Genomic DNA, 114093 nt, shown 5'->3' with positions numbered 1-114093 from the left:
CGGGGGTGGACAGCCGCCAGTTGACCCGGCCGTTCGCCAGCGGCACCAGGTGTTCGGCGATCTCGTTCTCGAGGACGTCGCGGGCCACTTCACCCCACGAGCCGTGCACCTTCTCGGATCGAGCCTCCGCGATGTCGGTGTAGTCGGGGGACGAGATGGTGAGATCCGCCACCGACTGCATCACCTCGGGATCGAGCCCGATCGCGGGATCGAGCAACACGAGTCCCCGGACGCGGTCGGGGACGGCGCGCGACAGGTGCAGTGCCAGGGCGCACCCGAACGAGTGGCCCACCACCAGGACGGGTCCCCGCGCATACGCGTCGAGTGTGTCGACGAGGCTCGCGACGTGGGCTTCGAGGTTCCACGGCGGCGCCCACGTGGAACGGCCGTGCCCGAGCAGGTCCGGGGAGATCCAGCGGGCGTCCGGCAGCTGGTCGGTGGCCAGTGCCTCCCACCGTCTGCCGTGACCGGTGAGTCCGTGCAGGGCGAGGATCTCCGTGCCGTCCTCGGCGCCGAACAGGTACGTATTCAGTGCTGACACGTGACCCATGATGCCGGATCGGGTCGCCGCACGAGATGTCGGACCGTTCTGGTGGAATGCCACCCATGACGGAATCGGCGGTGCGCACCAGGACGTCGGTTCCCCGTGCCCGGCTCGTGCACCGTCAGAACCCGGTCCGCGAGGCCCGGGTGTGGGACGACGCCACGCAGCGGGTCCTCACCGCGCCGCCCCTCGGAATGGGCTGGAATCCCTGGCAGGTGCTCGGCGGCCCGGGAACGGGCAAGACGTCGCTTCTCGTGGACGTCGCGGTCGACCGGATCGCCGGTGGCGAAGACCCGGAGTCGGTGCTGGTGCTGACGCAGTCGAAGCGAGCGGCCGGCCGGGTGCGCGAAGAGGTCACCGCCGCGCTCATCGGCCACGACGAACACCACGGCCCCCGTGCCACGCGTGAACCGCTCGTACGCACCGTCCACTCCTACGCCTTCGCGGTGCTGAGGCTGCAGGCCGCCGCCCACGGAAACCCGCCCCCGCGCCTCATCACCGGCGCCGAGCAGGACGCCGTGCTGCGCGAGATGCTGCACGGCGACATCGCGGACGGCGGCGAGATGTGGCCCGAACGTCTGCGTCCCGCACTGGCACTGGGCGGCTTCGCCGTCGAACTGCGCGACCTCATGCTGCGCTCGAGCGAGCGCGGCCTCGGCCCCGAAGACCTGATCAAACTGGGTCGGCGGCACACCCGTCCCGAGTGGGTGGCGGCGGGAATGTTCGCCGCCCGGTACGAGCACGGCATGCTGCTACGCGGAGCCGTCGGTGTCGAGGCCCCCGAGGCCACCGCGCCTGCGCTGGACGCCGCCGAACTGATCGGTGCGGCCCTCACCGCGTTCGCCACCGACCCGGACCTGCTGCGCACGGAGCGGGCCCGGGTGCGGCACCTGCTCGTCGACGACGCTCAGCACCTCGATCCGCAGGCCGCGGAACTCGTCCGGCTCGTCGGCACCGGTACCCGCACCACGGTCGTCGCCGGCGACCCGGACCAGTCGATCTACGGCTTCCGCGGGGCCGACCCGACATTCCTCGCCGAACTGGCCGACAAGGGTGATCCCCGGCAGGTGTTGCTGCCGGTCAACTTTCGCAGTACGGCGGAGGTCGCGACCACGGCAGCCCGGATCACGTCCCGGCTTCCGGGGCATCTGCCGCATCGGATCTGGAGCCCGGCGCGGGACGGCGGACGGACGTCGGTCCGGGTCCTGAGCACGGCGGCGAAGGAGGCTGCGCTCATCGCCGACACCCTGCGTCGCGCCCACCTCCTCGACGAGGTGCCGTGGTCGGAGATGGCGGTGATCGTGCGCTCGGTGCCGCGCGCCCTGGCGCCGCTGCGTCGTGCCCTGCTGGGTGCAGGTGTGCCCGTCACCACCGCGGCGTCCGAGTTGCCGCTGGCCCGTCAGCACGGGGTGTCGGGACTGATGCTGGTGCTGCGGGCACTGTCGGGGCAGGAATTCACGGGCGAGGACGCACTCGCCCTGCTCGCCGGCCCCGTCGGCGGCGCAGAACCCGTGGCGCTCCGGCGTCTTCGCCGGGGACTGCGGCGCGCCGAGCTGGCGTCCGGCGGCGACCGCGACTCGGCCGAGCTCCTCCGTCTCGTGCTGGTGGGCGAGACCGACAGCACCCGCAGGGTCACGGCCAAGCTGACCGACGTCGAAGCGGCATCCCTGAACCGGGTGCTGTCCGTGCTGCGCAAGGCGAAGGTGCCCCTGGACCGTGGGCGCGGCATCGAGGACGTGCTGTGGGCGGCATGGCAGGCCACCGGACTCGAACGCCGCTGGTCGGCGGCTTCCGCCCGCGGAGGTCCGATCGGGGCACAGGCCGACCGCGACCTCGACGCCGTGGTCGCCCTGTTCGACGCCGCGGCGAGTTACGTCGACCGCCTCCCGCGTGCACAGCTCGCCGGGTTCGTCGACTACCTCACCGGGCAAGCCATTCCCACCACGCGGAACGTCTCCGCCGTCCCGGTCGATGCCGTCTCGGTGCTCAGCGCCCACTCGGCTGCCGGCCGCGAATGGGACGTCGTCGCGGTCGCGGGTGTGCAGGAAGGGCTGTGGCCGAGCCTGCGGGCGCGCGGCAGCCTACTCGGCACCGAGGCGCTGATCGACCTGACCGCCGGAGTGTCCGACGGCAGCGAGACGGCCGCCGACCGGATGTCGCGCACCGCACCGCTCCTCGCCGAGGAACGCAGGCTGTTCCTGGTGGCGTGCAGCCGGGCGAGGCGGAGCCTGCTCGTCACCGCGGTCGACTCGGCCAGCGGCGACGCCGATCTCGTTCACTCCCGTTTCGTCGACGAGTTGCTCGCCGGAGACCAGGATTCGGACGTCGAGGAGACGGTCGTGCAGGCGGAGGATCCGGCGACCCGGGTCCTGGCCCTGCCTGCCCTCGTCGCCGAATTGCGCAGCGTGGTCTGCGATCCGGACGTCGCGGAATCCGATCCCGCCCGGCAGGACCGCGCGGCGCGGCAACTCGCCCGGCTCGCCGACGCCGGAGTGCGCGGCGCACACCCGGACCAGTGGTACGGCACCGCCGAACCGAGCACCGGCGTGGCGTTGTGGAACGAGGAGGACGGACCGGTGTCGTTGTCGCCGTCCACCATCGACCTGCTCAACACGTGCCCGTTGCGGTGGCTGCTCGAACGCCACGGCGGGACGGACGGCGACAACACCCACGCCATCGCCGGAACGCTCGTGCACACGCTGGTGCAGGCGCTCGCCGGCCGCATCCCGCCCGATCAGGTGGAACGCGCACTGGAGAACGCCTGGGATTCGATCGATCTGGGATCTCAGTGGTACTCGCGGCGTGAACTCGACCGCACCCGGGACATGCTCGCCACGTTCACCGCCTGGCTCGGGAACACCCGATCCGAACTCACCGAGGTCGGTGTCGAGGTGGCAGTCGACGGTGTCCTGGAACCGCAGGAAGAGGGTTCCCCGACGATCCGGTTGCGGGGGCGGATCGACCGGCTCGAACGCGATGCCGAGGGCAGGCCCGTCATCGTCGACGTGAAGACCGCCCGCGCACCGGTCACCAAGGACGACGCCCAGCAGCACGCCCAGCTGGCGGCGTACCAGGTGGCGGCGGCGACCGGCGCGATCGACGGGGAGCCGGCGTCGAAACCCGGTGGGGCGCGGCTGGTCTTCGTCGCCAAACCGCACAAGAAGGAAGGCGCCACCCAGCGGGTGCAGGCACCGCTGTCGGACGAGGACCTCGAGACGTGGCTCGCGGTGATCCACGCGGCAGCGGCGGCCACCAAGGGGCCGGGGTTCCTCGCCCGCGTCAACGACGGTTGCCGGCACTGCCCGGTGCGCACGAGTTGCCCCGCGCACGACGAGGGACGGCAGGTGACGTCGGAATGACCATCCGTATCGACCCGGTGGAACTCGCCATCGGCCTGGGGCAGCATCCACCCACCCCGGAGCAGGCCGCCGTCATCGCGGCCCCCCTCGGCCCGACCCTCGTCGTCGCGGGGGCGGGCGCGGGCAAGACCGAGACGATGGCGGCCCGCGTCGTGTGGCTGGTGGCCAACGGTGTCGTCGACCCCGAGGCGGTGCTGGGGCTGACGTTCACCCGGAAGGCGGCGCAGCAGCTGACCGCCCGGATCAGGAAACGCCTTGCCCGGCTGGCGGGTTCGGACCTGCTCCGCAGGGTCGACCCGAGCGGCGACCTGCGGTCGCGGATCCTCGCGGGCGAACCGGAAGTCAGCACCTACCACTCCTACGCCGGGCGACTGCTGTCCGAGCACGGGCTCCTGCTGCCCATCGAACCCTCGGCGACGCTCCTGTCGGAGACGGAACTGTGGCAGCTGGCGCACCGGGTGGTCAGCTCCTGGGACGGCGACCTCGACACCGACCGGAATCCGGCGTCGGTCACCGAAGCCGTACTCGCGTTGTCCGGGCAGCTGGCCGAGCACCTCGTCGAACCGGACGATCTGCGAGAGGCGCACACCGAGCTCGACAAGCTCGTCCACACCCTGCCCGCCGGACCGCGACAGCGCGGCGGCCCCGGCAAGGAACTGCTCGACATCCTCGACACCCAGCACCGGCGGGTGGATCTCCTTCCCCTGGTGCAGCGTCTCGCGGACACGCTGCGCCGCGAAGGTGCGCTCGACTTCGGCAGCCAGATGTCGCTCGCGGCACGCGTCGCCGCGGACCACCCCGAAGTCGGACTCGCCGAGCGCACCCGCTTCCGGGTGGTGCTGCTCGACGAGTACCAGGACACGGGACACTCGCAGCGGGTGCTGCTGTCGTCCCTGTTCGGCGGCGGTCTCGACGGTGAACTCGCGCTCACCGCGGTGGGCGACCCCATGCAGTCGATCTACGGCTGGCGGGGTGCCTCGGCGGCCAACCTGCCCCGCTTCGCAACGGACTTCCCGCTGACGAACGGAGATCCGGCGCCGACCCTGGAACTGCTCACGAGCTGGCGCAACCCGCCGGAGGCACTGGCGCTGGCCAACATGGCGTCGGCGTCCCTGCGTGAGCGGGGCGTGTCGGTCAGCACTCTGCGGGCGCGACCGCAGGCCGTCCCGGGTGATGTGCGGCTGGCCCTCACCGGTGACGTCGTGCAGGAACGCGAATGGGTGGCCGACCGCATCGCCGAACAGTACGCGGACGCCACGAGCCGGGGCGAGGACCCGCCGACCGCCGCGGTGCTGATCCGCCGCAACGCCGACGCCGCACCGATCGCGGAGGTGCTGCGGTCCCGGGGTCTGCCGGTCGAAGTGGTCGGTCTCGGTGGACTGCTCCACACCCCCGAGGTGGCCGACGTGATCGCGATGCTCCGGGTGGTCGCCGACCCGATGGCGGGCAGTGCCGCCGTGCGAATGCTGACCGGGGCGAGATGGCAGATCGGGGCCGCCGACCTGACGGCGCTGTCGCGGCGAGCCTCCGAACTGGCCATCGGAACCGGCTACGGCACCACCGGCGCCGTCACCGATTCGTCCGCTCTGGCCGACGCCGTCGGCGAGGCGCTGCCCGGTGAGCACGCGGAGCAGGCCGGCCTGGCGGATGCACTGGCGGATCCCGGTCCCGCCGAACGCTATTCGCAGGTCGGTTACGCACGGATCACCGCCGTCGCGGCGGAGTTGGCGTCTCTGCGTGAGCGGATCGGGCAGCCACTCACCGAGCTGGTGGCCGAGGTCGAACGGGTGTTGGGTATCGGCATCGAAGCACAGGCCCGGACGCGTCGGTCGGCGCGGGGGAGTGCGGGCCGCGAACATCTCGACGCCTTCGCCGACGTCGTCGCCGGGTACGCGAGCCGCACGTCGGCCACCGTCACCGGACTGCTCGCCTTTCTGTCGGCCGCGGAATCGGTCGAAAAGGGTTTGGCTCCGGGCGAAGTCGAGGTGGACCCGCACCGCGTCCAGGTGCTGACGGTGCACTCGGCCAAGGGGCTGGAGTGGGAAGTGGTGGCGGTACCGCACCTGACGGCCGGCGTCTTTCCCTCGCGGACGGCGTCCGGGTCCTGGCTCGGTGCCGTCGGTGAACTGCCGCCCTCGCTGCGCGGAGACCGTGCGCGGCCGGGGGAGTCGGCCGACGGCGTGCCCGTTCTCGAGCTCGAGAACCTGTACGACCGGAAAGACCTCGAGGAGGCCGTGAAGGCGCACAAGGCGGCGCTGGCGGCCCGCAAACTCGACGAGGACCGCAGGCTGTTCTACGTCGCACTCACCCGCACCGAACGGGTGCTGTTCGCGTCGGGTCACCACTGGGCAGAATCCGGAACGGAGCCCAAGGGTCCGTCGGAGTTCCTCACCGAACTGCGCGACACGGTGACCGACGAGGAGCACGAGGGAATCGGGATCGTCGACATCTGGGCGCCCGCACCCGAACCCGACGAGCAGAACCCGCTGACCAGTACCCCCAAGTCGGCTGCGTGGCCGCGGGATCCGCTCGGGCTCCGACGGGAGTCGGTCGAGCGCGGCGCGGCGTTGGTCGTGGCGGCGCTGAAGAGTGCAGGCGAGACGGCACCGGCAGGCGGGGACGACGATCCCGAGAACTGGGCAGCCGACGTCGACGCCCTTCTCGCCGAGCGGGAGGCGCGGGCGAACGCCCGCACCGAGGTGGTGTTACCCGGTCAGTTGTCGGTGAGCCAGCTCGTCGAACTCGAAGCCGACCCGGACGCCCTGGCCGCCCGGCTGAGGCGTCCGCTGCCGTACCCGCCGAATCCGCTCGCGCGGCGCGGTACCGCGTTCCACGCCTGGGTGGAGCGCCGCTTCGGGGCCACCCGGCTGCTCGACCTCGACGAGCTACCCGGTGCCGCCGACACCGGCGCGGGCCCCGACACCGACCTCGCGACCCTGCAGGACGCGTTCCTGCGCTCGCCCTGGGCCGACCGCAACCCGACCGAGGTCGAGGTGCCGTTCGAGACGTCGGTGGCGGGGACGGTGCTGCGCGGCCGGATCGACGCGGTGTTCACCGATCCCGACGGCGGGTGGACGGTGATCGACTGGAAGACCGGCGCCGAGCCGAGCGCGGCCAACGAGAAGGCCGTCGTGATGCAGCTGGCCGCGTACCGGCTGGCGTGGGCCGAACTGATGGACGTTCCGATCGAGCGGGTGCGCGCCGCCTTCCACTACGTGCGGACCGGACGGACGATCGCGCCGGATCACCTGCCCGACGCCGACGCGCTCGCCCGTCTGCTCCGTTCCGCCGGTTCTCCCGCCGACGAGATCAGGCCCGACGCCGAGCCTTCAGTGACTCGGTGACCAACGGGATCTGCAACGGAAGACGCAGCAGCGCACCGGCTTTCTGCACGTTCGTCGTCTTGGAGCTCTTCACCCAGTCCACTGCCATGTTGACGTTGGCGGGGAAGACGGCGACGAACAGGAGAGCAGCGAGGCCGCCACCGAGCCGGCGGGTTCGCGGCACGGCGAGCGCCGTGCCGATGGCGAGCTCGGCGACCCCCGACACGTACGTGTAGGTCCGGGCATCGCCCGGAAGCTGGGTGGGGACCGTGGAGTCGAAGAACTTGGGGGCGACGAAGTGCATCGTGCCCGCGCCGAGCAGAAGCGCGGCAAGGCGGAGTGCGGGCTTCTGGCTCGGTCGTGGTGTGTGGCTCTCTCGTTGCATGACGTGAGCTTGCCCGAACAACTCGGTTCGCGACAACGAGGCTCCGACGTGTCACCGATGGGGCAATCGGGGTTAGGCTGCCAGCCGATGTCGGAGTTCAGTGCAACGTGGAGACGAACATATGGCCGGTAGGCTGCGTGAGAGATTGAGCAGGTCGGACACCCTGACCGACCGGCCCGACTTCGCGTTGGTGGGTGTACTCCGGATTCCGGAGCTGCAGACCAGTCCGGCGCGGGCGATCTACCGTCGCGTGGGTATCGCCTTGGCGGCGTTGGCGTTGGCGGTTCTCATCGTGTACATCGACCGGGCGGGCTACCGCGACGTGCAGGACAACGAATTGTCGCTGCTCGACTGCATCTACTACGCGACGGTGTCGTTGTCGACGACGGGCTACGGCGACATCACGCCGTTCACACCGTCCGCGAGGCTCGTCAACGTTCTCCTGATCACGCCTCTTCGAATCTTCTTCCTCATCGTCCTGGTCGGTACGACTCTCTCCGCGCTCACGCAGAGCTCCCGGCAGGCGTTCAAAATTCAGCGTTGGAGGCAGCACGTGCGCAATCACACCGTGGTGATCGGCTACGGAACCAAGGGACGCACCGCGATCGACGCGATGCTCGGCGACGACGTTCCGCCGTCGGAGATCGTGGTGGTCGACACCGACCACGCGGTGCTCGACTCGGCGGCCAGCAAGGGCCTCGTCACGGTCCACGGGTCCGCCACCAAATCGGACGTGCTGCGGTTGGCGGGCGCGCAGAACGCGTCGGCGATCATCGTCGCGGCCAACCGTGACGACACCGCGGTGCTGGTGACGCTGACGGCCCGCGAGATCGCACCGAAGGCGAAGATCGTCGCGGCGATCCGCGAATCCGAGAACACGCATCTGCTCCGGCAGTCCGGCGCTGATTCGGTCGTCGTGTCCTCAGAGACCGCCGGCCGGCTCCTCGGCATAGCCACGAAGACGCCGAGCGTCGTCGAGATGATGGAGGACCTCCTGACTCCGGAGGCCGGTTTCGCGATCGCGGAACGCCCCGTGGAGCGGGACGAGATCGGCGGCTCCCCGCGTCACCTCGCGGACATCGTGCTCGGTGTGGTGCGGGAAGGGCGGTTGATCCGGGTCGGCTCGCCGGAGGTCGATTCGATCGAGGAGAACGACCGACTGCTGTACATCCGTCGGGTCGCCAACTGATCGGCAGTATTGTCGACGGCGTGACTGCATTCCGGCTGAACGACACCCCGCTCCTGTCCCGCTCCGCCGTGGGGCGGGCCGAGGAATTGCGTTCGGACACGGACGCACTGCGAGCGGGCTGGCGGGATGCGCTGCTACTGCGCGTCAATCACCGCGGACAGGTGCGGGTGGGCGACAACGGGCTGGTGTTCGCGGACGCCACCGAACTCGGCCCCGAACCGCAACGGGGGGCGGTCTTCCTCGGCATCCGCAAGGATCGGCACGTGTGGGCGGTGCGGGTGCAGGCGCTGACCGGCGAGCTGGCCGATCTCCGGATGCTGGGCGGGACGCTGGACGACGCGGACGCCGGGGTACTCACCGGGGCGCTCGCGATGCTCAACTGGCACGACAGCGCAGGCTTCAGTGCGCTCGACGGCGCGCCGTCGGAGCCGACGATGTCGGGATGGTCGCGGATCTCGACGAGCACCGGGCACGAGGAATTTCCCCGCACCGATCCGGCGGTCATCTGCCTCGTGCACGACGGCGGAGATCGCGTCCTGCTGGCCCGGCAGCCCACGTGGCCGGCGCGGCGGTTCTCGATCCTGGCCGGATTCGTCGAGGCCGGTGAATCGCTCGAAACGTGCGTCGTCCGGGAGATCAAGGAAGAAGTGGGTGTCGACGTCCGTGAGGTGCGCTACCTCGGCAGCCAGCCGTGGCCGTTTCCCCGTTCGGTGATGATCGGGTTCGCGGCCGTCGGCGATCCCGACGCCCCGCTGACGTTCGCGGACGGCGAGATCGCCGAGGCCCGGTGGTTCACTCGGGACGAGGTGCGCACGGCACTCGAACTCGGCGACTGGGCGTCGGACACCGACGCCCCGCTGCTGCTCCCCGGCTCGATTTCCATCGCTCGCGGGATCATCGAGTCCTGGGCGGGAGCAGCGACGGAATCCTAGACGCCGAGGAGTTTCTTGACCTGCGACAACGACGGGTTGGTCGCGGTGCTGCCGTCGGCGAACTTGACGGTGGGGACGACGTGGTTGCCGCCGTTGACGCTGCCGACGAACTCCGCCGATGCCGGATCGTCCTCGATGTCGATCTCCACGTAGCCGATGCCGGATTCGTCCAGCTGCGTCTTCAGGCGCCGGCAGTAGCCGCACCAGGTGGTGGAGTAGATGGTCAGGGCGTGGGTGTCGGTAGCAGTCACGGCGGATATAACACCACGACTCCGTCGTGTGTTCCCACTGCGGTGTTCGTCCGCTTCGCGCCGTGTCGGTCGCCCCTGTCATGATGGACGCCATGTCAGCAGCCGGCGCAGCAGAGGTGACGAGTACCGGTCTCGATCCCGAACAGTCCGCAGCGGTACTCGCTCCCCGGGGTCCGGTGTGTGTGCTGGCGGGGGCCGGAACGGGGAAGACCCGGACCATCACCCGGCGTATCGCGCACCTCGTGGCCAGTGGGCACGTCGCCGCGGGGCAGGTGCTGGCGGTGACGTTCACGGCTCGCGCGGCAGGCGAGATGCGCGGCCGGCTGCGCAGCCTGGGGATCGGCGACGGGGGAGCGCAGGTTCAGGCGCGCACGTTCCACGCCGCTGCGCTGCGGCAGCTGAGGTACTTCTGGCCGCAGGTGATCGGCGACACAGAGTGGCGGCTGCTGGACCGCAAGTTCGCGGTCGTGTCGTCCGCCGCCGGACGGGTCGGACTGTCCACCAGCACGGAGAGCGTCCGCGACCTGGCGAGCGAGATCGAATGGGCCAAGGCGTCGCTGATCGCGCCGGAGGACTACCCGCGCGCGGTGGCGAAGTTACGCCGGGAGGCGCCGGTCGACGCCGCGAAGGTCGCCGAGGTGTATCACGGCTACGAGCAGCTCAAGGCCCGCGGCCAGGACGGGATGCTCCTCGATTTCGACGATCTCCTGCTCCACACGGCGGCGGCACTCGAGGAGCATTCGGCTGTCGCCGAGGAGTTTCGCGACCGGTACCGGTGCTTCGTCGTGGACGAGTACCAGGACGTCACTCCGCTGCAGCAGCGGGTCCTCGACGCCTGGCTCGGGGAGCGGGACGACCTCACCGTCGTCGGCGACGCCAACCAGACCATCTACTCGTTCACCGGCGCCACACCCAACTACCTGCTCGACTTCTCGCGCCGGTTCCCGGAGGCCACCGTCGTCCGCCTCGAGCGCGACTACCGTTCCACTCCCGAGGTCGTGTCTATGGCGAACCGCGTGATCGGAGCGGCCCGCGGCAGGATCGCGGGCACCCGCCTGCAGCTGATCGGGCAACGCGACTCCGGGCCGGAGCCGAGTTTCGTCGAGTTCGACGACGAGCCGGCCGAGGCCGCCGGGGTGGCGCGCACGATCAAGCGGCTCATCGCGTCCGGCACTCCGGCCGCGGAGATCGCGGTCCTGTACCGGATCAACGCCCAGTCCGAGGTACATGAGCAGGCGCTGACGAAACTCGACATCCCGTATCAGGTCCGGGGCGGTGAGGGATTCTTCACGCGCACCGAGGTGCGCCAGGCCGTCGCGGCGCTGCGCCAGGCCGCAGGTCGCGACGACCTGCCGGATGCGGTCGGCGCCGACCTGGTCACGCTCGTCCGCGCCGTCCTCGCTCCGCTGGGGCTGACCGACGCGGAACCGGCGGGTGCGCAGGCTCGCGAACGGTGGTCGTCGCTGTCGGCGCTGGTCGCGCTCACCGAGGAACAGCTGACCCAGGATCCGGAGTTGACCCTCGACGCGCTGTTGCGCGAACTGAGTCTGCGGGCCGAGGCGCGGCATCCACCCGTCGTGCAGGGTGTGACACTCGCGTCCCTGCACGCCGCCAAGGGGCTCGAGTGGGACGCCGTGTTCCTCGTCGGGCTCACCGACGGAACGCTGCCCATCCAGCACGTGCTCGGCGACTCCAACTCGGCACCGGACGAGGCGGCCGTCGAGGAGGAGCGCCGGTTGCTGTACGTCGGCGTGACCCGCGCCCGGGAGCACCTGCAGATGTCGTGGGCACTGTCCCGGAACGAGGGGGGCCGCAAGTCGCGGCGCCGTTCGCGGTTCCTGCACGGACTCATCCCCGAAGATTCACCTGCCTCGCGGATCGCGGCGCCCGTCAAGAGCAACAAGAAGCGTCCACGGTGCCGGCTGTGCGGAAAACAGCTGATCGGGACGACCGCGACCATGCTCGGTCGTTGCGAGGGCTGCCCGTCCAATGTCGACGTGGAGCTGCTCGAATCGCTGCGGTCGTGGCGGCTCGAGAAGTCGCGGGAGCTGAAGGTCCCGGCGTACGTGGTGTTCAGCGACAACACGTTGACGGCTCTCGCCGAGCAGCGGCCGCAGGACGATCGCGGGCTCGTCGCGATCCCCGGGATCGGTGCGAAGAAGCTCGAGCAGTTCGGCGAGGACGTCCTCGGTGTGATCAAGGGAAGCGGTAGTCCCTGAACGACTCCCACGCGGCAGGGGGTAGCGCGCATCACTGCAGGTCAAAAATAGGTTGTGCGGTTCTGGAGAATTGCCTACTGTGGTTTCAGTGCGCGGGGAGACCCGTGTGGTTCACATCGGATCGAGAAGAAGTGGAGGTGGCAGTGAAATGACGAAGTTCCAAGCACATGAGACGGCAGTCGCTGCTGCCTCCGCGCTGTTCGGCATGAACGCGGCGGAAACGGCACCGGCGATTGTCTGGTCGGCAGCCCGTCGTCGTCCCGCAGCAGCAGTCGAGTCCGTGTATCGGAGTTGTCGAGGAATTCCTCGGTAGATCAACTCCTACCGTCTTTTCAAGGCCACGGACCCGCATCGCGGACCGTGGCCTTTGTAGTTCGAGCTCTTTTCCCGCTCGCAGCCTCGGCTCTGGTTCGCACCCACTTCATCGAACCGAAGAGATTGACCGTCGCAATGAGAGCAGAGGAGAAGGACGTGTCTACCGTGACATGCCGAGGGGTATCCGAAACCTCAACCGCCACAAGCGGATTTGTTCAGATAGTGTCCGCGCGTGGTGACCTGCCCTGCCGGGTCGATGATCCCGACCTGTGGTTTGCGGACTCTCCCACCGAGCTGGAACAGGCGAAGGCGCTGTGCGCGTCCTGCCCGATCCGCTCCCGCTGCCTCGACGCGGCCCTCGATCGGGGTGAGCCGTGGGGCGTGTGGGGTGGGGAGATCTTCGACCAGGGCGTCGTGATCGCCCGCAAGCGTCCCCGGGGACGTCCGCGCAAGACACAGACTCTGGTCTGTGCGTAGAAACCGGTACGGGGCGGGAGAATTCGGGCGTTCGCCCGGCCACTCACATGAGTGGTCCGGGCGAACGCCCGTTCTGTGTTTACGGGCTCAGACGGTGTCTTCGTCCTCGGGGGCGGGGTCGGCGAAGCCGGGGAGCCACCGCGTGAGGATCTCCATGTACGGCGCGTATGCGTCCAGCTGAGCGCAGATTCCCACCGAGCCGACGAGAACCCGGAAGATCATCAGATACTCCGCCGGCAGATTCAGTGCCCGGGCCGTCCGGAACTGCGCACTGTTGAAGTCGGTCGCGGAACCCGCGGCCTTCTGCAGCCAGGCGCGGGTGAAGTGGAACGATTCGGTGCGGATCGGGTCGGTGACGGGACGCAGGTAGTCCGCGATCTCCTTGTCGGTGACCGTTCGGCCGGGCAGGACGAATCCGTTGGCGTGCAGCAACTCCGTCAGTTCGTCGAACTGCTCGTGGAGCGCCAGCCGGACCATGGACCCGAGCACCGGGGGAAGCCCGTGCGGAAACGGTGCGGCGGCACCGAAATCGATGACACCGAGGCGGCCGTCGCTGTGCAGCATGAAGTTACCCGGATGCGGGTCGCAGTGAAGCAGGCCGACGCGGGTGGGGGAGGCGAAGTGGAACTCCGCGAGCAGTGCACCCGCGGTGTTGCGTTCCTCGGGGGTGCCGTCGGCGATGATGGCCGACAGCGGCTTCGCCGACATCCATTCGGTGACCACGACCTTGGGGGCACTGGCGACCACGTGCGGAATCGCGAACTGCGGATCCCCGTCGTACACCTTGGCGAAGCGGCGCTGATTGTTCGCCTCGATCCGGTAGTCGAGTTCTTCCTCGGTGCGGGCCGTGAACTCGTCGATGACCGGGCGCACGTCGACGCCGGGCATGACTGAGGCGAACAGTCCCGCGAATCGGCCGAGCGTCTTCAGGTCGGCGCGCAGCGCTTCGTCGGCGCCGGGGTACTGAACCTTGACGGCCACGTCGCGACCGTCGGCCCAGACCGCGCGGTGTACCTGGCCGATGCTGGCCGATGCGGTCGGGGTGTCGTCGAACGACTGGAACCGGTCACGCCACTTGGTGCCCAGCTGCTGGTCGAGCATTCTGTGGACGGCCCGCGCGGGCAGGGGAGGCGCCTGCGCCTGCAGCTTGTTCAGCGATTCACGGTAGGGCTCCGCGAACTCCTCGGGGATCGCCGCCTCCATGACGCTGAGCGCCTGCCCGAGTTTCATGGCGCCGCCCTTGAGTTCGCCGAGGACCGCGAACAATTGCTCGGCGGCCTTGGCGCTCAGCTGTGCGTCGATCTCGTCCTTGTCGCCGCCGGTCAGCTTCCGGCCGAAGCCCATCGCAGCACGCCCCGCGATCCCCAACGGGATGCTCGCGAGTTTGGCGGTGCGGGCGGAACTCCTGCGGGGGATGTCGGACACCCCACCATCATGCATCATGACCGAAGGCGGTTCGATTCGCCCGCAGCGGGTGCCAGGTACGTGCAGCTGCAGCTCGCATGCCGCGGCCAGCGCCGGGTCACCAGCCGGTGCGCCCCGAGATCGATCTCGAGCGTCGCGTCGAGGCTGCTGGGCGGCGCGCCTCGCGGCGCGGCCAAGACGGCCTCGAGCTGGCCGAGGGCGACTGCGGCCGTGGCCATGATCACGGCGGGGCTCGCGTGCCCGACCGTCCCGAGGAGCTGAGCGGACAGGTGCGGCCAGTCCTCGTCGTACGCGGCGCGGAGGAGATCGGCGCACCGCAGGCAACTGGTGTTGCCCGGGAGCACGAGAGGGCCGACGACACCGCGGCCGTCACGCAGCCGGACCTGCAGGTGCGGTGTCCCGTTCTGGACCAGATCCGCGACGAGCCGAGGTTCCGCCACCAGATCGTCCGCGAGCACGACGCACAGGGCGTTCCACCGCCGGACGTCGCTGTCGGCGGAATAGCGGAAGGAGCGGGATACCCGGATGCCGCCGTCCGTGAGCCCGGCCGACACCGCATCCGACAGCGGGCCGCGCCCGTGCACGCGGATCGTGATCGTGTCCGCGACGGGGGATGTCCCGGCGACATCGATCAGACCTGCCCGGTCGAGGTCGCCGAGAAGCTTCGACACGTCCGTGGGCGCAATGCCGTACCCGACGGCAGTCCACAGGATGTGCGGCCGCGAGTTCTTGCCGTCGAGCAGTCGGACGACGGCGAGGAGTTGCTCGGTCCGGACCCCGGGAGGCGGGGCGAGTACGAGAGCGCGCTCGGGATCCCAGCCGAACTGCAGGCGCCCGTCGGGGCGGACGAGTACGGCGATCCTGGGATCGAGAGTGACACCGACGTGTCGCGTGGGCTGGATGGTCACACGCTGAGGATCGCAGGCCACGACCCGGCATCAGCGCCGAAAACGCGGGTTGTCCACAGGCCGAAACGTGCTTCGACCTGTGGATTTCCCACTATCGAAAAATTGGTGGGGTCAGAAGGTCAGGACTCGGGGTCGTCGTCCTTGCCGGACTTGCCGCGCTCGGCCTCCTCGGCCCGCTCGCGGGCCTCGGTTGCCTCCAGTTGTGCCATCGGATTGTCGAAATCGCCGCCGTCGCCGCGTCCGAGCACACGTTCGACGAACGCATCCGGGCTGTCGAGATCGGACGAGTCGGGCAGCAGGTCTGGGTGGGCCCATACGCCGTCACGGGCGTCGATGGTCGACTCGGACGTGAGGCGAGTCCACAGCTGCGCGGCCTCCCGGACCTTGCGGGGACGCAGTTCGAGTCCGACGAGCGTCGCGAACGTCTGTTCGGCGGGTCCGCCGGTCGCACGCCTGCGGCGCAGCGTCTCGCTGAGGGCGGCGACGCCGGGGAGTCGGTCGTTCAGTGCCGACGCGACGACGACCTCGACCCAGCCCTCGATGAGGGCGAGCAGTGTCTCTAGTCGCTCGAGGGCCTGCTTCTGCTCGGGTGTGGTCTGGGGTTCGAATGCGCCCTGCTGCAGGATGTTCTCGAGCTGCGACGGATCGGTCAGCGCGGACGGGTCGAGTCCCTTCGCCATGTCCTCGATGGCCGAGAAATCCATCGTGATGCCGCGGGCGTATTCCTCGACGGTGGCGAGGAGACGCTGACGCAGCCACGGGACGTGGCTGTACAGGCGCTGGTAGGCGGCCTCCCGCGCGGCGAGGAACACGAGGATCTCGCGGTCGGGCTGTTCGAGCCCCTTGCTGAACCGCTCCACCGCGGCGGGAAGCAGTGCGCCCGTGCCTGCCGGACCGAGGGGGAGACCGATGTCGGTGGAGGTGAGCACCTCCTTCGACAACTGGCCCAGGGCCTGGCCGAGCTGGGAGCCGAACGCGAGGCCACCCATCTGGCTCATCATGCCGATCATCGGGCCGGCCATCTGCTGCGCTTCCTCGGGCAGCCCCTGCACCCACATGCCGGACACCTTCTCCGCGACCGGGTCGCACAGCCGTTTCCAGGTGTCGAGGGTGTTGTCGAGCCAGTCGTTGGGCGTCCACGCGACGGTCTTCGTCGCGCCCGCCGGCAGCGTCGTCGCGGCGTCGAGCCACAGTTCCGCGAGCCGTGAGGCATCGGCGATCGCCTCGGAGTTGCCCTGGGTGATGGGCGCGACCGACCCCATCTGCTGGCGCGCGAGTTTCTTCGCGATCTCGTAGTTGACCGGGCCGCTATGCTCACCGGACCCCATCGACGTGCCCATCCCGCTCAGCATCTGGCCGAACTGGGTCAGCATCTGGCCGAGGGAGGCCGGGTCGAAGCCCCCGGCGGGGAAACCACCCGCCCCGAAACCGAAGTCGCCGGAACCGCCCGCGTTCTTGTCGCGGTCGGGCCCGTTCTGATCCCCCGTGTTCTTGTCACGATCGGGATCGTCGTCGGGTTTGGAGAAGCCGAAGGGCGGATTGCTCATGACTCAACGGTACAAGGCGCATGGTTCCGTGGCTGTCCACCTCGTCACGCTGACGGCGAACACGCGGACGGCCGACAGTCGTGTCCGCGGGTTCGCGCTCTACGCTGGTCCAGGTGAATCGACGGATCGTGACGCTTCTGGCTGCGCTGGCCCCGATCGTGGTACTCGGAATTCTCGGCACGGTGATCACGGTGCCGTACGTGGCCCTCGGGCCGGGACCCACGTTCAACACACTCGGCGAAGTAGGTGGTGAGGAAGTCGTCGCCATCGAGGGAACGGAGGTCGACGACACCACCGGCCACCTCAACATGACGACGGTCGCGGTGCGCGACGACCTCAACGTGTTCGAAGCGTTCGGATTGTGGGCCAGTGGGCGCCAGGGCATCGTCCCCCGCGAGGAGGTCTACCCGCCGGACAAGTCGAAGGACGAGGTCAAGCAGGAGAACGACGCCGACTTCCAGCAGTCGGAGGACAGCGCGGAACTCGCGGCACTCCACTTCCTGGGCAAGCCGGTCAACCTGCGGATCGCCAAGGTCGGTGAGGACGGCCCCTCCCAGGGACTGCTGCGCGAGGGCGACGTGTTGGTGAGTGTCGACGGAAAGCCGGTGTCGACGGTCGGTGGCGTGCAGGAGGCGGTGGCCGATGTGCCCCCGAACACGGAGGTGCCGATCGTGATCCGGCGCGACGGCGCCGAGACGACGGTGCGGGTGGCGCTCGGCGCACGCCCGGACGACGAGTCCAAGGGCTACCTGGGGATCACTCCCGAGGAGATCCCGGACGTCCCGTTCACGATCGACTTCAACCTCGCCGACGTGGGCGGCCCCTCGGCAGGGCTCATGTTCACCCTCGCCGTGATCGACAAACTCAGCCCGGGCGAACTCAACGGCGGCAAGTTCGTGGCCGGCACCGGCACGATCGACTCCGACGGCGACGTCGGCCCCATCGGCGGCATCAAGTACAAGTTGATCGCCGCGGAGGAGGCGGGCGCCGAGACGTTCCTCGTGCCGGCGAAGAACTGCGACGAGGCACGCCAGGGTGCGCCCGACGGGCTCCGGCTGGTGAAGGTCGAGAACCTCGACGGAGCCGTCGATGCGCTCGAGGCCATCAATACCGGAGCGGACGCGCCGCACTGCTGAGCGGTCAGTCCTCCTCGGTCGCGTCGAGGGTGGCGTACAACGCGCTGATGAGGTTCGGTGCCAGATCGTCGTAGGTGAGTAGTTCGATCCCTGCGTACGGGTCGGCGTCCTCGTCGGGGCGCAACTGCATCAGGCACAACGACGGTCCGTCGCGCAGCACGGCGGCGATCAACCGGGCGGACCGGCGGTCGGGATGCGACTCGGCCGCGGCCCGCGCGGCGTCGTCGGCGGCGTCGCGATCGGACAGCAGGGGGACGAGCGCGTCGTCGAGATCGGACTCCGCCTCGGGCGGCAGAACGACGATCTCCTGAACGAGTGCGCACCCCACCACGGACTCCGGCCAGCTGGTGGTGGCGAGGAATTCGTCGAGTGCGCGCGACCCGCCGTCGATGTCGTCGGGGAACGGATCCTGTTCCACCGGGGTCAATTCCGCGCCGTCGGCGAGTTGGTCGAGCAGGCTCGGTTCGGCGGCCGCGAGCAGTTCGGTCGGGACGAGTGCGAACATCTGGGGCGGCTGATCCCACCCTCCGGCATCGACGAATTCGACCACCTCGCGCACACAGCGGGCGAGGGCGTCCGTCTCTCGGTTCACATTCTCTTCACTCACGAGACCCATCTTCGCACCCCCGGAACAGGACCGACGGCCGCATCTCTCGGTTGTTACGTAGAGTGGGACGAAACGGTCACGCCCGTGCTGTTCGGGTGTGGACGAACGAACGGTGCAGTTGATCGCGGCGCGACAGCGTCGCCGAGTTCTTGGAGTGTGGCACGTGGGCATGCGGCCCCCCGCAGGTTTACCGTCGTTGTCCAAACGCAGCCGAGTGCTGCTGGTGCTGGCGCTTGTCGTCGCTGCCCTGTTGCTGGTGGGCCCTCGGCTCATCAGCACCTACACGGACTGGTTGTGGTTCGGTGAGGTCGGATTCCGTGGTGTGTTCACCACGGTCCTCGTCACCCGTCTGCTCCTCTTCCTCGTAGTCGGGGTCGTGGTCGGCGGAATCGTCTGGCTGGCACTGCTGCTCGCCTACCGTTCGCGGCCGGTGTTCGTCCCGGTGTCGGGTCCCAACGATCCGGTGGCGCGGTACCGGACCACGGTGATGACTCGGCTGCGCTTGTTCGGCCTGGCCATTCCGATCGCGGTGGGACTGCTCGCCGGGCTGATCGCCCAGTCCAGCTGGGTGACGGTGCAGTTGTTCGTCAACGGCGGCGCGTTCGGCGTCGCCGATCCCGAATTCGGCCTCGACGTCGGCTTCTACACGTTCGATCTGCCGTTCTACCGTTTCGTCCTCAACTGGCTGTTCGTCGCGGTTCTGCTGGCGTTCTTCGCGAGCCTGGTGACGCACTACATCTTCGGCGGGCTGAAGCTGGCGGGCCGGGGCGGGGCACTGACCAATGCGGCGCGCGTCCAGTTGGCGGTGCTCGCGGGAACGTTCATTCTTCTCAAGGCCGTCGCGTACTGGTTCGACCGTTACTCGCTGCTGTCGAGCAGCCGCAAGGAACCCACGTTCACCGGTGGTAGCTACACCGACATGAATGCGGTGCTGCAGGCGAAGTTGATCTTGCTGGCCATCGCGGTCATCTGCGCGGGCGCGTTCTTCGCGGCGATCTTCCTCCGCGATCTGCGGATTCCCGCAATGGCGACAGCGCTTCTCGTGCTCTCCTCGATCCTGGTCGGCGCCGTATGGCCGCTCGTGGTCGAGCAGTTCTCGGTGCGTCCCAACGCCGCCGACAAGGAGAGCGCGTACATCGAGCGGAACATCGCCGCCACGCGGCAGGCGTACGGCATCACCGACGACAAGGTCGAGTACCAGGACTATCAGGGGTACGGCACGAAGCCGCCGCGGGACGTGCCCGCCGACGTCATGACCATCGAGAACACGCGACTGCTCGATCCGAACATCCTGTCGCGGACGTTCACCCAGCAGCAGCAGTTGAAGAACTTCTACGGCTTCCCGCCGACGCTCGACATCGACCGGTACGACATCGACGGGCAGTTGCGTGACTACATCGTCGCGGCCCGCGAGTTGTCGTCCAAGAGCCTGACGGGTAACCAGACGGACTGGATCAACAAGCACACCGTCTACACGCACGGCAACGGACTGGTCGCAGCCCCCGCGAATCGGGTGAACGCCGCTGCCGGCGAGTCCGCGGAGGAAGCCGCCAACAGCAACAGCGGTTACCCCGTCTACATGGTCAGCGACATCGCCTCGCAGGAGGCGGGTAATCAGGTCATTCCGGTCGAGCAGCCGCGCATCTACTACGGCGAGGTCATCGCCGACACGGACGCCGACTACGCGATCGTCGGCGGATCCGAGGGTTCGGACCCGCGCGAGTACGACACCGACACCTCGCGCTACACGTACACCGGTTCCGGTGGTGTGCCGATCGGCAACTGGTTCAACCGGCTGGCGTTCGCGGCCAAGTACACCGAGCGCAACATCCTGTTCTCCGGTGCCATCGGTTCGGATTCCAAGATCATCTACAACCGGGACCCGCGGGACCGGGTCACGCACGTCGCCCCGTGGCTGACCGCGGACGGCGACTCGTACCCGGCCGTCGTCGACGGCAAGGTCGTGTGGATCGTGGACGCCTACACCACGTTGCAGGACTACCCGTACGCCCAGCGCAGTTCGCTCGACGGACTCGTCGAGGACAGCATCGACCAGAACACCGGCCGCCTGCTGCCCCGTAAGGAGGTGTCCTACATCCGCAACTCGGTGAAGGCCACCGTCGACGCGTACGACGGCACCGTGAAGCTCTACCAGGTGGACCAGAACGATCCGGTGCTCGATGCGTGGATGGGTGTCTTCCCGGATGCGGTTCAGCCGGCGGATTCGATTCCCGACGAACTGCGTGCGCACTTCCGCTATCCCGAGGACCTGTTCAAGGTGCAGCGCGAGATGCTCGCCAAGTACCACGTGGACGATCCGAAGGAGTTCTTCACCAACAACGCGTTCTGGTCGGTTCCGAGCGATCCCACGATCGACACGAGCGCGAACCAGCCGCCGTACTACGTGCTGGTCGGTGATCCCGAGACCGGGAAACCGTCGTTCAATCTGACCAGTGCGATGGTGGGTTACAGTCGCGAGTTCCTGTCCGCATATCTGTCGGTGAAGTCGGATCCGGAGAATTACGGCAAGTTCACCGTGCTTCAGTTGCCGACGGACACGCAGACCCAGGGTCCGCAGCAGACCCAGAACTCGATGATCTCGGATCCCCGGGTGGCGTCGGAGAGAACCCTGCTCGAGAGATCGAACAAGATTCAGTACGGCAACCTGCTGACCTTGCCGATCGCGGACGGCGGCATCCTCTATGTCGAACCGATGTATACGGAGCGAAGTTCGACGGGCCCGAACACGTCGACGTTCCCGCAGCTGTCCCGAGTGCTGGTGAGCTACCGCGAGCCACCGCCGAGTAACAGTGTGCGTGTCGGGTACGCCCCGACGTTGGCGCAGGCGCTCGACCAGGTGTTCGGCGCCGGCACGGGTTCGGTGGCGACGGCACCCAGTGCGGAAGAAGGGACGCCCCCGGAGACCGGCACCACGCCGCCCGTCGATCAGGGTGCGGCACCGGCGCCCACCGCTCCGGCGACACCGCCGTCCGGCACGGATGTCTCGGCGGCCGTGGCGGAGTTGGACGCATCCCTCGACGCGTTGACGTCGGCGCAGCGCAGCGGTGACTTCGCGGCCTACGGCGCAGCGCTCGCTCGCGTCCAGAAGGCGGTCGCCGCGTACGAGGCGATCCCGAAGTAGCGGCGTCTCGGCCACAACGAGAACGAGGCCCTGTCATCCGAACCGGATGACAGGGCCTCGTCGTATGAGCAAAAGATCAGCGCAGTGCGTCGACCAGCTGCGGGTTGGTGTCCACCAGCTGCTGGAACTGCTGTCCGTAGCCGTTCTGCTCGGCGACCTGACGCGCGGCGTCGAGCGCCTGCTGTGCGGCGGGCTGGACCGGGGCGGGTGCCTGAACCTGAGCCGGAGCGGCGGGGGCTGGGGCCGGGGTGGGCTCCGGGGCGGGGGCCGGAGCCTCGGCGACGTCGCCGCCACCGGTGGACAGGTACTGACCGCACACCGGCCATGCACCCTGGCCCTGGGTCGCGAGAACATTCTCGGCGACGCGGACCTGCTCGGCCTTGCTGGCGTTCGATGCCGAGCCGGTGCCGCCGTTGGCCTCCCAGGTGCTCTGCGAGAACTGCAGGCCGCCGTAGTAGCCGTTTCCGGTGTTGATTCCCCAGTTGCCGCCGCTCTCGCACTGGGCGACGCCGTCCCAGTTGTGGGAAGCGGCGGAGGCGGTGCCGGTGCTCAGTCCGAGCGGGACGGCGACGACGGCTCCGGTGACGGCGATCCAGCCGAGGGCACGCTTGCTGATGCTGTGATTGGTCATGCGGGGTCAATCCTCTCCGCGCTTGCTGGCGTGGCCGGCCTGCGGGCGACGACGTTCGCGTCGTCACGCCGGGCTGCGAGTCTGTGCCGCGTCCCTGCCCCTCGAAGGTTTCGGGGATTCCGAACCCGCGGGGCAGAGCTAGCAGCGGCGGGCCGGCTTTCGCCCGGTTGTTTCGGGCCGAGAGCGACCGTACGGGAGCTTTGCCCGCAGTTCACCTGGCGAAAATGGTGGACAGCTGTCCGGCTGCGACGGCGAATTATCGCTGTCTTTGCAGGTCAGAGTGTCTCGATATCGTTTCGGCGTCTATTCGTTACCCTGCTGTTATGTGGTGGGGATCACCACGATTTTGTGCAGCGGCTCACGTCGAAATGGCAGGAAAACGGGTCCCGGTGGTGTAAGACGAGGACTCGCTATTCAGGAGTGCCCCGCGCGCAGTCGTGCTGCGCGCGGGGCACTTCGAGCAAAGTGCGGATCAGAGGTACTGTCCGCAGACCGGCCAGGCGCCGGGTCCCTGGGTTGCCAGGACGTTCTCGGCGACGCGGATCTGCTCCTCGCGCGATGCGTTGGCCGGCGAGCCGGAGCCGCCGTTCGCTGCCCAGGTGCTGTCGGTGAACTGCAGACCGCCCGAGAAGCCGTTTCCGGTGTCGGCGCCCCAGTTGCCGCTGCTCTCGCACGCTGCGACGGCGTCCCAGTCTCCGGAAGCGGCCGATGCGGTGCCGGTGCTCAGGCCGAGCGGCACTCCGATGACTGCTCCGGTGAGTGCGATTGCGCCCATGGTCCGCTTGACGATGCTGGAATTGGTCATGTGGTTGTTTCCTCTCCGCGCCTGCTGACGAGGTGGTGGTGGTGCGGTAACGGCTGGTGTGCCGACCCGGTGGTCGATCTGTCCTCGTCCCTGCCCCTCGAGGTGTCGGGATTCCGAATCCCGCGGGGGCAGGTCGAGCTGCGGCGGGTCGGCGTTGCCCGGTAGTTTCGGGCTGGCAACGAACGTACGCGGTGATCACGGAATGGTCACGGGTCGATTTTCTGTGACGGGCGTCCAAATGCTGGGACGAACGACCGCTGTTTTCCCAGGTCGTCCCCGAAGTTTCAGGTCTCGGCAGCGTTACAGATTTCGCCCGAAATGTGACGAGCGTCATAACATTCAGGTAACGGATGTGACTCGAGTGGTGCTGAAAGGTTGCTAGTCGGACGCTTTCCGGGCGATTTGCAATCCGTTCGTTCGCTCGTGTAACTTTGTTCATGCAACGCGGGGTGGAGCAGCTCGGTAGCTCGCTGGGCTCATAACCCAGAGGTCGCAGGTTCAAATCCTGTCCCCGCTACCACTGAAGAACCGGCGTCCTGGAATCCAGGACGCCGGTTCTTTTTGTCTGCTCGCCCCCGTCGAGGGCGACCCTCACATCCGCGTCGTTCGTACCAGCAATCCCGCCACATGGGCGCATGCTGCAGCCCGCGCGCCGACCGCGTCACCGGACTCGATGGCGCCGACGATCCGCTCGTGCTCGGTGACGGCCAGCCTCCGATTCAGATCCGCACTCCACATGTCCGACCGGTACAGATGCGATTGCCCGTCCAACCGCAGGAGGGCTACGCTCAGTGGCTTGTTGCGCGCGGTTTCCCGGATGAGGGTGTGGAATTCGAGGTCGAGCCGTGAATCGCGGCGCTGATCGGCGGGACCGTCCAGCAGCTCACGTTGGACTTGCACCATCTTCTTCAACTGCTGCACCGTCTCGTGGGTGGCGGCGGCAGTCGCATGAAATGCGGCCAGTCCGTCGAGCACCTCGCGGACCTCGAAGACGGCGCGGATCGAGTCCGCGTCGAGAGAATCGACCTTGGCGCCCGCATTGCGGGTGTAGACCGCGATGCCCTCGTAGATGAGTTGCTGCACGGCCTCCCGGACAGGGGTACGGCTGACGTTCAGTTTCGCGGCCAGCGCCGGAACGCTGAGTGGCGTACCAGGGGGCAGTTCGCCGGAGAAGATCTGTTCACGAAGAGTGTCGTGAACGGATTCGGTGAGCAGGGCTCGCTCCGTGTGTGTCATCGATCCTTCCGAACCCTTTCCTTGAGGCGGGTCGTGACCTCGCCGCCCGGCCCGGCTCCTGCGTCGACTCTATTCGATCGCCGGCGGGAGGGCGCCCCACCGACTGATGCTGCCAGCGGGTGGACAGGACCCGCGCGGCTTCGCGAAGTGCCGCAGTCGGTTTGACGCCCGCTTCACGCCGGCGACCTTGGCCGCGATGTTCTCCGCGACCGTGATCGGCGGATATCCCGGCACCCCGTCGACGAGAGTCCCGGGAGCGGTTCGATCACGGCGTCGTGGTCTCGGCTCCCACGACGAAGGCTTCGTAGAAGTCGTTCATCCGATTCGCGGATTCCACCCCGAGACTCATGCTCAGGGACTCGGACGCGGGGTCGAGTGCACTGGCCAGCCGGTCGACCGTCGCTCCGGGAATCCGGTGACCGACGATCTGGACGAAGCCGACCTCACGGCAGGCGGTGTCGAGTTCCGCCGCCACACGTGCGCATTCGGCACTGTTGTGGGCGCGGGCTCCCCCGGCGAGATACGGCGTGATGTCGACGGTCGGGGCGGAGAACGGGGAAGTGAGCATGACGGCCTTTCGTGAAGGTGTGCTCAGGATCTGTGGCAGCACGAGTGCCAGCTGCCGACGAGCAGTCGGGACAGGATGCCGAACGCGGAGAACACGGCGACACCGGACGCGATCACGATCGCGGCGACGAGATCCTCGGATTGGAGCCGGCTGCGGAACACGTCGAGAAGCGTGCCGATGCCGGGCTCGCCCTTGGCGAAGAACAGGTCTCCGATGATCGTGCCGACCGCGACGAGGCCGGACGCGGTGCGAATGCCGGTGAGAACGGCGGGCAGTGCCGTCGAAGTTCCAGCTTCACCAGGCGATCTCATCGGGATGCCCGGCCGAGTGTGAACAGGTCGTGGAGGCCGCGGTCGACGGACTGGAGTCCGAAGTGAGTGTTGGTGATGATGGGAAAGGCGGCGATGAGGACGCAACGAGTGTGCGGGCCGTCATTCCGTAACCGAAGCACAGGCCGATCAGCGGGACGCGGGCAGTGACGGCGAGGGCCTCGAGCATAGGGGACAGGTGCTTTCAGTCCAGGAGCGACTGCGTGAGAACGCGATTCGGCGGAGGAAGGAGGAACTGCCGTTCGGGGGAGAGGACGAACCAGCTCACCGCGGACCACAGGGCGAGTGCTCCCGCCGGCGACAGCAGGGAAACTGCAGGCCCGCGGCCATCCTGACCTTCGCGGCCGCCGCGCCGAGGGGCCGCTCGTGGCCGTGACGGCCGGGGTTCGCGCGCTCGCGACGGGAGGACTCGGGCTACATCTACGCGTCCATCGTCTCCGTCCGCGCGGACAAGGTGGAATCGCTGACGCCGTGCCTGCAGAAGCTGGTGCCGATCATCCAGCAGTCCACCGCCGACTACGTCACCACTCCCGAGTCCACCAACGAGGCCATCGTGGATCGTGTCCCAGGACTCCTCGTTCTCGCCTTATACCGAGGGTGAGGCGGAGTTCAGTGCGACACTGCTGAAGGACGAAGGGCTGATCGCGAACGAGGCCGACGGATCGGTCGGATCGGTCGGAACGTACGACATGGCGCGAGTGCAGGGGACGGTCGACGAACTGAAACCGATTCTCGTCGCCGGGGGTGCCGCGATCCCGGATTCGCCGACCGCGGAACAGATCTACACGAACCGGTTCACCGATCCCGGGATCGGGATCAGCTCTCCGTGACGTCCATCTCGATCAGGACGCGACGCAGCAACTTGCCCGTCGCGTTGCGGGGAAGTTCTTCGATGAAGATGACCTCGCGGGGCACCTTGTACCGCGCCAGGTTCGACTTGACGTGGGCCTTCAACTCGTCGGCGTCCTTCGCGGATCGCGGGCCGGGTACCACGAAAGCTCGGAGGCGATGGCCGAATTCGGAGTCCTCGACACCGATCACAGCGGCCTCGAGCACGTCCTCCCGGTCGGCGAGCAGGTTCTCGACCTCGAGAGGGTAGACGTTCTCGCCGCCGGACACGATCATGTCGTCGTCCCGGCCGTCCACGAAGAGGAGGCCGTTGCGGTCGAAGTGGCCGACGTCGCCGGTGGACAGCAGACCGTTGATGCGTTCCTTGTCGCGACCGTCGGTGTATCCGGAGAAGCTGAGACCGCTGGCGACGAAGATCCGTCCGACGGTCTCGGGTTCGGTGATCCGCTGACCCGACTCGTCATAGAGTTCCACGTGGCAGGTGACGGGTGCCCGCCCCGCGGTGCCCGGCGCCAGCGCAAGGTCGGCCGGAGTCGCGACGGTGGCGACGGCGACCTCGGTGGAGCCGTACAGGTTGTGGAGCACGTCGCTGAAAGCGGCGGTGGTGCGTTTGCAGAGGTCGGGGGAGAGGGCGGATCCGGCCGCGAAGATGATCTTCAGGCTCGACGTGTCGTACTTGGCCAGGGTCTCCGGCCCGAGGTCGATGATGCGCTGCAGCATGGTGGGAACGACGACCAGTGTGTCGCAGCGGTGCTTCTCGACCAGGCGGATCGTGTTCTCCGGATCGAACTTGCGATGCATCACCACGGTCTGGCCCAGTGCCAGCGCGAGTGCGAACTGGGAGACTCCGGTCCCGTGGAACGCGGGGGCCGCCATCATCATCGTCTGCCCGCGTCGCAGCGGAACCCGGTCGAGGAACTGGGCCGACGCGAGCGGCGACGTGTGTCCGCGGGGAGCGCCCTTTGGTGTGCCCGTGGTGCCGCTGGTGAGGAGGACGAAACCGCCCTGCGTGGACGGCGCGGGCAGCGAACTGCGGTCTCTGCCCTCCATCACGCCGTCGAGCGTGCGGACCTGGGACGTCGAATCGTCCTCCGCCCAGGAGCGATAGGTGAAGACCTCGTCCGGGAGGGCCTCGGCGACCGCGTGGAACTCGTCGTCGTACACGAACGCCTGAACCTGCTCGCGGGCGGCGACGTCGACGAGTTGGGGCCGGGCGAACCCGGTGTTCATCAGCACCAGCTTGGTGCCGTTCTTGGCGGCGGCGAGCATCGTCAGGACCAGGCCGCGATGATTGCGGCACATGCATCCCATGACGGAACCGGGAGTGATGCCATCGGCCTGCCACGCCCGCACCAGGGCGTTGGACTGCTCCTCGATGTCGGTGTAGGTGAGCGGGCCGCGCTCGTCGATCAGGGCCACCGCATCCAGTCCGGCCTCGGCATTGGCGTGGACGGGCCCGGCGAACGGACCGTACTTCCGCACGGCCAGGATCGATCGGACGCCCTGGTCGACGCGGGGAAAGGGAACGAGGCCTGCGCGGTTCATCACCCGCACAGCTCCCACGGTGTCCGTGATCTTGGTGAGGAAGTGCTGAGCTGGCATGGAGAACCCCTCCGGCTGCAGTGACGGATTTCCCGTCCAGCGTAGATGACGTGAGGGGGCCGGCCGCGCGGTCCGGTGAAGCCGGACGTCCCGCACGAAGAAGCCCCCGCCGCAGGTGAGTGCGGCGGGGGCTGCACCCCTCGATGGAAGTCCCCCTCGAGCTGCTACTTCAGCTCGGCGGACGACTTTCCGAGCAGACGGCGAGCGACGATCAGCTGCTGGATCTGCTGCGTTCCCTCGAAGATGTCGAGGATCTTGGAATCGCGCGCCCACTTCTCGAGCAGCGGGCGCTCCGAGTAGCCCAAGGTGCCGGCGAGTTCGACGGCCTTGAGGGAGATGGCGGTTCCGGTGCGACCGGCCTTCGCTTTCGACATGGATGCTTCGAGAGAGTTCGGCTTCTTGTTGTCCGCCATCCACGTTGCGCGCAGCGCGAGCAGGTAGGCGGCTTCCCAGTCGGCCTCGAGCTGCAGGAACTCGGCGGCGGCCGCGTGCTGGTTGTACGCGGGAGTGTCGTAGGAGATCTCCACACCGGCGTCGGAGAGGATGCTGCGCAGTTCCTCGAGCGCGGCGCGGCCGAGGCCGACCGCCATGCCGGCGACGATCGGACGGGTGTTGTCGAACGTCTGCATGACGCCGGCGAAGCCCTTCTCGACGTTGACCTCCGGCGTGCCGAGCAGGTTGTCCCTGGGGATCCGGCAGTCCTGCAGCAGCAGGACCGCGGTGTCGGACGCCTTGATGCCCAGCTTGTGCTCGAGGCGGGCGACGCTCAGGCCCGGGGCGTCGCGCGGGACGACGAACGACTTGATCGCGGCGCGGCCCTTCGTCTTGTCGACGGTGGCCCACACGACGATGTGCGTGGAGCGCTCGCCGGCCGTGACGAAGATCTTCTCGCCGTTGAGCACGTACTCGTCGCCGTCGAGCACCGCGGTGGTGGTGACGGCGGCGGAGTCGGAACCGAAACCGGGTTCGGTGATGGCCATCGAGGCCCACACCTTGCCGAAACGCTCGAGCTGCTCGTCGGTGGCGACGGCGGCGATGGCCGAGTTGCCGAGGCCCTGGTACGGGATCGCCAGTGTGAGACCCACGTCGCCCCAGCAGGTTTCGATGACGTTCATCAGCGACGACATGTTGCCGCCGTTCACGTTCCCGATGACCTTCGGCTCGTCGCCCCGTCCGAGGGCGGCGCCCGCCGCGCCCTTACCGGAGTCGTTGAGTCCCTCCACCATGGCGGCCATGGTGTCGAGTTCCTTGGGGTAGGCGTGCTCGGCGAGATCGTACTTGCGGGAGATCGGCCGGAAGATTTCCGCGGCGACCTGGTGCGCCTGATTCGCGGAGGCTTTGAGCTTCTTGGGAAGTTCGAGGTTGATCATGACAGTTTCCTTAGTTCGAATCCGGCCGCTCAGATCAGGACGATGCCCTCGGCGACGCCGATGGCGCGCAGATCGCGGTACCAGCGCTCCACGGGATGTTCCTTGGTGTAACCGTGGCCACCGAGCAGCTGAACGCCGTCGAGGCCGATCTGCATGCCCTTCTCGGACGCCAGCTTTCGGGCGAGGGCCGACTCGCGGGCGAAGGAGAGCCCCTGCTCGGCGCGCGAGGCGCCGCGCAACGTCACCAGACGCAGGCCGTCGAGCTCGATGCCGATGTTCGCGACCATGAACGCGACCGCCTGACGGTTGCTGATCGGTTCGCCGAACGCGACCCGCTCGTTGACGTACGGGATCACGTAGTCGAGGACGGCCTGTCCGGTTCCGACCGCGAGCGACGCCCAGCCCAGGCGGGCCAGCCGGATGGCGTCGGCGTATTCGGCCTTCCGCACGTCGGCGTCGGCGTCGCCGAGCAGCCCCGACTCGGGCACGGCGACGTCGGTGAGGTTGAGCCGGCCGAGGCCCGCGGCGCGCAGACCCATGCTCGGGTCCGCCTCGACGACGAGTCCCTTCGTGTCGGCCTCGACGATGAAGAAGGAGGGCTTGCCGTCGAGTTCGGCTGCCACGATGAACAGCTCCGACGAGGCGGCGGCGGGAACGAGGCTCTTGACGCCGTTGAGTTTGTAACCGCTGGGCGAGCGAACCGCCTTGGTCTGCAACGCGAACGGATCGAACAGTGCGCGGGGCTCGTTGACGACCACGGCGGCGTTCGGAACCTGCTCGCCCGTGAACGAGGGCAGGTAGGTCTTCTGCTGGGAGTCGGTGCCCCACTGGGTGAGGGCGACGGCGACGCCGCTCGGCGCGAGGATCGGCAGGGCGAGTCCCATGTCGCCGTAGGCGAGAGCCTCGGCGACGAGGGAGTTGGTGACGGCCCCGCGCTCACTGGCGGCCCCGTCGAGTTCCTCGGGAACATTGATCAGGGTGATGCCGAGTTCGGCGGCGCGCTTCACGAGATCCGCAGGGGCAGCGGCGGCAGCGTCGGCGTCGTGGCCCGCGGGTCGCAGGATCTCGGCCGCGAACTCGCGCACGGTCTCGACGATCATCTGCTGCTCGTCGCTCGGGGTGAGGTCGAAGTAGCCGGCCTTGGCGGTCGGGTTGTCGGGGAGGCGTTTCGGCGCACCGCCGCCGGACACCTTCTGGAACCCGCGGGTCGCGGCGCCGAGCGTCTTGAAGCCGGTCTTCGTGCCTTCGTAGGTCACCCGGTCGATCGTCTGGCGAAGGTTGTACTTCTCGGCCAGATCGGAACCGGTGATCTTGGTCAGCACGCGCATCGCGGCACCCATGGCGTCGCGCTTGACCGGATTCAGTCCGACGGCGGACGTGTCGCGGGGCTTCCGCTTCGCGCTGTCGTTGGGGGCAACAGTGTCTTGCTTGCTCATGATCACCAGCTGTTTCTCGGTGTTCGGGCGTGGACACGATCTATCTTACTCAGCAGTAAGGTGGGTGTCTACTATTGAGTAAGTTCGAGTGCCTGCGACCGTCCGCGGAAGCGTCCCGGCGCCTGTTCGGGGAGGAGGTGGCGGCGAGTCCGCTCACCTAGGGCGACACGATGATCGATATCCCCGGATTCGTCGGCTCCGTCACCGCCGGGTCGAGTCGAGGGGCGGCGCGAGCGAGGGCGAAATCGGCTCGGACCGAGCAGCGGTTCGCCGTAACCACAGGTGGGGTCCAGCGACCAGGCAGGATCCCGAACGTGCCCGCGCGTGCGGTGGGCGTGAAGTAGCGGCCCCGGAATCGTCGACGGTGGACGCGGCCAACCGCGGAATCGGGGAGTCTCGGGGCCGAGGAGGGCGGAGGCGGACTCCTCCGCCGGAGTCCTGTCAGAACCCGCTGTCTGTATTGACTCCGACGTCAGTTCGCGCGCAGACGGGACAGCGCCTCGTCGTGCAGCAGCGTGTTGGTGGCCAGTGCGCTGCCTCCGTGCGGGCCGTCGGCGCCGGCGAGGTTGGTGAAGCGGCCGCCGGCCTCGCGCACCAGGACGTCGAGGGGCGCGAGGTCCCACAGCGACACCTCGGGTTCGGCGGCGATGTCGACGGCGCCCTCGGCGAGCAGGCAGTAGGAGAAGAAGTCACCGAAGCCGCGGACCCGCCACACGTCGTCGGTGAGGGAGAGGAACTGTTCGCGGATGCCCAGTTCCTTCCATCCCGACAGGCTCGAGAACGTGAGGCTGGCCGATCCGAGTCGGTCGACGGCGGAGACGGCGAGGCGAGTGGGCTCCGACCTGTCGAACGTCGACCAGGCGCCCGCGCCCGAAGCGGCCCACCAGCGGCGCGCGAGTGCCGGGGCGCTCACCACGCCGACGGTGGGAACGCCGTCCTCGAGCAACGCGATCAGGGTGGCCCAGATCGGGACGCCGCGGACGAAGTTCTTGGTCCCGTCGATCGGGTCGACCACCCACTGGCGTCCCGTGAACTGAGCGTTGCCGCCGAACTCCTCGCCCAGGACGGCGTCGGCGGGCCGCTCGGCTTCCAGCGTCGCGCGCACTGCCCGTTCCACGGCCAGGTCGGCGTCGGTGACCGGTGTGAGGTCGGGCTTGTCGTCGACCGACAGGTCGAGCGCCCCGAATCGCGCCCTGGTGATCGCGTCCGCTTCGTCGGCGATTCGGAGGGCGAGCTGCAGGTCGGCGTGGAGGTCGGTCACGGTCGCACAGATTACTCGTAGTGCTTATTCGTACCGCGCCGGCGCGAACTCAGTCGATCTTCACTTCGGCGAGTTTTCCGGTGGCGACGTCGAAGACGAACCCGCGAAGGGACGTGGTCGCCGTGATGAACGGGCTGGACTGGATGCGGCGCAGCGACTGCCGGACGTCCTCGTCGAGGTCGGAGAACGCCTCGGCCGACCAGGCCGGCTTGATACCGACCTCGTCCTGGATGGACTTCTTGAAGTCGTCGTCCGTGAACGTGAGCATTCCGCAGTCCGTGTGGTGGATGAGGATGATCTCGGTGGTGCCGAGCAGTCGCTGGCTGATCGCGAGCGACCGGATCTCGTCGTCCGTCACGACACCGCCGGCATTGCGGATGACGTGCGACTCACCCTCCTGGATGCCGAGGGCCCGGTAGACGTCCAGACGCGCGTCCATGCAGGCGAGAACCGCGACGTGCTTGCTCGGGGGGAGGGGGAGTGGCCCGGTGAATCCGGCGGCGTACTCCTCGTTGTTCTTCAGGTACTGGTCGGTCACGGTCATCGTCGACTCCGTCCGGAATGGCGGCACAAACATGTGCGTACTCGTGCATGTAACAAGGAGCGTCCGGGGTGCGCAAGGGTTCGACTCGCCGTGATCGGAAGGGGTGACTTCGGCTGGGAAGCAGGGGTGAGAGGGCCCGCGCGCGCACCCGGTAACCTTGGGAACCGTGCATCCCGACGTATCCGCAGACCTCAGCGAGCTCGACACCACCCTCCGTACCGTCGAATCGGTGCTGGACGTGGAGGAGTTGCGCCGCCGCATCGACGAGCTCGAACACCAGGCCGCCGATCCGGAGCTGTGGAACGACCAGGAGCACGCCCAGCAGGTCACCAGCCAGCTCTCGCATTCGCAGGCCGAACTGCGGCGCGTCGAGGAACTGCGGTCGCGGCTCGACGACATGCCGGTGCTCTACGAACTCGCCGAGGACGAGGGCGCGGAGGCCATCGCGGACGCCGACGCCGAGCGGCACAGCCTGCGCGAGGACATCGCCGCGATGGAAGTCAAGACGATGCTCTCCGGCGAATACGACGAGCGTGACGCGCTGGTCAACATCCGCTCCGGCGCGGGTGGCGTCGACGCCGCCGACTGGGCCGAGATGCTGATGCGCATGTACGTCCGCTGGGCGGAGAAGCACGGCTACGGCGTCGAGGTCTACGACACGTCCTACGCGGAAGAGGCCGGCATCAAGAGCGCGACGTTCGCGGTCAAGGCGCCGTACAGCTACGGAACCCTGTCCGTCGAGATGGGCACGCACCGGCTGGTCCGGATCAGCCCGTTCGACAACCAGGGTCGCCGCCAGACGTCGTTCGCCGAGGTCGAGGTCCTGCCCGTGGTCGAGACCACCGACCACATCGACGTCAACGAGAACGACGTCCGCGTCGACGTGTACCGCTCCTCGGGCCCCGGTGGGCAGTCCGTCAACACCACCGACTCCGCGGTCCGGTTGACGCACATCCCGACCGGCATCGTCGTGACCTGTCAGAACGAGAAGTCGCAGCTACAGAACAAGGTGTCGGCGATGCGCGTTCTGCAGGCCAAGCTGCTCGAGGTCAAGCGCAAGGAGGAGCGTGCCGAGATGGACGCGCTCAAGGGCGACGGCGGCAGTTCCTGGGGCAACCAGATGCGGTCGTACGTGCTGCACCCGTACCAGATGGTCAAGGATCTGCGCACCGAGTACGAGGTCAACAACCCGTCGGCGGTGCTCGACGGTGACATCGACGGATTCCTCGAATCGGGCATCCGCTGGCGGATGCGCGAGAATCAGGCGTCCTAATACCTATGGAAGCGACGGCGGCGATGTTCGCTCCCACCCAGAACCTGCTCGACTGGCTCTCGTCGACGGGGCTTGCGGTGTCGCTCACCGTCCTCGGAGCGATCCTGATGGCGCGATTCGTCAATTGGGGCGGCAGCAAGGTCACCGACCGGATCGACAGCAACTACATGCAGGGCGACGCCCTCGTGCGGTCCGAGGCGACCAAGCACCGGCACTCGGTGGCGCAGGTGATCACCTGGGTGATCATCACCATCATCTACGTCATCGCAACGATGAAGGTGCTGGATCAGCTGAGCCTGCCGATCGGCAGCCTGGTGGCCCCGGCCACCGTGCTCGGTGCGGCGCTCGGTTTCGGCGCGCAGCGCGTGGTGCAGGACATCCTCGCCGGCTTCTTCATCATCACCGAACGGCAGTACGGGTTCGGCGACACGGTGCAGCTCGCGGTGACAGGGTCGTCGGAAGACGCGGAGGGTGTGATCGAGGACGTCACGCTCCGAGTCACCCGGATGCGGAACTCGGACGGTGAGGTCATCACCGTTCCCAACGGCCAGATCGTGAAGGCGATCAACCTGTCCAAGGACTGGGCGCGTGCCGTGATCGACGTTCCCGTCCCGGCGACGTCGGACATCAACCGGGTCAACGAGGTGCTGCACCAGGTCGGTGTCGAGGCCTTCGCGGATCGCGGGCTGAAGAAACTACTGCTCGACGAACCGACGGTGATGGGAGTGGAGAGTCTGACGGTCGACGAGGTCAGCGTTCGCGTCGTGGCGCGAACCCTGCCGGGCAAGCAGTTCCAGGTGGGGCGCGCACTGCGCGTGCGCATCGCCACCGCGATGAGACGGCAGGGGATCACCGTCGAACCGGACCTTCAGACGGTCCGGGCAGCGGAGGGCGAGGGATGACCGACGAACCGCGGCGCGGACTCGACCGGATTCTGCACTCGTCGTTCCTTCCCGCGAAGATCTTCGGCGGACGGGTGCGGACGTCGACGCTGGTGCTGTGCATCCTCTGGGTGGTGCTGTACACGCTGTACACGTACCTGAACCCCGTCGAAGAAGTGGTCCAGGGACCCGTCGCGCCGGCTGTCGTGCCCACCCGGGAAGCGCCCCTTCAGGAGACGACGCTGCCGACATCGGAGATCGAGACGACGACCGAGTCGACGTCGGAGACGGTCACGACCACCGAGGCGACGCCCGAGCCGACCCCGCAGGAGACGGCGCCCACGGGGACCAGCCAGGTGACGTCGACCCCGACGTTGCCGTTCGGGATTCCCAACCCGTTTCCGCCTCCGCCCACGGGCACCCCGCCGACCACGTCTTCCGTCCCGACGACGTCGGCGACACCGCCGAGTGGGCGATGACGTCCGCGCGTTGCTCCATTTGGTCACTGTTCGATAACGTCTAGACTGGCTCCTCGTGATCAGCGTCGAGAATGTGTCGAAGTCGTACAAGACCTCCACGAGGCCCGCCCTGGACAAGGTGAGCGTCGAGGTGGACAAGGGCGAGTTCGTCTTCCTCATCGGCCCGTCGGGCTCGGGAAAGTCGACCTTCATGCGCCTGCTCCTCAAGGAGGAGTCGCCGACGTCGGGTGACATTCACATCGCGGACTTCCACGTCAACAAGCTTTCCGCCCGGCGCGTGCCGAAGCTGCGGCAGAGCATGGGCGTCGTCTTCCAGGACTTCCGGCTCCTGCAGAAGAAGACCGTGTCCGAGAACGTCGCGTTCGCGCTCGAGGTGATCGGGAAGCCGCGCGCGATGATCTCCCGGACCGTGCCCGAAGTGCTCGAAATGGTCGGGTTGTCCGGGAAGGCGGATCGTCTCCCCACCGAACTGTCGGGCGGTGAGCAGCAGCGTGTCGCCATCGCGCGGGCGTTCGTGAACCGGCCGCTGGTGCTGCTGTGCGACGAGCCCACCGGAAACCTGGACCCGGAGACGAGCCAGGACATCATGCTGCTGCTCGAACGGATCAACCGCACCGGAACGACGGTGGTGATGGCCACCCACGACCACCACATCGTCGACTCGATGCGCCGTCGGGTGGTGGAGCTGGACCTCGGCAGAGTGGTGCGCGACGAGGCTCGGGGTGTGTACGGCGTGGGGCGTTAGCCGCCCTCCCTGCACTCCAGCTTCAGTATTGTCCCCAAGTCTCCTACGAAGGACTCTGATTCCCCGATGCGTGCCAGTTTCATTTTCAGTGAGGTCCTGACAGGACTCCGTCGCAACGTCACCATGACCATCGCGATGATCCTCACCACCGCGATCTCGCTCGGCCTGTTCGGCAGCGGGTTGCTGGTGGTGCAGATGGCCGGCAAAACCCAGCAGATCTTCCTGGACCGCGTCGAGGTGCAGATCTTTCTCACCGACGACATCTCCACGTCGGACCCGGGGTGTGAGGGGGAGATCTGCAAGACGCTGCGCACCGAGCTGGAAGAGACGCCGTCGGTGGTGTCGGTGGAGTATCTCAACCGGGACGACGCCGTGAAGGACGCGACGGAGCGGGTGTTCAAGGATCAACCCGAGCTCGCCGCACTCGTCAGCCCCGACAGCTTCCCGGCCTCGTTCAAGGTCAAGCTCAGCGACCCCGAGCGGTTCGGCGTGATCAACGAGAAGTTCGGCACCCGCCCGGGAGTCGAGAGCGTCCTCAACCAGCGCGAGCTGGTGGAGCGGCTCTTCAGCGTCCTCAACGGCGTGCGCAACGCCGCGTTCGCGATCGCGATCGTGCAGGCCGTCGCGGCAATCCTGCTGATCGCGAACATGGTTCAGATCGCGGCGTTCACCCGGCGCACCGAGGTCGGCATCATGAGGCTGGTCGGCGCCACCCGCTGGTACACACAGTTGCCGTTCCTGCTCGAGGCGGTGGTCGCCGCGCTGGTGGGTGCCGTTCTTGCCATCGTGGGCCTGTTCACCGCGAAGAACATGTTCATCGACGACGTGCTCGCGGATGTCTACGAGGCCAACATCGTGGCCCGGATCTCCAACAGTGACGTGCTGTTCGTCTCACCGGTGCTGATCCTCGTGGGCGTCGGAATGGCGGCGGTCACCGCGTACGTGACCCTGCGCTTGTACGTCCGCGAATAATTCGGTTTGCCTCTTCTCCTATGCTGGAGGGTACGAACTGTTCACCTCGGACATCGCGGACTGAAAGGCCCGGAAAGTGAAGGAAAAGGGCCGCAAGGTCATTGCGACCAATCGCAAGGCGCGTCACAACTACACCATCCTCGACGTCTACGAGGCGGGGATCGCCCTCGTCGGTACCGAGGTGAAGAGTCTGCGCGAGGGCAAGGCGTCGCTGGTCGACGCGTTCGCCACCGTCGACGACGGTGAGGTCTGGTTGCGCTCACTGCACATTCCCGAATACACGCAGGGCACGTGGACCAACCACGCGCCGCGCCGTACCCGGAAGTTGCTGCTGCACAAGCGGGAGATCGAACACCTCGTCGGCAAGACGCGGGAGGGAAACCAGACTCTGGTTCCCCTGTCGATGTACTTCTCCGACGGCAAGGTCAAGGTGGAGCTCGCGCTCGCGAAGGGTAAGCAGGACTACGACAAGCGCCAGGATCTGGCCAGGCGGACCGCCGAGCGCGAGGTGACCCGCGAACTCGGCCGCCGAGTCAAGGGCATGCGCTGACGTCCGTCCTGCTCGCGCTCGTGGCCGCGATCGGTTACGGCGTGAGCGATTTCATCGGGGGAGTCGCGTCCCGCAGGGTCGCGGCGCTACGCGTCGTCATCGTGTCGTACCCGCTGTCGCTGCTGATCGTGCTCGTGATCGCCCCGTTCGCCGGGGGCACACTCACCTCGTCGTCCCTCGTCTGGGGCGCCGTGGCGGGAGTGGCCGGTGGTGTAGCGGTCTGGTGGTTCTACCTCGCGCTGGCCTCGGGACCGATGTCGGTGGTGTCGCCGCTGACGGCCGTGCTGGTCGCGGGCATTCCGGTACTGATCGGGCTCGCGTTCGGTGAGCGACCCGGGCCCATCGCGTACATCGGGATCGCCGTGGCCCTCGTCGCCGTCGTCCTCGTCAGCAGGGAATCTCCCGACGAGACCGCGGGAGAGGTCGCCGGGGGCAGGGTGCTGCGCTTCACCCGCACCGTGGCGCTGCTCACCGTCGGATCCGGCGTCGCGTTCGCGCTCTCCTTCGTCTCGCTGCATCAGATCGGTGACGACGGCGGGATGTGGGCGCTCGCCGTGTCCCGTGCCGCGGCGACCGCGGTGGTGTGGCTCGTCGCATTGTCCGCCGGCCACTTCGTGCTGCCGCACGGCGAACCCCTCAAGCTCGCCGTGTACGTGAGTTTCCTCGACGTCCTGGCCAATGCGGCCATGATGTACGCGTTCCAGGGCGGTCTGCTGTCGCTCGTCAGCGTGATCGGATCGCTGTACCCCGCCGCCACCGTTCTGCTGGCGATGGTGATGCTCGGTGAACGGGTGAGCAGAATGCAGCAGGCGGGGATGCTCCTCGCCCTCGCGGCCGTCGGAATGATCGCCGTGGCCAGCTGAAATACGGCCGCCGACACTCGGGAGGAAAACCGGGATGAATCCGGACCGGGTTCGCGTTACACTAGGTGGCCCCGCGAGACTCGTGGGGCACGTACGGGGCTGAACGGTTTCGACTGCGTACGTTGAGGTAGGGGAAGCGTGTCGGTGCAGGCAAGAGACCACCGTAAGCGTCGCTGCAAACATATAAGCGCCGATTCCAATCAGCGCGACTACGCACTCGCTGCCTAAGTAGCGACTGCGTGTCTGTCAGTCCGGGTTCGCCCTCGGCCCGGGTACTGGCATCAGCTAGAGGGCTTTACCGTTCGACTCGGTCGCGGAGTCGAATGGGACAACCAACAGCGACTGGGATCGTCATCCTGGCTTGTTTGCGAGACTGGGAGATCCAAGTAGAGACATAGCAAACTGCACACGGAGAAGCCCTAGCTTTGCTGCGGAGGACCCGGGTTCAATTCCCGGCAGCTCCACCGAGTCCGGGCCGGACACCACCAGGTGTCCGGCCCGGATTTTTTTGTGCCCTGCGAGTTCGAACGGCCCCGCCCCTCAGCCGTGACACGATGTGTGCCGTGTCCCTGACGAAACCGGTGGCCGTGGTCGCCCTGGGCGGTGCGCTCGGTGCGTCCGCGAGATTCCTGCTGGCCGCCCTGTGGCCGGGCATCTGGACCGTCCTTCTGATCAACGTGGTCGGGTCGCTCTTGCTCGGTTACCTCGCCGAGACGGTCGGGCCGGACCGGTTGTGGCGACTGTTCCTCGGAGTCGGCGTCCTCGGCGGCTTCACCACGTTCTCGACGTTCGCGGTCGACGCGGTGCGGGAGGACGCCGTCACAGGGACGCTCTACGTAGTGGCCACCCTGATACCGGCCCTACTCGCGGCGCGGCTGGGGATGCTCGTCGGTCACCGGCACCGGCTGGCGCGACAGGCGGCGGCATGACCGTCCTCCTCGTAGCCCTCGGCGGCGCGCTCGGTGCGACGACGCGGTACCTCACCGGCCGGTACGTCGACTCGTACCGCAGCTTTCCGGTGGCCACCTTCCTGGTGAACGTCGCCGGGTGCCTGATCCTCGGACTGTTGTCGGGGGCGTCGATGTCCGTGCAGACGTTCGCCTTGCTGGGCACGGGTTTCTGCGGCGGACTGACCACGTACTCGACGTTCGCGGTGGAATCGGTGGGATTGCTGCGGATCCGGCGGGCGCTCCCGTCCGTCGTCTACGTGGTCGCGAGTGTGGCGGCCGGACTGGCCGCCGCCTGGCTGGGATTCCGATTGACGTCTTGAGGGCAGACTCCGGTGCGAGGGTGCAGGATGGGTGGGTAGTCGAGTTCGATCCCGATGAGTTTCCAGGAGGTCTCGTGGCGCACGACAGAGCGGGTCAGGTGGCACTGCCGGAGGATCTCGTAGACATCGCGCACCTGGTTACCGCGTACTACAGCGGCGTGCCCGACCCCGAGAATCCCTTGCAGCAGGTGGTGTTCGGGACATCCGGGCACCGCGGGTCGAGCCTGGACAACGCATTCAACGAGGCACACATCCTGGCCACTACCCAGGCCATCGTCGAGTACCGGGCGTCCCAGGGCATCGACGGGCCGCTGTTCGTCGGACGCGACACCCATGCCCTGTCGGAGCCGGCGTGGACGTCGGCTCTCGAAGTGCTGGCCGCGAACGACGTGACTGTGCTGATCGATTCGCGGAACCGGTACACCCCGACCCCCGCGGTCAGTCACGCGATTCTCCGCTACAACCGCAGCGGCCCGGAGTCGCAGGCCGATGGCATCGTCGTGACGCCGTCCCACAACCCACCCCGCGACGGCGGCTTCAAGTACAACCCGCCGCACGGAGGCCCCGCCGGCTCGGAGGCGACGACGATCATCGCCGATCGTGCCAACGAGTTACTCCGCCGGGACCTCTCGGGGGTGCGGAGAACTTCCGCGGAGCGGGCGATCCAGCGGGCCGAGCGGTACGACTTCCTCCGCTTCTACATCGACGACCTGCCGAGCGTCCTCGATCTCGACGCCATCCGGACGGCCGGAGTGCGGATCGGCGCCGACCCGCTGGGCGGAGCGAGCGTCGACTACTGGGGTGCGATCGCCGACACCCATCGACTCGATCTCGAGGTCGTCAACCCGCTCGTCGATGCCACGTGGCGGTTCATGACGCTCGACACCGACGGCAAGATCCGCATGGACTGCTCGTCGCCGGACGCCATGGCGTCGCTGATCGGAGCCCGGGACCGGTTCGACATCTCCACCGGAAACGACGCCGACGCGGACCGGCACGGGATCGTCACTCCCGATGGGGGACTGATGAATCCCAATCACTACCTCGCGGTTGCCATCGACTACCTGTTCTCGCACCGCAGGGGGTGGGGTTCGACAGTGAAGGTGGGCAAGACACTCGTCAGTTCGTCGATGATCGACCGGGTGGTCGGGAGCCTCGGCCGCGAACTGCTGGAGGTGCCGGTGGGTTTCAAGTGGTTCGTCCCCGGACTTCTCGAGGGCTCGCTCGGCTTCGGTGGCGAGGAGAGTGCGGGTGCGTCGTTCCTGCGCCACGACGGCGGGGTGTGGACCACCGACAAGGACGGGATCATCCTGGCCCTGCTCGCCTCGGAGATGACGGCGGTGACCGGCAAGACACCGTCGGTCCGGTACGGGGAACTGGCAGAGCAGTTCGGCAGCCCCGCCTACGCGCGTATCGATGCCCCCGCCACCCGCGAGCAGAAGGCGGTACTGGCGAAGCTGTCGCCCGAGCAGGTGTCGGCCACCGAACTGGCGGGGGAGCCGATCACCGCGACACTGACGAGTGCCCCGGGTAACGGGGCGGCCCTCGGCGGGCTGAAGGTCACCACCGAGTCGGCGTGGTTCGCGGCGCGGCCGTCGGGCACCGAGGACGTCTACAAGATCTACGCCGAATCGTTCAAGGGCCCGGACCATCTCGCGCAGGTGCAGGCGGCGGCCAAGGAACTGGTGGCCGACGTCCTGAAGTAGGTGTTCGGCCGGGGGTAGGTGCCGCCGCCGCTGCGGGGGCACCTACCATCGGATTCAACTATGAACACTCGCGCAGCCGGGCTGCCCGCCGGGCGCAGCCCGCGGCTCCCTTCGGAAATCTGGGTGCTGGTCTCGGCCAGCTTCGTCATCGCACTCGGATTCGGGATCGTCGCACCCGCCCTCCCACAGTTCGCCCGCAGTTTCGACGTGAGCGTGACGGCGGCGACGGTGGTGATCTCGTCGTTCGCGTTCATGCGCCTGGTCTTCGCCCCGGTCAGCGGCCGGCTCGTGCAGAAACTGGGGGAGCGGCCGGTCTACATCACCGGACTCCTGATCGTCGCCGCCTCGACCGCCGCCTGCGCGGTCGCGGGGGACTACTGGCAGTTGCTCGTCTTCCGCGCGCTCGGGGGCATCGGCTCGACGATGTTCACGGTGTCGGCGATGGGCCTGGTGATCCGCATCGCACCGGTGGACAGCCGCGGTCGAGTATCCGGGCTCTACGCGACGAGCTTCTTGATGGGGTCGATCTCCGGACCCCTCGTCGGCGGGCTGCTCGTCGGATTCGGACTTCGGGTTCCGTTCGTCATCTACGCGATCGCCCTCGTCATCGCGGCCGCGGTCGTCTTCGTGAGTCTGCGCGGTTCGCACCTGACGGCGCCCGACGCCACCGCCGCCGGAGCCGCCATGACGCTCCGGGAGGCTCTCGGGCAGCCCGTCTACCGCGCCGCGCTCGGCTCCAATTTCGCGTTCGGCGGGGTGATCTTCGGCGTGCGGGTCGCGATGGTCCCGCTGTTCGTCGTCGAGGCGCTGCACCGCGACGCCGCCCTCGCCGGCATCGCCCTCACCGTCTTCGCCGTCGGCAATGCACTCGTCCTCATCGTGTCCGGGCGGTTGTCCGACGTCTACGGCCGGAAGCTGTTCGTCCTGCTCGGACTGCTGGTGTGTGGCGCCAGCACCGTCGGGATGGGACTCAGCGAGAACCTGCTGGTATTCCTGGTGCTGTCCGGCATCGCGGGCATCGGATCCGGAGTGATGAGTCCCGCGCAGCAAGCCGCGGTCGCCGACGTCGTGGGCGCGAAGTCCCGGGGTGGTCCCGTGCTGGCGACCTTCCAGATGGTCGCCGACGTCGGCGGAGTCCTCGGCCCGGTCGGAGCGGGTCTGCTCGCCCAGCACCTGTCCTACGCGGTCGCATTCGGCGTCACCGGCGGGGTCATGCTTCTCGCCGCAGTGGGCTGGCTGCTCGTGCCGAACAAGCCGGCGCCCAAGGTGTCGGTCGAGGCGGTCTGACCGACGCCTTCGGTACGCTCGTTCGAGTGTGGATCAAGGTCGTCTCCCTTCTCGCCCGGCTGTCTCTCGCTGCCGTCTGGCTGGTCTCCGGCGCACTCAAAGTCGCCGACCCCGCCCAGACGATCATCGCGGTCCGCGCCTACCAACTGCTTCCCGAGGACCTCGTCCGGCCCGTCGCCAACACGTTGCCGTTCCTCGAGATCGCGCTCGGGCTGCTCCTGCTGATCGGGCTCGCCGTCCGCGCCACGGCCGCGGTGTCCGCCGCGCTCCTGCTCGTGCTCATCGCCGTGATCGTCTCGGTGTGGGCCCGCGGGCTGTCCATCGACTGCGGATGCTTCGGCGGCGGTGGTGCGGCCGACGTGAACGGCTGGGACTACACCAAGGAGATCCTCCGGGATGTGGGCTTCCTCGCACTGGCCGTGTGGCTGATCGTGTTCCCCCGTTCCCTGTTCGCGCTGGGGCTCGGCTCCAGCGCCACATTCTCAGTGACCCCTCAGCAGGCGGTGGCAGAGTAAGCATTCGGTAAATCGATCCGACGTCGAAGGACTGCATCCACGTGAGCTCGAAGAACAAGTACAACCCGCAGCCGGAATCCAGCCGGTCCACCTACATTCTCGGTGGGCTCGCGGTACTGGTCATCGCCGTACTGGTCATCGGTGGTGTGATCTGGCAGAGCAACCGCAGCAAGCCGCGCAACGACGGTTACGGCGGGGTCCAGAACTCCGAGGTCCAGGTGGCGCTGCAGGACGACGGTGTCGTACTTCTCGGCCGCCCCGACGCGGCCACCACGGTCGACCTGTTCGAAGATCCCATGTGCCCGTACTGCGCCGAGCTCGAGAACAAGAACGGCCAGGAACTCGCGCAGGCCATCGACGACGGCAAGGTGGCCGTCCGGTATCACGTCCTGAACTTCCTCGACCAGCTCTCGGCCAGCGGTGACTACTCCACCCGCGCCGTCGCGGCATCCGAGTGCGTCGCAGAAACCGGTGACGCCGTGGCGTATTCGGCGTTCCACGCGGCGCTGTTCTCCCCGTCGAACCAGCCGAAGGAGAACGGCAGCTCCGATCACACCAACGAGGAGCTCGCGCAGATCGCCGGCGACGCCGGAGCGTCCGACGAGGCCGTCCAGTGCATCACCACCGGCGCGAAGGTCGAGCAGGCCCGTACGCACGCCGAGGCGGGCCGTCAGGCCCTCGCCGCGAGCGGCGCTACCGGCACCCCTGCCGTGGTCAAGGACGGCACCGTGATCGATGCACTCTCCAACGAGAACTGGGTGTCGCAGCTGTAGGCGGCTCCGCCACCCGTGCGCCTTTTTGGTAGCTGGAACAACCAGAAAGGCGCACGGGCGCGAAGCGCCTCTGACCAGGCGATTTGTTGGCCCGGTCGGCAATGGTGTAACTTTCTTCGAGCACGGAGGAAGTCATTCCGAGTGCGGAGAACAACCGAATACGGGGCTATGGCGCAGCTGGTAGCGCACCACACTGGCAGTGTGGGGGTCAGGGGTTCGAGTCCCCTTAGCTCCACGTTCGAGAGAAGCCTCTCATCCGCAGACAATGCGGGTGAGAGGCTTTCCTCATTCCTCCCCTTGTCCCGGTGGGACACTGGCGTCATGACATTCACTGTGACGCATCGATCATTCGACCAATTGGCGGAGTTCGCCGTCACCGACTTCGGCGACGACGACAGCTACAGCATCCACGAGTCCGGGGCGCTCGTCATCGTCCGTGCCGCCCGGGAGCTGATCTACGCCCCCGGGAGCTGGTTCCTGGTGGAGCGGGAGGACGGGCAGGAGGACGGTTCGCCCGGTAACTACATGTGACCGACCAGCGCAGCGACGGTACTCGAGGTCGAACTCGTACATATGTTCGATAACCGGGTAGATTCGACGTGTGGCCGCCAGAACCGAAACCGCGCCGGGGCGCTGTCCGAACGGGCACACGCTGGCCGCCAACACGTGCCTGGTGGGGTGGGAGGTGTGTGGGTGCGCGACGTCGAACAACGGTGGGCACCGCACCCATTTCTGTCGGCGGTGCGGCGCGACCGTCCGGACTCCGCCGTGCAGTGGCGCGGCGTCCGGCGACGGTCGGTGAGCGCGCGGCTATCGGATCGGTTGCCTCGCGGCCGTGGGGTTGCCCCAGATCGTGTCGGATTCGTCCTGGAGCACGAGGGCGACCAACCTCTCGGTGCCTGCCGTGAACGTGGACGCCGCGACGCGCACCCAGATCCAGTGGCCTTCCCGGTGGCGGATTCGCAGATGTGCTGTCGCGCTGGTGCTTTCCGTGCCCAGGACCCGGGCGAGCATGGTTCCCCACAGTTCGGCGTCGTCGGGGTGGAACAGCTGCTCGTGCTCGAGGTCTGCGAATTCTTCGGTGTCGTAGCCGATCAGGGCCGCACAGGCGGGGTTGCTGAACACGAGGTTTCGTTCCCGGTCGTGAACGCTGATCGCGTGGGGGATGGACTCCATCAGTGCAGCGAATCCGTCGCTATCCAGTTGTCTCACTGTCCCCCCTCGGGCATCTTCGATGGCGCCCACATAGTACGCCGCGCCTCGGATCTTCGGGCGGTGTCGCAGTTAACGACGAGCAACGTCCGGTAGTGGACCTGATGCTTGGGGATAGGGTGACGGGATGCGGTTCGTCACCATCGTCCAGGCCTCCGCGTTCGTCCCCGTGTGGCTGCGGGTTCTCCTGCTGATGGCGGCAGGCGCGAAAGTGTGGGGGGCCGGCATCTGTTCCGGCTGCCACTTCGGCGGCAAGGACGTCACGATGGGGCTGGGGACGTTCGTCAACCGCGGAGTGCTGTTCGACGGCACCGCGCCCATCACGCTCGGCAGGCAGGTCGCTGTTGGGCACCGGGCCCAATTCATCACGAGCACGCACGAGATCGGTCCGAGCTCCGGCCGGGGCGGGCGGGTGGTCGACCGCCCGATCGTGGTCGGCGACGGATGCTGGATCGGCGCAGGCGCGATCATCCTCCCCGGAGTGACGGTGGGGGACGGATGTGTCATCGGGGCGGGCACGGTGGTCACCCGCGACTGCGAGCCGAACGGGCTCTACGCGGGGTCGCCCGCGCGTCGTGTCCGCGACCTCGACCCGTCGCCGTCCGTCCGCTGAGCGCCGGCCTGGCGTTCGACGGCGACCGCTCGGTTCGCACCGTCGAGAAACCGTGAAATGGTGGCTCTTTCGACAGCGTCGAAGTCGCGGAGGACGGAGGCTGTCCGGTCGATGAGTGGTCCGAAGAACGTCTGGCCGAGATCGACGGCGCGGGGTGTGACGGCGAGCAGCGACCTCCGACGGTCGTCGGCGTCCCGGTCGCGCCGGATCAGGCCGGATTTTTCCATGCGGTCGAGGAGGGCGGTGACCGAGGCGGAGTTGATGCCGAGCTGACCTCCGAGCCATCCGGGTGTGGCGGCGAGGCCCGCCCGGTTGGCGTCGAGGATGCAGATCAGGGCGCGCAGATCGGTGGTGTGCAGTCCGTGCAGTTGCGCGAATTCGGCACCGAGCAGGTTCAGCTCGACTGCGAGTGCGCGCAGCCGGTGCACGGTCTGTGCGCCGTCGTCCGGGTTCACGCCCTGCAATCTACTGCGACTTTTCATTCGATTGTCTAGTATCTCGATCATCGAGGTAATTCGAGGAGGGCTGATGTCGGCAGTCGACGACTTCGTTGCCGCCTACGACGCGCTGCTGGACGACTGGCCGGTGAACGTCACCCCCGTCGACGTCCCCACACCGTTCGGGTCCACCCGGGTCAACGTGTGCGGACCCGCGTCGGGGGCGCCGCTTCTCCTGCTTCCCGGAGGCGGGGCGACGTCGACCGTGTGGATCGCGAACGTCGCGGCGCTCGCCCGCAGTCACCGGGTGCTCGCGGTGGACGTCATGGGCGACGTGGGGCGCAGCGTGAACGACGGTGCACCGCTGCGCACGGCCTTGAACCTGTTCGAGTGGCTGGACGCCGTGCTCGACCATCTCGAGGTGAACGCGTCCGCAGTGGTCGGCCATTCGTACGGCGCCATGATCGCCCTCGCCTACGCGCTGCACGGTTCCCGTCGCGTCGACAGCCTGGTGCTGCTCGACCCGACGTCCTGCTTTGCGGGCACGAGCCCGAGATACCTGCTCCGTGCGGTGCCGGTGCTGATCAGGCCGACGGAGAAGCGGCAGCGGAGCCTGATCGGCTGGGAGACCGCAGGCGCCGGAGTCGACCCCCGGTGGCTCGGCGTCACCGCGCTCGGGACGGCCGCCTTCGGCCGCACCACGCTCGTGGTGCCCCCACGCCCGAAGCGGGACGCGCTGGCGCGGCTGACCGCCCACACGTCGGTGGTGCTGGCCGGGGCGAGCCGGGCGCACGATCCGGGGAGGGTGGCGGCGAACGTTCGCCGGTTGCTCCCGTCAGCCACGGTCACGACGATTCCCGGAGCCACGCATCATGCGCTGCCGATGGCGCCCGCTGCCGTCGTCGACGCGGCGATCCTCTCCGCGGGGGTGGGGCGCTAGGATGGGCGCCCGGTAGATCGTCGAGGTCCCACGGAGGTCGCAGCGTTGGCGAAGAAGCGGATTCCCGTCGTCATCGTCGCCGGATTCCTCGGTTCGGGAAAGACCACCCTGCTCAACCACGTGCTGCGCAACAACCGCGGGGTCCGGGTCGGCGTCATCGTCAACGACTTCGGCGCCGTGAACATCGATTCGATGATGGTGGCCGGTCAGGTCGATTCCATGGTGTCGCTGAGCAACGGCTGCATGTGCTGCGCCGTGGACGTCAGCGACATGGACGAGATGCTGGACCGCCTGGCGCATCCCACGTCGCAGATCGACGTGATCATCGTCGAGGCGAGCGGACTTGCCGAGCCGCGCAACATGATTCGGCTCGTTCTCGGCAGCACCAACCCGCACGTCGTGTACGGCGGTCTGGTCGTGATGGTGGACGGTGAGCAGTTCGAGGACATGTCGGCGCAGCACCCGGACCTCGGCAAGCACGTCACACTCGCCGACCTCGTGATCCTGAACAAGACGGACCGCATCGACGACGGCCGGCGCGCCGCCGTGCAGGCGATGGTCCGCGACTACAACGACCGCGCGCCCGTCCTGACCACCGACCACGGCCGGATCGAGCCCACCCTGTTGTTCGACCGGGAACCCGGGCGTGAACCGGCGGCGGGGGAGCAACTCACCCTCGACCAGCTCCTGCTGGACCAGCACGACCACTGCGAGGACCACGATCACCTCCACTCGTCCTACGAGGCAGTCGATTTCGCCTCGGACGACCCGATCGATCCGCGGCGGCTCGTCGAGTTCCTCGAGAAGCGACCGGTCGGGATCTACCGGATCAAGGGATTCGTGCACTTTGCGGTGCCCGGGCAGTCGCGGAAGTTCGAGGTGCAGACGGTCGGTCCGCACATCAGATTCACGTCGACGCGCTGGGAATCCGGCGAGGAGCGGGCGACCCAGCTGGTGCTCATCGGCGCCGACATCGAGGCCGAGCAGGTGCGGACCCGGCTCGCGGACTGTGTCGTGGCGGAGGGAGAAGAGGCGGACCCCGGCGCGATGCTGGGCGTGCACCGCTATACCGTGACCGCGTGACCGAGTCTGTGTGTAGTCCTGAAACGAATCCCGAGCCCGCGCTGTCCGTGTACGACGCGATCCGTCGTCGCCGTGACGTGCGGGCCGAATTCACCGGGGAGCCGATCGCGGCCGACGTGCTCGACCGCATCCTGGGCGCGGCGCACTGCGCCCCCAGCGTCGGCAACACTCAGCCCTGGGATTTCGTCGTCGTGCGCGACACCGAGACGCTGACCACGTTCGCCGACCACGTGGCGGGCGCGCGGCGGCGTTTCGCGGACTCGCTGCCCGAAGACCGGAAGAAGACGTTCGATCCCATCAAGATCGAAGGGATCTGCGAGAGCGGTATGGGCGTCGTCGTCACCTACGACCGGAGCCGCGGCGGCGAACACATCCTCGGCAGGCACACGGTCGACGACACCGGTCTGTTCTCCGCCGTGCTCGCGATCCAGAATCTGTGGCTCGCCGCGGCCGCCGAGAACGTCGGCGTCGGCTGGGTGTCGTTCTACGACGAGCCCTATCTCACCGAATTGCTGGGAATCCCCGACCCGGTGCGCCCCATCGCCTGGCTGTGCGTGGGGAAGGTTGCCGAGTTCCAGCAGGTGCCGGACCTCGAGCGCTTCGGGTGGCGGGGGCGCCGGCCACTGGCCGACGCCGTCCACCTCGAGAAGTTCTAGCCCTGACGGCGGCGTGAGCCACCGGCGGACGCCGTGCGGGTGCCGCCGCCCGTGGACGCAGCGGCGCGCGGGCGTCCGGCCGCACCCGAGCGGGAGCGACGTGCGCCGCCGCCCTGACCGTGTGCGCGACCGCCCTGGCCGCGTCCACCCTGGGCGCCGCCCGGTCGCTGATTGCGTCCGCCGCCGTTCGACGCCGGTGCCGCCTTGGGGGCGGGAGCGACGTGCGGTGCGATGTCGCCGACCAGGTCGAGCACGTGTGCGGACTCCGCGGTGCTGCGGACGGGGGTCACCTTGATCGCGGCCTTGCGCATGAGCACGGCGAGGTCCTTCCGCTGCTCGGGCAGCACAACCGTCACGACGTCGCCGGCGCTGCCCGCGCGTGCGGTGCGACCGGAACGGTGCAGGTATGCCTTGTGCTCGGCGGGCGGATCGACGTGGACGACCAACTGCACGTCGTCGACGTGGACGCCGCGCGCGGCGACGTCGGTGGCCACCAGCACGCGTGCCTCACCGGCGGAGAACGACGCGAGGTTGCGGTCACGGGCCGCCTGCGACAGGTTGCCGTGCAGGTCGACCGAGGGGATTCCCGCCTCGGTGAGCTGACGGGCCAGCTTGCGGGCCTGGTGCTTGGTGCGCATGAACAGGATCCGGCGTCCGGTTCCGGACGCCAGCCGCTCGACCAGCTTGCGCTTGGCTTCGACGCCGTCGACGTCGAACACGTGGTGCGTCATGGCCGCGACAGGCGAGTTCGCCTCGTCGACCGAGTGCAGGACCTCGTTCTTCAGGAACCGCTTCACCAGCTTGTCGACGCCGTTGTCCAGGGTGGCGGAGAACAGCAGCCGCTGCCCCTGCTGGGGAGTCGCGGTGAGGATGCGGGTGACGACGGGCAGGAAGCCGAGGTCGGCCATGTGATCGGCCTCGTCGAGCACGGTGATCTCGACGGCGTCGAGGCTCACGAACTTCTGCTTCATCAGGTCTTCGAGCCGTCCGGGGCACGCGACGACGATGTCGACGCCGGCCTTGAGAGCGCTCACCTGACGGTTCTGGGAGACACCACCGAAGATCGTGGTGACCCGCAGGTCGTAGGCGGCTGCGAGGGGCTCGAGGGTTGCGGTGATCTGCGTGGCGAGCTCGCGGGTGGGGGCCAGGATCAGGCCCACCGGGCGGCCCGGGCGCCGCTTTCCGCCCGACAGTTCACCCGCGAGGCGGGACACCATCGGGATGGAGAAGGCCAGCGTCTTACCGCTGCCCGTCTTGCCCCGGCCGAGCACGTCGCGGCCCGACAGCGTGTCGGGGAGGGTGTCGACCTGGATGGGGAACGGGGAGGTGATCCCCTTGTCGGCGAGTGCTTTCACCAGTGGTTCACGGACACCGAGCGCGGCGAACGTCGTGTCGGGAGTATGTGTATCAGACAAGTGGTCAGGCCTTTCGGGCACAGGGTTGTGCCCGGAGGGCCGATACGGAAGGTCTCCGTCGGAGCTCGAGCACAGGTTGGCGGCGTTGCCGGTCGGCAAGCTTCTTCGCCGTAAGAAGAGCGGATGCGGTGGTGCACATCCAACAGGATTCGGGTGACCGAACTGAATGCGTTCTACGACGCTGGATGACCGTCGTGGTCACCTAGTGATCGCCACTCTACCCGGTGGCAGCCGAACGGTCCGACCGAGGAGTCACAAACCGACCCATTCCGAGGCCCCGTCGGCGAATTTCTGCCGCTTCCAGATGGGTACCTCGTGCTTGATGCGCTCCACCAGTTCGGCGCACGCGGCGAACGCCTCGGCGCGGTGTGGTGCGGCGACTGCGGCGACCACCGCGAGGTCGCCGACGGTGAGGGATCCGACCCGGTGGATGGCCGCCACGGGCAGTCCGGTGGACGCCGCGACCTCCTCGCAGACGGTACGGAGGAAGCGTTCGGCGTCCGGGTGCGACTGGTATTCGAGGTCCGAAACGGATTGTCCGCCATCGTGATTGCGCACGACTCCGGTGAACACCACGACGGCGCCGTGCTCGGGCCCGGCCACGGCGGCGTCGACGACGGCGGGATCGAGGGGTTGATCCGAGATCTGGGCGAGGATGTCAGGCATCGTGCGCACCTCCGCCGGCGACCTGAGCGAGGAGATGGTCGACGATGGGGTCGAGGACGGACAATCCGTCCTTGACGCCGCCCGGCGAACCGGGGAGATTCACCACGACTGTGCCGTTCGCCACACCCGCGAGTCCGCGGCTCAGCGAGGCGTGCGGGGTGACCTCCGTCCCGCGATTCCGGATGGCGTCGGCCACACCGGGCAGTTCGCGGTCGAGCACCGCGCGGGTGGCCTCCGGGGTCGCATCCGTAGGGGAGACGCCGGTGCCGCCGGTGCTGATGATCAGCGCCGGATTGCCGGACAGTGCGTCGGCGAGGCCGGCCGCGATGTCGGCGTCCGCGTAGACCAGCGGACCCCGGGTGGTGAAGCCACGGTCCTCGAGCCATGCGGCGATCACCGGGCCGGTCGTGTCTTCCCGAGTGCCCTTCGCGCCGCCGGTCGAGGCGACCAGAACGGCCGCGGATCGCGATGTCACCGTGGGGATTCCGGTGCTCTGCTGCTCACGCGTCCAGTGTCCGCGTTTGCCGCCGTCCTTGGTGAGCAACCGGACACCGTCCAGTGTCGCGGCAGGGTCGACGGCTTTCACCATGTCGTGCAACGTCAATCCGGCCACCGCCACGGCGGTGAGGGCCTCCATCTCGACACCCGTCGGGCCCTTCGTCTTCGCGGTGGCCTCGATCGTGATGGCATCGTCGGTGAAACCGAACTCCAGCTTCACCGAGGACAGCGCGAGCTGATGGCACAACGGAATCAGCTCGGACGTCTTCTTCGCCCCCGAGATCCCGGCGATCCTGGCCGTCGCGAGAACGTCCGCCTTGGGTAGATCGTCGGCCCGGACCAGTTCGATCACCGCGGGTGTGGTGACCAATTGCCCCGCGGCCACCGCGATTCGGGTCGTGTCCGCTTTCGCGCTCACATCGACCATGCGGGCGCGGCCCTCACTGTCGAGGTGCGTCAGGTCGCTCATAGGGGTATCACCTTCACGAGTTGGCCGGCGTCGAGCGCGGTGACGTCGGCGGGAACGTCGACGAGGACGTCCGCCCATGCCATCGCGGCGACGAGATGGGAACCGGGGCCGGACACGAGTTCGACTCCGGCATCGGTGCGGCGTGCGCGGAGGAACTGCCGCTTGCCGGGAATGGAGGTGACGGCCGCGGCGAGCGGCAGTTCCTCGGGTTCCGTCGCGGGGAGCCCGGCCGCGCGCCGGATCTCGGGACGCGCGAACACCTCGAACGAGACGAGCGTGCTCACCGGGTTCCCGGGAAAGTTGAGGACGGGCGTGCCGTCCACGACGGCGGTGCCCTGCGGGCCGCCCGGTTGCATCGCGACGTGACCGAACTGTGCGCCGAGCGGTGAGAGCGTCTCCTTGACCACCTCGAAGTCGCCCATCGACACCCCGCCGGAGGTGAGGACGAGATCGGCGGTGGTGGTCGCCTCCGCGAGCAGGGTCCGGAACTCGGCGGGGTCGTCGCCGCTGCGGGTGATCGAGACGACCTCGGCGCCATTGGCCCTGGCGCTCGACGCGAGGGCGATGCCGTTGGAGTCGTAGATCTCGCCGGGGTGCAGTGTGGTCCCGGCGTCCACCAGTTCGGCCCCCGTGGTGATCACGGCGACGCGGGGGCGCGGACGCACCGGGACGCGCTGCAGGCCGACGGCGGCGAGGACGGCGATGTGCCGGGCGGCGAGAACACTGCCTGCGGGCAGCAGGAGCGTGCCCTCCCGGACGTCGCTGCCGCGCTCGCGCACGAATTCGCCCGCGGCGCGCGAGCGTTCGATGCGGACCTGTCCGTCCGTGGCCTCCGTGTCCTCCACCGGGACGACGGCGTCGGCGCCGTCGGGGATCGGGGCCCCGGTCATGATCCGGTAGGCGGTCCCGGGAGTGTGGGTGGTGGCGCCGGCCGGTCCCGCGGCGATCACGCCCAGCACCGGCAGCACAGCCGGCACCGACGTGACGGATGCGGCGTCGATCGCGTACCCGTCCATCTGCGAATTCCGGAACAACGGCAGGTCGACGGGGGAGTGGACGTCGGCGGCGAGGGCGCGCCCGAGTGCCTCGCCGAGCGGAATCTCCTCGGCCGGGCGCTCATGGAGCGTCGCGAGGAGTTCGGCGACGTGCTGGGTGTGCTGCTCCACAGAGCGTGCGGTCACGATGTTCCTCCGGCCATGGTCACCAATCCTAGGCATCCCTCCGAGACGGCGACGAGGGCACCGCGCCGGACAACGGTCACCCCCTCGCGGCATACTGGACAGATGCAGCGAAAGGCAACTCGATGACGGCGGTGGCGATGGGAATCCCGACCGTCCGGTCGTCGGTCTCGCTTGCGGGCAGGCCGGACGTCGACCAGCTGGTCGACCGGTTCGGCCGGGTCGCGCGTGACCTGCGGGTGTCCATCACCGAGAAGTGCTCGCTGCGCTGCACGTATTGCATGCCCGAGGAAGGCCTGCCCGCCATCCCGGCGGAGAACCTCCTCACCGCGGACGAGATCGTCCGGCTCGTCGACATCGCCGTCCACCGGCTCGGTGTGCGCGAGGTGCGGTTCACCGGGGGCGAGCCGCTGATGCGCGTGGATCTCGAGCAGATGATCGCCGGGTGCGCCGAGCGCGCGCCGGGGATCCCGCTCGCGATGACCACCAACGCGGTAGGTCTCGAACACCGCGCGGCCGGGCTCGCCCGGGCCGGACTGACGCGGGTCAACGTCTCCCTCGACTCGGTCGATCGTGAGCACTTCGCGAGACTGACGCGGCGCGACCGGCTGCCGTCGGTGATCGCCGGTATCCGCGCCGCCGCCCGAGCCGGGCTGGCGCCGCTGAAGATCAATGCGGTGCTGATGCCCGAAACGCTCAGTGGAGCGGCCGATCTCCTGGAGTGGTGCCTGAGCGAGGGCGTTGCACTGCGGTTCATCGAGGAGATGCCGCTCGACGCCGATCACGAGTGGGCACGCGAGAACATGGTCGCCGCCGACCGGTTGCTGGCCGTCCTCGGCGAGCGGTTCACCCTCACCGAACACGGGAGGGAAGATCCGTCGGCGCCCGCCGAGGAGTGGCTCGTCGACGGCGGACCGGCCACGGTCGGGATCATCGCGTCCGTCACCCGCTCGTTCTGCTCCGACTGCGACCGCACCCGCCTCACGGCCGAGGGAACGGTACGGTCGTGCCTGTTCAGTGACCAGGAGATCGACCTGCGGGCGGCCCTGCGGTCGGGTGCGGGCGACGAGGAGCTGGCGCAGTTGTGGCGCGGCGCGATGTGGAACAAGTGGGCGGGCCACGGAATCAACGCGGACGGCTTCGCGCCGCCGCAACGCAGCATGGGAGCAATCGGTGGATGACGTGACGGGCATTTCGGTGCGGTACTTCGCGGCCGCCGCCGACGCGGCGGGCTGCACCAAGGAAACGCTCGACCTTCCGGCCGGCGCGGATCTCGGCCAGGTGAAGGCACTTCTCCTCGCCAAGTACGGTCCCGACATGCAGCAGGTGCTGTCAGTCTCCGCCTTCCTGGTGGACTCCGAGCTGACGCGCGATCTGACCCGCACCGCCGGCACGCAGGTGGACGTGCTGCCGCCGTTCGCCGGCGGCTAGCGGGCCGCGTTCACGGAGTCGGCCAGCCACCGGTCGAACGTGATCGTTCCGAACCGATTGTCGGGCACCAGGTTCGACTCGTCCCGAAAGAACTGACCCATCGCGCCGGGAAGAGGCACGTTCACGACGAACCCGTGCGTCCCGGTGGCCTTCTTCCACGCCGCCGTCAGATCGCGGGCGGTGCGAACCTCCGGGCCACCGATCGTGATCGGCTCCTCCGGCGCCGGTTCGGCGGCCAGGGCGGCGTCGACCAGCGCGGTCGCGACGTCTCTGGTGTCGATGGTCTGGAAGCTCGTCTTGGAGAAGGCGGGGATCAACCCGGTCCGGCTCGCCGGCTTCGCGATCATGGGAATGAAGTCGTGGAACTGGGTCGCCCGGACGATCGACGTCTCCATCGCGGCACTCTCGTAGACCCGTTCCTGCTTCCGCTTCGCCCGGTAGTAAGGGAATTCGCTTCGGTCGACGTTGACGATGGAGAGCAGGACGGCGCGTCCGACTCCCGCGCCGTCCGCGGTGGCGAGGAGGTTCTCGGCCCCCTTCTCGAGCACGGCCCGGGTTCCGCGGGTCTTGCCGTCGGTGGTGTCCACCACGACGTCGACACCGTCGAGGGCCTCCGCGAGGCCGTCACCGGTGACGAGATCACCGTGGAAATGGGCGATCTCGCTGCCCGGCGCGCCGCCGTGCCGGGTCAGGACCCGGACGGAGTGACCACGCGCGAGGAACTCCTTGACCACCTGCCGGCCTGCAGTGCCGGTACCGCCCGCGACCAGCGCCTGGACCATCGGGTCACCGCCACCACGTGTCGAGCGGGGTCACCGGGACCGTGCGCTTGTGGCGGGTATTCAGGAACATGGTCTCGAGCTTCTGGGCGACGGCGTCCGGCACGTCCTTGCCCTCGAGGTAGTCGTCGATCTGTGCGTACGTGACGCCGAGCGCTTCCTCGTCGGGGAGGGCGGGGCGATCGTCCTCGAGGTCGGCGGTGGGGACCTTCTTCCACGTGCTCTCCGGTGCGCCGAGTTCGCGCAGGAGTTCGGCGCCCTGACGCTTGGACAACCCGGTCAACGGGGTGACGTCCACGCCGCCGTCGCCGAACTTGGTGAAGAAGCCGGTGATCGCCTCGGCGGCATGGTCGGTGCCGACCACGAGGTATCCGAGCTGGCCGGCGATCGAGTACTGGATCACCATGCGTTCGCGGGCCTTGATGTTTCCGCGGACGAAGTCGCGGAGTTCGCCGCCGTCGCCGATGATGTCGCGCAGCGCCTCGGACGACTCCTTCGCGGTGGCGTCCGCGCCGGGCTTCACGTTGACGACCACCGACCGGTCGGGCTTGATGAAGTCGAGGGCGATCTGCGCGTCGGACTCGTCGGCCTGGGTGCCGTAGGGCAGCCGCACGGCGACGAACTCGGCGTCGTGGCCCTCGTCGCGCAATTCGCTCGCCGCGAGCTGGGCGAGGCGTCCGGTGAGGGTGCTGTCCTGACCGCCGCTGATGCCGAGGACGAATCCCCTGGCCGGGGTCGACAGCAGGTAGTCCTTCAGGAACTGAACACGTTTGCGGATCTCGTCAGCCGCATCGATGGTGGGCTGGGCACCGAGTTCCTCGAGGATCTGCGCACGTAGATTCGCCATGACAGAACTCTAGCGAGTGCCCCTGACGAGTGCAGGGTACGGTTCCGCGCATGAGGAGATCGGGCGTTCTGGTGGTCAGCGCGACCAAGGCGGAGGCGGTGCACGTCCCGTCCGAGTTCGAGGTCCTGATCACCGGGATCGGCAAGGTGAGCGCCGCCGTGGCCGTGGCGTCCGCACTCGCCGACTACCCGCGAACGGACAAACCGCTCGTCGTCAACATCGGCACCGCCGGTGCGTTGCACGAGCACCACAGCGGCCTGTTCACGCCGTCGACCGTGCTCAACCACGACATCAGTGGCGACGCCATCCGGGCGCTCGGGCACGAGGTGGCCGATCTCCTCGCCCTGCCGGACGGTGACGGCTCCGTGCTCGCGACCGGCGACCTGTTCGTGTCCGACGCCGGTGTGCGCGACGTGCTCGCCCGCCGAGCCGACCTCGTCGACATGGAGGGTTTCGCGGTCGCCTATGCCAGCGCTCGCGGCGGCGCCCGGTGCCGGCTGGTCAAGCACGTCAGCGACACGGCCGACGACTCGGCACTGGACTGGCCCGCCCGGATCGATGCGAGCGCCCGGGAACTCGGGCGCTGGCTCGCGGCTCTCTAGCTCGCCCGCAGTGTCAGCCCGATTCCGTCGCTGTTGACCAGCCGCAGCGAGTCCGAATGGACGCTGTAACCGGTCTCCCCGGTCAACGCCGCGAGTACGGCACGCTCGACCTCCGAGACGTCCGGGGGGCACGCCATCCGGGTGGTGGCCCAGGGGCTGAACAAGATCGAACTCTGCTGCACGTCCGCGGTCCCGGTCATGCGGTTGCAGCCGGTGAAGCCGGACGCCGAACCGTCGCCGGCGATCAACAACTGGGGTGCCGTTCTCTCCAGTGCCGCCGTCGTCGTGACCGCGTCCGGGCTGATCAGCGCGGTGACCGTCCAGGTGGTCCCGACGACGGGCCGATCCGGCCGGACGACCTTCTCGTCCGTCAGCGTCACCGAACCGGTGGGCGTGGTGAGGGTGAGCGTGTCGCCGCCGAGGGTCCAGTTCGGCTGCGCGTCGAGCAGCGCCGCCACCCAGGCGTCCGCGCCGGCGGCCTCTCCCGGACACGCCATCAGCGTCATCGCGAGCGGACCTGCCACGATCTTCCCGCCGGACAGGTCGACGTCGGCGCTGCCCTGATTGCATCCGGCCTCGACGGAGAGGCGTCCGGGGTCGGTGAAGCCGAGCACGAGCGGCCCACCGCCGGGAATGGGATCGCCCTCGACGGAGGTGGAGATGTAGGTGCGGCCCGCGGGATCCGGCGGCGTGGTCTGCGCGTCCCCGTCGCAGGCGGTGAGCGAGGCGAACGTCAGGAGGCCGAGAACGGTGGCGGTGGTGCGCATTCCCCGAGGTTAGACAAATTGTCCGGATTCGGGATCAACATCGGGTGACGCGCCGGATCAGGTCCTCCCACGCGTCGCCGAGACGTTCCACGGACATCCCGAGGTCGCGCAGTTCGTGCAGTACCAGCGTGGCCTCGAGCGGTGCGAGCAGGGAACAGGCGAGCAGTTCGTGGTCGCCGTGCACCCCGGCCGCGCGGAGCAGGGACACGACGTGGCGCACGGACACCGCCCGGGCGGGTGCGGCGAAACGGAACTCGAGGGAATTCTCGGCCGCGCGCTGGACCTCACCCTGTACCTCGACGATCGCGATGCGGGCGTGCCCGAAGGCGATCAGCCGGTCGATCGGGTCGGCGCCCGGACCGAGCGGCGGTGGACCGAACATGAAGGACTGCTGGAGTTCCCGTTCGGTGTGGTCGAGGAGTGCGTGCATGAGGCCCGACCGGCTGCCGAACCGGCGGAACACTGTGCCCTTGCCCACACCGGCCTTGCAGGCGACCGCGTCCATCGTGACGGCGTCGACGCCGCGCTCCGCGACCAGCAGCGCGGCCGCGTCGAGCAGAAGACGCCGATTGCGTGCGGCGTCTCCGCGTTCGGGGGGATCGACCCCGATCTGGGGCAGGAGGGGACTGGTCACGCCTCGCATCCTACCGTGACGGGAACATAAGTGGACCGCGGTCCGTTTAGTTGCTATACATGTTCACGAGTCGCCCTACGCACCATCGAAGGATTATTGACATGTCACAGACCAACGTTCTCGTTCTCGTCGGCAGCCTGCGCGCCGCCTCGGTCAACCGTCAGCTCGCCGAGACCGCGATCGCCGTGGCGCCCGAGGGTGCCGAGGTGACCGTGTTCGACGGCCTCGGAGACGTCCCCTTCTACAACGAGGACATCGACGTCGCCGGTTCCATCCCCGCCGTCGAGGCGCTGCGCGACGCCGCCGGCCGGGCCGACGCGCTCCTGCTCCTCACGCCCGAGTACAACGGCACCATCCCCGCCGTCCTCAAGAACGCCATCGACTGGATCTCCCGGCCGTACGGCACCGGTGCCGTGAAGGACAAGCCCGTCGCCGTCATCAGCGCCTCGCCCAGCGGCAACGGTGCCCAGTGGGCGCACGAGGACACCCGCAAGGCCGTCCGCATCGCAGGTGGCAAGGTCCTCGAGGACGTCACCCTCGCCATCGGCGGCACGATCGACAAGTTCGGCGACCGGCACCCGCGCGAGAACGCGGAGGTCGCGCAGCAGGTTGCCGACGTCGTCGCCAGCCTCGTCGACGCCACGAAGCAGCTCGTCGACGCCTGACGATTCCGCTCGCGCGCGGCGCCGCCGTCGCTACAGCCCGGTCCGATCCAGGGCTGCGTCGACGGCGTCGCGCACCGAGTCGAAGTCTTCACCGGCCGCCAGGGCAGAGTCCCTGGCGGCTTCTATCTGTTCGCGCACCGTCTCGTACCGCGCGACCCACTCCTCCTTGTTGTCGCGCCAGTAACCGATGACGTCGTAGCGGTCCGCATGCCAGCGCAGGTCGTGGCGCAACCAGCGTCGCACCGCCCGCGACACCCTTGCCTCGCCCGCGAACCACACGTATCCCGGTGCATCCGGTCGCGGCCAGTCGCGGGCCGCCTCGGCGAGCAGACTGTCGCCGGCGCCGTTTCCGCTCCCGTCCAGCCACGTCACGGTCAGCGCGGCATCGGTGGCGAACTGCTGCCGGTCCTCGGGGGTGGTGACCTCCGCGATCACGTGTACCCGCGCCGAGCCGGGTAGCTCCTCGACGATCCGGCCCACCGCGGGCAGTGCCGTCATGTCGGCGACGAGGAGCTGCCACTCGGTGTCGGCGGGCGGCGCGTACCACCCCGAGGCGGTCGAGAACCCGAGCGTCTCGCCCGGGCGCGCGCCCGCGGCCCAGTGTGCTGCGGTCCCGCCCGCATGGACGGCGAAATCGATGTCCATCTCCTGTGCGTCCGGGTCCCAGCGACGCACGGTGTAGCTGCGTTTCTCTTCGCCGTCGGGCGGAAAGGCGAGGAGCAGGCGCTCGTCCGGCCTTCCGCTGGACTCGAATCGACCGAGATCTCCGCCCGCGAGGGTGATCCTCTGCATGTTCGGCGTCACCCGCCGCGTGCGCGCCACGGGTGCCGACCAGTCGAGGTGGTCCAGGGAGTCGTCGGACATGCGCTCACGGTAGCGGGACGGCCCGGCAGTTACCGGTCGGCAAGCGTGGGGGGCGCGTCGTACGCGACGCCCCGGTGTGCCCGGCCGCAGGCGGCCGGGAAGCGGCGCCTCCGGGTGTGACGAGTACGCCGCTCGGAGGGCGCCGCCGTGGTCCGGCGGAGTCCTCTGCGGCCGGTCCGGACGGTGCTCTCCCGGGGCCTGCGCCGCGGATGCGGGCGTGTCCTCGGAGGTGACGTAAGCTCCCGGAGCCTCCAGTGCACGAGCGCGATGCGAGGGGTGTTCCGCGTCACGCCGAAAATGTGATGTGTGACACGCCGGAGCGAGCACGAAATTTATGGTCCGCGGGATGACGACCTGGGAATTTCATCAATGTGACTCACAACATCTCGGGTTAAGTGTTTCTGTCGGCCACTAGGTGTAGTGTCTTGAGCACTGAGAGACCACAACGAGAACCGACTCGGTGAGCATCTCCATCGGGGGTCACCGCCATCTCGATCAGGGGAAGTCTCAGTGCGCTGAACACACACTTCGTCAGCTCCATTCGGCAGTGGAAAGAGGGACTTCATGAGCATCACCGTCTACACCAAGCCCGCTTGCGTTCAGTGCAATGCCACCTACCGGGCCCTCGACAAGGCGGGTATCGAATACTCCGTCGTCGACATCACCGAAGACCCCGAGGCCCGGGACTACGTCATGGCACTGGGATACCTGCAGGCGCCCGTGATCGTGGCCGGTGACGAGCACTGGTCGGGCTTCCGCCCCGACCGCATCAAGACCCTCTCGGCAAACGCTGCTTGAAGCGAGGCGATCGCACCGCCCGAGGCGGAATTCGATCCGATTCCCGAGCGGCAGTAAACGGTAGTACTAGTCCGGATGGTGGAAACCGATGACATCGCTGGTGTACTTCTCCAGCGCCTCGGAGAACACGCACCGATTCGTCCAGCGGCTCGGGCTGCCTGCGACGCGCATACCCATTCACGACCGCGAGGGCACCTTCGAGGTTCGCGAACCCTACGTGCTGATCGTCCCCACGTATGGCGGGGGAACGACGGCCATGGGCCGCGACACCAGTTACGTCCCGAAGCCGGTCATCCGATTTCTCAACAACACACACAACAGGTCGCTGATCCGAGCAGTGATCGCGGCAGGAAACACCAATTTCGGTGAGTCCTATTGCTTTGCAGGAAACATCATTTCTCAGAAATGCCACGTTCCCTACCTCTACCGCTTCGAACTCATGGGCACAGCCGAGGACGTCGAGCGGGTCAGGGCCGGTCTGGGTGAATTCTGGGATCACTTAGACGACGAGGAGCACGAGAAGTGGCGCCGACCATCACAGACACCATCGACGCGGGGAGCGTAGAGCGCGACGCGCGCGGTGGAGACTCGACGAACGGTCTCGATTACCACGCACTCAACGCAATGCTCAACCTGTACGGCCCCAACGGTGAGATCCAGTTCGACAAGGACGTCGCCGCCGCTCGCCAGTACTTCCTGCAGCACGTCAACCAGAACACCGTCTTCTTCCACAACCTGGACGAGAAACTCGACTACCTCGTGGAGGAGAACTACTACGAGCCCGAGGTCCTCGACCAGTACTCGCGCGCGTTCGTGAAGTCGCTGATCGATCACGCCTACTCGAAGAAGTTCCGCTTCCCGACGTTCCTGGGCGCGTTCAAGTACTACACCTCGTACACGCTGAAGACGTTCGACGGCAAGCGTTACCTGGAGCGATTCGAGGACCGCGTCTGCATGGTCGCCCTCACGCTCGCCGCCGGCGACGAGGAACTGGCGACCAAGCTCGTCGACGAGATCATCGCCGGCCGGTTCCAGCCCGCCACCCCCACGTTCCTCAACTCCGGCAAGAAGCAGCGCGGCGAGCCCGTGTCCTGCTTCCTGCTGCGCATCGAGGACAACATGGAGTCCATCGGCCGCTCCATCAACTCGGCGCTGCAGCTGTCCAAGCGCGGCGGCGGAGTTGCGTTGCTGCTCAGCAATGTTCGCGAGCACGGTGCCCCGATCAAGAAGATCGAGAACCAGAGCTCCGGTGTCATCCCGATCATGAAGCTGCTCGAGGACTCCTTCTCGTACGCCAACCAGCTCGGCGCGCGTCAGGGCGCAGGCGCGGTGTACCTGCACGCGCACCACCCGGACATCTACCGCTTCCTCGACACCAAGCGGGAGAACGCCGACGAGAAGATCCGCATCAAGACGCTGTCGCTGGGTGTGGTCATCCCGGACATCACGTTCGAGCTGGCGAAGAAGAACGAGGACATGTACCTGTTCTCGCCGTACGACGTCGAGCGCATCTACGGTGTCCCGTTCGCGGACGTCAACGTCACCGAGAAGTACTACGAGATGGTCGACGACAAGCGGATCCGCAAGTCGAAGATCAAGGCGCGCGAGTTCTTCCAGACCATCGCCGAGCTGCAGTTCGAGTCGGGCTACCCGTACATCATGTTCGAGGACACGGTGAACCGGGCCAACCCCATCGAGGGCAAGATCACCCACTCCAACCTGTGCTCGGAGATCCTGCAGGTCTCGACGCCGTCAGTGTTCAACGACGACCTCTCGTACAGCGAGGTCGGCAAGGACATCTCCTGCAACCTCGGCTCGCTGAACATCGCGAAGACCATGGACTCGCCCGACTTCGCACGCACCATCGAGGTGTCGATCCGCGCCCTCACCGCGGTGTCCGATCAGACGCACATCTACTCGGTGCCGTCGATCGAGCAGGGCAACAACGACTCCCACGCCATCGGCCTCGGCCAGATGAACCTGCACGGGTACCTGGCCCGTGAGCGGATCTTCTACGGCTCCGACGAGGGCATCGACTTCACGAACATCTACTTCTACACCGTCGTGTTCCACGCGGTGCGGGCGTCCAACCGGATCGCCATCGAGCGGGGCACCCACTTCAAGGGCTTCCCGCAGTCCAAGTACGCGTCCGGCGAGTACTTCGACAAGTACACCGATCAGGTGTGGGAGCCGAAGACGGAGCGGGTGCGGCAGCTGTTCGCCGAGTCCGGTGTGCACATCCCGACGCAGGACGACTGGCGCGAGCTGAAGGCGTCCGTGCAGAAGTACGGCATCTACAACCAGAACCTGCAGGCCGTCCCGCCGACGGGGTCGATCTCGTACATCAACTACTCCACCAGCTCCATCCACCCGGTGGCGTCGAAGATCGAGATCCGCAAGGAAGGCAAGATCGGCCGCGTCTACTACCCGGCGCCCTACCTGACCAACGACAACCTGGAGTACTACCAGGATGCCTACGAGATCGGGTACGAGAAGATCGTCGACACCTATGCCGCGGCGACGCAGCACGTCGACCAGGGGCTGTCGCTGACGCTGTTCTTCAAGGACACCGCCACCACCCGCGACATCAACAAGGCGCAGATCTACGCGTGGCGCAAGGGCATCAAGACGCTGTACTACATCCGGCTGCGTCAGATGGCTCTGGAGGGTACCGAGGTCGAAGGTTGCGTTTCCTGCATGCTGTAGGCGGCTCCGCCGCCCGTGAGTACTTATTAACCGCCGGCGGTTGATAAGTACTCACAGCCGAACGAAGTGAGGAATCAATGGTCAAGCTGGTGAGTCGCGTATCCGCGATCAACTGGAACCGCGTCCAGGACGAGAAGGACGCCGAGGTGTGGGACCGTCTCGTCGGCAACTTCTGGCTGCCCGAAAAGGTGCCGGTGTCCAACGACATCCCGTCGTGGGGGACGCTCACGCCGCAAGAGAAGCAGCTCACGATGCGGGTGTTCACGGGGCTGACGCTCCTCGACACCATTCAGGGCACCGTGGGCGCCGTCAGCCTCATCCCCGACGCCATCACCCCGCACGAAGAGGCGGTGTACACCAACATCGCGTTCATGGAGTCGGTGCACGCCAAGAGCTACAGCTCGATCTTCTCGACACTGTGCTCCACCCGCGACATCGACGACGCCTTCCGCTGGTCCGAGGAGAACCCGAACCTGCAGCGCAAGGCCGAGATCGTCATGGACTACTACCAGGGCGACGAGCCGCTCAAGCGCAAGGTGGCATCCACCCTGCTCGAGAGCTTCCTGTTCTACTCGGGCTTCTATCTGCCGATGTACTGGTCGTCGCGGGCGAAGCTCACCAACACCGCCGACCTCATCCGCCTCATCATCCGCGACGAGGCCGTGCACGGGTACTACATCGGCTACAAGTACCAGAAGGGGCTCGAGCAGCTCACCGAGGCCGAGCGCGACGACCTCAAGAACTACACGTTCGAGTTGCTCTTCGAGCTCTACGACAACGAGGTCGACTACACCCAGGACCTCTACGACGAGGTGGGCCTCACCGAAGACGTCAAGAAGTTCCTGCGGTACAACGCGAACAAGGCGCTGATGAATCTCGGCTACGAGGGTCTGTTCCCCAAGGACGAGACGGACGTCAACCCGGCGATCCTGTCGGCGCTCTCACCCAACGCGGACGAGAACCACGACTTCTTCTCCGGCTCGGGCAGCTCCTACGTCATCGGCAAGGCCGTCAACACCGAAGACGAGGACTGGGACTTCTAGGCCCGCTCGCGACTTCCAGAGCTGTCGCCCAATGTCACACCGGTTAAGTTCGACTGCACCGGTGTGGCATTGGGCGAACTGCGTTCAGCGGCGGAACCACGCCTCGGGCTCGTCCTGCAGCGCCTTGTCGAGCCGCAGCCGCGACGACGGGGTGAGGTCCGGCGGCAGCGCGTCGGGGAAGAACCAGGCGACGTCGTGGTTTTCGTCGTCCGACACGGAAGCCTCCCCGATCAGGTACCGCGCGAGGAAGCACACGTCGAGATACTGCGCGACGTCGCCGTTCGGGTAGGTGATCGGGTCGGTGACGTCGACGCTCGTGATCCGGACCAGTTCCGCGTCGACGCCGGTTTCCTCGCGCACCTCACGCAGGGCGGCGGGTCCGGGTTCCTCCCCGGGTTCGAGGATGCCGGACACGACGGCCCATTTGCCGTTGTCGACGCGCCGGGTCAGCAGCACCCGGCCGTCGGCGTCACGCACGACGACACTCACCCCGGACAGCCACAGCGGCGCAGTGCCGACGTGGCCGCGCAGGGCGGTGACGAACTCGGGGACGGGCACCGGGCCTCCTAGCCGACGTAACCGTTCAGCGTGTTCCGCAGGTCGGTGAGCATCGCGCGCGCGGCGACGACACCGTTTCCGCCCCACACGTCACCCTCGACGGCGAAGACCCGCTTGTCGGAGGCCGCCTCGAGGTCTTCCCAGGCCTCACCGGACATGACGTCCTCCGCGTGCGCGGTGCCCTCCTCGCCGTCCAGGACGGCGTAGATGAGGTCGCCCTCGGCCTGATCGATGTCGGATTCGGAGATCGGTTCGGTGACTGCGCCGTCGAGGTTCTGATACGCGGGTCGCCGCACACCGGCGTCGGTGAGGACCTGGCCGGCGAACGTGGCCGGACCCTCGACCTCCATGCTGTCGGCGCCGAAGCGGACGACGGAGGCCTGCGTCTGCGCGGCATCGATGTCGACGCCGAGTTGCTTCGCGTCCTGCTGGTACAGCTCCAGTGCGGCCGTCGCCGCGTCGGCGCGGCCCAGGGCGTTGCCGGCGAGGAGGAACTGCGCCTTCCAGTACACGGGGTCGGAGCCGACGAACACGGTGGGCGCGATGGGGGAGAGCGCGCCGTCCAGCTGGTCGGACGCCGGACTCGATCCGAGGATCAGGTCCGGGTCCGCCTGCGCGATCTTGTTCACGTCCGGGGCGTCGACGGATCCGACGCTCGGGATCTCGGAGATGCCCGTGCCGAGGTATCCGGGTTGCGGCGAGTCCCCGTCGACGGTCGCCGCGCCGACCACGTTCTCCCACATACCGAGTGCGCACACCGCGTCCAGCGCGGCGCTGTCGAGTACCACGATCCGCTGCGGATCGGACGGAACCTCGCTCTCGCCCTTCGTGTGGACCACCCGGTGCGTCGAGCCGGCCGCGAGTGCGGCGTCGACCGGGGCCGGCTCGGCGCAGGCGGTCGTGGTGTCCCTCTCGATGCCGACCACGCCGGCTCCGGCGATTTGCGTGGTGGTCCGGACGATGGACGCCGCGGGATCGTCGTCGGACGGTTGAGAGCAGCCGGCGACTGCGAGCGCAGCGACGGCGGCGACGAGACCGGTGGACGCGCGGCGGGCGGAAAACCTACGAGGGGACAATTCGGCGACTTCCTGTGTGTGCGGGCGCGTTCAGGTTAGCCGCTGTGCTTGCCCACCCCGAACGTGTCCGACAGGTCGTCGAGGATGAGATGCGCGCCCTGGATGCTGACCGGCGACATCCAGCGGGCGTCGTCGACGTCGATCTTGCGTCCCTTCAGCGTCTGCCACAGCGGGCTCTCCAGGAACGGCTTGGCCGCTTCGGCGCTCTTGCCGGCCGGGTCCTGCCAGGTGCTGACGAAGATGGCGTCGCCCTCCGCCTCGCTGATCAGCTCGGGGCTGATCGCTTGCATGATGTTGTCCGGATCGGCCGGATCGGGGCCCTGGCTCTGCGGACGGGCGAGCCCGGCGTCCGAGAGGACGATCCCGCTGAACGAGGTCGTGCGGTAGAGGCGCGCCGTCGGCTCGCCCGCGAACCGGACGACGGAGATCACCGGATTCGACGCCGTGTCGTTGATCTCCGCGCCGACGGCGGCGGCCCGCTCCTCGTAGGCGCCGATCTTCTGCTCCGCGAGTTCCTCCTTGCCCAGTGCCGTGCCGACGAGCCGGATGTTGTCCTTCCACGTGGGCCCGGTCGTCTCGGTGAAGATGGTCGGCGCGATCGCGGACAGTTGCTCGTAGTTCTTCGCGTCGCGCACTTCGGCGGAGATGATCAGATCGGGTTGCAGCGCGGCGATCTGCTCGAGGCTCGCGTTGCTGACCTTGCCCACCGATTCGGCTTCCGCCGCGAACTCGTCCCGCGAGGAGCCGAGGTAGTCGGGCAGGCCGGGTTCGCGGTAGTCGACGTATCCGACGAGCGGCGCCTCGAGGAGGAGGACGGCGTCGGTGAAGCTGTTGTCGAGTGCCACGATGCGCTGCGGCGCGGCCGGGATCTCGGTGCTGCCGCGGAAGTGGTCGACGGTGCGGGGGAACTGCCCGGTCGACGAGGTGGTGCTGGACGCGGCGGCGGAGTCGTCACTGCTGGAGCAGGACGTGATCGAGAAAGTGGCTGCAGCGGCCAGTGCGACCGCGCCGGCGACGACCCGGCGTCGGGAGAGAACGTTCACATGGTGCTCCTGGTGGAAGTTAGGTGAGCGAAACCTTAGCACCGGGGTTTCGGCGTGTCGGAGCGTCCGGGGTCCGTGTCGACCGGTCGCGTGCGACACGCCGGACCGCGTGACAGTGAGCACTCCCCGGGGCCACAAACCGCAGGTCGCGTGCGCCACAATTTGCTCTGAGTCCGGGTAAGTACGACAGTGGGTAGGACCCAGTCGGAGGCCGCTCAGGGCACGGTCTACGATTCGATGAGCGCAAGCCAGAGACCGTTCGCCTCGCAGCCCGGGGACGGACGCGCATTCAGGAGGATCAGTGACTGCCGTAGCGCCCCAGCCAGTCCCCGCGATAGCTGCAGCCAGGCCTTACCCGCCGCGGCAGGGACCCAAGGGCTCGTTCATCTTCAAAATGATCACGACCACCGATCCCAAGGTGCTCGGAATCATGTACTTGACGACCTCGATCGCGTTCTTCCTCATCGGTGGTCTCATGGCCCTGATGATGCGCGCCGAGCTCGCTGTGCCCGGTATGCAGTTCTTGTCGAACGAACAGTTCAACCAGCTGTTCACGATGCACGGCACGATCATGCTGCTGCTGTACGCGACGCCGATCGTGTTCGGGTTCGCCAACTACATCCTGCCGCTGCAGATCGGCGCCCCCGACGTGGCGTTCCCGCGACTCAACGCGTTCAGCTACTGGCTGTACGTGTTCGGCGCGATCATCACGACCGCCGGCTTCATCACCCCCGGCGGTGCCGCGGACTTCGGCTGGACCGCCTACACGCCCTTGACGAGTGCGCTGCACTCCCCGGGCGTCGGCGCCGACCTCTGGGTCATGGGCCTCGCGGTCGCCGGCCTCGGCACCATCCTCGGTGGTGTCAACATGATCACCACCGTCATCTGCCTGCGTGCCCCCGGCATGACCATGTTCCGCATGCCGATCTTCACGTGGAACATCTTCATCACCAGCATCCTGATTCTGCTGGCGTTCCCGCTGCTGACCGCTGCATTCATGGGCCTGTTCGTGGACCGTCACCTCGGTGGCCACATCTTCGACCCGGCCACCGGCGGTGTGCTGCTGTGGCAGCACCTGTTCTGGTTCTTCGGTCACCCCGAGGTGTACATCATCGCGCTGCCGTTCTTCGGCATCGTCTCGGAGATCTTCCCGGTCTTCAGCCGTAAGCCCGTGTTCGGTTACAGCGGCCTGGTCTACGCGACCCTGGCGATCGCCGCCCTCTCCATCGCGGTGTGGGCTCACCACATGTACGCCACCGGCGCCGTGCTGCTCCCGTACTTCTCGTTCATGACGTTCCTGATCGCCGTCCCGACGGGTGTGAAGATTTTCAACTGGATCGGAACCATGTGGAAGGGGCAGTTGACGTTCGAGTCGCCGATGCTGTTCTCCATCGGCTTCCTCATCACGTTCCTCTTCGGTGGTCTGTCCGGCGTCATCCTCGCGAGCCCGCCCCTGGACTTCCACGTCACGGACACCTACTTCGTGGTCGCCCACTTCCACTACGTGGTCTTCGGCACCGTCGTGTTCGCCACCTACGCCGGCATCTACTTCTGGTTCCCGAAGATGACCGGACGCATGATGGACGAGCGTCTCGGCAAGTGGCACTTCTGGACCACGTTCATCGGCTTCCACGGCACGTTCCTCGTCCAGCACTGGCTGGGTAACGAAGGTATGCCGCGTCGCTACGCCGACTACCTGCCCTCGGACGGCTTCACGTTCCTGAACACCTTCTCGACGATCTTCGCGTTCGTCCTCGGTGCCTCGACGCTGCCGTTCATCTGGAACGTCTTCAAGAGTTACCGGTACGGCGAAGTCGTGACCGTCGACGACCCGTGGGGTTACGGCAATTCGCTCGAGTGGGCCACCAGCTGCCCGCCGCCGCGGCACAACTTCACCGAGCTGCCGCGCATCCGCTCCGAGCGTCCCGCGTTCGAGCTGCACTACCCGCACATGGTCGAGCGGATGAAGGCAGAGGCGCACGTCGGACCGGGCCACGGTGGCAAGCACGCCAGCACCGTGCTCGAGAAGGAACGCCACGAGCCGCTGACCGTCGGCGACGAAGGCGACCCCGGAACCGACACCGGCCGCTGACACATCAGTTTCGGAAAGGCCCCGCCCCCACACCGGGCGGGGCCTTTCAGTTGGCACAATGGGTGCCGGACAAGCCGCGCGAGCAACATGATCGGAGTACATCGGTGGGTGCAGCAGACACCACTGTCCTGGTGACCGTGACGGGCCCCGACCGACCCGGCGTCACCTCGGTGCTCTTCGGGTCGCTCTCCCGCCACGACGTGAGCCTTCTCGACGTGGAGCAGGTGGTGATTCGTGGGCGACTGACCCTCGGTGTCCTGGTGGCCTGCCCCGAGAACGGGGAAGCGCTGCAGGAGGAACTCGAAGAGGCGATGGCCACCGTCGGGATGTCGGTGGACGTCGAGATCGGTGCCGATCCCGGCAGGCAGTCGCTGTCCACCCACGCCGTGGTCGTCCTCGGTAGCCCGGTGTCCGCTCGCGCGCTGCGCTCGGTGGCCCGGGAGATGGCAACCCTCGGGGTCAACATCGACTCGATCCGCGGCGTCGCCGATTACCCGGTGACGGGCCTCGAACTCCTCGTGAGCGCTCCCGGCACGGCGGAGGCGGACAAGAGTCTGCGCACCGTACTGGCAGAAGTGGCCGTGCGCGAGAACGTCGACATCGCGGTCGAACGCGGGGGACTGGCCCGTCGGGCCAAACGGCTCATCGTGTTCGACGTCGACTCGACCCTCGTCCAGGGCGAGGTCATCGAGATGCTCGCCGCGCGGGCGGGCGTCGAGGACGAGGTGCGCGCCGTCACCGAATCGGCGATGCGCGGCGAGATCGACTTCACCGAATCCCTGCACCAGCGGGTCGCAACCCTCGCCGGCCTCGACGCGTCCGTGATCGACGACGTCGCGGAGAACTTGGAACTGACACCGGGCGCCCGCACCACCATCCGGACGCTGCGCAGGCTCGGCTTCCACTGCGGTGTGGTGTCCGGCGGTTTCCGGCAGGTCATCGAGGGCCTGGCCCACGAACTGGAACTGGACTTCGTGCAGGCCAACACGCTCGAGATCGTGGACGGCAAGCTCACCGGCCGGGTGATCGGCGACATCGTCGACCGGGCCGCGAAGGCGACCGCACTGCGCAAGTTCGCCGCTCAGGTCGGCGTCCCGATGGAACAGACGGTGGCGGTCGGCGACGGCGCCAACGACATCGACATGCTCAACGCCGCCGGGCTGGGAATCGCGTTCAACGCCAAGCCCGCTCTGCGCGAGGTCGCGGACACCGCACTGTCGCACCCCTTCCTCGACGCCGTGCTGTTCATCCTCGGGGTCACCCGCGACGAGGTCGAGGCCGCCGACGCGGTGGACGGCGTGGTGCGACGAGTCCCGCTGTCGTGACGGAATCGTGCCGCGGTGCGGTCACCGGGGAGACCGGTGACGACACCCTGTGGGCGGCGCGTCACGCCGTCCTCGCGGCCGGATACGGCGGCCGGCCGGATCCGGACGACCCGGCACAGGTCCTCGCCATGCCGATCGTGGTGCACATTCCGAAGGCCGACCCCCCGCCCCGTAGTGCTCTGCTCGAAGCTGCAGCCACCGCGGCCGTGGCGTTGTGCCTCGACCCCCGCGTCGGCCCCGACGAGACGGGCGCGCCCGGACCGTGGCAGGAGGATTACCTCGCCTGGATCGGGTCCCGGATCCGCAAGGTGACGCGGCGGGCACGGGGAGCCGGGTGGCGTGCGGCGCAGGAGGTCGACGGGATCACCGTCGACGTCGACGGTGCGCAGGCCCGCGCGCTCGTGCCCGTCGCCGTCGGTGCGCTCGATCCCCGCATCCGGAAGTTGCAGATCGGCGGGACCGATCTCGACCACGACGACCCCGGAGAGATCCCGGACGGGGATCCGGTGCTGTGGATCAACTCCGCTCTGGACATGACGGTGGGGAAGGCCGCGGCCCAGGTGGGCCACGCGTCGATGCTGCTCGCCGGTGCGATGACCACCGAGCAGGCCCGCGCGTGGGCGGCCACCGGCTACCGCTGCACCGTGCGGGACGCCGACGTCGGACTGTGGGAAGAGCTGACCATCGAGGTGGTGCGGGGCCGGGCGATCGCAGTGCGCGACGCCGGCTTCACCGAAGTGGCTCCCGGATCGATGACCGTGATCGCCTGCCCCTGAGCGTGGTGGCCGACGCATCGACAGTCCAGTGCCTGCGTCGTGGCTATGGGGTGCGGCAGGATTTCCCGGAACACTGACGGGCATGCTCGCTCGACGCCTGATCGCTCTGTTCGCCGGACTGTGGCTGTACGGCTTCTCGATGGCCATGATGATCACCGCCGGCCTCGGTCTCGACCCCTGGGATGTGTTCCATCAGGGGGTCGCGGATCGCACGCCACTCAGTTTCGGTGTGGTGACCGCGCTGACCGGTGTCGTGGTGCTCGCGCTCTGGATCCCGATCCGCCAGAAACCGGGATTCGGGACGATCGCCAACGTCGTGGTCATTGCCGTCTCGGTGGACACCTCGCTCGCGTTCCTCGAACCCGCCGACTCCCTTCTCGTGCGCATCGTGGTGATGCTCGGTGGCGTGGTCCTCAACGCGCTCGCCACCGTGCTGTACATCGGTGCGGGGATGGGTCCCGGCCCGAGGGACGGTCTCATGACCGGTCTGGTCGCGCGCACCGGGCTGTCGGTGCGGGTGATCCGCACGTCGATCGAGGTGACGGTGCTGGCCACCGGCTGGTTGCTCGGCGGCACCGTGGGGGTGGGCACCGTCGTCTACGCGCTGGGCATCGGCCCGCTCATCCAGCTGATGATGCGCTTCGGTGGCATCTATCCGACCGCACGAAAGACGAGCAGCGTCGGACCGGACAGCGCGATCGTGGAGTCTCCGGAGATCGGGCCGCCCGGCGCGGGTGCGCCGTCGGGGGACGCCGAGTCGAATTCGGCGAGCACCGTGCCGTAGAACCATTCGGGACAGCCCAGGGTGATCACGGTGGGTCCGCCCGAGTGGAAGACGAGAAGCCAGCTGTCGTCGGTGAGCTGGTGCCCGTCTTCGGTGTGGGAGCGGATGTCGGAACCGTCGATCCACGCCTGGAGGGTGCGCCTGGAGTCGTCGTACCACGCGCGGTCGTCCATCTCCGCGCCGTCGGCGCCGAACCACACGAGGTCGGGATGGCCGGTGGGTGTGCGCCTGCCTTCGAAGAATTCCGGCTGGCGCAGCGCGGGGGAGGCGCGTCGGAGGTCGAGGGCCCGGGTGACGAATGCGGTGAGAGTCGTGTCCCCGGTACTCCAGTCGAGTGGCCAGGAGTCTTCACGCGGGGTGTCTTCGGGGACGCAGTACGCGTTGTTGTTGCCGCCGAGGGTGTGACCGAACTCGTCGCCTGCGGTGAACATCGGCGTGCCGGTCGACAGTGCGAGCGTGGCCAGGAGCGCGCGGACGTGCCGGGACCGCGCCTCGATGATCGACGGATCGTCGGTGGGGCCTTCGACGCCGTGGTCGACGGAGTCGTTGTGATCGGCGCCGTCCCGGTTGTCCTCGCCGTTCGCCTCGTTGTGTTTGCGGCGGTACGACACGAGGTCCGCGGCGGTGAAACCGTCGTGCGCGGTCACGAAATTGACGGACGCCCACGGCCGCCGGTTTCCGAACACGTCCTCGGAACCCGCCACCCGGGAGGCGAGATCGCGTACCCCGGTGCCGCCGTTCCAGAACCGTCGAACGGTGTTGCGGTACTTGTCGTTCCATTCCGACCACTGAACGCCGAAGTGCCCGACCCGATATCCGTCCGACGTGGCGTCCCACGGTTCGGCGATCAGTTTGCACCGGGAGAGAACGGGATCCGCCGTGATCGCGGAGAAGATCGAAGCGCGGGAATCGAATCGGCCGCCACCGGGCCGGCCGAGAGCGGACGCGAGGTCGAACCGGAAGCCGTCGACCCCCATCTCGTGCGCCCAGTAGCGCAGGCTGTCGCCGATCATCCGGACGGCGACGGGCGACTGTGCGTCGACGGTGTTCCCGCAGCCGGTGAGATCGATGTCGCGACCGTCGGAGTCGAGGAGGTAGTAGCCGGGGGCGTCGAGGCCGCGCCAGCTGAGGCTGATGCCGTCGACGCCCTGTTCGCAGGTGTGGTTGTACACCACGTCGAGGACGACCTCGATCCCCGCGGCGTGCAGCGCGTCGACCATCGTGTGGAATTCGGTGATCTCCTGACCGGGCACCACCGCATAACCCGGGTGAGGGGCGAAGAACGCCGCGGTGGCGTACCCCCAGTGGTTGCGCATGCCCCGCGAACGCACGGTGGCCTCGGAGATGTACGCCTGGACGGGAAGCAGTTCGACCGCGGTCACCCCGAGACGGACGAGATGACCGACGACGGCGGGTTCCGCGAGACCCAGATACGTTCCGCGGTACTGCGGCGGCACGTCGGGGTGCCGTGCGGTGAACGATCCCACGTGAAGTTCGTAGACAACGGTTTCCTCCCACGGCCTTTCGATCCGCGGTCCGCTCGTGCGGGCGTGGTCGGCCGTCACCACCGACAGAGGGGTGTGGCCCAGGCTGTCGACGCGCGACGGGCCGCCGAACGGGTCGCCGTCGTGGGAGACGAGTGCGTCGTGGTCGCCGAGTTCGCCCGTGATGCCGGTCGCCCACGGATCCAGAAGCAGCTTGGCGGGGTTGAGGCGCACGCCGCGTGCGGGCTCCCAGCGTCCGTGCGCGCGGTAGCCGTAGCGCTGTCCCGCACCGACGCCCTCGACGATGCCGTGCCAGATGCCGTACGTCCGCTGGACCAGGTCGATCCGCGTCTCGTCGCCGTCCTCGGAAATCAGGCACACCTGTACCAGTTCGGCGTCGGGAGCGTGGACCGCGAACTGCGTTCCGGTGCCACGCACATTCGCTCCCAGGGGAAACGGTGATCCGGGCAGCCGCAGACTCGGCGGGAGCGACGACATCTCGCCGGGGTGCGAATCGATGTGAGGCGACACGCAACTGATCCTGCCGTGAATGCTCGGAAGATGTGCGGGAAGATGGGTCCGTGCATGAACCTGATCCTGATCTCCTCATCGAATTCGACGACGTTCTCCTCCGCCGCGGGGGCAACACTCTGGTGGGCCCGGTCACCTGGAAGGTGGAACTCGACGAGCGGTGGGTCGTCCTCGGACCGAACGGGGCAGGGAAGACGTCGTTGCTCCGGATCGCGGCCGCCGAACTGCATCCCACGAGCGGAAGCGCCTACCTTCTCGGCGAGCGGCTCGGCCGCGTCGACATCAACGAACTGCGTCCGCGGATCGGACTGTCCTCCTCGGCGCTCGCCAACCGGGTGCCGTCCGAGGAGATCGTGACCGATCTCGTCGTCTCCGCCGGCTACGCGGTCCTCGGACGCTGGCGTGAGCGCTACGACGACATGGACACCGACCGTGCCGTCGAGATGCTCGAGAGCCTCGGTGCCGAGCACCTCGCCAGACGCACGTACGGCACCCTGTCCGAGGGTGAGCGCAAGCGCGTCCTCATCGCCCGTGCGCTGATGACCGACCCGGAACTACTGCTGCTCGACGAGCCCGCCGCCGGTCTCGACCTAGGTGGGCGCGAGGAACTCGTCGCGCGCCTCACCGATCTCGCCGCCGACCCCGACGCTCCCGCGACGGTCCTCGTCACCCACCACGTCGAGGAGATTCCGCCGGGCTTCACTCATGCACTGCTCCTCAAGGAGGGGGAGGTCGTCTCGCAGGGGCTCCTGGATCAGGTCATCACGGCCGAGAACCTCAGCGAGGCGTTCAGCCAGTCCATCAGCCTGGACAAGGTCGACGGCCGGTTCTTCGCGCGGCGGACCCGCGTCCCCGGCGCGCACCGGCGAGGCTGAGGACCGGCGGTCACACCGGGGGACCGACTGCGACCCGCGTCACCCGGCGGCGTAGGTTCCGAGACATGGTCTCGAAGCAAGAGCAGGCGCCCCGCGACAGTACCGACGTGGCACCCAAGGACGCGTCCACGGTCATCCTCATCCGTGACGCCGCGGCAGATGTCGCGGCGTCCGGTATCGAGGTGTTCCTCCTCCGCCGGGTGAAGGGGATGGCGTTCGCCGGCGGCATGACCGTGTTCCCCGGCGGCGGGGTCGACCCGTCCGACGCCGAAGCCGAGGTCGACTGGGCGGGACCGTCCGTCGACTGGTGGGCCGGGCGGTTCTCCACCGATGCGGCGCGCGCGAAGGCCCTCGTATGTGCGGCGGTGCGTGAGACGTTCGAGGAATGCGGCGTGCTCCTCGCGGGATCGAGCGCGGACACGGTCGTGGCGGACACGTCCCGTTATTCGCAGTCCCGAACACAGCTCGAGAATCGGGAACTGTCGTTCAGCGACTTCCTGAAGCGCGAGAACCTCGTCCTGCGGGCCGACCTGCTGCGGCCCTGGGCCAACTGGATCACCCCGGTCGGCGAGGGCCGCCGCTACGACACGCGTTTCTTCGTCGCCGCCGCACCGCACGGCCAGATCGCGGACGGCGCGACGTCCGAGGCCGAGGAGGTGCAGTGGCAGAGTCCCGCCGCGGCGCTCGCGCACTGGCAGGGCGGCGGAAGCATTCTGCTGCCGCCGACGTGGAGTCAGCTCACGGGGCTCAGCGCGTTCGGTTCGGTCGCGGAGGTGCTGGCCGCGGAGCCGGAGATCCCGGTGATCCTGCCGACTCTGATCACGGACGAGGAGCAGCTCCGCGTCGAGTTCCCGGGGCAGGACGGCTACTACGAAGCCGGTCCGCATCCGTGGGCGTCCCGCGACTGATCGCGATGCGGCGGGCCGCGAAACCGGGTCGGAGGCAGACAAGTAGCCTTTTGCCTCATGGCTGAGTTTGTCACTCTCGAGGTATCCGAAGGCATCGGCACGATCCGGCTGGCGCGCCCCCCGATGAACGCCCTGAACCGCCAGGTTCAGCAGGAGTTGCGGGCAGCGGCGCGGGAGGCGACCGTCAACGCCGACGTGAAGGCCGTCATCGTCTACGGCGGCGAGAAGGTCTTCGCCGCGGGCGCGGACGTGAAGGAAATGTCCGAGATGGACTTCGGGCAGATGTCCGACGTGATCGGCGACCTGCAGTCCGACCTCGCGGCGGTCTCCGAGATCCCGAAGCCCACCGTTGCCGCCATCACGGGGTACGCGCTCGGCGGCGGCCTGGAGGTCGCGCTGTCGGCGGACCGGCGCATCGCGGGCGACAACGCCAAGCTCGGCGTGCCGGAGATCCTGCTCGGCATCATCCCCGGCGGCGGCGGCACTCAGCGTCTCGCCCGGCTGATCGGACCGTCCAAGGCCAAGGATCTACTGTTCACCGGCCGGTTCGTCGACGCCGAGGAGGCTCTCGCGATCGGTCTGGTCGACGAGGTCGTGGCGCCGGACGACGTGTACGAGGCGGCCCGCACGTGGGCGTCGCAGTTCACGAAGGGAGCGGGCCGCGCCCTGGCTGCGGCGAAGGCCGCCGTGGACCGTGGGCTGGACGTCGACCTGGGGACCGGGCTCGCGGTGGAGCGTCAGCTGTTCACCTCGTTGTTCGCCACCCAGGACCGCAAGATCGGGATGGAATCGTTCATCGAGAACGGCCCAGGTAAGGCTCAGTTCACAGGCGAGTAGTCTGGAGCCCGAAACTAGAACCTGTTCACTCTTACCAGCGAGTAGGATTTGCCGCATGACTGCAAGCGCCCATGACGACCCAGCTCCTCATCCGCACGCCACCGCCGAAGAGGTAGAGGCTGCGCTGAAGGACACCAAACTCGCCCAGGTGCTGTACCACGACTGGGAAGCCGAGACGTACGACGAGAAGTGGTCGATCTCGTACGACGAGCGGTGCATCGACTACGCGCGCGGACGTTTCGACGCCGTCGCGGGCGATCAGCCGCTGCCCTACGAGCGGGCGCTCGAACTGGGCTGCGGCACCGGATTCTTCCTCCTCAACCTGATGCAGGGCGGGGTCGCGAAGACCGGTTCGGTCACCGACCTGTCGCCCGGCATGGTGAAGGTCGCCCTCCGCAACGCCGAGGGCCTGGGATTGTCCGTCGACGGCCGCGTCGCCGACGCCGAAACCATCCCGTACGAGGACGGTACGTTCGACCTCGTCGTGGGACACGCTGTCCTGCATCACATCCCGGATGTCGAGCAGTCGCTGCGCGAGGTTCTGCGCGTCCTGAAGCCGGGCGGGCGTTTCGTGTTCGCCGGTGAGCCGACCACGATCGGCAACTTCTACGCCCGCTGGCTGGGTCGCGCGACGTGGGAGGTCACCACCCGGGTCACCAAGTTGCCGTTCCTAGCGGACTGGCGTCGCCCGCAGGCGGAATTGGACGAGTCCTCCCGCGCGGCCGCGCTCGAGGCCGTCGTCGACCTCCACACGTTCGATCCGAGCGACCTCGAGAAGATCGCGAAGTCGGCAGGCGCCGAGCAGGTTCACGCGGCCACCGAGGAATTCGCCGCCGCTCTGCTCGGGTGGCCCGTCCGCACGTTCGAGGCGGCTGTGCCCCCGGAGAAGCTGGGCTGGGGCTGGGGGCGTTTCGCGTTCACCGGATGGAAGACGCTCAGCTGGGTCGACGAGAAGGTTCTCCGGCACGTGGTTCCACGGGGATTCTTCTACAACGTCATGATCACCGGCGTGAAGCCCGGCAACTGAATTGGGCTATGCGTTCACTGCCGGGGACGTGGAGTTCCTGCAGAGCCCGGACGGGGCAGCCGCGCTCGCGGAGGTGGACGGCTTCGCACTGACCACGTCTACGCGCCTGGCCGACATCGGCCGGGCGCGTACGCGTTTCGGCTCACACGTGGCGCTGCTGGTGGAGACCGTGCTGTTGCGGCGGAAGGCGGCCGCCAAACTTCCCGGCACCGAAAACTGGTTCTTCACCGACGACGCCCTGCAACAGGCGACACCACGTGCGGTCGCCGCACACCGTGCGACGCGGCTGAAGGACCGGCACGTCCACGACGTCACGTGCTCCATCGGCGCCGAACTGGACGCGGTGGCCGGGACGGCCGCAACCGTGATCGGCAGCGACCTCGACCCGGTCCGGCTCCTGATGGCGCAGCACAACGTTCCCGGGGCGGCCGTTCTCCGCGCCGACGCGCTCGTCCCGTGCACCCGCGGCACCGTCGTGCTCGCGGATCCGGCGCGACGGTCCGGCGGCAGGCGCACACACGACCCCGCCGCGCTGGAGCCGCCGCTGCCCGATCTGATCGACGCATACCGTGGACGGGATCTCGCGGTGAAGTGCGCCCCCGGACTCGATTTCGACCGGCTCGGCTGGGACGGCGAGGTGGAGGTGGTGTCGCTCGACGGCGGCGTGCGCGAGGCGTGCCTGTGGTCGCCGGGACTGTCCGGAGCCGGTGTCACCCGGCGAGCGAGCGTCCTCGGCTCCGACGGCACCGCGTGGACGGTGACGGACGCCGAGGACGACGACATCCCCGAACGCGCGCCGGGCGAGTGGATCATCGACCCCGACGGCGCCGTCGTGCGTGCGGGCCTGGTGCGGCACTACGCCGCCCGGCACGGGCTGTGGCAGCTGGATCCCCGGATCGCCTATCTCACCGGCGATTCGGTCCCCGACGGCGTGCGGGGCTTCCGCATTCTCGAACAGGTGAAGTATTCGGAGAAGTCGCTGCGGCAGGAGCTGGCGCGGCACGACTGCGGGGTGGCGGAAATCCTCGTGCGCGGCGTCGACGTCGATCCCGCGGTCCTGCGTCCCAAGCTGAAACTGCGCGGAAGTCGTTCGCTCAGTGTGGTGATCACGCGGATCGGCCGAGCCGGCGTCGTCTTCATCTGCGCTTCGCGCCCGTGAGTACTTCTTAACCGCCGGACGTTAATAAGTACTCACGGGTCAGCGGAGGACGAAAAGCTCTCCGAGCAGTGTCGGCGTGAGAACTTCACCCTTCGGCCCGACGGACGTGCCGACCGTGAAGCCCTTCGCCCCGGGCAGGGTGTCCTGGTCGAGGGTTTCGCCGGTCCCGGTGTCGAACGTGAGCATCGCCAGTCCGTCCGTACCCTCGCGGACCACCGCGTAACCGGTGGACCCGGCCGTCTGGGCCGGGACGCCCAGCTGCAGCAGATCCTTCCGCTCCCAGACAAGTTCGGCATGATCGCCCTTGTCCTGCAACGCCAGCAGGTGGCCGTCGAGTCCGCCCGCGGGGATGATCAGACCGTCCGCGGACGTCGACGGGCTGCCGGCGGCGGCATACCCGATGTCGTAACTCCACTTCGGATCGCCGGTCGCGGAATCGATCGCCCACAACGTGCCCCAGTTGTCGTTGGTGTAGACGACGGAGCCGTCGGCCGACAGATCGGGACTGGACGCGCTGCCGCCCGGCAGTGCATCGCTGGACCATTCCTGAGTGATCGCGGGGTTGTCGCCGCCGGAGTACTTCATTGCGACGAGTTCCGCCGCGGGTGCTCCTGGGGCGAAGAACGTGAAGTAGAACTTGCCGGACTCGAGGTCGATGGCCGGCATGTTCGCCACCGGGCAGTCGGGTGCGCCGAAGAAGCAGCCGCTGAGGCCCTTGTCGTCGGGCAGGATGTCGACGGTCGCGCCCTCGGCGACGGACGGCGGCGGGACGAGATCGTACGGCGCCACGACCTTCTGACCGGTCTGCGTGTCCACGACGTTGATCTGGCCGAGCTGGGTGATGAAGAGGAGATTGCCGTCGCCGGTGAACTGCGCCGACAGCGGCGTCCCGACCACCGGTGTGCGCCAACGCAGCTGGCCGTACTCGTTGAACGAGTTGATGGCGCCGTTCTCACCCACGTACACGTTGGCGGCGCCGTCGATGATCGGCGTGGAGGCCACGACACCCGGCGCGAGCTGACGGCACCAGCGTTTGCGGCCGCTGTCCATCTGGTAGGAGAAGAGGTTGCAGCCCTTCTCGGTGCGGGCCGTGATGAAGATCTGGCCGCTGGCGGCCACCGACGCGTAATTCGCCACCGGACCGCCGAGCGGCCGCGACCAGGCGAAGGAGAGTTCGCGGGAACCGGTGACGGGGCTGGTGTCGCTGTTGCGGGCGTCGGCGTGCATGCCGGGCCACCCGCCCGCGGAGAAGATGTCGTCGACCTGCGTTCCGCTGCTGCAGCCGCTGAGGACGACAGCCGAGATCGTCGCCAGCGCCAGTACTGACGAACGTAGGACCCGCCGCATTACTTCTCCTCGTCTTCGATAACGCTCGGCCCAGAGACTATCCCGCCGAGGCTGCGCCGATCGGCACACCCCGATGCCGGTGTCGGAGTCCGGACGCACCCGACCGGGGGCCCGAGCTGTGAACGTAGGCTGACAGGCTATGACGAGCATGTGGGGCGCACCGTTGCGTACGAGGTGGCGAGGATCCCGGCGGAGCGACAGCGAGCAGGCCCGCTTCCTAACACGCGACTCGCTGCGATGGGTGCTGGCGAACAAGGCGTACACGCCGTGGTACCTCGTGCGGTACTACCGGCTCGCGAAGTTCAAGCTGGCCAACCCGCACGTGATCCTGCGCGGCATGGTGTTCCTCGGCAAGCGGGTGGAGATCCATTCGACCCCCGACCTGTCGCGGCTCGAGATCGGCCGCTGGGTGCACATCGGCGACGGCAACGCGATCCGCTGCCACGAGGGTTCGCTGCGCATCGGCGACAAGGTGGTCTTCGGCAAGGACAACGTCGTCAACACGTACCTCGACATCGAGATCGGCGCGTCGACGCTCGTGGCCGACTGGTGCTACATCACCGACTTCGATCACCGCATGGACGATGTGAACGTCCCGATCAAGGATCAGGGCATCGTGAAGGGCCCGGTCCGCATCGGACCCGACACGTGGGTGGCGGCCAAGGTCACGGTTCTCCGCAACACGCGGGTGGGGCGAGGCTGTGTTCTCGGCGCGCATGCCGTCGTCAAGGGTGACATCCCGGACTTCAGCATCGCCGTCGGCTCGCCGGCCAAGCCCGTGAAGAACCGCAAGGCCGAGTGGGAGGCGGGTGCGTCCGAACGCGCGAAGTACATCGCGGCCCTCGAGGACATCGCCCGGAAGAAGGCGGCGCAGGAGAACTGACCGGCGCGGTGGCATAGTCGGCAGCATGACCGCGTCGGGCAGTGAACTCGAGGAGCGCATCCGGGCGCTCCTCGACGCGCGGTCCGCGAATTCGAGCATCTGCCCGTCGGATGTCGCGCGGGCCGTCGCACCGGACGACTGGCGTCCCCTCATGGAGCCGGTGCGGGAGGCCGCCCGGCGCCTGGCCGATGCCGGGGAGGTCGAGGTCACTCAGAAGGGTGCCGTCGTGGATCCGGGATCGGCACGGGGTCCGATCCGGATCCGGCGGGCCCGCGCGGACTGAGGGCCACGTCAGCGACCGGGCAGCGGACGCTCGGGAATCTCCGGCCTCGCCAACGGGTGCCGCACGCGACGCTTGGCGCCCGCGTAGACGTGGACGGTGTCCTCGGCCACCTTGTTCCAGTCGAAATCCGCGGTGAGACGGTCACGGGCGGCCACCGCGCGCTGCTGGGCGCCGGCCGGGTCGTCGAGGACCTCCCGGACCGCGGACGTGAGCCCGGTGACGTCGCCCGGCTGGAACGACATGCCGGTCTCGCCGTCGACGACCGCTTCACCGAGGCCGCCGGCGGTGGACGCCACGAGCGGGGTGCCGGAGGCGGCGGCTTCGAGTGCGATGATGCCGAACGGTTCGTACCGGCTGGGCAGGACGATGGCGTCGGCGCCGTGCAGCCACCCGAGCAGTTCGATGTGGTCGAGGTTGCCGAGGAAGTTCACGGCACGGGCGACGCGATGGGTGCGGGCCTGCTGGTAGAGCCAGGTGAACTGGGTGCCTTCACCGGCGATCGACAGCGTGGTCCCGGGGTGGCTGCGGCGGATGCGGGGGAGCGCGGCGATGGCGTCCTGCACGCCCTTCTCGTATTCGAGGCGGCCGACGAACAGTAGTTTCGGCGGTCCGGACCGTGGCGCGCGCTCGCGGAAGCTCCAGGTGGTGAGGTCGATTCCGTTGCGGATCACCGTGATCGGTGGGAGCTGCGGACCGTAGAGTGTGGTCACTTCGTCCTGCATCGACGCGGAACAGGTAATGAGCGCATCGGATTCGTTGGCCAGCCACCATTCCACCGAATGCACCTGCCGGTTGATCCGGCCGGACACCCAGCCGCTGTGCCGTCCGGCCTCGGTGGCGTGGAGTGTGGAAACCAAAGGGACGTCGTAGAATTCGGCCAACGCGATGGCGGGGTGGGCCACGAGCCAGTCGTGTGCGTGCACCACGTCCGGCTGCCAGCCCTCCCCGACACCGGGCTTGTGCAGGGCGACGCCGGCCCGCACCATCGCGTGCCCCATCGCGAGTGTCCACGCCAGCATGTCCTCGCCGAAGACGAAGTGCGCGGGGTCCTCGGCGACGGCGACGACCAGCACGCCGTCCTCGATGTGGGTGACGGTGGGATGGGTGGAGGCGTCGGTGCCCGACGGCCGCCGCGACAACACCACCACTTCGTGTCCGGCCGCCGCGAGTTCGGTGGCCAGGTGGTGGACGTGGCGGCCGAGACCGCCGACCACGACGGGTGGGTACTCCCACGACACGATCAGGATCTTCACGACGCCCCTCCCTCGGTGCCCGTCAGCCGGTGCTCCCTGCCGGGCAGACGCCGCGCGTCGAGCCCGGGGAACAGGCCGTCGGCGCGATTCCATCCCTCTGCGAGCCGGTTCGCGGCCGCGTCCTTGCCCGCCGACACCGCGGCCGCGATTTCGCGGGTGGCATGTGCGTGCTTGTGTGCCCGGTCGCGGGCATATCCGGCCGCGGAATCCTTGCTGACCATGAACGCCCAGTCGCTCGACACCGTTATGAGTGCCTCCCGCAGTATCTGATCGTTCACGCGGTTCCGGAGCGCGGGACGTCCGGGGGCAGCATTGGTGTCGCGGGTCTTGTCCACGGTGTCGAGGGCGGTCGCGACCACCTCGGAGTTGAGTTGCACCAGGTCCGAGACCTGATCGCCGGCCCATACCCGCCAATCCTTGCCGGATCCCCACGACGATTTCTCGAGCTGGACGGGTTCGCCCACGTAGCCCTGCCGCCGGGCGTCATCGAGGGTGCCGACCCGGATTCCGGCCTCGGGCAGCGCCCGCAGCACCTTCTCGAGCCACTCGGGGCCCTCGTGCCACCAGTGCCCGAACAGTTCCGTGTCGAACGCGGCGACGACGAGCGCGGGCCGTCCGATGCGCTCCGACTCGTCGCGCAGGCGCCTGCGGACGGTGGCGACGAAGTCGGCCACGTGCCGGTCGACCGCGGCCGTAGCCAGGGCGGGGTCGTATGGCGCCTTGTCGGCCGAGTCGACCGTGCGGCCGGTCACCCGGGCCGGTTTGAGGCCGGTGTCGTGGTCGTACGTGTGGAAGTCACGGTAGGCGCCGTGCCCGGGGTAGCCCGACTTCGGCGACCACACCCGGTAACTCACCTGCAGGTCGCGTCCGAACGCGACCACGTCGGACTCACGGACCGGTCTGCCGAGCGACGTGTCGCCGCGCAGGGCGGGACCGTCGACCATGAAATGAGTGACACCCGCCTCGGCGTATCCGGTCTCCATGCCGGGGGTGTACCCGCATTCGGGCCCCCAGATACCTGTCGGCGTGCAGTTCCACCGCGTGGCGGCGTCGGCGAGCCCCTCGCTGAGGGAGAAGGCACGCAACCGCGGGTCGAGCAGCGGCTGGAACGGGTGGGCAAGCGGCCCGCCGAGCAGTTCGAACGCCCCGCGGTCGAGAAGGTCGCGCAGTAGCGGTGAGCCGCCGTGCCGCCAGCGCAGTTCGAAGTCGGCGAGTGCGGCGGCGGACGCGCGGTGCTCGCGGGCACCGAGATCGCGGTGCGCGTCGTCGGGCATGCCTGCCGCCTCGTGTGCGCGGATCTGCCAGTTCCCGAGCCAGTGGTGCATCCCCACCAGACAGTGCGGATCATCGAGCTGAGCTGCGAGAACCGGGGTGATGCCGAGGGTCAGCAGGTGTGAGCGACCCTCGTCGGACAGCCGCCGCAACATCGCGGTGAGAGGGAGGTACGACGCCGCCCACGACTGGTACAGCCACTCCTCGCCCACCGGCCACCGGCCGTGATTGGCGAGCCAGGGCAGGTGGGAGTGCAGGACCAGGCAGAACATACCCGGTTCCGTCGCGTCGCCCGCTCCGGTGCGGTTGTCGGATTCGGTCACCGAACAGGATCCTTCACCGCGACGGCCACCAGGTCGAGGCTGTCGTCGATGTCGCCCTCGTGCAAGGCGAAGTCGTCGAGGGTGATGCCCTCGACGTCGCGGGTCAGTTCGTCGGGCCAGGGTTCGCCGGCGAGTGCGCGGTCGATCTGCGCGCCGATGAACGAGCCGCCGTGCTTCGCGTCGAGGGACTTCAGCCGGTCGCCGTGATGAACGCCGGTCATGAGGGCGACCCTGAATCCGGCCTCCTCGAGCAGTCCGGTCAGCTCGGCCGCGTCGAGTTCGCGGGTGTGGAACGGATTGAGGGGCGTGTCGCGGCCCGGCGAGAACGTGATGCGGTTGGGGGTGCTGACGAGCAGTTCCCCGCCGGGCGTCAGCACCCGGAAGCATTCGCGGAGGAACTGGGCCTGGTCCCACAGGTGTTCGATCACCTGGAAATTGACGACGGTGTCGACGGATTCGTCGTCGAGGGGAAGCTCCGCGAGGTTGCCGTGCAGCATCTCGACGCGGGGGTAGCGCGCACGGACGTGTTCGACCGCGGAGATGTCGTAGTCTAGTCCGGTGACGCTCTGTGCCACGTCGGCAATCATGTTGGCGCCGTAGCCTTCTCCGGATCCGGCCTCGAGTACCCGGCGTCCCGTGCAGCGGGGGAGGAGGTCGCGGTAGACGACCTCGTGCCGCCGGAACCAGTAGTTCTCCTCGGGGATCCCGGGCACGGTCCGCTCGCCCGTGAGGGGCAGCTGCTCGTCGCCGGTCGATGGCAATTGCTCGTGACCGAGCGGGGGCAGTGGTGCGTCCTCGCGGTCGCCGACAAATGATTCGCTCACCGCTGCGAGGTTAGTGCCACCGGCAAGGTCGCTCGTCCAGGTGGTCTACATCACAGGGATGAAATGCGCATTCGGCCGTTATGGTGAACGAGACTTTCACGCAAGTTACCGACCGGTAACTTAACGTGGGGTAATCTGTCGCAGAGCCATCGTGCGACGAAATATCGACAACGAGAGCTCGGCCCACGCGGAGCAACTCACGATAACCACGCAAGAACACACAGGAGGTCGACGAAGACCCATGACGAACATCGTTGTTTTGATCAAGCAGGTCCCCGACACGTGGTCCGAGCGCAAGCTGACCGACGGTGACTACACGCTTGACCGCGAGGCCGCCGATGCAGTGCTCGACGAGATCAACGAGCGCGCCGTCGAAGAAGCGCTCCTGATCAAGGAGGCTCAGGGCGGCGAGGTGACCGTCCTCTCCGCAGGTCCGGACCGTGCCACCGACGCCATCCGCAAGGCCCTGTCCATGGGTGCCGACAAGGCAGTGCACATCAACGACCCGGCCCTCCACGGCTCCGACGCGGTGCAGACCGCGTGGACCCTGGCCGCGGCGCTCGGACAGATCACGTTCGAGAACGAAGAGCCTGCCGACCTGATCATCGCCGGCAACGAGGCCACCGACGGCCGCGTCGGCGCCGTTCCGGCCATCATCGCCGAGTACCTGGGCATCCCGCAGCTCACCCAGCTGCGCAAGCTCACGGTCGCCGACGGCACCGTCACCGGAGAGCGCGAGACCGACGAGGGCGTCTTCGGCCTCGAGGCGAGCCTGCCGGCCATCGTCAGCGTCACCGAGAAGATCAACGAGCCCCGCTTCCCCTCCTTCAAGGGCATCATGGCCGCGAAGAAGAAGGAAGTTCTCGTCTACACGTTGGCCGACCTCGGTGTCGACCCGGAGACCGTCGGCGTCGCCAACGCGGGCACCACCGTCACCGCCTCCACCCCCAAGCCCCCGCGTACCGCTGGTGAGCGCATCGTCGACGAGGGCGACGGCGGCAGCAAGATCGCTGCCTACCTCGTGGGCCAGAAGATCATCTGATCGCGCCCCTCTACAGACCAGCAGACACATACAGGGAGAGTTAGACATGGCAGAAGTACTGGTGCTCGTCGAGCACGCAGAGGGTGCGCTGAAGAAGGTCAGCACCGAACTCATCACCGCCGCTCGCGCGCTCGGTGAGCCGGCCGCAGTGGTCACCGGTCCCGCCGGTACCGCCGACAAGCTGGCCGAGGGCCTCGCCGCCGCAGGCGCGGCCAAGATCTACGTCGCCGAGTCGGACGACATCGACGGCTACCTGGTCACCCCGAAGGTCGACGTGCTCGCGTCGCTCGTCGAGTCGGCCGCGCCGGCTGCGGTCATCACCGCCGCCAGCGTCGAGGGCAAGGAGGTCTCCGGACGTCTTGCTGCCCGCATCGGCTCCGGCCTGCTCGTCGACGTCGTCGACGTGAAGTCCGACGGCAGTGCCGTGCACTCCATCTTCGGTGGCGCATTCACCGTCGACGCCAAGGCCAACGGCGACGTCCCGGTCATCTCGGTCCGCCCGGGTGCCATCGAGGCGAAGCCCGAAGCCGGCGCAGGCGAGAAGGTCTCCGTCGAGGTCCCGGCCCAGGAAGAGGGCGCCGTCAAGATCACCTCGCGTGATCCGATCGTCGGTGGCGACCGCCCCGAGCTCACCGAGGCGACCGTCGTCGTCTCCGGTGGCCGCGGTGTCGGCAGCGCCGACAAGTTCACCGTCGTCGAGGAACTCGCCGACTCGCTGGGTGCCGCTGTCGGTGCCTCGCGTGCCGCGGTCGACTCGGGCTACTACCCGGGACAGTTCCAGGTCGGTCAGACCGGCAAGACGGTCTCACCGCAGCTGTACATCGCGCTCGGCATCTCCGGTGCCATCCAGCACCGCGCCGGTATGCAGACGTCGAAGACCATCGTCGCCGTGAACAAGGACGAGGAAGCCCCGATCTTCGAGATCGCGGACTACGGCATCGTCGGCGACCTGTTCAACGTCGCTCCGCAGCTCACCGACGCAGTCAAGGCCCACAAGGGCTGATTCTCGGCCGACGGCGGCCCCGTTCCCTTACCGGGAGCGGGGCCGCCGTCGTATCTTCCGTCGTTCATCCGGGCTGCATCGACACGACACCCGGGCGATGCCCTCACGCCGCCCCTGCTCGGTAAACCTGCGCCATGACAACTTCGTCAGTTCTCCGCGCACCGAGTGAGACCGCCGATTCTGTTGTAACCGCGCCCCGATACTCCCTGGTCGTCTCGTCCGATCGCGAACACCGCGTTTCCGCCCAGCGGCTGCGCTACCGCGTGTTCGCCTCCGAACCCGGATTCTCCGTCCCCGCGCACGCGGACGCCCTCGACGCCGACCGGTTCGACGACTTCTGTGACCACCTCCTCGTCCGCCACGAGGAGACCGGCGAGTTCGTCGGTTGCTACCGCATGCTCCCGCCCGACGCCGCTGCCCAGGCCGGTGGCTATTACACCGCCACCGAATTCGACATCTCCGCGCTCGACCCCGTCGGCAACCGCATCGTCGAGATGGGCCGGGCGTGCGTCGACCCCGACCACCGCTCCGGTTCGGTGCTGAGCCTGATGTGGGCAGGCATCCTCCACTACCTGCAGCTCACCGGATACGAATGGGTCATGGGATGCGTCTCCGTGCCGATGCGCGAGCATCCGGACGCGGTGGCCGGTTCCAACGTCCGAGGGGTGCGCGACCTGCTGCTCCGCAAGTACGGCAACGACCCGGCCGCGCGGGCCGTGCCCAGGAACCCGGTGCGCGTCGACGGGCGGTCGCTCGACGAGATCGAGCCGCCCGCCCGGCCGACCCTGCCGCCGCTGCTCCGGGGCTACCTGCGCCTCGGCGCCAAGGTGTGCGGTGAGCCCGCGCATGATCCGGAGTTCGGTGTCGCCGATTTCGTCGCACTGCAGGGACTGCACGGCGCCAACGAGCGCTACCTCGAACGCCTGCGTTCGGCATCGGCCACTCTCGAGGCGGGAGCACGAGCATGAGCACGGCGGTGTCCGAGTCGCCCGAGGTGCCCGTGCACTCGTGGATGCCGTCGAGTCCGTGCGGCGCGGGATGTCTGCCCGCGGAGGCGAACGGAGTGTCGATCCCGACCGTGGTCGTTCGCTGGTGCCTCGTCGTGTCGGCACTGGCGACGGCGCCGCTCCTGACCGCGGGATGGCTGCTGCCGCGGTCGTGGCGGACCGGTCTGCAGCGGCGGTACGCAGCGATCCTGTTGCGCTGCGTGGGAATTCGCCTCGTCGTCGTCGATCATCGTGGAAAGCGCCGTCACACCGGCGGGATCCTGGTGGTGGCCGGCCACGTGTCGTGGACCGATGTGCTGGTGCTCAGCGCGCTCGCCCCGGCGAACTTCGTCGCCCGCGGGGATCTGCTGGACTGGCCGGTTCTGGGGTCGCTCGCGCAGCGGATGAGGGTCGTCCCGATCGATCGGCAGAACCTGCGCGCACTCCCGGACACGGTGGCGACGACGGCGGGCAGGCTGCGCGACGGCGAACGAGTCGTGGCGTTCCCGGAGGGCACCACGTGGTGCGGACGGGCGTACGGCGGTTTCCGGCCTGCGCTGTTCCAGGCGGCGATCGACGCGGAATGCCCGGTCCAGCCGATCTCGCTGCGGTACACCGGCCGGGGCGGGGGCCTGACGACCGGGCCGTGCTTCGTCGGCGAGGAGACGATCGGCCAGTCGATCCGGCGCATCATCCGCCAGAAGGGAGTCACCGCGGAGGTCCGGCTGGCGCCGATCGAGTACCCGGGGGACTGCCGCCGCGATCTGGCGACCCGGTGTGAGCGCGCCGCGCGGGGCGACGAACGGATCGATCTCGCAGCGCACGACATCGTCGATCCGCTGCAGGGTGCGGTCGGGACGGCGGCCGTGGGCATCGAGGCGGCGGAGCGTCTCGTCGCCTGAGCTATCCTGGTCACGTCATGACCTCTGCCCGCAGTGCCGATCACCCCGTCTACCTGGACCACGCAGCCACCACTCCCATGGTGCCCGCTGCCGTCCGGGCGATGACCGACATCTTCACGACCGTGGGCAATGCGTCCTCGCTGCACGGTTCCGGACGCGCCGCCCGCCGTCGCATCGAGGAGGCCCGCGAGTCCATCGCCGCCGACCTCGGTGCCAGGCCGTCCGAGGTCATCTTCACCTCCGGCGGCACCGAGAGCGACAATCTCGCGGTCAAGGGCATCTTCTGGGCCCGGCGGGACGCCGACCCCGACCGGGTGCGGATTCTCGCCAGTTCCGTGGAGCACCATGCGGTTCTCGACGCGGTGGAGTGGCTCGAGAAGCACGAGGGTGCCCAGGTCACGTGGCTGCCCGTCGACGAACTGGGCCGGGTGTCCCCGCAGGCGCTGCGCGACGAACTCGCCGTCAACGCGGACGAGACGGCCCTGGTCACGATCATGTGGGCCAACAACGAGGTCGGCACGATCATGCCGATCACCGAACTCGCCGCCGTGGCGGCCGAGTTCGGTGTGCCGATGCACAGCGACGCCGTCCAGGCCGTCACGCACATCCCCGTGGACTTCGCTGCGAGCGGGCTGTCCGCGCTGAGCATCGCCGCGCACAAGGTCGGCGGACCGCAGGGCGTCGGTGCGCTGCTGCTGGGACGGCAGGTGCCGTGTGTGCCGCTGCTGCACGGCGGGGGACACGAGCGCGACCTGCGTTCGGGTACCCCGGACACGGCGGGCGTCGTCGGTATGGCGGCGGCGCTGCGCGACACGACCGCCGACCTCGACTCCCGCGCGACGGAACTGACCGTCCTGCGCGACCGCTTGATCGAGCGTGTCGGCGAGACCGTTCCCGATGCCGTGCTGAACGGGCCGGTGGGCAGCGCGCGGCTGCCGGGCAACGCCCACTTCACGTTCCCCGGCTGCGAGGGCGATTCGCTGCTGATGTTGCTCGACGCCGCCGGGATCGAGTGTTCGACCGGGTCGGCGTGTACCGCCGGAGTTGCTCGTCCGAGCCACGTCCTGACCGCGATGGGCGTGGATTCCGCGACCGCGCGGGGATCGTTGCGTTTCTCGTTCGGGCACACGTCGACGGTCGCGGACGTGGATGCAGTCATCGCGGCACTGCCGCAAGTTGTGGAGCGGGCCCGCGCCGCCGGGCTCGCCGGTGTCGGAGCGCGTGGAGGGGATCGTTGATGCGAGTACTGGCGGCCATGAGTGGCGGTGTGGATTCCGCGGTGGCGGCGGCACGGGCGGTCGCTGCCGGGCACGACGTGGTGGGCGTGCATCTCGCGCTGTCCGCCGAGCCGGGCACGCTGCGGACCGGATCCCGGGGGTGCTGCTCCAAGGAGGACGCCGGTGATGCCCGGCGTGCCGCGGACGTGCTCGGAATCCCGTTCTACGTCTGGGATTTCGCCGACCGCTTCAAGGAAGACGTGATCGACGACTTCGTGGCGTCGTACGCCGCGGGGGAGACCCCCAACCCGTGCCTGCGGTGCAACGAGAAGATCAAGTTCGCGGCGCTCGCGGACCGTGCGATCGCCCTAGGGTTCGACGCGGTGGCCACCGGCCACTACGCGCAACTCGAGAACGGCGTGCTGCGCCGCGCCGTCGACGCGGACAAGGATCAGTCGTACGTGCTCGGTGTGCTCACCGCCGAGCAGTTGTCGCGGGCGATGTTCCCGGTGGGGGACACCCCGAAGGGCCAGATCCGGGAGGAGGCCGCCGAACGCGGCCTCGCCGTGGCGAACAAGCCCGACAGCCACGACATCTGCTTCATCCCGTCCGGCGACACCCGCGCATTCCTCGGTGCCCGCATCGGTGTTCGCCCGGGCAGTGTGGTCGACGCCGATTCGGGTGAGGTGCTCGCGGAACACGAAGGCGTGCACGGTTTCACGATCGGCCAGCGGAAGGGCCTCGGCGTCCAGGGTCCCGCAGCCGACGGGCAACCGCGGTACGTGACGTCCATCGAACCCGACACCGGCACCGTCCGCGTCGGTTCCGCACGCGACCTCGAGGTGCACGCGATCACGGCGGACCGCGCCGTGTGGACGTCCGGGAGCACGCCGACCGGGCCCCTCGAATGCACCGTCCAGGTCCGGGCCCACGGCGGACTCGCCGACGCCGTCGCCGAAGCGGTCGACGGCGGCATCGCCATCTCCCTTCGGGAGCCGCTCACCGGCGTCGCGAAGGGGCAGGCCGTCGTGCTGTACCGGACCGACCCGGCAGGCGACATCGTGCTGGGCAGCGGAACCATCTCGGGTACCGACGCGCGTCCGAACACGCAGTGACGCAGGGTATCTCACTGGCCGGAGCCGTCACCGGCGTCGGCTCGTGGCCGGGCACGGATCCGCGTGAAGCCGCCACGATCGTTCTCGGTGAACTCGGCCGGCTCCCGCACCTCGTCGAGTTGCCCGCCCGCGGGCTCGGCGCCGACATGATCGGCCGCGCCAGCGCTCTGCTCGTGGATCTGCAGCTGGACGTGTCCACGACGGCCTACCGCGTGGTGCAGCGTCGCGGCTCGGTCGCCAAGCGGGCGACCGACCTTCTGAACCAGGATCTCGACGCGCTCGAGGAGGCGTGGGAGAGTGCGGGCCTCGTCGGCGCCGACCACGTGGTGAAGGTGCAGTCGGTGGGTCCACTCACGCTGGCGGCCGAGGTGGAACTCGGCACCGGCCGGCGCGTGCTCACCGATCCCGGCGCGGTGCGCGACTTCGCCGAATCGCTGGGCGAGGGGCTCGCGCGGCACGCCGCGGAAGTCACGCGACGTCTCGGCGCGCAGGTGCTGGTCCAATTCGACGAGCCGCGACTGCCCGCCGTGCTTGCGGGCACACTGTCCGGTCGGTCGCGGCTCGAGACCGTGCGGGCGATGCCGGAACCGGAGGCTCTCGCCGTGCTCGAGGCCGCCCTCGCCGGCTGCGGCGCGGTGACCATGGTGCATTGCTGCTCCGCCGACCTGCCCACCGACCTTCTGCGGCGCAGCAGTGCCCGTGCGGTGGGTCTGGACGTGTCTCAGCTGGCGTCCGCGGACCTGGACGGCATCGGCGAGTTGCTCGACGCGGGCAAGGAGCTCGCACTCGGCCTCGTCCCGACCGACGCTCCCGCGGTGCCTGCCACGTGGCGCGACCTGGCCCGACCTGCGGTGACGCTGATCGACCGGCTCGGATTTCCGCGCACGACGCTGCGGACCCAGGTCGCCGTGACTCCCGCCTGCGGACTCGCGGGCGCAAGCGCGTCCTGGAGCCGGGACGCGCTGAAGTTGTGCGCCGAGGTGAGCAGCGCGTTCACCGACGACCCCGAATCGCTCTGAGTCCGGCGTTCGGCGTCGGCCGGACCGGTTAATCTTCGGTAGTGAGTGAATCGACCGAAGCCCCGACACCGGCCCCCGGACACATTCGGGAGCACTGGAACGAGCTGGCCGAGGAAGTGCGGCAGCACCAGTTCCGCTATTACGTCCGCGACGCGCCCATCATCTCCGACGGAGAGTTCGACGTGCTGCTGGGCGAGCTGAACGACCTCGAGAACCAGTACCCCGACCTGCGGACGCCCGATTCGCCGACACAACTCGTCGGCGGCGGTTTCGCCACCGACTTCGCCTCCGCCGATCATCTCGAGCGGATGCTGAGTCTCGACAACGTCTTCGCCACCGACGAACTGCGCACCTGGATCAGCCGGGTGGAGCAGGAGACCGGCCCCGACCTGCACTACCTGTGCGAGGTGAAGATCGACGGAGTCGCGCTGAACCTGGTCTACGAGAACGGCCGGCTCGTCCGGGCCGCCACGCGAGGCGACGGCCGAACCGGTGAAGAAGTCACTCTGAACGCGCGAACCATCGACGACATCCCGGAAAAGCTCACCGGCACAGACGAATACCCGGTCCCCGCGCTCCTCGAGGTGCGCGGCGAGGTGTTCTTCCGGCTCGAGGACTTCGCGGCACTCAACGCGGCGCTCGTCGAGGAAGGCAAGGCGCCGTTCGCGAATCCCCGGAACTCCGCGGCCGGGTCGCTGCGGCAGAAGAATCCGGCCGTCACGGCCCGCAGGCGCCTCGGAATGATCTGCCACGGACTCGGCCGCAGTGAAGGATTCGAGCCGGTCTCCCAGTACGACGCGTACACGGCACTGGCGGCGTGGGGCCTGCCGGTGTCGACTCACACCGCGCGTGTCACGGGCGCGGACGCCGTCGTGGACCGGGTGCAGTACTGGGGCGAGCACCGGCACGACGTGGAGCACGAGATCGACGGTCTGGTGGTCAAGGTCGACGAGACGTCGCTGCAACGCCGGCTCGGGTCCACGTCCCGGGCGCCGCGCTGGGCGATCGCCTACAAGTACCCGCCGGAAGAGGCCACCACCAAGCTCCTCGACATCCGGGTCAACGTCGGTCGCACCGGCCGAGTCACCCCGTTCGCCTACATGGAACCGGTCACGGTCGCCGGCTCCACCGTCTCACTCGCCACCCTGCACAACGGCTCCGAGGTCAAACGCAAGGGCGTGCTCATCGGCGACACGGTCGTGCTGCGCAAGGCCGGTGACGTCATCCCCGAGGTCCTCGGGCCCGTGGTCGACGCCCGGACGGGCGACGAGTACGAGTTCGTGATGCCCACCCACTGCCCGGAGTGCGACACGCCGCTGGCCCCCGCCAAGGAGGGTGACGCGGACATTCGCTGCCCCAACCAGCAGTACTGCCCCGCGCAGCTCCGGGAACGCGTGTTCCACGTCGCGGGCCGCGGCGCGTTCGACATCGAGGTCCTCGGCTACGAGGCCGCCACGAGCCTGCTCGAGGCCAAGGCGATCGGCGACGAGGGAGACCTGTTCTCGCTCACCGAGGACGATCTGCTCAAGACGTCGCTCTTCCGGACCAAGGCCGGCGGGCTGTCGGCCAACGGCCGCCGGCTGCTCGACAATCTCGATTCCGCCAAGGACAAGCCGCTGTGGCGGGTGCTGGTCGCGCTGTCCATCCGTCATGTCGGTCCCACGGCGGCGCGTGCGCTGGCCGGTGAATTCGGGTCGCTCGAGCGGATCCGGCAGAGCTCCGTCGAGGAACTCGCCGCTGTGGACGGGGTCGGCGGCACCATCGCCGCGGCCGTCGCCGAGTGGTTCGGTGTCGACTGGCACCAGCAGATCGTGGAGAAGTGGTCCGCGGCCGGGGTTCGCATGGAAGACGAACGTGACGAATCGATTCCGCGCAATCTCGAGGGACTGTCGATCGTCGTCACGGGTTCGCTCGAGACGTTCTCGCGCGACCAGGCGAAGGAGGCGATCCTCGTCCGAGGCGGTAAGGCCGCGGGTTCGGTGTCGAAGAAGACGGCATACGTGGTGGTCGGCGAATCGCCGGGTTCGAAGCACGACAAGGCCGTCGAACTCGGAGTGCCGGTCCTCGACGAGGACGGGTTCCGTCGACTGCTGGAGGGCGGACCGGACGCGGTCGCGGATTCCGGAGTGTGATCGGAACCTCACGCCCGCATTTTGGGCGGCGTGAGCAGTCCTGTCATAGTTCTGGACATGATCGAGATTCGGAATGCGACGCCGGACGAGTACGAGGCCGTCAGTGACCTCACGGTGATCGCCTACGTGGGCGGCGGATTCGTCGAGGCGCACGATCCGTACACGAACCGGTTGCGCGACACCGCCGAGCGGGCGGAGAAGGCGGATGTCCGGGTTGCCGTGATGGAGGGCCGGATCGTCGGTTCCGTCACGATCGCGGAACCGGCTTCCCCGTACGCCGACGTCGCGCAGCCGGGTGAACTCGAATTCCGGATGCTCGCCGTGTCACCCGACGCCCGCGGTTCCGGGGTCGGGTCGGCGCTCGTGCGGCACGTGCTGGACACGGCATACGACCGCGGGGACCGCGCGGTCGTGATGTCCACCCAGCCGGACATGGAAGATGCCCGCCGAATCTACGACCGCAACGGTTTCGTGCCTGTGCCCGAACGGAACTGGGTGCCCGTGCCGGGCGTCGAGCTCACCGTCCTGGTCCGCGAGCTCGTCTGAGGCGACCACCACCGGACCTCCCGGCCCGGGACGGTGGTCAGCTCAGAACCGTCGCGATGATGCCGGCGAGGTAACCCAGCCGGGCGATCTCGGACGGACGGAACTCCGGGCCGCCGGGGCGGCCGAGCATCAGCACGCGGCCGGTGGTCCCGAGGGGAGCCGCCGCGAGTGTGGTGTTCATGTCACGCCACACCTGCGGCACCCAGTCGCCCTCGCCGTCGAGCGCCGTGGGCTTCTCCAGCGGCATCCACGGGATCTCGGTGGCATGGGTCTCGGGAGCTCCCGAGCTGCCGACCACCCGGTATGCGCCGTGCGGACCGAGGTCGGCGACCACGGACCAGCCGACCCGGAGCACGCGCGGCGCTCCGTCCACGAGGACCTGCAGTCGATCGTCCGCCGCGGTGGCGACCTGGTCGATGAGCTCGAGCTCACGGTGGGTGTCGAGGATTCCGGCGTACGGCCGGATGGAGTCGACGGTGACGCCGGGCAGGTTCTCGGCCGCCGTGATGAGGGTGTCGGGGAGCGATCCCGGCTCGACATCGACCACGAGGTCGTCGATGGCGAATCCGGCACCCCGTTCCACCACGTCGAGCGACAGAATGTCAGCACCCACCGACCCCAGGGCGACGGCGAGAGAGCCGAGGCTACCGGGACGGTCGGGAAGCTGGACGCGAAGCAGATACGACACGTGCGTCCCTTTCACCACGAGATAGACGCGGGAGTACCTGCGACCCCCGTCGCTCACCATCCTTGCACTTTCGTTCCCGAGTATGCGGTCCCCCCTGCGGCTTCGCCGGGGACGGGACGGGGACTCGCAGGTCGCGCTCGATTCGTGACACTGCGGATACGAATTCGCCTCGTCCGCGAAACACGCCAGCCCAAACATGGGTGCATGAACACCACGGAAACGGGAGTGACGACGTCCGTCTCGCGGCGGGTGGCGGCGGGCCGGGAACAGGAATTCCTGCGCTGGACGGACGCCGGGATGGCGATGGCGGGCACGTTCCCGGGGTTCCTCGGCGGGGGCTGGCTGCGCGCGGCGTCCGATCCCGAGCAGTACCACGTGGTGTACCGGTTCGCGGACGAGGACACTCTCGACGCGTGGACGACGTCGCCCGCCAGGAAGGTGTGGGTGGGCCGGGGGACGGGTCTCGCACAGGACACGGTCACGCACCGGCTGACCGGGGTGGAGGGCTGGTTCGAACCGCAGTCGACGCTGACGCACGCCGTGCGGGTCACGCCGCCACCGCCGCGGTGGAAGCAGGCGGTCACCATCTGGCTCGGCTTCTTCCCGATCTCACTCCTCATCGCGTTGTTCGTCACCCCTCGGCTCACGGCCCTGGACGTCGTGACCCGCACCCTGGTGGCGTCGGTGGTCACGACTCCGGTGATGGTCTTCGTGGTTCTGCCGTTCCTGACGGGCAGGTTGCGGCGCTGGCTGCACGGCTGATCGGGCCACGCTCTAGGCTGGGACCTACTTGTGTACGTCCGAACCGAAAGGGGCCCCGCGGTGCCTGCCATCTCCCGTGACGAGGTCGCGCACCTCGCGCGGCTGTCTCGACTCGCCCTGACCGATGCCGAGCTCGACGAGTTCGCCGGTCAGCTGGACTCGATTCTCAGCCACGTGAAGGTGGTCACCGAGGTGCCCGCCGAGGATGTTCCGCCGATGGCGAACCCGAACGCGGTCACCAACGTGACCCGTCCCGACGTGATCGTTCCCGGCCTGACTCCCGAGCAGGCGCTGTCCGGCGCACCCGCTGTCGAGCAGAATCGCTTCGCCGTCCCGCAGATCCTTGGAGAGGGCGAATGAGCGCCGAACTGACCACCCTCGACGCCTCAGATCTCGCGTCGAAGATCCACAGCCGTGAGGTGTCGTCCGTCGAGGTCACCCAGGCGCATCTCGACCGCATCGCCGCAGTCGACGGGGAACTGAACGCCTTCCTGCACGTGGCAGGCGAGCAGGCCCTCGTGTCGGCGAAGGAAGTGGACAGCAGCCTCGCCGCGGGCAATGCGCCCGCCTCCCCGCTCGCGGGAGTTCCGTTGGCGCTCAAGGACATCTTCACCACCACCGACATGCCCACCACGTGCGCGTCGAGGATTCTCGAAGGCTGGATCGCACCGTACGACGCCACGCTCACGAAGAAACTGCGCGACGCCGGCATCCCGATCCTGGGTAAGACCAACCTCGACGAGTTCGCGATGGGGTCGTCCACCGAGAACTCCGCCTACGGCCCCACCCGCAACCCGTGGGACACCACGCGCATCCCGGGCGGCTCGGGCGGCGGCAGTGCCGCGGCCCTCGCGTCCCGGCAGGCCCCGCTCGCGATCGGCACCGACACCGGCGGCTCGATCCGTCAGCCCGCCGCCGTCACGGCGACGGTCGGCACCAAGCCGACGTACGGCACGGTCTCCCGTTTCGGCCTCGTGGCGTGCGCGTCCTCGCTCGACCAGGGTGGTCCCTGCGGTCGCACGGTCCTCGACACGGCTCTGCTGCACGAGGTCATCGCCGGGCACGACCCGCGCGACTCCACGTCGATCGACGCGCCCGTGCGCCCCGTGGTGGCCGCTGCGCGTGAGGGTGCCGGTGGCAACCTGAAGGGCGTGAAAGTGGGTGTGGTCAAGGAACTGCACTCCGACAGCTACCAGCCCGGGGTCATCTCCTCGTTCGACGCCGCCGTCGCGCAACTCACCGAACTCGGTGCCGAGGTCGTCGAGGTGTCGTGTCCCAACTTCGAGTACGCGCTCGCGTCGTACTACTTGATCCTGCCGAGCGAGGTGTCGTCGAACCTCGCGCGCTTCGACGCGATGCGCTACGGACTGCGCATCGACGAGGGCGACATGAGCGCCGACCAGGTGATGGCCGCGACGCGTGCCGCCGGCTTCGGCCCGGAGGTCAAGCGCCGCATCATGATCGGTACCTACGCGCTGTCCTCCGGCTACTACGACGCCTACTACGGTCAGGCGCTCAAGGTGCGGACGCTCATCGCCAGGGACTTCGAGAAGGCCTACGAGAAGGTGGACGTCCTGGTGTCGCCCACCAGCCCGTTCACCCCGTGGAAGCTGGGCGAGAAGGTCGGCGACCCGCTCGCGATGTACCTCTCGGACCTGTGCACGCTGCCGACCAACCTGGCCGGGCACTGCGCGATGTCGGTTCCGTCGGGACTGTCCGCGGACGACGGTCTGCCGGTGGGACTGCAGATCATGGCTCCCGCACTGGCCGACGAGCGGCTGTACCGCGTCGGTGCCGCGTACGAGGCCGCACGCGGTCCGATCGGCTCGCCGAACTAGGAGCAGTCGGGCAGGGCGGTGCCCTGCTCGCTGCCGTAGCGGTGTCCGTGCCCGGGCGCGAAGTTCAGCGCGGACACCAGGTCGACACTCGTCTGCAGGAACGTGATGCCCGGAATCCATTGGGGTACCGGCGCATCGCGTACTGCGAGCGAGAGGTCGGGTCGGCGCACGATCAGGTCGGGGGACCACCACACCACCGGGTCGGACGTGTTCGCCAGCACCGTCGCCCCGTCCGTCAGGACGGAGCCGGCGGGCGGGCCCGCCCACAGTGCGCCGCAGACACGCTCGCGGAGTTGGTCGGCGTCAGTGAAAAGTGCACTGCCGCCGACGGATCCGAGGCTCTGGCCGTAGACGTAGAGAGCCGGACGCAGGAGGTCGGGCAGGTCGGCGATCCGCTCGGCGACGGCATCGAACAACGCGGCCGCCGATTCGTCTGCGGCGGAACGTCCGAACACGAACGTGATCCAGCTCGGCAGGTACGAGTACTGCATGCCGACGATGGCGACGTCGTCGGCGAAGCGTTCCTCGAATCCTTCGGCGGCGTTCTCGTCGATCCACCCCGAGCCGGTGGGCACGGTGACGACGATGGCGGACCGGGTGAATCCGCCTGCCCGCTCGAGCTCCGATACCGCCAGTGCCGCACGCGATTCGACGTCCGGCGCCGAATCCATCCCCACATATGTGCGGATGCCGGCCGACTGCTCGCCCGCCGCCACGAACCGTCGTCCCTGGCGCCCGAGCGACTCCCAGCTGATCGCGGAGTCCGGGCTGCCGGACAGTTCGGCGGACATCGGTCGGTGCAGGGACACGTCGACGAGCGCGTTGGAGTCGCTGTAGGAACGGGACATCATTCCCCACAACGCGGGTCCGGCGACCAGTTGCAACCCGGTCGCGAGAACGACGGCGGTGGTGGCGCTGCCGATCCAGCCGAGATGGCGGGCGACGGTGCCGACGACGTTGCCGATGCCGGCGAACAGCAGCAACGTCAGCGCTGCCCCGATGATCGCCTGCATCCAGTGGTCCGGCCCGAGGCCCGGCATGCCCATGGCGGCACGCAGTGAATCCTGCCAGTGGTCGGCGAGCACGATCGCCCAGGTCACGACGATCATGGCGCCGATCAGGGCCAGCAGACGGACCGAGTCCCGCGGAGGGTGGTAGCTGCGTGAACGCGTGACGAGGTGCCACAGTCGACGGACGAGGACGACGAAACCGAAACCGAATGCGGCGAGGACACCGGTGAACAGAGCCTGCGTCAGCGCACTCCGGGGGAGCAGTGAGGGAGCGAGAGACGCGAGTGTGACGGCGGTGACGACGATCGTGGAGGAGACGCGGGGGAGAGCGGAGACCGGGATCGTCGTGACCAGTGTGCGGCGCAAGGCATTCGGCTTCGTTCGCGAGCGACTGTGCACCGTGCTCCGTCCGGGACCGGACAGAGCGGTGATGGTCATGCGACGGCTCCGACCGGATGCGGGCGGCGGCGGATCGACCAGGCCGCGCCGGCGAGGAGCGCGACACCGACACCGCCGGCCAGTACGTACGGGAGCCCGGATTCGGTGACCGGTGCCGAATAGCTTTGGCGCCAGCTGTTTCCGGTGACGAAGGTAGCCGCGACGTTCGCCATGACGAAGCACTGCGCCCGTGCCTGCTCGTCGGCGCGGGTGTCGCACGCCGCGTGCATGCGCTGATCCAGCTGCGCGTCGAGGCTCTGCCGCGCCCAGGGACCCAGGTCCTCGCCGGACCGGGACGCGTACCGCAGAAGGTCGTAACCGAGGTCGTGGGCCTTGCACGACGTATCGAACTCGAGTGGCAGCGGCACGGGGGACGAGCAGTCTCCGCCGGGATTGGCGAGCATTCCGTTGATCAGCACCGGCGTGTACCCCATCACGGAAGCGAAGTCCGCGGGAACGGAGTCCTCGGTGAGCTCGGCCGGTGCCGTGAGGGTGTGCACCGCGGCGGAGGCGGCGACGTTCTCGTGCCGGGGCGTGCTCGCCGCGCCGGTGCCTGCGAATCCTGTCGTGGTCAGTAGTGCGGTTGCGGCGCACGCCACCGCGGCCCAAGTCGTTCTCCGTGTCCCCGTCTTTCGCATGACGAGAACGTTATGAATTCGTGTTGCGCAGCCACATCACCCCGGAGTCCGGTTCGATCCCTGGTCTCGTGGTGCGAGGGGGCCCCGATCTCATACTCCGGGGCTACGCCGACATGAGCCCGGGGTATGAGGACACTCCGTGACCACGGTTTCTACTGTCGACAGTGTGAAGACGAAGACGCGCATCCGGAGAGCCGCCGAAGGCCAGTGGCTGAACGTGGCAATCGTCGTGGTCACGGCGATTTTGTTCGCCGTGGCGTGGCCGACCCTGCAGCTGACCCACCAGGTCAGTCCCCCCATCCAACCGTTCGTGGCGGCGCTCGCGACGTTCCCGTTCCTGCTCATCCGCTCGAATCCGGCGCTGGCCTGGGCCGTCTCCGCGGTCTCGGCGCTGGTGATTCCGCGTGTCTTCGCACTGCAGGACGGCTACGACTACCCCTGGCAGGTGGTCCACATCCTGGTGATGCTCGCCCTGCTGGCCGCCGTCAGCATGCGGGCCGCGATTCCGGTCGTGGGTGTGGCATGGATCTCCACCGTCCTGCTGTTCCTCGCCGACACCCCGGGCACCAACGGCCGCGGGTGGGCGGTGGGCCTGACCGCGATCGTCGTCTTCGGCCTGCTGATCCGGTGGCTGGTGCTCTCCCGCCGGCAACTCGCGCAGCAGGAGGAGCTGAGTGAGCTCGAGCGCACTCGCCGGACGGTCCTCGAGGAGAAGGCGCGCATCGCCCGGGACCTGCACGACGTCGTCGCGCACCACATGTCGATGGTCGTGGTGCAGGCGCAGAGCGCGCCGTACCGCATCGCCGACATGTCGGACGAGACGCGGGCCGAGTTCGAGTCGATCGGAGCCGCCGGCCGCGCCGCATTGAACGAGGTGCGCGGACTGCTCGGAGTGCTGCGCAGCGACGGCCAGCTGGCCGAGCACGCGCCCCAGCCGGGGGTTCAGCAGATCAGCGAGCTGCTCGAGGGCAGCCGCAGGGCAGGCATTCCCGTCTCCTGGCACGTCGACGGCGACCCGACGCTCGTGTCGGAGTCGGTCGGGCTCGTGATGTACCGCATCCTGCAGGAATCCCTCGCCAACACGGCCCGCCACGCGGCCGGCGCCGCGGTCGAGGTGAAGATCGCGTACGAGTCGCCGATAGCGTCCGTGTCGATCGTCAACGGGCCGCCGAGGCGGAGCCTCGTCTCCGCCCTGACCAGGCACGAGTCGACCGGCGGCAACGGCATCATCGGCATGCGTGAGCGTGCGCAGGCAGTCGGGGGCGTACTCACCACCCACCTGCACGACAACGGCGGATTCGACGTCCACGCCGAGTTCCCGGTCGCCTCCGCCTAGGCTGGCTGGGTGGCCATCACCGTATTCATCGCCGACGACCAGGCTATGGTCCGGCAGGGCTTCGGAGCCCTGCTCGCCTCACAGCCCGACATCAGTGTCATCGGTGACGCTCCGGACGGGGCCGTGGCGGTGAGCGAGGTCCGGCGTCTGCGACCCGACGTGGTCCTGATGGACGTCCGCATGCCGGAGATGAACGGACTCGACGCGGCCCGCGTCATCCTGTCGGCCGGTTTCGATCCGCCGGTGCGCGTGCTCATGCTCACGACGTTCGACGTCGACGACTACGTGTACGAGGCGCTGAGCATCGGGGCCAGCGGCTTCATGCTCAAGGACGCGCCCGCGGAGGAACTCATCCGCGCGGTGCGGGTGGTCGCGGACGGCGAGGCACTTCTCGCGCCGACCGTCACCCGGCGTCTCATCGCCGACGTGACCAGCCGCCGCAGCACGGCGCGCCGCAAACCGGCCGCGCTGTCGGCGCTGACGCCCCGCGAACGCGAGGTACTCGAACTCATCGCCCGCGGCATGTCCAACACCGAGATCGCGGAGCGCCTGTTCGTCGCCGAGCAGACCGTCAAGACGCACGTCGGCAAGGTGCTGTCCAAGCTGGATCTGCGCGACCGCGCACAGGCAGTGGTCCTGGCGTACGAGAGCGGTCTCGTCACGCCGGGCTGAGTGAACCTGCCGGTCCGAGGTGCCCGAACACGGTTCGAGCGGCAAGATGGGTGATGAGAACCACCATCACCACACGAGACGACGAGGGGTGCTTGGATGCGGATCGGAATGCTCACCGGAGGCGGAGACTGCCCCGGACTGAATGCGGTGATCAGGGCGGTGGTTCGCACCGCCGCCGGCCGATACGGCAGCTCGGTGGTGGGATTCCGTGACGGCTGGCGCGGCCTGCTCGAGGATCGCAAGGTGGTGCTGTCCAATGACGACCGGATCGATCGAATCCTCACCCGGGGCGGCACCATCCTCGGTACCGCGCGGGTCAACCCCGACAAGTTGAAGGCCGGCCTCGACCAGATCCGGCAGACTCTCGACGACAACGGGATCGACGCGCTCATCCCGATCGGCGGGGAGGGCACGCTCACCGCAGCGAGCTGGCTCGCCGAGAGTGGGGTGCCCGTGATCGGGGTTCCGAAGACGATCGACAACGACATCGACTGCACCGACGTGACGTTCGGTTTCGACACCGCTCTGTCCATCGCGACCGATGCGATCGACCGCCTGCACACCACCGCCGAATCCCACCAGCGGGTGATGCTCGTCGAGGTGATGGGCCGGCATGCGGGCTGGATCGCGTTGCACTCCGGGCTCGCGACCGGTGCGCATCTCACTCTCGTTCCCGAGGTCCCGTTCGACGTCGGCGAAGTCTGCTCCCTCGTGAAGAAGCGATTCCAGCGCGGCGATTCGCATTTCATCTGCGTCGTCGCCGAGGGCGCCACTCCGACCCCGGAGTCGATGAGTCTGCGTGAGGGCGGTATCGACGAGTTCGGTCACAAACGATTCACCGGCGTCGCACAGCAGCTCGGCGACGAGATCGTCCGCCGTATCGGCAAGGAGGTGCGGACGACGGTGCTCGGGCACGTGCAGCGGGGCGGCACCCCGACGCCGTACGACCGGGTGCTCGCCACCCGCTTCGGGGTGCACGCCACCGACGCCGTCCACCGCGGTGACTTCGGAAACATGGTGGCCCTGCACGGCACGTCGATCGACCTCGTGCCCCTCCAGGAGGCGACCCGGCGCCTCAAGACGGTGCCGCGGGAGCGGTACGAGGAGGCGGCCGCATTTTTCGGCTGACCGCGTTTTTCGGCGAACCGCCGGACGCATAAACTCTGTGGCATGACTGCTGTCGACGCTCCGGACCTCCTCGACTACGACGAAGTGCTCGCCAAGTACGAGCCTGTTCTCGGCATGGAGGTGCACGTCGAGCTCGGCACCGAAACGAAGATGTTCTGCCCGTGCCCCACCGAGTTCGGCGCCGAGCCGAACACGCAGGTGTGCCCGGTGTGCCTCGGTCTGCCCGGGTCGCTGCCCGTCGTGAACGAGGCGGCGGTCGAGTCCGCGATCCGGATCGGACTGGCACTGAACTGTTCGATCACACCGTGGGGCCGCTTCGCGCGGAAGAACTACTTCTACCCGGATCAGCCGAAGAACTACCAGATCTCCCAGTACGACGAGCCGATCGCCACCGACGGCTACCTCGACGTCGTCCTCGACGACGGCACCACGTGGCGCGTGGAGATCGAGCGTGCGCACATGGAAGAGGACACCGGAAAGTCGCTGCACGTCGGCGGCGCGACCGGGCGCATCCACGGCGCCAGCCACTCGCTGCTCGACTACAACCGCGCCGGGGTCCCGCTCGTCGAGATCGTCACCAAGACCATCAGTGGCGCCGGTGCCCGCGCCCCCGAGGTGGCCCGCGCGTACGTCACCGCGCTCCGCGACCTGCTGAAGTCGCTGAACGTCTCCGACGTCCGCATGGACCAGGGTTCGATGCGCTGCGACGCCAACGTGTCGCTGATGCCGATCGGGGCGACCGAACTCGGCACCCGTACCGAGACGAAGAACGTCAACTCCCTCAAGAGCGTCGAGGTGGCGGTCCGGTACGAGATGCGCCGGCAGGCCGCGGTGCTGGAGGCCGGTGGTGAGGTGATCCAGGAGACCCGGCACTTCCAGGAGGCCGACGGGACCACGTCACCGGGCCGCCGCAAGGAAACCGCCGAGGACTACCGCTACTTCCCGGAGCCCGATCTCGAGCCGGTCGCGCCCAGCGCGGAATGGATCGAGGAGCTGCGTGGCACCCTGCCCGAGCTGCCGTGGGTCCGCCGCGCCCGGATCCAGGCCGACTGGGGTGTCTCCGACGAGGTCATGCGCGACCTCGTCAACGCGGGGGCCCTCGACCTTGTCATCGCCACCGTCGAGGCCGGCGCCTCCCCGGAGGCCGCACGGTCCTGGTGGGTGTCATACCTGGCGCAGCAGGCGAACACCCGCGGCGTGGAACTCGCCGAGCTGCCGATCACGCCGGCTCAGGTCGCGCAGGTGGTCGCGCTGATCGACAGCGGGAAGCTCAACAACAAGGTGGCCCGCCAGGTGGTCGACCACGTCCTCGAGGGTGAGGGCGACCCCGAGCAGGTCGTCGCGAACCATCCCGAGCTGGTCGTCGAACGCGACGACACGAAGCTGAAGGCGGCCGTCGACGAGGCTCTGGCCGCGAACCCCGACATCGCCGAGAAGATTCGCGGCGGCAAGGTCGCGGCCGCGGGCAAGATCGTCGGCGACGTGATGAAGGCCACGCGTGGTCAGGCCGACCCGGCCCGCGTCAAGGAACTGGTCATCGAAGCCTGCGGCTGAACTCCTTCGGCACCAACGGGACGTTCGTTCGGATCAACCGAACGAGCGTCCCGTTCGTTTCGACGGGGGTGGGCCGTCAGTCGAATCCGCCGCCACCGGACGGCAGGGGCATCTTGATCACGCGGTCGTCGTTGGGTCCGGGCTGACCGCCGGTCTTGTTGACCGTGCTCACCCAGATGAGACCGTCGGGTCCGAGTGCGGCGCCGCCGAGTTGGCCGTACCGGTCCTGGACGATGACACCGGGGGCGGTGGTGACGGCTCCCGTGCCGGGGTCGGCAGCGAGTGCGGACATCGCCTTCGCGGTGCTCAGTGACACCGCTACGACGTCACCGGCGGCGACGCAGCCGCCGACGCCGGGCCGCTCCGGCCACGTCCACACCGGAGACGACACCGCTCCGTCGGCGCTGACCCGCAGCAGCCGATCCTCCAGCGGGGTGCGGTCGGTGACCCACACGGCGACACCCGGGTCGACGCACACCCCTCCGGCGGTCCCGATGCCCGACAGCACCACCTGAGGGCGGGGCTGCGCCGGAGTCGGTGCGGGCGACAGGGCGGTGACCTTCAGCAGTTTCCCGGCGAGGGACGCCGGATCGGCGGCCGCGGCGGCGTTGCCCGCGTTGCCGGTCAGGACCATCAGTTCGTCGCCCGAGAATTCGAGCGAACCCGCATTGCCCGCGTCGCCGCGCGGAATCCCGCCGAGAACCTCCTTGGCGGAGTCTCCCGGTGCGATCCGCACCACCCGGTTGTCGGTCGGGGTCGTGACGTATGCGTAGATGAGGTTGTCCTCGACGAAACTCGGCGACAGCGCGATGTCGAGGAGTCCACCGTCGGTGGTGCCGTCGACGTCGACGTGCGCGATCTCCTTGGGGGTCTGCCCCTGAGCGACCTGCAGGATGCGTCCGGTCCGCCGCTCCGCGACCAGGGCGGTGGCCCCGTCGGGGAGGACGACGAGTCCGCCGGTGGTGTCGAGACAGGTGGCGATCACGCTGGGGTCCGGATCCTGGCACGGTCCGAGCGGCCCGCTCGGCGGTGGGGTGGTGGTCGTGGACGGCGGCGGATTCTCCGGCTCCACCTCGGCGCCCGACGCACCCGTCGGCTCGGGTGTGAAGGGTGAGGACGCGGAGTCGTCGAATTTCGCGCACCCGGCGGCGAGGACCGCCGTCACGCACAGCGCGGACATCGCCATCTTGCGGGACGCCGTGCGGCGCCGCCCACCCACCATCATGATGGAGACGTTACGGAAGAGTGCGAGGTCGCCGCCACGCCGGTTCCGCCTACGAGCGATGTCCGGCCGATCGACCTAGGCTTGACGGTGTGACTGACATGCGGAAAGACCCCAGCGAGTCGTCGGACCAGGGTGCTGCGGACCAGAGCGCCTCACCCGGCTACGGCAAGGTCTCGAGCCCTTACGACCTTCCCACCGAGCGCTTTCCGTCGGCCACGCCGACGTCCGGATCCAGGGGGCAGGGCCTGCCGCACACCGACGACGAACTCGACTACGGCGACGCGCGCGGCGCGGGCCTCCCCACCGAGCAGATCCCCGCGTACCGGCAGTCGGGGGCGTCCGACATGCCGGACCAGCCGACGCAGGTGATCGGCGCGGGTTCCGGCGCGTCCCTCGGGGCCACGGCGGGCGATCCGTCGACCGACCGGATCGGCGAGGGCGACGTGAAGATCGGCCGCGGCACCCTTGACCTCGGACTGCTGGCCCTGCGACTCGCGGTCGGCGGAACGGCACTCGTGCACGGTCTGCAGAAGCTGACGGGGATGTGGAACGGTCCGGGACTCGACGGGTTCGAAGAGGTGCTCGTGAACTCGGGTTTCCAGCAGGCGAAACTGCTCGCGATCCTGGGTGCCATCGGTGAGGTCGCGGGCGGTGCGCTGCTGATCCTCGGTCTCGTCACCCCGCTGGCCGCCGCCTCGGTGCTGGCCGTGATGATCAATGCGTGGGCGTTCCGGCAGATCGCGGAACCGGGGCTCGAGTACTTCGCACCCGCAGGCACCGAGTACGAGACGCTGCTGGGTGTGTGCGCCGGCGTGATCATTCTCACTGGGCCGGGGCGTATCTCGCTCGACGGCCGTCGCGGCTGGGCGACGCGCCCGTTCATCGGGTCGTTCGCGGCACTGATCCTGGGTATCGGCGCCGGTGTGTGCGTGTGGATTTTCCTGAACGGCGCCAACCCGCTCATCTGATCATTTCGCACGTTCCACGACTGTGCCGCACTCCCCGGATCGGGAGTGCGGCACAGTCGTTTTCGTCAGATCAGCGCTGGACGAGTTCCGGGATGTTCTCCTCCTCGGGCGGACCGGCCTGTGCGGCCAGCTTCTGTCCGAGGACCGACTTGCGCCGGCCGTAGGCGAGGTACACGACGACGCCGAGGGCCATCCACACGAGGAATCGGATCCAGGTCTCGACCGACAGGTTCAGCATCAGCCACCCGCAGGCCAGAACGGCGAGGATGGGAACCAGCGGGACCAGCGGAACGCGGAATCCGCGGGGCAGGTCGGGACGCGTGCGGCGGAGGATGATGACGCCGATGCAGACGAGGACGAACGCGAAGAGGGTGCCGATGTTCACCATCTCCTCGAGCGTGCCCATCGGGAAGAAGGCGGCGAGGAGTGCGACCACGGCGCCGACGAACAGGGTGATGCGGACGGGGCTGCCGTTCTTGCCGGTCTTGGCGAGACCGCGGGGCACGAGTCCGTCGCGGGACATGGCGAACAGGACGCGGGTCTGGCCGAGCATCATCACCATCACGACGGTGGTGAGGCCCGCGAGCCCGCCGAAGTTGATCGCGGTCTGGGCCCAGGTGATGCCGTGTGCCTCGAAGGCGGTCGCGAGGGTGGCGCTGCTGTCGCCGACGAGCGGGCTACCTGTCTTGAGGTCGGTGTACTTCACCATGCCGGTGAGCACGAGGGTGACGGCGACGTAGAGCACGGTGACGATCGCGAGCGAGCCGAGAATGCCGCGGGGGAGCGCCTTCTGCGGGTTCTTGGTCTCTTCGGCGGTGGTGGCGACGACGTCGAATCCGATGAAGGCGAAGAAGACCAGGCTCGCTGCGGCGAGGAGGCCGTACCAGCCGTAGCTGCTGCCGTCGGCTCCGGAGAGGAAGGAGAAGAGGGTCTGGTGCACACCCTGCGCGGCGCTCTCGTTGCTCTCGGCGGGCGGGATGTACGGGGCGTAGTTCTCCTTCTTGATGTAGAACACGCCGACGGCGATGACGAGGAGGACGACGGCGATCTTGATGGCCGTGATGACGGCGGACACGCGTGAGGACACCTTGGTCCCGATGGCGAGCACGATCGTGATGCCGCCGACGATGATCAGCGAGCCCCAGTCGAAGTCGACGGGACCGAGGTGGGCTGTGGTGGATCCGCTGAACCCGAGGACGTTACCCAGATACAGCGACCAGCCCTTGGAGACGACGGCTGCCGCAAGGGCGAATTCGAGGATGAGGTCCCAGCCGATGATCCAGGCGACGAACTCGCCGAAGGTGGCGTAGGAGAACGTGTACGCACTGCCCGCGACGGGGACGGTGGATGCGAACTCGGCGTAGCAGAGGGCGGCCAGGCCGCAGGCGATGGCGGCGAGGACGAAGGCGAGCGAGATGGACGGCCCGGCGACGTTGCCTGCAGTCCGGGCGGTGAGCGTGAAGATGCCGGCGCCGATCACGACGGCGACACCGAAGACGGTGAGGTCCTTCGCGGTGAGTTCCCTCCGCAGCCGGGTGTCGGGTTCGTCGGTGTCCGCTATCGATTGCTCAACGGATTTCGTTCGCCAAATGCCGACTCCTGGCATGTGTCGCTCCTTGGTTGTATTCCCGATGGCCTCGTGGGCCGGAGATGTTCCGGTGGTGCTGCCGATTGTGATGTAGGTCTCAACGGCCAACTGAGGGAACCACTACTGAGCGCCGTGTGCAAGAAGTCCGGGCTCAACTGATCAATTCGATCAGTAGAACGTGTTCTGGGGTGTTGCCGTCTGAGCGAGTTGATCACCCGTGAGCGCGGTCACATCCGAGGCGGAATCCGTCGTCACACCGACGACGGAAGCCGGGTGCCGCGGCAGGAAGCTCCTGCTGCGGCACCCGGCTTCGTGTCTGTTCGGTGCGCCCGGTGCGGGTGTGTCAGGGGACCTGACGGACCGCGCCCTTGTCGGCGGACGTGGCCAGCGCGGCGTACGCCCGCAGGGCCGTGGTGACGGTGCGTTCGCGGTTCACCGGCTGCCACGGACGCTCGGACGACTCCATCTTCGCCCGGCGCTCGGCGAGCACCGCGTCGTCGACGAGGAGCTTCAGCGTGCGGGTCGCGATGTCGATGAGGATCTGGTCGCCGTCCTCCACCAGGCCGATGGCGCCGCCGCTGGCGGCCTCGGGGGAGATGTGGCCGATGGACAGTCCCGAGGAACCGCCGGAGAATCGGCCGTCGGTGATCAGCGCGCACTTCTTTCCGAGGCCGGAGCCCTTGAGGAATGCGGTGGGGTGCAACATCTCCTGCATGCCCGGGCCGCCTGCGGGACCCTCGTAGCGCACGACGAGGACCTCACCGGGCTGGATCTTCTTGCCGAGGATCACCGACACCGCCTCTTCCTGCGACTCCACGACGCGCGCGGGTCCCTGGAAGTGGAACAGGTCTTCGTCGATGCCCGCCGTCTTGATGACCGCGCCGTCGACGGCGATGTTGCCGCGCAGCACGGCCAGGCCGCCCTCGACCGTGTGCTTGTGCTCGAAGTCGCGGATGCAGCCGTTGGCGGCGTCCGTGTCGAGCGACGACCAACGGTTGTTCGTCGAGAACGGCTCGGTGGTGCGGACGCCGCCGGGCGCGGCGTGGAAGAGTTCGACGGCCTCGTCGGATGCCTTGCCGGACCGGATGTCCCACGTGTCGAGCCACTCGTCGAAGCTTTCGGTGTGCACGGTCGAGACGTCGCTCTCGAGCAGTCCGGCCCGGCGGAGTTCGCCGAGGATGGCGGGGATTCCGCCCGCCCGGTGCACGTCCTCCATGTGGTAGTCCGAGTTGGGCGAGACCTTCGACAGGCACGGCACCTTGCGGCTGATCTCGTCGATCTTGTCGAGGTCGAAGTCGTAGACCTCACCCTCCTGCGCGGCCGCGAGGGTGTGCAGCACCGTGTTGGTGGAGCCGCCCATCGCGACATCCAGCGCCATCGCGTTGCGGAACGCGGCAGGCGTCGCGATGTTGCGGGGGAGGACGGAGTCGTCCTCGTCCCGGTAGTACCGCAGCGCGGCTTCGACGACGGTCGTTCCCGCGCGGGTGAACAGCGCGCGACGGGCCTCGTGGGTGGCCAGTGTGGAACCGTTGCCCGGCAACGCCAGACCGAGCGCCTCGGTGAGGCAGTTCATGGAGTTCGCGGTGAACATGCCCGAGCACGACCCGCACGTCGGGCAGGCGCTGCGCTCGACCTCGGACAGTCCTTCCTCGTCGACCTGGTCGTTGGCGCTCGCCGAGATCGCCGTGATGAGGTCGGTCGGTGCCTGGGCGACACCGTTCACCACCACCGCCTTGCCGGCCTCCATCGGTCCGCCGGACACGAACACCGTGGGAACGTTCAAACGCAGTGCGGCATTGAGCATTCCCGGGGTGATCTTGTCGCAGTTGGAGATGCAGACGAGGGCGTCGGCGGTGTGCGCGTTGACCATGTACTCGACGGAGTCGGCGATGATCTCGCGGCTGGGAAGGGAATACAGCATGCCGCCGTGCCCCATCGCGATTCCGTCGTCGACAGCGATCGTGTGGAACTCGCGAGGTACACCACCGGCGGCGCGGACGGCGTCGGCGACGATGTCGCCGACGTTCTTCAGGTGGACGTGCCCGGGAACGAACTGCGTGTACGAGTTCGCGATCGCGACGATCGGCTTCCCGAAGTCGGAGTCGGTCATTCCGGTGGCGCGCCACAGTGCGCGGGCGCCTGCGGCATTTCGTCCTGCGGTGGTGGTTCGGGACCTCAGCGGGGGCATGAGCGTATTCCTTAGTCAGCGTACGGAAGTACTGACAAACGCTACTCGCGCACTATTCGCCGTCTGTGTCCGGCCGGTTCTTCACCGGCTGCTCGCCGTTCGATTCGGTGTCGGCGTGGTGGGCCGCTTCGTCCGCCGCGGCGGCTGCCGCGTAGGGGTCGGTGATGCGGCCGCCGCTCGCCTGGGCGATATCGGGAAGCCGGTCGAATGTGACGACGGGAAGGGTCACCTCGCCCCCGTCCGTCAGCGTGGCCCGGGCCCAGCCGCGCCCCGGGAAGCGGAATCCCGTGATCTCGGACCACGCCAGCGACCGGCCGCCGAACAGCCGGCGCACCTCGAGTCCGTCGGGCGTGACCGTGGTCCGCACCCGCGCGACCCAGGCCACCGCGACGATCGGGGCGATCACGAGCCAGCCGAAGGCGGCCGGCCAGCCGAAGATTGGGAACGACACGGCGAACAGGAGGAAGGCGCATCCCAGATAGGCCAGGGGAGAAATCCGGATGACCTGCTTGGGTGGGTTCGTCGTGTGGGATGATGATTCTGGTGGCACGGGCTGCTGCGGAGTTGACACCTCTACATCTTCGCACCGCAGCCGATGTATCTCATATTCTGGGACGGCCGACTCACCAAGTTGACTGTTCACTATTAGCGCGCCTACCGTCGAGCGCGTGAAACAGAATGAGTTGCTCGTAATCGGCCGGCGCGTCGTCGCCTGAGTCGATTCCTTCAACTCGCCAGATAACGACGCGCCACCCTCGTACAGCATCAGCTGACGGGGGTTTTTTGTTGCCCGGAGCCAGAATCAGAGGATTTCCCAGTGAGCGCACCAACCGCACGGCCTCAACCCACGCCGCGCAAGTCGGGGGCAGCAAGCCCGACGACCGCGGCCGCCGCGACTCAGACCGGTAGCCGCCGCCAACTCGCCCCCGAGCGGGTCAGCGGCGCCCAGTCCGTGGTCCGAGCCCTCGAGGAGCTCGAGGTCGACACGGTATTCGGCATTCCGGGTGGTGCCGTTCTGCCTGTCTACGACCCGCTCTTCGACTCGAAGAAGGTCCGGCACGTGCTCGTCCGTCACGAGCAGGGTGCAGGCCACGCCGCCACCGGGTACGCCCAGGCGACCGGCAAGGTGGGCGTCTGTATGGCGACGTCCGGTCCCGGTGCGACCAACCTCGTGACGCCGCTCGCCGACGCGCAGATGGACTCCGTTCCGGTCGTGGCCATCACCGGACAGGTCGGCCGCGCGCTCATCGGCACGGACGCGTTCCAGGAAGCCGACATCTCCGGCATCACGATGCCGATCACCAAGCACAACTTCCTCATCACCGACGGCGTCGACATTCCCCGGATCATCGCGGAGGCGTTCTACCTCGCCTCCAGCGGTCGTCCCGGCGCGGTGCTCGTCGACATCCCGAAAGACGTTCTCCAGGCGCAGACCACGTTCTCGTGGCCGCCGGAGATGCGGTTGCCCGGCTACCGTCCCGTCACCAAGCCGCACGGCAAGCAGGTTCGCGAGGCGGCCCGCCTGATCGCCGACGCGAAGCACCCGGTGCTGTACGTCGGTGGCGGCGTCATCAAGTCGGAATCGTCTCCGGAACTGCTCGAACTGGCCGAGCTCACCGGCATCCCGGTGGTCACCACGCTGATGGCGCGCGGCGCGTTCCCGGACAGCCACACGCTGAACTGCGGCATGCCCGGCATGCACGGCACCGTCGCGGCGGTGGCGGCACTGCAGCGCAGCGACCTGCTGATCACGCTCGGCGCGCGTTTCGACGACCGGGTCACCGGTCAGCTCGATTCGTTCGCCCCCGACGCCAAGGTCATCCACGCCGACATCGACCCGGCGGAGATCGGCAAGAACCGGTACGCGGACGTCCCGATCGTGGGCGACTGCAAAGAGGTCATCGTCGAACTGATCGAGGCGATCAAGGCTGACCTGGCCACCGGAACCACGCTGGACCTCACCGAGTGGTGGGCGTACCTCGACGGCATCCGTCGCACGTACCCCCTCAGCTACGACCGTCCCTCCGACGGCGCGCTGTCCCCGGAGTACGTGATCCAGTCGGTCGGCAAGCTCGCCGGTCCCGACGCGATCTACTGCGCCGGCGTCGGCCAGCACCAGATGTGGGCCGCGCAGTTCGTCAACTACGAGAAGCCGCGCACCTGGCTGAACTCCGGCGGTCTCGGCACGATGGGTTACGCCGTCCCCGCCGCGATGGGCGCCAAGATGGGCATGCCCGACACCGAGGTGTGGGCCATCGACGGTGACGGCTGCTTCCAGATGACCAATCAGGAACTCGCCACCTGCGCGCTCGAGGGCATCCCGATCAAGGTTGCGCTCATCAACAACGGAAACCTCGGCATGGTGCGCCAGTGGCAGACACTGTTCTACGACGAGCGCTACTCCAACACCAATCTCGGCACGCACGGCGCGATCCGCATCCCCGACTTCGTGAAGTTGGCGGAGGCGTTGGGCTGCCACGGGATTCGCGTCGAGCGCGAAGAGGACGTCGAGGCGGCGATCCGTGAGGCGCAGGCCATCAACGACAAGCCTGTGGTGATCGACTTCATCGTCGGCGCCGACGCTCAGGTGTGGCCGATGGTCGCGGCGGGCACGAGCAACGACGAGATCATGGCGGCGCGGGGCATCCGCCCGCTGTTCGACGACGACGAGGCGGCCGCCGAGCCGGCCGTCATTCACGAGGCCATGGAGCGCGAGCAGCGTTCGGGCATGGCCGCAGCGGCCGGGGAGGAAGATCAGTGAGTACGAGCCACACCCTCAGTGTTCTCGTCGAGGACAAGCCGGGCGTGCTGGCCAGGGTGGCCGCGCTGTTCTCCCGTCGTGGGTTCAACATCGAGTCGCTCGCCGTCGGTGGCACCGAGCTTCCCGAGATCTCCCGCATGACCATCGTCGTGACTGTCGACGAGTTCCCGCTCGAACAGGTGACCAAGCAGCTCAACAAGCTCATCAACGTCATCAAGATCGTCGAGCAGGACGGTGAGGCCTCCGTCGCCCGCGAGCTGGTGCTCATCAAGGTGCGAGCCGACGCCAGCGTGCGCACGCAGGTGATCGAGACGGTGAATCTGTTCCGCGCCAAGGTGATCGACGTCTCCCCGGAGTCGGTCACGATCGAGGCGACTGGAACGCGATCCAAGCTGGATGCGCTGCTGCGGATGCTCGATCCGTACGGTATCCGGGAGATCGTGCAGTCCGGGGTCGTGGCCGTGGGACGGGGGCCGAAGTCCATCACGGCCACTCGCTAGTACTTTAGATACGCAAATCCAAGAAAGAGGTTGAACTGTGGCAGTCGAGATGTTCTACGACGACGATGCCGATCTGTCGATCATCCAGGGCCGCAAGGTCGCTGTGATCGGTTACGGAAGCCAGGGCCACGCGCACTCGCTGAGCCTGCGCGATTCGGGCGTCGATGTGC

The 114093-nt window shown here is 68.2% G+C and carries 103 protein-coding genes, 2 tRNA genes, 1 other RNA gene and 6 pseudogenes (1 of these 112 only partly in view); 69 read left to right on the top strand and 43 right to left on the bottom strand.

The genetic code is table 11. The annotated features are described in order from the left end of the window. Positions 1-550: the 5' portion of an alpha/beta fold hydrolase gene (locus tag HGB39_RS19990; RefSeq protein WP_064080768.1), read on the bottom strand. 236 nt of this gene lie to the left of the window's left edge; only the first 550 of its 786 coding nucleotides appear in the window; the start codon lies at positions 548-550; its stop codon lies beyond the left edge, outside the window. A 56-nt stretch (positions 551-606) separates the two neighbouring features. Between HGB39_RS19990 and HGB39_RS19985 the strand changes: the two genes are divergently transcribed. After that, the gene (locus tag HGB39_RS19985; protein WP_005564821.1) at positions 607-3903 is read left to right on the top strand and encodes an ATP-dependent helicase; all 3297 of its coding nucleotides are present in this window, start codon (positions 607-609) and stop codon (positions 3901-3903) included. Then, positions 3900-7247 (top strand): ATP-dependent helicase, encoded by a 3348-nt coding sequence (locus HGB39_RS19980; protein ID WP_005564823.1) that lies wholly within the window; start codon positions 3900-3902, stop codon positions 7245-7247. Before HGB39_RS19985 ends, HGB39_RS19980 begins: the two co-directional genes overlap by 4 nt. Here HGB39_RS19980 and HGB39_RS19975 read toward each other — a convergent pair. Beyond that, positions 7213-7611: a DoxX family protein gene (locus HGB39_RS19975; RefSeq protein WP_043788825.1), complete on the bottom strand. Its 399-nt coding sequence runs from the start codon at positions 7609-7611 to the stop codon at positions 7213-7215. The genes HGB39_RS19980 and HGB39_RS19975 overlap by 35 nt on opposite strands. A 121-nt stretch (positions 7612-7732) precedes the next feature. On the opposite strand from HGB39_RS19975, the gene HGB39_RS19970 reads away from it, so the two are divergent. Next, positions 7733-8800, top strand: a complete 1068-nt coding sequence (locus tag HGB39_RS19970) for a potassium channel family protein (RefSeq protein WP_005564826.1) — start codon at positions 7733-7735, stop codon at positions 8798-8800. Positions 8801-8820: 20 nt separating this feature from the next. Further along, the gene (nudC, locus tag HGB39_RS19965; protein ID WP_005564828.1) at positions 8821-9732 is read left to right on the top strand and encodes an NAD(+) diphosphatase; all 912 of its coding nucleotides are present in this window, start codon (positions 8821-8823) and stop codon (positions 9730-9732) included. On the opposite strand, the gene HGB39_RS19960 is transcribed toward nudC, so the two are convergent. After that, entirely contained in the window at positions 9729-9983 is a 255-nt protein-coding gene (locus HGB39_RS19960; protein WP_005564830.1) for a mycoredoxin, read from the bottom strand. The two genes, nudC and HGB39_RS19960, sit on opposite strands and share 4 nt — an antisense overlap. A gap of 80 nt (positions 9984-10063) precedes the next feature. Here HGB39_RS19960 and HGB39_RS19955 point away from each other — a divergent pair, with 80 nt between their 5' ends. Then, the gene (locus HGB39_RS19955) at positions 10064-12202 is read left to right on the top strand and encodes an ATP-dependent DNA helicase UvrD2 (protein WP_005564831.1); all 2139 of its coding nucleotides are present in this window, start codon (positions 10064-10066) and stop codon (positions 12200-12202) included. Between the two features lie 450 nt (positions 12203-12652). After that, positions 12653-12994 carry a WhiB family transcriptional regulator gene (locus HGB39_RS19950; RefSeq protein WP_016883149.1) on the top strand — a complete coding sequence of 114 codons (342 nt, stop codon included), beginning with the start codon at positions 12653-12655 and terminating at the stop codon, positions 12992-12994. Between the two features lie 87 nt (positions 12995-13081). On the opposite strand, the gene HGB39_RS19945 is transcribed toward HGB39_RS19950, so the two are convergent. From HGB39_RS19945 to HGB39_RS19935, 3 genes are all read right to left on the bottom strand, one after another. After that, complete coding sequence (locus HGB39_RS19945) at positions 13082-14437, bottom strand: ABC1 kinase family protein (RefSeq protein ID WP_005564833.1); 1356 nt, start codon at positions 14435-14437, stop codon at positions 13082-13084. Then, a complete protein-coding gene (locus HGB39_RS19940; RefSeq protein ID WP_005564835.1) occupies positions 14434-15327 on the bottom strand; it encodes a bacteriocin biosynthesis cyclodehydratase domain-containing protein in 894 nt (297 codons plus the stop codon). Before HGB39_RS19940 ends, HGB39_RS19945 begins: the two co-directional genes overlap by 4 nt. A gap of 119 nt (positions 15328-15446) precedes the next feature. Continuing rightward, positions 15447-16874 (bottom strand): zinc-dependent metalloprotease, encoded by a 1428-nt coding sequence (locus HGB39_RS19935; protein WP_005564836.1) that lies wholly within the window; start codon positions 16872-16874, stop codon positions 15447-15449. Between the two features lie 113 nt (positions 16875-16987). On the opposite strand from HGB39_RS19935, the gene HGB39_RS19930 reads away from it, so the two are divergent. Continuing rightward, complete coding sequence (locus HGB39_RS19930; protein WP_043788828.1) at positions 16988-18010, top strand: YlbL family protein; 1023 nt, start codon at positions 16988-16990, stop codon at positions 18008-18010. Between the two features lie 4 nt (positions 18011-18014). Here the strand turns inward: HGB39_RS19930 and HGB39_RS19925 are convergent, their stop codons facing one another. Further along, complete coding sequence (locus HGB39_RS19925) at positions 18015-18626, bottom strand: PPA1309 family protein (RefSeq protein WP_005564840.1); 612 nt, start codon at positions 18624-18626, stop codon at positions 18015-18017. A gap of 154 nt (positions 18627-18780) precedes the next feature. Here HGB39_RS19925 and HGB39_RS19920 point away from each other — a divergent pair, with 154 nt between their 5' ends. Then, the gene (locus tag HGB39_RS19920) at positions 18781-21759 is read left to right on the top strand and encodes a UPF0182 family protein (protein ID WP_005564842.1); all 2979 of its coding nucleotides are present in this window, start codon (positions 18781-18783) and stop codon (positions 21757-21759) included. A 76-nt stretch (positions 21760-21835) separates the two neighbouring features. Here the strand turns inward: HGB39_RS19920 and HGB39_RS19915 are convergent, their stop codons facing one another. Both HGB39_RS19915 and HGB39_RS19910 read right to left on the bottom strand, forming a co-directional pair. Then, positions 21836-22390: a transglycosylase family protein gene (locus tag HGB39_RS19915; protein ID WP_005240188.1), complete on the bottom strand. Its 555-nt coding sequence runs from the start codon at positions 22388-22390 to the stop codon at positions 21836-21838. A 475-nt stretch (positions 22391-22865) separates the two neighbouring features. Beyond that, positions 22866-23195: pseudogene (locus HGB39_RS19910) on the bottom strand (transglycosylase family protein); the annotation flags it as partial. 443 nt (positions 23196-23638) lie between these two features. Between HGB39_RS19910 and HGB39_RS19905 the strand changes: the two are divergent. Then, positions 23639-23715, top strand: a tRNA-Met gene (locus HGB39_RS19905). Between the two features lie 71 nt (positions 23716-23786). On the opposite strand, the gene HGB39_RS19900 is transcribed toward HGB39_RS19905, so the two are convergent. The 3 genes and pseudogenes from HGB39_RS19900 to HGB39_RS19890 all read right to left on the bottom strand — a co-directional run bounded on the left by HGB39_RS19900 (position 23787) and on the right by HGB39_RS19890 (position 25809). After that, on the bottom strand, positions 23787-24431 hold the full coding sequence (locus HGB39_RS19900) for a GntR family transcriptional regulator (RefSeq protein ID WP_005572201.1): 645 nt from the start codon (positions 24429-24431) through the stop codon (positions 23787-23789). 274 nt (positions 24432-24705) lie between these two features. Further along, a pseudogene (locus HGB39_RS38870) lies at positions 24706-24999 on the bottom strand (2-oxoglutarate and iron-dependent oxygenase domain-containing protein); the annotation flags it as partial. 23 nt (positions 25000-25022) lie between these two features. Beyond that, positions 25023-25809, bottom strand: a pseudogene (locus HGB39_RS19890) (ABC transporter permease). Here HGB39_RS19890 and HGB39_RS39910 point away from each other — a divergent pair. Next, positions 25732-26158: pseudogene (locus HGB39_RS39910) on the top strand (nitrate ABC transporter substrate-binding protein); the annotation flags it as partial. The pseudogenes HGB39_RS19890 and HGB39_RS39910 sit on opposite strands and share 78 nt — an antisense overlap. Here HGB39_RS39910 and HGB39_RS19880 read toward each other — a convergent pair. The 5 genes from HGB39_RS19880 to HGB39_RS19860 all read right to left on the bottom strand — a co-directional run bounded on the left by HGB39_RS19880 (position 26145) and on the right by HGB39_RS19860 (position 32390). Beyond that, positions 26145-27779: an acyl-CoA synthetase gene (locus tag HGB39_RS19880; protein ID WP_005572205.1), complete on the bottom strand. Its 1635-nt coding sequence runs from the start codon at positions 27777-27779 to the stop codon at positions 26145-26147. The pseudogene HGB39_RS39910 and the gene HGB39_RS19880 overlap by 14 nt on opposite strands. Before the next feature lie 164 nt (positions 27780-27943). After that, positions 27944-29149: an acyl-CoA dehydrogenase family protein gene (locus tag HGB39_RS19875; RefSeq protein WP_005572206.1), complete on the bottom strand. Its 1206-nt coding sequence runs from the start codon at positions 29147-29149 to the stop codon at positions 27944-27946. 29 nt (positions 29150-29178) lie between these two features. Next, complete coding sequence (locus tag HGB39_RS19870; protein ID WP_005572207.1) at positions 29179-30591, bottom strand: acyl-CoA dehydrogenase family protein; 1413 nt, start codon at positions 30589-30591, stop codon at positions 29179-29181. A gap of 466 nt (positions 30592-31057) precedes the next feature. Beyond that, a complete protein-coding gene (gene hisN / locus HGB39_RS19865; RefSeq protein ID WP_005572208.1) occupies positions 31058-31846 on the bottom strand; it encodes a histidinol-phosphatase in 789 nt (262 codons plus the stop codon). A 49-nt stretch (positions 31847-31895) separates the two neighbouring features. Beyond that, positions 31896-32390, bottom strand: a complete 495-nt coding sequence (locus tag HGB39_RS19860; RefSeq protein WP_005572210.1) for a beta-class carbonic anhydrase — start codon at positions 32388-32390, stop codon at positions 31896-31898. 166 nt (positions 32391-32556) lie between these two features. On the opposite strand from HGB39_RS19860, the gene prfB reads away from it, so the two are divergent. The 16 genes from prfB to HGB39_RS19780 all read left to right on the top strand — a co-directional run bounded on the left by prfB (position 32557) and on the right by HGB39_RS19780 (position 44235). Further along, complete coding sequence (gene prfB / locus HGB39_RS19855) at positions 32557-33663, top strand: peptide chain release factor 2 (RefSeq protein ID WP_005572212.1); 1107 nt, start codon at positions 32557-32559, stop codon at positions 33661-33663. A 5-nt stretch (positions 33664-33668) separates the two neighbouring features. After that, positions 33669-34565, top strand: coding sequence for a mechanosensitive ion channel family protein (locus HGB39_RS19850; protein WP_005240218.1), 897 nt, complete (start codon positions 33669-33671; stop codon positions 34563-34565). Then, positions 34562-35023 carry an Rv3103c transmembrane domain-containing protein gene (locus HGB39_RS19845; RefSeq protein WP_005572214.1) on the top strand — a complete coding sequence of 154 codons (462 nt, stop codon included), beginning with the start codon at positions 34562-34564 and terminating at the stop codon, positions 35021-35023. Before HGB39_RS19850 ends, HGB39_RS19845 begins: the two co-directional genes overlap by 4 nt. Positions 35024-35078: 55 nt before the next feature. Continuing rightward, the gene (gene ftsE, locus HGB39_RS19840; protein ID WP_005240222.1) at positions 35079-35768 is read left to right on the top strand and encodes a cell division ATP-binding protein FtsE; all 690 of its coding nucleotides are present in this window, start codon (positions 35079-35081) and stop codon (positions 35766-35768) included. A gap of 66 nt (positions 35769-35834) precedes the next feature. Beyond that, positions 35835-36740, top strand: a complete 906-nt coding sequence (gene ftsX / locus HGB39_RS19835) for a permease-like cell division protein FtsX (protein WP_005240225.1) — start codon at positions 35835-35837, stop codon at positions 36738-36740. Between the two features lie 76 nt (positions 36741-36816). Continuing rightward, entirely contained in the window at positions 36817-37290 is a 474-nt protein-coding gene (smpB, locus tag HGB39_RS19830) for an SsrA-binding protein SmpB (RefSeq protein ID WP_005240226.1), read from the top strand. Beyond that, on the top strand, positions 37287-38153 hold the full coding sequence (locus HGB39_RS19825) for an EamA family transporter (protein WP_487247565.1): 867 nt from the start codon (positions 37287-37289) through the stop codon (positions 38151-38153). Before smpB ends, HGB39_RS19825 begins: the two co-directional genes overlap by 4 nt. Before the next feature lie 95 nt (positions 38154-38248). Then, positions 38249-38620: a transfer-messenger RNA gene (gene ssrA / locus HGB39_RS19820) on the top strand. 87 nt (positions 38621-38707) lie between these two features. Further along, entirely contained in the window at positions 38708-39082 is a 375-nt protein-coding gene (locus tag HGB39_RS19815) for a fluoride efflux transporter FluC (RefSeq protein WP_043793026.1), read from the top strand. Further along, entirely contained in the window at positions 39079-39423 is a 345-nt protein-coding gene (gene crcB / locus HGB39_RS19810) for a fluoride efflux transporter CrcB (protein ID WP_005240232.1), read from the top strand. The genes HGB39_RS19815 and crcB overlap by 4 nt, the downstream gene beginning before the upstream one ends. Positions 39424-39497: 74 nt before the next feature. Beyond that, positions 39498-41129: a phosphoglucomutase (alpha-D-glucose-1,6-bisphosphate-dependent) gene (pgm, locus tag HGB39_RS19805; protein WP_005259610.1), complete on the top strand. Its 1632-nt coding sequence runs from the start codon at positions 39498-39500 to the stop codon at positions 41127-41129. 60 nt (positions 41130-41189) lie between these two features. Beyond that, complete coding sequence (locus HGB39_RS19800; protein WP_005259609.1) at positions 41190-42416, top strand: MFS transporter; 1227 nt, start codon at positions 41190-41192, stop codon at positions 42414-42416. Positions 42417-42442: 26 nt separating this feature from the next. After that, a complete protein-coding gene (locus HGB39_RS19795) occupies positions 42443-42931 on the top strand; it encodes a MauE/DoxX family redox-associated membrane protein (RefSeq protein ID WP_005259608.1) in 489 nt (162 codons plus the stop codon). A gap of 41 nt (positions 42932-42972) precedes the next feature. Then, complete coding sequence (locus HGB39_RS19790) at positions 42973-43704, top strand: DsbA family protein (RefSeq protein ID WP_005572218.1); 732 nt, start codon at positions 42973-42975, stop codon at positions 43702-43704. A gap of 162 nt (positions 43705-43866) precedes the next feature. Beyond that, positions 43867-43939, top strand: a tRNA-Ala gene (locus tag HGB39_RS19785). Positions 43940-44025: 86 nt separating this feature from the next. Then, positions 44026-44235 (top strand): hypothetical protein, encoded by a 210-nt coding sequence (locus HGB39_RS19780; RefSeq protein ID WP_011598322.1) that lies wholly within the window; start codon positions 44026-44028, stop codon positions 44233-44235. 279 nt (positions 44236-44514) lie between these two features. Here the strand turns inward: HGB39_RS19780 and HGB39_RS19775 are convergent, their stop codons facing one another. Further along, on the bottom strand, positions 44515-44916 hold the full coding sequence (locus HGB39_RS19775) for a PAS domain S-box protein (RefSeq protein ID WP_005572219.1): 402 nt from the start codon (positions 44914-44916) through the stop codon (positions 44515-44517). Between the two features lie 127 nt (positions 44917-45043). Here HGB39_RS19775 and HGB39_RS19770 point away from each other — a divergent pair, with 127 nt between their 5' ends. Continuing rightward, a complete protein-coding gene (locus tag HGB39_RS19770) occupies positions 45044-45529 on the top strand; it encodes an acyltransferase (protein ID WP_005572221.1) in 486 nt (161 codons plus the stop codon). Here HGB39_RS19770 and HGB39_RS19765 read toward each other — a convergent pair. Continuing rightward, the gene (locus HGB39_RS19765) at positions 45469-45993 is read right to left on the bottom strand and encodes a MarR family winged helix-turn-helix transcriptional regulator (RefSeq protein ID WP_005572223.1); all 525 of its coding nucleotides are present in this window, start codon (positions 45991-45993) and stop codon (positions 45469-45471) included. The two genes, HGB39_RS19770 and HGB39_RS19765, sit on opposite strands and share 61 nt — an antisense overlap. Positions 45994-46057: 64 nt before the next feature. Here HGB39_RS19765 and HGB39_RS19760 point away from each other — a divergent pair, with 64 nt between their 5' ends. Genes HGB39_RS19760 through bluB form a run of 3 tightly spaced genes read left to right on the top strand, consistent with a single transcriptional unit; the run spans position 46058 to position 48645 of the window. Further along, complete coding sequence (locus HGB39_RS19760) at positions 46058-46906, top strand: alpha/beta fold hydrolase (protein ID WP_054247805.1); 849 nt, start codon at positions 46058-46060, stop codon at positions 46904-46906. A 45-nt stretch (positions 46907-46951) separates the two neighbouring features. Then, positions 46952-47989, top strand: coding sequence for a CobW family GTP-binding protein (locus HGB39_RS19755; RefSeq protein WP_005259600.1), 1038 nt, complete (start codon positions 46952-46954; stop codon positions 47987-47989). Further along, the gene (bluB, locus tag HGB39_RS19750; protein ID WP_052023966.1) at positions 47986-48645 is read left to right on the top strand and encodes a 5,6-dimethylbenzimidazole synthase; all 660 of its coding nucleotides are present in this window, start codon (positions 47986-47988) and stop codon (positions 48643-48645) included. The genes HGB39_RS19755 and bluB overlap by 4 nt, the downstream gene beginning before the upstream one ends. Here the strand turns inward: bluB and HGB39_RS19745 are convergent. The 4 genes from HGB39_RS19745 to HGB39_RS19730 all read right to left on the bottom strand — a co-directional run bounded on the left by HGB39_RS19745 (position 48642) and on the right by HGB39_RS19730 (position 52874). Further along, a complete protein-coding gene (locus tag HGB39_RS19745; protein ID WP_169693573.1) occupies positions 48642-50060 on the bottom strand; it encodes a DEAD/DEAH box helicase in 1419 nt (472 codons plus the stop codon). The two genes, bluB and HGB39_RS19745, sit on opposite strands and share 4 nt — an antisense overlap. 252 nt (positions 50061-50312) lie before the next feature. Further along, complete coding sequence (locus tag HGB39_RS19740; protein ID WP_025432319.1) at positions 50313-50726, bottom strand: molybdenum cofactor biosynthesis protein MoaE; 414 nt, start codon at positions 50724-50726, stop codon at positions 50313-50315. Next, entirely contained in the window at positions 50719-51693 is a 975-nt protein-coding gene (moaCB, locus tag HGB39_RS19735; RefSeq protein WP_005566368.1) for a bifunctional molybdenum cofactor biosynthesis protein MoaC/MoaB, read from the bottom strand. Before moaCB ends, HGB39_RS19740 begins: the two co-directional genes overlap by 8 nt. Further along, positions 51690-52874 (bottom strand): molybdopterin molybdotransferase MoeA, encoded by a 1185-nt coding sequence (locus tag HGB39_RS19730; RefSeq protein ID WP_037204668.1) that lies wholly within the window; start codon positions 52872-52874, stop codon positions 51690-51692. Before HGB39_RS19730 ends, moaCB begins: the two co-directional genes overlap by 4 nt. A 122-nt stretch (positions 52875-52996) precedes the next feature. Between HGB39_RS19730 and moaA the strand changes: the two genes are divergently transcribed. Both moaA and HGB39_RS19720 read left to right on the top strand, forming a co-directional pair. Then, complete coding sequence (gene moaA / locus HGB39_RS19725; RefSeq protein WP_005259589.1) at positions 52997-54052, top strand: GTP 3',8-cyclase MoaA; 1056 nt, start codon at positions 52997-52999, stop codon at positions 54050-54052. Then, positions 54045-54302, top strand: coding sequence for a MoaD/ThiS family protein (locus HGB39_RS19720; protein WP_005566366.1), 258 nt, complete (start codon positions 54045-54047; stop codon positions 54300-54302). Before moaA ends, HGB39_RS19720 begins: the two co-directional genes overlap by 8 nt. Here HGB39_RS19720 and HGB39_RS19715 read toward each other — a convergent pair. Together HGB39_RS19715 and nadE are read right to left on the bottom strand one after the other, a co-directional pair. Then, entirely contained in the window at positions 54299-55084 is a 786-nt protein-coding gene (locus tag HGB39_RS19715; protein ID WP_005566364.1) for an SDR family oxidoreductase, read from the bottom strand. The two genes, HGB39_RS19720 and HGB39_RS19715, sit on opposite strands and share 4 nt — an antisense overlap. A 4-nt stretch (positions 55085-55088) precedes the next feature. Further along, positions 55089-55928, bottom strand: coding sequence for an NAD(+) synthase (gene nadE, locus HGB39_RS19710; protein ID WP_005566362.1), 840 nt, complete (start codon positions 55926-55928; stop codon positions 55089-55091). A gap of 50 nt (positions 55929-55978) precedes the next feature. On the opposite strand from nadE, the gene HGB39_RS19705 reads away from it, so the two are divergent. Continuing rightward, positions 55979-56530, top strand: a complete 552-nt coding sequence (locus tag HGB39_RS19705) for a nucleosidase (protein WP_043789679.1) — start codon at positions 55979-55981, stop codon at positions 56528-56530. On the opposite strand, the gene HGB39_RS19700 is transcribed toward HGB39_RS19705, so the two are convergent. Continuing rightward, the gene (locus tag HGB39_RS19700) at positions 56527-57297 is read right to left on the bottom strand and encodes an META domain-containing protein (protein ID WP_005566359.1); all 771 of its coding nucleotides are present in this window, start codon (positions 57295-57297) and stop codon (positions 56527-56529) included. The genes HGB39_RS19705 and HGB39_RS19700 overlap by 4 nt on opposite strands. A 34-nt stretch (positions 57298-57331) precedes the next feature. Next, the gene (locus tag HGB39_RS19695) at positions 57332-57931 is read right to left on the bottom strand and encodes a TetR/AcrR family transcriptional regulator (RefSeq protein ID WP_005240279.1); all 600 of its coding nucleotides are present in this window, start codon (positions 57929-57931) and stop codon (positions 57332-57334) included. Between the two features lie 101 nt (positions 57932-58032). Here HGB39_RS19695 and HGB39_RS19690 point away from each other — a divergent pair, with 101 nt between their 5' ends. Continuing rightward, entirely contained in the window at positions 58033-58596 is a 564-nt protein-coding gene (locus HGB39_RS19690; protein ID WP_005240282.1) for an NAD(P)H-dependent oxidoreductase, read from the top strand. A 30-nt stretch (positions 58597-58626) separates the two neighbouring features. On the opposite strand, the gene HGB39_RS19685 is transcribed toward HGB39_RS19690, so the two are convergent. Beyond that, the gene (locus tag HGB39_RS19685) at positions 58627-59460 is read right to left on the bottom strand and encodes a siderophore-interacting protein (RefSeq protein ID WP_005566356.1); all 834 of its coding nucleotides are present in this window, start codon (positions 59458-59460) and stop codon (positions 58627-58629) included. Between the two features lie 564 nt (positions 59461-60024). Between HGB39_RS19685 and HGB39_RS19680 the strand changes: the two genes are divergently transcribed. The 4 genes from HGB39_RS19680 to nrdF all read left to right on the top strand — a co-directional run bounded on the left by HGB39_RS19680 (position 60025) and on the right by nrdF (position 64007). After that, positions 60025-60258, top strand: coding sequence for a redoxin NrdH (locus tag HGB39_RS19680; RefSeq protein WP_005240286.1), 234 nt, complete (start codon positions 60025-60027; stop codon positions 60256-60258). A gap of 88 nt (positions 60259-60346) precedes the next feature. Continuing rightward, positions 60347-60823 carry a class Ib ribonucleoside-diphosphate reductase assembly flavoprotein NrdI gene (gene nrdI, locus HGB39_RS19675; RefSeq protein WP_005259574.1) on the top strand — a complete coding sequence of 159 codons (477 nt, stop codon included), beginning with the start codon at positions 60347-60349 and terminating at the stop codon, positions 60821-60823. Beyond that, positions 60781-62964, top strand: coding sequence for a class 1b ribonucleoside-diphosphate reductase subunit alpha (gene nrdE / locus HGB39_RS19670; RefSeq protein ID WP_064080140.1), 2184 nt, complete (start codon positions 60781-60783; stop codon positions 62962-62964). Before nrdI ends, nrdE begins: the two co-directional genes overlap by 43 nt. Positions 62965-63041: 77 nt before the next feature. Beyond that, the gene (nrdF, locus tag HGB39_RS19665; RefSeq protein ID WP_005240291.1) at positions 63042-64007 is read left to right on the top strand and encodes a class 1b ribonucleoside-diphosphate reductase subunit beta; all 966 of its coding nucleotides are present in this window, start codon (positions 63042-63044) and stop codon (positions 64005-64007) included. An 84-nt stretch (positions 64008-64091) separates the two neighbouring features. Here nrdF and HGB39_RS19660 read toward each other — a convergent pair whose 3' ends face one another. From HGB39_RS19660 to HGB39_RS19650, 3 genes are read right to left on the bottom strand one after another with little or no spacing between them, the layout of a single operon-like run. Beyond that, positions 64092-64565, bottom strand: a complete 474-nt coding sequence (locus tag HGB39_RS19660) for an NUDIX hydrolase (RefSeq protein ID WP_005566353.1) — start codon at positions 64563-64565, stop codon at positions 64092-64094. A gap of 8 nt (positions 64566-64573) precedes the next feature. Further along, complete coding sequence (locus tag HGB39_RS19655) at positions 64574-65641, bottom strand: iron-siderophore ABC transporter substrate-binding protein (RefSeq protein ID WP_005566352.1); 1068 nt, start codon at positions 65639-65641, stop codon at positions 64574-64576. Positions 65642-65676: 35 nt separating this feature from the next. Then, positions 65677-66684: an ABC transporter substrate-binding protein gene (locus HGB39_RS19650; RefSeq protein ID WP_005566351.1), complete on the bottom strand. Its 1008-nt coding sequence runs from the start codon at positions 66682-66684 to the stop codon at positions 65677-65679. A 301-nt stretch (positions 66685-66985) separates the two neighbouring features. Between HGB39_RS19650 and ctaD the strand changes: the two genes are divergently transcribed. The 4 genes from ctaD to yczE all read left to right on the top strand — a co-directional run bounded on the left by ctaD (position 66986) and on the right by yczE (position 71661). After that, complete coding sequence (gene ctaD / locus HGB39_RS19645; protein ID WP_011598346.1) at positions 66986-68776, top strand: aa3-type cytochrome oxidase subunit I; 1791 nt, start codon at positions 66986-66988, stop codon at positions 68774-68776. 104 nt (positions 68777-68880) lie between these two features. Further along, positions 68881-70101 carry a phosphoserine phosphatase SerB gene (gene serB, locus HGB39_RS19640; protein ID WP_005240300.1) on the top strand — a complete coding sequence of 407 codons (1221 nt, stop codon included), beginning with the start codon at positions 68881-68883 and terminating at the stop codon, positions 70099-70101. Further along, complete coding sequence (locus tag HGB39_RS19635; RefSeq protein WP_005566350.1) at positions 70098-70877, top strand: aminoacyl-tRNA hydrolase; 780 nt, start codon at positions 70098-70100, stop codon at positions 70875-70877. The genes serB and HGB39_RS19635 overlap by 4 nt, the downstream gene beginning before the upstream one ends. 82 nt (positions 70878-70959) lie before the next feature. Next, positions 70960-71661, top strand: coding sequence for a membrane protein YczE (gene yczE / locus HGB39_RS40520; protein WP_005566349.1), 702 nt, complete (start codon positions 70960-70962; stop codon positions 71659-71661). Positions 71662-71675: 14 nt separating this feature from the next. On the opposite strand, the pseudogene glgX reads toward yczE, so the two are convergent. After that, positions 71676-73643 (bottom strand): annotated as a pseudogene (gene glgX / locus HGB39_RS19625) (glycogen debranching protein GlgX); the annotation flags it as partial. An 83-nt stretch (positions 73644-73726) separates the two neighbouring features. Between glgX and HGB39_RS19620 the strand changes: the two are divergent. The 5 genes from HGB39_RS19620 to HGB39_RS19600 all read left to right on the top strand — a co-directional run bounded on the left by HGB39_RS19620 (position 73727) and on the right by HGB39_RS19600 (position 78482). After that, positions 73727-74551, top strand: a complete 825-nt coding sequence (locus tag HGB39_RS19620; RefSeq protein WP_005566347.1) for an ABC transporter ATP-binding protein — start codon at positions 73727-73729, stop codon at positions 74549-74551. Between the two features lie 65 nt (positions 74552-74616). Then, the gene (locus tag HGB39_RS19615) at positions 74617-75459 is read left to right on the top strand and encodes an NUDIX hydrolase (protein WP_005566346.1); all 843 of its coding nucleotides are present in this window, start codon (positions 74617-74619) and stop codon (positions 75457-75459) included. A 57-nt stretch (positions 75460-75516) separates the two neighbouring features. Then, positions 75517-76296 (top strand): enoyl-CoA hydratase/isomerase family protein, encoded by a 780-nt coding sequence (locus HGB39_RS19610; protein WP_005566345.1) that lies wholly within the window; start codon positions 75517-75519, stop codon positions 76294-76296. 55 nt (positions 76297-76351) lie between these two features. After that, the gene (locus HGB39_RS19605; RefSeq protein ID WP_005259548.1) at positions 76352-77323 is read left to right on the top strand and encodes a class I SAM-dependent methyltransferase; all 972 of its coding nucleotides are present in this window, start codon (positions 76352-76354) and stop codon (positions 77321-77323) included. A gap of 1 nt (position 77324) precedes the next feature. After that, positions 77325-78482: a THUMP-like domain-containing protein gene (locus HGB39_RS19600; RefSeq protein WP_005566344.1), complete on the top strand. Its 1158-nt coding sequence runs from the start codon at positions 77325-77327 to the stop codon at positions 78480-78482. A gap of 39 nt (positions 78483-78521) precedes the next feature. Here the strand turns inward: HGB39_RS19600 and HGB39_RS19595 are convergent, their stop codons facing one another. Then, positions 78522-79829 carry an outer membrane protein assembly factor BamB family protein gene (locus tag HGB39_RS19595; RefSeq protein ID WP_005566343.1) on the bottom strand — a complete coding sequence of 436 codons (1308 nt, stop codon included), beginning with the start codon at positions 79827-79829 and terminating at the stop codon, positions 78522-78524. Between the two features lie 139 nt (positions 79830-79968). Between HGB39_RS19595 and HGB39_RS19590 the strand changes: the two genes are divergently transcribed. Both HGB39_RS19590 and HGB39_RS19585 read left to right on the top strand, forming a co-directional pair. Then, positions 79969-80712, top strand: a complete 744-nt coding sequence (locus HGB39_RS19590) for an acyltransferase (protein WP_005240319.1) — start codon at positions 79969-79971, stop codon at positions 80710-80712. A 25-nt stretch (positions 80713-80737) separates the two neighbouring features. Continuing rightward, positions 80738-80995: a DUF3253 domain-containing protein gene (locus HGB39_RS19585; protein WP_005566342.1), complete on the top strand. Its 258-nt coding sequence runs from the start codon at positions 80738-80740 to the stop codon at positions 80993-80995. A gap of 8 nt (positions 80996-81003) precedes the next feature. Here the strand turns inward: HGB39_RS19585 and HGB39_RS19580 are convergent, their stop codons facing one another. The 3 genes from HGB39_RS19580 to HGB39_RS19570 are packed head-to-tail and all read right to left on the bottom strand — an operon-like array spanning position 81004 to position 84667. Further along, positions 81004-82248: a glycosyltransferase family 4 protein gene (locus HGB39_RS19580; RefSeq protein WP_005566341.1), complete on the bottom strand. Its 1245-nt coding sequence runs from the start codon at positions 82246-82248 to the stop codon at positions 81004-81006. Continuing rightward, entirely contained in the window at positions 82245-83843 is a 1599-nt protein-coding gene (locus HGB39_RS19575) for a 1,4-alpha-glucan branching protein domain-containing protein (RefSeq protein WP_205627362.1), read from the bottom strand. Before HGB39_RS19575 ends, HGB39_RS19580 begins: the two co-directional genes overlap by 4 nt. After that, positions 83840-84667, bottom strand: coding sequence for a class I SAM-dependent methyltransferase (locus HGB39_RS19570; protein ID WP_005569008.1), 828 nt, complete (start codon positions 84665-84667; stop codon positions 83840-83842). Before HGB39_RS19570 ends, HGB39_RS19575 begins: the two co-directional genes overlap by 4 nt. Before the next feature lie 241 nt (positions 84668-84908). Between HGB39_RS19570 and HGB39_RS19565 the strand changes: the two genes are divergently transcribed. The 9 genes from HGB39_RS19565 (at position 84909) to HGB39_RS19525 (ending at position 94629) form a co-directional block, all read left to right on the top strand. Further along, positions 84909-85709, top strand: coding sequence for an electron transfer flavoprotein subunit beta/FixA family protein (locus HGB39_RS19565; RefSeq protein ID WP_005259535.1), 801 nt, complete (start codon positions 84909-84911; stop codon positions 85707-85709). A 46-nt stretch (positions 85710-85755) separates the two neighbouring features. Then, entirely contained in the window at positions 85756-86712 is a 957-nt protein-coding gene (locus tag HGB39_RS19560; RefSeq protein ID WP_005567647.1) for an electron transfer flavoprotein subunit alpha/FixB family protein, read from the top strand. Positions 86713-86846: 134 nt separating this feature from the next. Beyond that, positions 86847-87680, top strand: coding sequence for a GNAT family N-acetyltransferase (locus HGB39_RS19555; protein ID WP_054246646.1), 834 nt, complete (start codon positions 86847-86849; stop codon positions 87678-87680). After that, positions 87677-88600, top strand: a complete 924-nt coding sequence (locus tag HGB39_RS19550) for a lysophospholipid acyltransferase family protein (RefSeq protein ID WP_005566005.1) — start codon at positions 87677-87679, stop codon at positions 88598-88600. Before HGB39_RS19555 ends, HGB39_RS19550 begins: the two co-directional genes overlap by 4 nt. A 17-nt stretch (positions 88601-88617) precedes the next feature. Next, the gene (locus HGB39_RS19545) at positions 88618-89838 is read left to right on the top strand and encodes a cysteine desulfurase family protein (protein WP_005566003.1); all 1221 of its coding nucleotides are present in this window, start codon (positions 88618-88620) and stop codon (positions 89836-89838) included. After that, positions 89838-90932: a tRNA 2-thiouridine(34) synthase MnmA gene (gene mnmA, locus HGB39_RS19540; RefSeq protein ID WP_007296841.1), complete on the top strand. Its 1095-nt coding sequence runs from the start codon at positions 89838-89840 to the stop codon at positions 90930-90932. Before HGB39_RS19545 ends, mnmA begins: the two co-directional genes overlap by 1 nt. Continuing rightward, a complete protein-coding gene (locus tag HGB39_RS19535; RefSeq protein WP_005259522.1) occupies positions 90929-91951 on the top strand; it encodes a methionine synthase in 1023 nt (340 codons plus the stop codon). Before mnmA ends, HGB39_RS19535 begins: the two co-directional genes overlap by 4 nt. A gap of 41 nt (positions 91952-91992) precedes the next feature. Then, positions 91993-94083 carry an NAD-dependent DNA ligase LigA gene (gene ligA / locus HGB39_RS19530; protein WP_005259520.1) on the top strand — a complete coding sequence of 697 codons (2091 nt, stop codon included), beginning with the start codon at positions 91993-91995 and terminating at the stop codon, positions 94081-94083. A 57-nt stretch (positions 94084-94140) separates the two neighbouring features. Further along, a complete protein-coding gene (locus HGB39_RS19525) occupies positions 94141-94629 on the top strand; it encodes a GNAT family N-acetyltransferase (RefSeq protein WP_005259518.1) in 489 nt (162 codons plus the stop codon). Between the two features lie 37 nt (positions 94630-94666). Here HGB39_RS19525 and HGB39_RS19520 read toward each other — a convergent pair whose 3' ends face one another. Beyond that, positions 94667-95317: an ACT domain-containing protein gene (locus HGB39_RS19520; RefSeq protein ID WP_025432327.1), complete on the bottom strand. Its 651-nt coding sequence runs from the start codon at positions 95315-95317 to the stop codon at positions 94667-94669. A 204-nt stretch (positions 95318-95521) separates the two neighbouring features. On the opposite strand from HGB39_RS19520, the gene HGB39_RS19515 reads away from it, so the two are divergent. The 3 genes from HGB39_RS19515 to gatA are packed head-to-tail and all read left to right on the top strand — an operon-like array spanning position 95522 to position 97917. Next, entirely contained in the window at positions 95522-96079 is a 558-nt protein-coding gene (locus HGB39_RS19515; protein ID WP_005566383.1) for an antibiotic biosynthesis monooxygenase, read from the top strand. 60 nt (positions 96080-96139) lie between these two features. Then, the gene (gene gatC / locus HGB39_RS19510) at positions 96140-96439 is read left to right on the top strand and encodes an Asp-tRNA(Asn)/Glu-tRNA(Gln) amidotransferase subunit GatC (protein WP_005259514.1); all 300 of its coding nucleotides are present in this window, start codon (positions 96140-96142) and stop codon (positions 96437-96439) included. Then, positions 96436-97917, top strand: a complete 1482-nt coding sequence (gene gatA / locus HGB39_RS19505) for an Asp-tRNA(Asn)/Glu-tRNA(Gln) amidotransferase subunit GatA (protein WP_005566382.1) — start codon at positions 96436-96438, stop codon at positions 97915-97917. Before gatC ends, gatA begins: the two co-directional genes overlap by 4 nt. Here gatA and HGB39_RS19500 read toward each other — a convergent pair. Next, positions 97914-99365, bottom strand: a complete 1452-nt coding sequence (locus HGB39_RS19500) for an alpha/beta-hydrolase family protein (RefSeq protein ID WP_005566381.1) — start codon at positions 99363-99365, stop codon at positions 97914-97916. The genes gatA and HGB39_RS19500 overlap by 4 nt on opposite strands. Continuing rightward, positions 99362-100003, bottom strand: coding sequence for a hypothetical protein (locus tag HGB39_RS19495; protein ID WP_052023975.1), 642 nt, complete (start codon positions 100001-100003; stop codon positions 99362-99364). The genes HGB39_RS19500 and HGB39_RS19495 overlap by 4 nt, the downstream gene beginning before the upstream one ends. Positions 100004-100142: 139 nt before the next feature. Here HGB39_RS19495 and HGB39_RS19490 point away from each other — a divergent pair, with 139 nt between their 5' ends. The 4 genes from HGB39_RS19490 (at position 100143) to gatB (ending at position 104693) form a co-directional block, all read left to right on the top strand. Then, positions 100143-101339, top strand: a complete 1197-nt coding sequence (locus tag HGB39_RS19490; RefSeq protein WP_007296848.1) for a sensor histidine kinase — start codon at positions 100143-100145, stop codon at positions 101337-101339. A gap of 9 nt (positions 101340-101348) precedes the next feature. Continuing rightward, positions 101349-102011, top strand: a complete 663-nt coding sequence (locus HGB39_RS19485; RefSeq protein WP_005240363.1) for a response regulator — start codon at positions 101349-101351, stop codon at positions 102009-102011. A gap of 96 nt (positions 102012-102107) precedes the next feature. After that, complete coding sequence (locus HGB39_RS19480; protein WP_005240365.1) at positions 102108-103139, top strand: ATP-dependent 6-phosphofructokinase; 1032 nt, start codon at positions 102108-102110, stop codon at positions 103137-103139. A gap of 42 nt (positions 103140-103181) precedes the next feature. Then, positions 103182-104693, top strand: coding sequence for an Asp-tRNA(Asn)/Glu-tRNA(Gln) amidotransferase subunit GatB (gene gatB, locus HGB39_RS19475; protein ID WP_005566378.1), 1512 nt, complete (start codon positions 103182-103184; stop codon positions 104691-104693). Positions 104694-104769: 76 nt separating this feature from the next. On the opposite strand, the gene HGB39_RS19470 is transcribed toward gatB, so the two are convergent. Further along, positions 104770-105918: a PQQ-dependent sugar dehydrogenase gene (locus HGB39_RS19470; protein WP_005259500.1), complete on the bottom strand. Its 1149-nt coding sequence runs from the start codon at positions 105916-105918 to the stop codon at positions 104770-104772. A 98-nt stretch (positions 105919-106016) separates the two neighbouring features. On the opposite strand from HGB39_RS19470, the gene HGB39_RS19465 reads away from it, so the two are divergent. Then, positions 106017-106886: a DoxX family protein gene (locus HGB39_RS19465; protein WP_005259499.1), complete on the top strand. Its 870-nt coding sequence runs from the start codon at positions 106017-106019 to the stop codon at positions 106884-106886. Positions 106887-106956: 70 nt separating this feature from the next. Here HGB39_RS19465 and HGB39_RS19460 read toward each other — a convergent pair whose 3' ends face one another. The 3 genes from HGB39_RS19460 to HGB39_RS19450 form a co-directional block, all read right to left on the bottom strand. Next, positions 106957-108492, bottom strand: coding sequence for an amino acid permease (locus tag HGB39_RS19460; protein WP_005259496.1), 1536 nt, complete (start codon positions 108490-108492; stop codon positions 106957-106959). A gap of 325 nt (positions 108493-108817) precedes the next feature. Then, positions 108818-110662 carry a dihydroxy-acid dehydratase gene (gene ilvD / locus HGB39_RS19455; RefSeq protein WP_005259494.1) on the bottom strand — a complete coding sequence of 615 codons (1845 nt, stop codon included), beginning with the start codon at positions 110660-110662 and terminating at the stop codon, positions 108818-108820. 52 nt (positions 110663-110714) lie between these two features. After that, on the bottom strand, positions 110715-111212 hold the full coding sequence (locus HGB39_RS19450) for a PH domain-containing protein (protein WP_005566372.1): 498 nt from the start codon (positions 111210-111212) through the stop codon (positions 110715-110717). A gap of 267 nt (positions 111213-111479) precedes the next feature. Between HGB39_RS19450 and HGB39_RS19445 the strand changes: the two genes are divergently transcribed. The 3 genes and pseudogenes from HGB39_RS19445 to HGB39_RS19435 form a co-directional block, all read left to right on the top strand. Continuing rightward, positions 111480-113423: an acetolactate synthase large subunit gene (locus tag HGB39_RS19445; RefSeq protein WP_007296851.1), complete on the top strand. Its 1944-nt coding sequence runs from the start codon at positions 111480-111482 to the stop codon at positions 113421-113423. Beyond that, the gene (gene ilvN / locus HGB39_RS19440) at positions 113420-113923 is read left to right on the top strand and encodes an acetolactate synthase small subunit (RefSeq protein WP_005240383.1); all 504 of its coding nucleotides are present in this window, start codon (positions 113420-113422) and stop codon (positions 113921-113923) included. The genes HGB39_RS19445 and ilvN overlap by 4 nt, the downstream gene beginning before the upstream one ends. A 37-nt stretch (positions 113924-113960) precedes the next feature. Next, positions 113961-114093 (top strand): annotated as a pseudogene (locus HGB39_RS19435) (ketol-acid reductoisomerase); the annotation flags it as partial.

The sequence above is a fragment of the Rhodococcus opacus genome, from assembly GCF_012396235.1.
Classification (GTDB): domain Bacteria; phylum Actinomycetota; class Actinomycetes; order Mycobacteriales; family Mycobacteriaceae; genus Rhodococcus_F; species Rhodococcus_F opacus.
Note: the sequence above shows the minus strand (reverse complement) of the source record. Positions and strands in the feature narration are given on the sequence as shown.

Excerpts from the sequence above, each read along its gene's own strand:
- HGB39_RS19985 (WP_005564821.1), top strand. The coding sequence starts at position 607 with ATGACGGAATCGGCGGTGCGCACCAGGACGTCGGTTCCCCGTGCCCGG.
- HGB39_RS19980 (WP_005564823.1), top strand. The coding sequence starts at position 3,900 with ATGACCATCCGTATCGACCCGGTGGAACTCGCCATCGGCCTGGGGCAG.
- HGB39_RS19975 (WP_043788825.1), bottom strand. The coding sequence starts at position 7,611 with ATGCAACGAGAGAGCCACACACCACGACCGAGCCAGAAGCCCGCACTC.
- HGB39_RS19970 (WP_005564826.1), top strand. The coding sequence starts at position 7,733 with ATGGCCGGTAGGCTGCGTGAGAGATTGAGCAGGTCGGACACCCTGACC.
- HGB39_RS19955 (WP_005564831.1), top strand. The coding sequence starts at position 10,064 with ATGATGGACGCCATGTCAGCAGCCGGCGCAGCAGAGGTGACGAGTACC.
- HGB39_RS19950 (WP_016883149.1), top strand. The coding sequence starts at position 12,653 with ATGAGAGCAGAGGAGAAGGACGTGTCTACCGTGACATGCCGAGGGGTA.
- HGB39_RS19945 (WP_005564833.1), bottom strand. The coding sequence starts at position 14,437 with ATGATGCATGATGGTGGGGTGTCCGACATCCCCCGCAGGAGTTCCGCC.
- HGB39_RS19935 (WP_005564836.1), bottom strand. The coding sequence starts at position 16,874 with ATGAGCAATCCGCCCTTCGGCTTCTCCAAACCCGACGACGATCCCGAT.
- HGB39_RS19925 (WP_005564840.1), bottom strand. The coding sequence starts at position 18,626 with ATGGGTCTCGTGAGTGAAGAGAATGTGAACCGAGAGACGGACGCCCTC.
- HGB39_RS19915 (WP_005240188.1), bottom strand. The coding sequence starts at position 22,390 with ATGACCAATCACAGCATCAGCAAGCGTGCCCTCGGCTGGATCGCCGTC.
- HGB39_RS19900 (WP_005572201.1), bottom strand. The coding sequence starts at position 24,431 with ATGACACACACGGAGCGAGCCCTGCTCACCGAATCCGTTCACGACACT.
- HGB39_RS19880 (WP_005572205.1), bottom strand. The coding sequence starts at position 27,779 with ATGCCAGCTCAGCACTTCCTCACCAAGATCACGGACACCGTGGGAGCT.
- HGB39_RS19875 (WP_005572206.1), bottom strand. The coding sequence starts at position 29,149 with ATGATCAACCTCGAACTTCCCAAGAAGCTCAAAGCCTCCGCGAATCAG.
- HGB39_RS19860 (WP_005572210.1), bottom strand. The coding sequence starts at position 32,390 with ATGACCGTGACCGACCAGTACCTGAAGAACAACGAGGAGTACGCCGCC.
- HGB39_RS19850 (WP_005240218.1), top strand. The coding sequence starts at position 33,669 with ATGGAAGCGACGGCGGCGATGTTCGCTCCCACCCAGAACCTGCTCGAC.
- HGB39_RS19845 (WP_005572214.1), top strand. The coding sequence starts at position 34,562 with ATGACCGACGAACCGCGGCGCGGACTCGACCGGATTCTGCACTCGTCG.
- ftsX (WP_005240225.1), top strand. The coding sequence starts at position 35,835 with ATGCGTGCCAGTTTCATTTTCAGTGAGGTCCTGACAGGACTCCGTCGC.
- HGB39_RS19815 (WP_043793026.1), top strand. The coding sequence starts at position 38,708 with ATGTGTGCCGTGTCCCTGACGAAACCGGTGGCCGTGGTCGCCCTGGGC.
- crcB (WP_005240232.1), top strand. The coding sequence starts at position 39,079 with ATGACCGTCCTCCTCGTAGCCCTCGGCGGCGCGCTCGGTGCGACGACG.
- HGB39_RS19800 (WP_005259609.1), top strand. The coding sequence starts at position 41,190 with ATGAACACTCGCGCAGCCGGGCTGCCCGCCGGGCGCAGCCCGCGGCTC.
- HGB39_RS19780 (WP_011598322.1), top strand. The coding sequence starts at position 44,026 with ATGACATTCACTGTGACGCATCGATCATTCGACCAATTGGCGGAGTTC.
- HGB39_RS19770 (WP_005572221.1), top strand. The coding sequence starts at position 45,044 with ATGCGGTTCGTCACCATCGTCCAGGCCTCCGCGTTCGTCCCCGTGTGG.
- HGB39_RS19760 (WP_054247805.1), top strand. The coding sequence starts at position 46,058 with ATGTCGGCAGTCGACGACTTCGTTGCCGCCTACGACGCGCTGCTGGAC.
- HGB39_RS19740 (WP_025432319.1), bottom strand. The coding sequence starts at position 50,726 with ATGCCTGACATCCTCGCCCAGATCTCGGATCAACCCCTCGATCCCGCC.
- moaCB (WP_005566368.1), bottom strand. The coding sequence starts at position 51,693 with ATGAGCGACCTGACGCACCTCGACAGTGAGGGCCGCGCCCGCATGGTC.
- moaA (WP_005259589.1), top strand. The coding sequence starts at position 52,997 with ATGACGGCGGTGGCGATGGGAATCCCGACCGTCCGGTCGTCGGTCTCG.
- HGB39_RS19715 (WP_005566364.1), bottom strand. The coding sequence starts at position 55,084 with ATGGTCCAGGCGCTGGTCGCGGGCGGTACCGGCACTGCAGGCCGGCAG.
- nadE (WP_005566362.1), bottom strand. The coding sequence starts at position 55,928 with ATGGCGAATCTACGTGCGCAGATCCTCGAGGAACTCGGTGCCCAGCCC.
- HGB39_RS19705 (WP_043789679.1), top strand. The coding sequence starts at position 55,979 with ATGAGGAGATCGGGCGTTCTGGTGGTCAGCGCGACCAAGGCGGAGGCG.
- HGB39_RS19700 (WP_005566359.1), bottom strand. The coding sequence starts at position 57,297 with ATGCGCACCACCGCCACCGTTCTCGGCCTCCTGACGTTCGCCTCGCTC.
- HGB39_RS19690 (WP_005240282.1), top strand. The coding sequence starts at position 58,033 with ATGTCACAGACCAACGTTCTCGTTCTCGTCGGCAGCCTGCGCGCCGCC.
- HGB39_RS19685 (WP_005566356.1), bottom strand. The coding sequence starts at position 59,460 with ATGTCCGACGACTCCCTGGACCACCTCGACTGGTCGGCACCCGTGGCG.
- HGB39_RS19680 (WP_005240286.1), top strand. The coding sequence starts at position 60,025 with ATGAGCATCACCGTCTACACCAAGCCCGCTTGCGTTCAGTGCAATGCC.
- nrdI (WP_005259574.1), top strand. The coding sequence starts at position 60,347 with ATGACATCGCTGGTGTACTTCTCCAGCGCCTCGGAGAACACGCACCGA.
- nrdF (WP_005240291.1), top strand. The coding sequence starts at position 63,042 with ATGGTCAAGCTGGTGAGTCGCGTATCCGCGATCAACTGGAACCGCGTC.
- yczE (WP_005566349.1), top strand. The coding sequence starts at position 70,960 with ATGCTCGCTCGACGCCTGATCGCTCTGTTCGCCGGACTGTGGCTGTAC.
- HGB39_RS19615 (WP_005566346.1), top strand. The coding sequence starts at position 74,617 with ATGGTCTCGAAGCAAGAGCAGGCGCCCCGCGACAGTACCGACGTGGCA.
- HGB39_RS19610 (WP_005566345.1), top strand. The coding sequence starts at position 75,517 with ATGGCTGAGTTTGTCACTCTCGAGGTATCCGAAGGCATCGGCACGATC.
- HGB39_RS19605 (WP_005259548.1), top strand. The coding sequence starts at position 76,352 with ATGACTGCAAGCGCCCATGACGACCCAGCTCCTCATCCGCACGCCACC.
- HGB39_RS19595 (WP_005566343.1), bottom strand. The coding sequence starts at position 79,829 with ATGCGGCGGGTCCTACGTTCGTCAGTACTGGCGCTGGCGACGATCTCG.
- HGB39_RS19590 (WP_005240319.1), top strand. The coding sequence starts at position 79,969 with ATGACGAGCATGTGGGGCGCACCGTTGCGTACGAGGTGGCGAGGATCC.
- HGB39_RS19585 (WP_005566342.1), top strand. The coding sequence starts at position 80,738 with ATGACCGCGTCGGGCAGTGAACTCGAGGAGCGCATCCGGGCGCTCCTC.
- HGB39_RS19565 (WP_005259535.1), top strand. The coding sequence starts at position 84,909 with ATGACGAACATCGTTGTTTTGATCAAGCAGGTCCCCGACACGTGGTCC.
- HGB39_RS19560 (WP_005567647.1), top strand. The coding sequence starts at position 85,756 with ATGGCAGAAGTACTGGTGCTCGTCGAGCACGCAGAGGGTGCGCTGAAG.
- HGB39_RS19555 (WP_054246646.1), top strand. The coding sequence starts at position 86,847 with ATGACAACTTCGTCAGTTCTCCGCGCACCGAGTGAGACCGCCGATTCT.
- HGB39_RS19550 (WP_005566005.1), top strand. The coding sequence starts at position 87,677 with ATGAGCACGGCGGTGTCCGAGTCGCCCGAGGTGCCCGTGCACTCGTGG.
- HGB39_RS19545 (WP_005566003.1), top strand. The coding sequence starts at position 88,618 with ATGACCTCTGCCCGCAGTGCCGATCACCCCGTCTACCTGGACCACGCA.
- mnmA (WP_007296841.1), top strand. The coding sequence starts at position 89,838 with ATGCGAGTACTGGCGGCCATGAGTGGCGGTGTGGATTCCGCGGTGGCG.
- HGB39_RS19525 (WP_005259518.1), top strand. The coding sequence starts at position 94,141 with ATGATCGAGATTCGGAATGCGACGCCGGACGAGTACGAGGCCGTCAGT.
- HGB39_RS19515 (WP_005566383.1), top strand. The coding sequence starts at position 95,522 with ATGAACACCACGGAAACGGGAGTGACGACGTCCGTCTCGCGGCGGGTG.
- gatA (WP_005566382.1), top strand. The coding sequence starts at position 96,436 with ATGAGCGCCGAACTGACCACCCTCGACGCCTCAGATCTCGCGTCGAAG.
- HGB39_RS19500 (WP_005566381.1), bottom strand. The coding sequence starts at position 99,365 with ATGACCATCACCGCTCTGTCCGGTCCCGGACGGAGCACGGTGCACAGT.
- HGB39_RS19495 (WP_052023975.1), bottom strand. The coding sequence starts at position 100,003 with ATGCGAAAGACGGGGACACGGAGAACGACTTGGGCCGCGGTGGCGTGC.
- HGB39_RS19480 (WP_005240365.1), top strand. The coding sequence starts at position 102,108 with ATGCGGATCGGAATGCTCACCGGAGGCGGAGACTGCCCCGGACTGAAT.
- gatB (WP_005566378.1), top strand. The coding sequence starts at position 103,182 with ATGACTGCTGTCGACGCTCCGGACCTCCTCGACTACGACGAAGTGCTC.
- HGB39_RS19470 (WP_005259500.1), bottom strand. The coding sequence starts at position 105,918 with ATGATGGTGGGTGGGCGGCGCCGCACGGCGTCCCGCAAGATGGCGATG.
- HGB39_RS19465 (WP_005259499.1), top strand. The coding sequence starts at position 106,017 with ATGCGGAAAGACCCCAGCGAGTCGTCGGACCAGGGTGCTGCGGACCAG.
- HGB39_RS19460 (WP_005259496.1), bottom strand. The coding sequence starts at position 108,492 with ATGCCAGGAGTCGGCATTTGGCGAACGAAATCCGTTGAGCAATCGATA.
- ilvD (WP_005259494.1), bottom strand. The coding sequence starts at position 110,662 with ATGCCCCCGCTGAGGTCCCGAACCACCACCGCAGGACGAAATGCCGCA.